The sequence below is a fragment of the Marinobacter oulmenensis genome, assembly GCF_014201735.1.
In the GTDB taxonomy this organism is placed as follows: domain Bacteria; phylum Pseudomonadota; class Gammaproteobacteria; order Pseudomonadales; family Oleiphilaceae; genus Marinobacter; species Marinobacter oulmenensis.
This window is the reverse complement of record NZ_JACHFE010000004.1, coordinates 1-110882: the sequence shown is the minus strand read 5'-3', so window position 1 is coordinate 110882 and position 110882 is coordinate 1. Positions and strand designations below refer to the sequence as shown.

General features: G+C 59.8%; 118 protein-coding genes (1 of these 118 running past the window's edge). 78 read left to right on the top strand and 40 right to left on the bottom strand.

All coding sequences use genetic code 11. From position 1 onward, the window contains the following. Together HNR38_RS08850 and HNR38_RS08845 are read left to right on the top strand one after the other, a co-directional pair. Positions 1–121: the 3' end of an autotransporter assembly complex protein TamA gene (locus tag HNR38_RS08850; protein ID WP_183702443.1), read on the top strand. 1628 nt of this gene lie to the left of the window's left edge; only the last 121 of its 1749 coding nucleotides appear in the window; its start codon lies beyond the left edge, outside the window; the stop codon is at positions 119–121. Further along, the gene (locus tag HNR38_RS08845) at positions 118–3888 is read left to right on the top strand and encodes a translocation/assembly module TamB domain-containing protein (RefSeq protein WP_343068267.1); all 3771 of its coding nucleotides are present in this window, start codon (positions 118–120) and stop codon (positions 3886–3888) included. The genes HNR38_RS08850 and HNR38_RS08845 overlap by 4 nt, the downstream gene beginning before the upstream one ends. 39 nt (positions 3889–3927) lie before the next feature. Here HNR38_RS08845 and HNR38_RS08840 read toward each other — a convergent pair whose 3' ends face one another. The 3 genes from HNR38_RS08840 to HNR38_RS08830 are packed head-to-tail and all read right to left on the bottom strand — an operon-like array spanning position 3928 to position 6360. After that, positions 3928–4620: an SIMPL domain-containing protein gene (locus HNR38_RS08840; RefSeq protein ID WP_183702440.1), complete on the bottom strand. Its 693-nt coding sequence runs from the start codon at positions 4618–4620 to the stop codon at positions 3928–3930. Between the two features lie 14 nt (positions 4621–4634). Then, positions 4635–5366 (bottom strand): gamma-glutamyl-gamma-aminobutyrate hydrolase family protein, encoded by a 732-nt coding sequence (locus HNR38_RS08835; RefSeq protein ID WP_183702437.1) that lies wholly within the window; start codon positions 5364–5366, stop codon positions 4635–4637. Next, positions 5359–6360 carry an amidoligase family protein gene (locus HNR38_RS08830; protein ID WP_183702435.1) on the bottom strand — a complete coding sequence of 334 codons (1002 nt, stop codon included), beginning with the start codon at positions 6358–6360 and terminating at the stop codon, positions 5359–5361. The genes HNR38_RS08835 and HNR38_RS08830 overlap by 8 nt, the downstream gene beginning before the upstream one ends. Positions 6361–6523: 163 nt before the next feature. Between HNR38_RS08830 and lexA the strand changes: the two genes are divergently transcribed. Then, entirely contained in the window at positions 6524–7132 is a 609-nt protein-coding gene (gene lexA / locus HNR38_RS08825) for a transcriptional repressor LexA (RefSeq protein ID WP_183702432.1), read from the top strand. 44 nt (positions 7133–7176) lie between these two features. Further along, entirely contained in the window at positions 7177–7665 is a 489-nt protein-coding gene (locus HNR38_RS08820; protein ID WP_183702429.1) for a cell division inhibitor SulA, read from the top strand. A gap of 6 nt (positions 7666–7671) precedes the next feature. Here the strand turns inward: HNR38_RS08820 and HNR38_RS08815 are convergent, their stop codons facing one another. Both HNR38_RS08815 and HNR38_RS08810 read right to left on the bottom strand, forming a co-directional pair. After that, a complete protein-coding gene (locus HNR38_RS08815; RefSeq protein ID WP_183702426.1) occupies positions 7672–7935 on the bottom strand; it encodes a hypothetical protein in 264 nt (87 codons plus the stop codon). Positions 7936–7998: 63 nt separating this feature from the next. Next, the gene (locus tag HNR38_RS08810; protein ID WP_183702423.1) at positions 7999–8493 is read right to left on the bottom strand and encodes a DUF6586 family protein; all 495 of its coding nucleotides are present in this window, start codon (positions 8491–8493) and stop codon (positions 7999–8001) included. A gap of 176 nt (positions 8494–8669) precedes the next feature. Here HNR38_RS08810 and fliT point away from each other — a divergent pair, with 176 nt between their 5' ends. The 22 genes from fliT to flhB all read left to right on the top strand — a co-directional run bounded on the left by fliT (position 8670) and on the right by flhB (position 29137). After that, the gene (fliT, locus tag HNR38_RS08805; RefSeq protein ID WP_183702419.1) at positions 8670–8999 is read left to right on the top strand and encodes a flagellar protein FliT; all 330 of its coding nucleotides are present in this window, start codon (positions 8670–8672) and stop codon (positions 8997–8999) included. Positions 9000–9090: 91 nt separating this feature from the next. Continuing rightward, positions 9091–10533 carry a sigma-54 dependent transcriptional regulator gene (locus HNR38_RS08800; protein WP_183702416.1) on the top strand — a complete coding sequence of 481 codons (1443 nt, stop codon included), beginning with the start codon at positions 9091–9093 and terminating at the stop codon, positions 10531–10533. Between the two features lie 252 nt (positions 10534–10785). Continuing rightward, complete coding sequence (locus tag HNR38_RS08795) at positions 10786–12024, top strand: sensor histidine kinase (protein WP_183702412.1); 1239 nt, start codon at positions 10786–10788, stop codon at positions 12022–12024. Between the two features lie 23 nt (positions 12025–12047). Then, a complete protein-coding gene (locus tag HNR38_RS08790; RefSeq protein WP_183702410.1) occupies positions 12048–13499 on the top strand; it encodes a sigma-54-dependent transcriptional regulator in 1452 nt (483 codons plus the stop codon). Between the two features lie 253 nt (positions 13500–13752). Beyond that, positions 13753–14130 carry a flagellar hook-basal body complex protein FliE gene (fliE, locus tag HNR38_RS08785; RefSeq protein WP_183702408.1) on the top strand — a complete coding sequence of 126 codons (378 nt, stop codon included), beginning with the start codon at positions 13753–13755 and terminating at the stop codon, positions 14128–14130. 15 nt (positions 14131–14145) lie between these two features. Then, on the top strand, positions 14146–15852 hold the full coding sequence (gene fliF / locus HNR38_RS08780; RefSeq protein ID WP_183702405.1) for a flagellar basal-body MS-ring/collar protein FliF: 1707 nt from the start codon (positions 14146–14148) through the stop codon (positions 15850–15852). Continuing rightward, the gene (fliG, locus tag HNR38_RS08775) at positions 15845–16888 is read left to right on the top strand and encodes a flagellar motor switch protein FliG (protein WP_183702402.1); all 1044 of its coding nucleotides are present in this window, start codon (positions 15845–15847) and stop codon (positions 16886–16888) included. The genes fliF and fliG overlap by 8 nt, the downstream gene beginning before the upstream one ends. Beyond that, positions 16888–17772, top strand: coding sequence for a flagellar assembly protein FliH (locus HNR38_RS08770; RefSeq protein WP_183702399.1), 885 nt, complete (start codon positions 16888–16890; stop codon positions 17770–17772). Before fliG ends, HNR38_RS08770 begins: the two co-directional genes overlap by 1 nt. Beyond that, positions 17753–19144 carry a flagellar protein export ATPase FliI gene (gene fliI, locus HNR38_RS08765; RefSeq protein WP_183702396.1) on the top strand — a complete coding sequence of 464 codons (1392 nt, stop codon included), beginning with the start codon at positions 17753–17755 and terminating at the stop codon, positions 19142–19144. The genes HNR38_RS08770 and fliI overlap by 20 nt, the downstream gene beginning before the upstream one ends. Then, positions 19144–19587 (top strand): flagellar export protein FliJ, encoded by a 444-nt coding sequence (fliJ, locus tag HNR38_RS08760; protein ID WP_183702393.1) that lies wholly within the window; start codon positions 19144–19146, stop codon positions 19585–19587. The genes fliI and fliJ overlap by 1 nt, the downstream gene beginning before the upstream one ends. A 117-nt stretch (positions 19588–19704) precedes the next feature. Beyond that, positions 19705–20010, top strand: a complete 306-nt coding sequence (locus tag HNR38_RS08755) for an STAS domain-containing protein (RefSeq protein ID WP_183702390.1) — start codon at positions 19705–19707, stop codon at positions 20008–20010. After that, positions 19955–21742, top strand: coding sequence for an ATP-binding SpoIIE family protein phosphatase (locus HNR38_RS08750; RefSeq protein WP_183702387.1), 1788 nt, complete (start codon positions 19955–19957; stop codon positions 21740–21742). The genes HNR38_RS08755 and HNR38_RS08750 overlap by 56 nt, the downstream gene beginning before the upstream one ends. Further along, a complete protein-coding gene (locus HNR38_RS08745; protein ID WP_183702384.1) occupies positions 21735–22079 on the top strand; it encodes an Hpt domain-containing protein in 345 nt (114 codons plus the stop codon). Before HNR38_RS08750 ends, HNR38_RS08745 begins: the two co-directional genes overlap by 8 nt. A gap of 86 nt (positions 22080–22165) precedes the next feature. Beyond that, on the top strand, positions 22166–23446 hold the full coding sequence (locus tag HNR38_RS08740) for a flagellar hook-length control protein FliK (protein ID WP_183702381.1): 1281 nt from the start codon (positions 22166–22168) through the stop codon (positions 23444–23446). A 202-nt stretch (positions 23447–23648) separates the two neighbouring features. Beyond that, positions 23649–24146 (top strand): flagellar basal body-associated FliL family protein, encoded by a 498-nt coding sequence (locus HNR38_RS08735; protein WP_183702378.1) that lies wholly within the window; start codon positions 23649–23651, stop codon positions 24144–24146. Between the two features lie 39 nt (positions 24147–24185). Continuing rightward, a complete protein-coding gene (gene fliM, locus HNR38_RS08730) occupies positions 24186–25184 on the top strand; it encodes a flagellar motor switch protein FliM (protein WP_183702375.1) in 999 nt (332 codons plus the stop codon). Next, positions 25177–25677, top strand: a complete 501-nt coding sequence (fliN, locus tag HNR38_RS08725; protein ID WP_183702372.1) for a flagellar motor switch protein FliN — start codon at positions 25177–25179, stop codon at positions 25675–25677. Before fliM ends, fliN begins: the two co-directional genes overlap by 8 nt. A 1-nt stretch (position 25678) precedes the next feature. After that, a complete protein-coding gene (gene fliO, locus HNR38_RS08720) occupies positions 25679–26122 on the top strand; it encodes a flagellar biosynthetic protein FliO (protein WP_183702369.1) in 444 nt (147 codons plus the stop codon). 3 nt (positions 26123–26125) lie between these two features. Continuing rightward, positions 26126–26902 carry a flagellar type III secretion system pore protein FliP gene (gene fliP, locus HNR38_RS08715; protein ID WP_246362573.1) on the top strand — a complete coding sequence of 259 codons (777 nt, stop codon included), beginning with the start codon at positions 26126–26128 and terminating at the stop codon, positions 26900–26902. Positions 26903–26912: 10 nt separating this feature from the next. Continuing rightward, the gene (gene fliQ / locus HNR38_RS08710) at positions 26913–27182 is read left to right on the top strand and encodes a flagellar biosynthesis protein FliQ (protein WP_183702366.1); all 270 of its coding nucleotides are present in this window, start codon (positions 26913–26915) and stop codon (positions 27180–27182) included. Positions 27183–27184: 2 nt separating this feature from the next. Continuing rightward, positions 27185–27970: a flagellar biosynthetic protein FliR gene (gene fliR, locus HNR38_RS08705; protein WP_183702364.1), complete on the top strand. Its 786-nt coding sequence runs from the start codon at positions 27185–27187 to the stop codon at positions 27968–27970. 30 nt (positions 27971–28000) lie between these two features. Further along, positions 28001–29137: a flagellar biosynthesis protein FlhB gene (flhB, locus tag HNR38_RS08700; RefSeq protein ID WP_183702362.1), complete on the top strand. Its 1137-nt coding sequence runs from the start codon at positions 28001–28003 to the stop codon at positions 29135–29137. An 85-nt stretch (positions 29138–29222) separates the two neighbouring features. On the opposite strand, the gene HNR38_RS08695 is transcribed toward flhB, so the two are convergent. Next, positions 29223–30479, bottom strand: coding sequence for a uracil-xanthine permease family protein (locus HNR38_RS08695; RefSeq protein ID WP_183702359.1), 1257 nt, complete (start codon positions 30477–30479; stop codon positions 29223–29225). Positions 30480–30481: 2 nt separating this feature from the next. Next, positions 30482–31120 (bottom strand): uracil phosphoribosyltransferase, encoded by a 639-nt coding sequence (gene upp, locus HNR38_RS08690; protein ID WP_183702356.1) that lies wholly within the window; start codon positions 31118–31120, stop codon positions 30482–30484. A gap of 222 nt (positions 31121–31342) precedes the next feature. Between upp and flhA the strand changes: the two genes are divergently transcribed. The 16 genes from flhA (at position 31343) to HNR38_RS08610 (ending at position 49018) form a co-directional block, all read left to right on the top strand. Further along, positions 31343–33514, top strand: a complete 2172-nt coding sequence (gene flhA, locus HNR38_RS08685) for a flagellar biosynthesis protein FlhA (RefSeq protein ID WP_183702354.1) — start codon at positions 31343–31345, stop codon at positions 33512–33514. 52 nt (positions 33515–33566) lie between these two features. Further along, positions 33567–34892, top strand: coding sequence for a flagellar biosynthesis GTPase FlhF (gene flhF / locus HNR38_RS08680; protein ID WP_183702351.1), 1326 nt, complete (start codon positions 33567–33569; stop codon positions 34890–34892). Between the two features lie 69 nt (positions 34893–34961). Next, positions 34962–35774: a MinD/ParA family protein gene (locus HNR38_RS08675; protein WP_183702348.1), complete on the top strand. Its 813-nt coding sequence runs from the start codon at positions 34962–34964 to the stop codon at positions 35772–35774. 30 nt (positions 35775–35804) lie between these two features. Continuing rightward, complete coding sequence (locus tag HNR38_RS08670; RefSeq protein WP_183702346.1) at positions 35805–36548, top strand: RNA polymerase sigma factor FliA; 744 nt, start codon at positions 35805–35807, stop codon at positions 36546–36548. A 112-nt stretch (positions 36549–36660) separates the two neighbouring features. Next, positions 36661–37044 carry a chemotaxis response regulator CheY gene (gene cheY / locus HNR38_RS08665; RefSeq protein WP_183702344.1) on the top strand — a complete coding sequence of 128 codons (384 nt, stop codon included), beginning with the start codon at positions 36661–36663 and terminating at the stop codon, positions 37042–37044. 18 nt (positions 37045–37062) lie between these two features. Continuing rightward, complete coding sequence (locus tag HNR38_RS08660) at positions 37063–37848, top strand: protein phosphatase CheZ (RefSeq protein ID WP_183702342.1); 786 nt, start codon at positions 37063–37065, stop codon at positions 37846–37848. A gap of 19 nt (positions 37849–37867) precedes the next feature. Further along, on the top strand, positions 37868–39991 hold the full coding sequence (locus tag HNR38_RS08655) for a chemotaxis protein CheA (protein ID WP_183702339.1): 2124 nt from the start codon (positions 37868–37870) through the stop codon (positions 39989–39991). A gap of 42 nt (positions 39992–40033) precedes the next feature. Next, positions 40034–41182: a protein-glutamate methylesterase/protein-glutamine glutaminase gene (locus tag HNR38_RS08650; protein WP_183702335.1), complete on the top strand. Its 1149-nt coding sequence runs from the start codon at positions 40034–40036 to the stop codon at positions 41180–41182. Beyond that, positions 41182–41922 carry a flagellar motor protein gene (locus tag HNR38_RS08645; protein ID WP_183702331.1) on the top strand — a complete coding sequence of 247 codons (741 nt, stop codon included), beginning with the start codon at positions 41182–41184 and terminating at the stop codon, positions 41920–41922. The genes HNR38_RS08650 and HNR38_RS08645 overlap by 1 nt, the downstream gene beginning before the upstream one ends. A gap of 15 nt (positions 41923–41937) precedes the next feature. Beyond that, positions 41938–42711, top strand: coding sequence for a flagellar motor protein MotD (gene motD / locus HNR38_RS08640; protein WP_183702328.1), 774 nt, complete (start codon positions 41938–41940; stop codon positions 42709–42711). 189 nt (positions 42712–42900) lie between these two features. After that, positions 42901–43698, top strand: coding sequence for an AAA family ATPase (locus HNR38_RS08635; RefSeq protein ID WP_183702325.1), 798 nt, complete (start codon positions 42901–42903; stop codon positions 43696–43698). Then, positions 43691–44527: a chemotaxis protein CheW gene (locus tag HNR38_RS08630; protein WP_246362571.1), complete on the top strand. Its 837-nt coding sequence runs from the start codon at positions 43691–43693 to the stop codon at positions 44525–44527. The genes HNR38_RS08635 and HNR38_RS08630 overlap by 8 nt, the downstream gene beginning before the upstream one ends. A gap of 131 nt (positions 44528–44658) precedes the next feature. Then, positions 44659–45147: a chemotaxis protein CheW gene (locus HNR38_RS08625; protein WP_183702320.1), complete on the top strand. Its 489-nt coding sequence runs from the start codon at positions 44659–44661 to the stop codon at positions 45145–45147. Between the two features lie 63 nt (positions 45148–45210). Further along, a complete protein-coding gene (locus HNR38_RS08620; protein WP_183702317.1) occupies positions 45211–45603 on the top strand; it encodes a DUF2802 domain-containing protein in 393 nt (130 codons plus the stop codon). Positions 45604–45629: 26 nt separating this feature from the next. Continuing rightward, a complete protein-coding gene (locus HNR38_RS08615; RefSeq protein ID WP_183702313.1) occupies positions 45630–47918 on the top strand; it encodes an ATPase, T2SS/T4P/T4SS family in 2289 nt (762 codons plus the stop codon). Next, entirely contained in the window at positions 47915–49018 is a 1104-nt protein-coding gene (locus HNR38_RS08610; RefSeq protein ID WP_183702299.1) for an ATP-binding protein, read from the top strand. Before HNR38_RS08615 ends, HNR38_RS08610 begins: the two co-directional genes overlap by 4 nt. On the opposite strand, the gene HNR38_RS08605 is transcribed toward HNR38_RS08610, so the two are convergent. Further along, positions 49004–49309 (bottom strand): EscU/YscU/HrcU family type III secretion system export apparatus switch protein, encoded by a 306-nt coding sequence (locus HNR38_RS08605; protein ID WP_183702297.1) that lies wholly within the window; start codon positions 49307–49309, stop codon positions 49004–49006. The genes HNR38_RS08610 and HNR38_RS08605 overlap by 15 nt on opposite strands. Further along, positions 49306–50694, bottom strand: coding sequence for a flagellar hook-length control protein FliK (gene fliK, locus HNR38_RS08600; RefSeq protein ID WP_183702294.1), 1389 nt, complete (start codon positions 50692–50694; stop codon positions 49306–49308). Before fliK ends, HNR38_RS08605 begins: the two co-directional genes overlap by 4 nt. A 119-nt stretch (positions 50695–50813) precedes the next feature. Between fliK and ccmA the strand changes: the two genes are divergently transcribed. Genes ccmA through ccmI form a run of 9 tightly spaced genes read left to right on the top strand, consistent with a single transcriptional unit; the run spans position 50814 to position 58051 of the window. Next, the gene (gene ccmA / locus HNR38_RS08595; RefSeq protein WP_183702291.1) at positions 50814–51449 is read left to right on the top strand and encodes a cytochrome c biogenesis heme-transporting ATPase CcmA; all 636 of its coding nucleotides are present in this window, start codon (positions 50814–50816) and stop codon (positions 51447–51449) included. Next, on the top strand, positions 51439–52164 hold the full coding sequence (gene ccmB / locus HNR38_RS08590; protein WP_183702288.1) for a heme exporter protein CcmB: 726 nt from the start codon (positions 51439–51441) through the stop codon (positions 52162–52164). Before ccmA ends, ccmB begins: the two co-directional genes overlap by 11 nt. 58 nt (positions 52165–52222) lie before the next feature. Continuing rightward, positions 52223–52966: a heme ABC transporter permease gene (locus HNR38_RS08585; RefSeq protein ID WP_183702285.1), complete on the top strand. Its 744-nt coding sequence runs from the start codon at positions 52223–52225 to the stop codon at positions 52964–52966. A gap of 3 nt (positions 52967–52969) precedes the next feature. Then, positions 52970–53215 carry a heme exporter protein CcmD gene (ccmD, locus tag HNR38_RS08580; protein ID WP_183702282.1) on the top strand — a complete coding sequence of 82 codons (246 nt, stop codon included), beginning with the start codon at positions 52970–52972 and terminating at the stop codon, positions 53213–53215. A gap of 13 nt (positions 53216–53228) precedes the next feature. Next, positions 53229–53708: a cytochrome c maturation protein CcmE gene (ccmE, locus tag HNR38_RS08575; protein ID WP_183702278.1), complete on the top strand. Its 480-nt coding sequence runs from the start codon at positions 53229–53231 to the stop codon at positions 53706–53708. 35 nt (positions 53709–53743) lie between these two features. Beyond that, on the top strand, positions 53744–55741 hold the full coding sequence (locus HNR38_RS08570) for a heme lyase CcmF/NrfE family subunit (protein ID WP_183702275.1): 1998 nt from the start codon (positions 53744–53746) through the stop codon (positions 55739–55741). Continuing rightward, positions 55738–56274, top strand: a complete 537-nt coding sequence (locus HNR38_RS08565; protein WP_183702272.1) for a DsbE family thiol:disulfide interchange protein — start codon at positions 55738–55740, stop codon at positions 56272–56274. Before HNR38_RS08570 ends, HNR38_RS08565 begins: the two co-directional genes overlap by 4 nt. Next, a complete protein-coding gene (locus HNR38_RS08560) occupies positions 56274–56759 on the top strand; it encodes a cytochrome c-type biogenesis protein (protein ID WP_183702269.1) in 486 nt (161 codons plus the stop codon). The genes HNR38_RS08565 and HNR38_RS08560 overlap by 1 nt, the downstream gene beginning before the upstream one ends. Before the next feature lie 35 nt (positions 56760–56794). Further along, positions 56795–58051 carry a c-type cytochrome biogenesis protein CcmI gene (ccmI, locus tag HNR38_RS08555; protein ID WP_183702266.1) on the top strand — a complete coding sequence of 419 codons (1257 nt, stop codon included), beginning with the start codon at positions 56795–56797 and terminating at the stop codon, positions 58049–58051. A 7-nt stretch (positions 58052–58058) separates the two neighbouring features. On the opposite strand, the gene HNR38_RS08550 is transcribed toward ccmI, so the two are convergent. From HNR38_RS08550 to HNR38_RS08525, 6 genes are read right to left on the bottom strand one after another with little or no spacing between them, the layout of a single operon-like run. After that, positions 58059–59414, bottom strand: coding sequence for a BatD family protein (locus HNR38_RS08550; RefSeq protein ID WP_183702250.1), 1356 nt, complete (start codon positions 59412–59414; stop codon positions 58059–58061). Then, positions 59408–61114, bottom strand: a complete 1707-nt coding sequence (locus tag HNR38_RS08545; protein ID WP_183702247.1) for a VWA domain-containing protein — start codon at positions 61112–61114, stop codon at positions 59408–59410. The genes HNR38_RS08550 and HNR38_RS08545 overlap by 7 nt, the downstream gene beginning before the upstream one ends. Continuing rightward, positions 61111–62109 carry a vWA domain-containing protein gene (locus HNR38_RS08540; RefSeq protein WP_183702244.1) on the bottom strand — a complete coding sequence of 333 codons (999 nt, stop codon included), beginning with the start codon at positions 62107–62109 and terminating at the stop codon, positions 61111–61113. The genes HNR38_RS08545 and HNR38_RS08540 overlap by 4 nt, the downstream gene beginning before the upstream one ends. Then, complete coding sequence (locus HNR38_RS08535) at positions 62106–62573, bottom strand: DUF4381 family protein (protein ID WP_183702240.1); 468 nt, start codon at positions 62571–62573, stop codon at positions 62106–62108. The genes HNR38_RS08540 and HNR38_RS08535 overlap by 4 nt, the downstream gene beginning before the upstream one ends. Next, positions 62570–63505, bottom strand: coding sequence for a DUF58 domain-containing protein (locus HNR38_RS08530; protein WP_183702237.1), 936 nt, complete (start codon positions 63503–63505; stop codon positions 62570–62572). Before HNR38_RS08530 ends, HNR38_RS08535 begins: the two co-directional genes overlap by 4 nt. 25 nt (positions 63506–63530) lie before the next feature. Then, positions 63531–64493 (bottom strand): AAA family ATPase, encoded by a 963-nt coding sequence (locus HNR38_RS08525; RefSeq protein WP_183702234.1) that lies wholly within the window; start codon positions 64491–64493, stop codon positions 63531–63533. A 164-nt stretch (positions 64494–64657) separates the two neighbouring features. Here HNR38_RS08525 and HNR38_RS08520 point away from each other — a divergent pair, with 164 nt between their 5' ends. After that, positions 64658–69544, top strand: a complete 4887-nt coding sequence (locus HNR38_RS08520) for an NAD-glutamate dehydrogenase (RefSeq protein ID WP_183702231.1) — start codon at positions 64658–64660, stop codon at positions 69542–69544. 62 nt (positions 69545–69606) lie between these two features. Beyond that, positions 69607–70662, top strand: a complete 1056-nt coding sequence (locus tag HNR38_RS08515) for a methyltransferase (RefSeq protein WP_183702228.1) — start codon at positions 69607–69609, stop codon at positions 70660–70662. A 29-nt stretch (positions 70663–70691) separates the two neighbouring features. Here the strand turns inward: HNR38_RS08515 and HNR38_RS08510 are convergent, their stop codons facing one another. Then, positions 70692–71315, bottom strand: coding sequence for a riboflavin synthase subunit alpha (locus HNR38_RS08510; RefSeq protein WP_183702224.1), 624 nt, complete (start codon positions 71313–71315; stop codon positions 70692–70694). Between the two features lie 150 nt (positions 71316–71465). Here HNR38_RS08510 and HNR38_RS08505 point away from each other — a divergent pair, with 150 nt between their 5' ends. The 5 genes from HNR38_RS08505 to HNR38_RS08485 all read left to right on the top strand — a co-directional run bounded on the left by HNR38_RS08505 (position 71466) and on the right by HNR38_RS08485 (position 75699). Then, the gene (locus HNR38_RS08505) at positions 71466–72326 is read left to right on the top strand and encodes a hypothetical protein (protein WP_183702221.1); all 861 of its coding nucleotides are present in this window, start codon (positions 71466–71468) and stop codon (positions 72324–72326) included. Between the two features lie 72 nt (positions 72327–72398). Next, positions 72399–73079: a TetR/AcrR family transcriptional regulator gene (locus tag HNR38_RS08500; protein ID WP_183702218.1), complete on the top strand. Its 681-nt coding sequence runs from the start codon at positions 72399–72401 to the stop codon at positions 73077–73079. 54 nt (positions 73080–73133) lie between these two features. Next, entirely contained in the window at positions 73134–73634 is a 501-nt protein-coding gene (locus tag HNR38_RS08495; RefSeq protein ID WP_183702215.1) for a L,D-transpeptidase family protein, read from the top strand. A gap of 23 nt (positions 73635–73657) precedes the next feature. Further along, positions 73658–74914, top strand: a complete 1257-nt coding sequence (locus tag HNR38_RS08490; RefSeq protein ID WP_183702212.1) for a mechanosensitive ion channel family protein — start codon at positions 73658–73660, stop codon at positions 74912–74914. Beyond that, a complete protein-coding gene (locus HNR38_RS08485) occupies positions 74911–75699 on the top strand; it encodes an S-methyl-5'-thioinosine phosphorylase (protein WP_183702209.1) in 789 nt (262 codons plus the stop codon). Before HNR38_RS08490 ends, HNR38_RS08485 begins: the two co-directional genes overlap by 4 nt. Here HNR38_RS08485 and HNR38_RS08480 read toward each other — a convergent pair. Together HNR38_RS08480 and mfd are read right to left on the bottom strand one after the other, a co-directional pair. Next, on the bottom strand, positions 75686–76480 hold the full coding sequence (locus tag HNR38_RS08480) for a CsiV family protein (protein ID WP_183702206.1): 795 nt from the start codon (positions 76478–76480) through the stop codon (positions 75686–75688). The two genes, HNR38_RS08485 and HNR38_RS08480, sit on opposite strands and share 14 nt — an antisense overlap. 30 nt (positions 76481–76510) lie before the next feature. Then, the gene (gene mfd, locus HNR38_RS08475) at positions 76511–80044 is read right to left on the bottom strand and encodes a transcription-repair coupling factor (RefSeq protein ID WP_183702203.1); all 3534 of its coding nucleotides are present in this window, start codon (positions 80042–80044) and stop codon (positions 76511–76513) included. 212 nt (positions 80045–80256) lie between these two features. On the opposite strand from mfd, the gene HNR38_RS08470 reads away from it, so the two are divergent. From HNR38_RS08470 to sthA, 10 genes are all read left to right on the top strand, one after another. Beyond that, positions 80257–81726: a glyceraldehyde-3-phosphate dehydrogenase gene (locus tag HNR38_RS08470; protein WP_183702201.1), complete on the top strand. Its 1470-nt coding sequence runs from the start codon at positions 80257–80259 to the stop codon at positions 81724–81726. 328 nt (positions 81727–82054) lie between these two features. Beyond that, the gene (locus HNR38_RS08465; protein WP_183702198.1) at positions 82055–83401 is read left to right on the top strand and encodes a Na(+)-translocating NADH-quinone reductase subunit A; all 1347 of its coding nucleotides are present in this window, start codon (positions 82055–82057) and stop codon (positions 83399–83401) included. Between the two features lie 5 nt (positions 83402–83406). After that, the gene (locus HNR38_RS08460; protein WP_183702195.1) at positions 83407–84615 is read left to right on the top strand and encodes an NADH:ubiquinone reductase (Na(+)-transporting) subunit B; all 1209 of its coding nucleotides are present in this window, start codon (positions 83407–83409) and stop codon (positions 84613–84615) included. Then, positions 84608–85411: a Na(+)-translocating NADH-quinone reductase subunit C gene (locus HNR38_RS08455; protein WP_183702192.1), complete on the top strand. Its 804-nt coding sequence runs from the start codon at positions 84608–84610 to the stop codon at positions 85409–85411. Before HNR38_RS08460 ends, HNR38_RS08455 begins: the two co-directional genes overlap by 8 nt. Before the next feature lie 2 nt (positions 85412–85413). After that, complete coding sequence (locus HNR38_RS08450; protein WP_183702190.1) at positions 85414–86079, top strand: NADH:ubiquinone reductase (Na(+)-transporting) subunit D; 666 nt, start codon at positions 85414–85416, stop codon at positions 86077–86079. After that, a complete protein-coding gene (gene nqrE, locus HNR38_RS08445; RefSeq protein ID WP_183702187.1) occupies positions 86079–86687 on the top strand; it encodes an NADH:ubiquinone reductase (Na(+)-transporting) subunit E in 609 nt (202 codons plus the stop codon). The genes HNR38_RS08450 and nqrE overlap by 1 nt, the downstream gene beginning before the upstream one ends. Before the next feature lie 37 nt (positions 86688–86724). Beyond that, a complete protein-coding gene (gene nqrF, locus HNR38_RS08440) occupies positions 86725–87951 on the top strand; it encodes an NADH:ubiquinone reductase (Na(+)-transporting) subunit F (RefSeq protein ID WP_183702184.1) in 1227 nt (408 codons plus the stop codon). A gap of 9 nt (positions 87952–87960) precedes the next feature. Next, positions 87961–89010 (top strand): FAD:protein FMN transferase, encoded by a 1050-nt coding sequence (locus HNR38_RS08435; protein WP_183702181.1) that lies wholly within the window; start codon positions 87961–87963, stop codon positions 89008–89010. Between the two features lie 11 nt (positions 89011–89021). After that, positions 89022–89261: a (Na+)-NQR maturation NqrM gene (gene nqrM, locus HNR38_RS08430; RefSeq protein WP_183702177.1), complete on the top strand. Its 240-nt coding sequence runs from the start codon at positions 89022–89024 to the stop codon at positions 89259–89261. A gap of 75 nt (positions 89262–89336) precedes the next feature. Further along, positions 89337–90728, top strand: a complete 1392-nt coding sequence (sthA, locus tag HNR38_RS08425; protein WP_183702174.1) for a Si-specific NAD(P)(+) transhydrogenase — start codon at positions 89337–89339, stop codon at positions 90726–90728. Between the two features lie 24 nt (positions 90729–90752). On the opposite strand, the gene HNR38_RS08420 is transcribed toward sthA, so the two are convergent. From HNR38_RS08420 to dusA, 5 genes are all read right to left on the bottom strand, one after another. Then, positions 90753–91526 carry a glycerophosphodiester phosphodiesterase gene (locus tag HNR38_RS08420; RefSeq protein WP_183702171.1) on the bottom strand — a complete coding sequence of 258 codons (774 nt, stop codon included), beginning with the start codon at positions 91524–91526 and terminating at the stop codon, positions 90753–90755. Continuing rightward, positions 91523–92650: a 3-deoxy-7-phosphoheptulonate synthase gene (locus HNR38_RS08415; protein ID WP_183702168.1), complete on the bottom strand. Its 1128-nt coding sequence runs from the start codon at positions 92648–92650 to the stop codon at positions 91523–91525. Before HNR38_RS08415 ends, HNR38_RS08420 begins: the two co-directional genes overlap by 4 nt. Before the next feature lie 15 nt (positions 92651–92665). Beyond that, positions 92666–93115, bottom strand: coding sequence for a tellurite resistance TerB family protein (locus HNR38_RS08410; protein WP_183703328.1), 450 nt, complete (start codon positions 93113–93115; stop codon positions 92666–92668). 29 nt (positions 93116–93144) lie between these two features. Next, on the bottom strand, positions 93145–94113 hold the full coding sequence (gene tal, locus HNR38_RS08405) for a transaldolase (RefSeq protein ID WP_183702165.1): 969 nt from the start codon (positions 94111–94113) through the stop codon (positions 93145–93147). A gap of 106 nt (positions 94114–94219) precedes the next feature. Further along, positions 94220–95272, bottom strand: a complete 1053-nt coding sequence (gene dusA / locus HNR38_RS08400; RefSeq protein WP_183702162.1) for a tRNA dihydrouridine(20/20a) synthase DusA — start codon at positions 95270–95272, stop codon at positions 94220–94222. A 72-nt stretch (positions 95273–95344) separates the two neighbouring features. On the opposite strand from dusA, the gene HNR38_RS17560 reads away from it, so the two are divergent. After that, positions 95345–96415, top strand: coding sequence for a tyrosine-type recombinase/integrase (locus HNR38_RS17560; RefSeq protein WP_183702159.1), 1071 nt, complete (start codon positions 95345–95347; stop codon positions 96413–96415). A 107-nt stretch (positions 96416–96522) separates the two neighbouring features. Then, entirely contained in the window at positions 96523–96726 is a 204-nt protein-coding gene (locus HNR38_RS08390) for a hypothetical protein (RefSeq protein WP_183702156.1), read from the top strand. 240 nt (positions 96727–96966) lie between these two features. On the opposite strand, the gene HNR38_RS08385 is transcribed toward HNR38_RS08390, so the two are convergent. Next, positions 96967–97749: a BRO-N domain-containing protein gene (locus HNR38_RS08385; RefSeq protein ID WP_183702153.1), complete on the bottom strand. Its 783-nt coding sequence runs from the start codon at positions 97747–97749 to the stop codon at positions 96967–96969. 350 nt (positions 97750–98099) lie between these two features. On the opposite strand from HNR38_RS08385, the gene HNR38_RS08380 reads away from it, so the two are divergent. After that, positions 98100–98756 (top strand): BRCT domain-containing protein, encoded by a 657-nt coding sequence (locus HNR38_RS08380; RefSeq protein ID WP_183702150.1) that lies wholly within the window; start codon positions 98100–98102, stop codon positions 98754–98756. Here the strand turns inward: HNR38_RS08380 and HNR38_RS08375 are convergent. From HNR38_RS08375 to HNR38_RS08315, 13 genes are all read right to left on the bottom strand, one after another. Then, positions 98753–99079, bottom strand: coding sequence for a hypothetical protein (locus tag HNR38_RS08375; protein WP_183702147.1), 327 nt, complete (start codon positions 99077–99079; stop codon positions 98753–98755). The genes HNR38_RS08380 and HNR38_RS08375 overlap by 4 nt on opposite strands. Further along, positions 99076–99288, bottom strand: a complete 213-nt coding sequence (locus HNR38_RS08370) for a hypothetical protein (RefSeq protein WP_183702144.1) — start codon at positions 99286–99288, stop codon at positions 99076–99078. Before HNR38_RS08370 ends, HNR38_RS08375 begins: the two co-directional genes overlap by 4 nt. Beyond that, entirely contained in the window at positions 99285–99461 is a 177-nt protein-coding gene (locus tag HNR38_RS08365) for a hypothetical protein (RefSeq protein WP_183702141.1), read from the bottom strand. The genes HNR38_RS08370 and HNR38_RS08365 overlap by 4 nt, the downstream gene beginning before the upstream one ends. Further along, complete coding sequence (locus HNR38_RS08360; protein WP_183702138.1) at positions 99458–101170, bottom strand: DNA cytosine methyltransferase; 1713 nt, start codon at positions 101168–101170, stop codon at positions 99458–99460. The genes HNR38_RS08365 and HNR38_RS08360 overlap by 4 nt, the downstream gene beginning before the upstream one ends. Then, on the bottom strand, positions 101167–101544 hold the full coding sequence (locus HNR38_RS08355) for a hypothetical protein (protein ID WP_183702135.1): 378 nt from the start codon (positions 101542–101544) through the stop codon (positions 101167–101169). Before HNR38_RS08355 ends, HNR38_RS08360 begins: the two co-directional genes overlap by 4 nt. A 94-nt stretch (positions 101545–101638) precedes the next feature. Next, on the bottom strand, positions 101639–102496 hold the full coding sequence (locus HNR38_RS08350) for a DUF2303 family protein (protein ID WP_183702132.1): 858 nt from the start codon (positions 102494–102496) through the stop codon (positions 101639–101641). 5 nt (positions 102497–102501) lie between these two features. Continuing rightward, the gene (locus tag HNR38_RS08345) at positions 102502–102876 is read right to left on the bottom strand and encodes a hypothetical protein (RefSeq protein WP_183702129.1); all 375 of its coding nucleotides are present in this window, start codon (positions 102874–102876) and stop codon (positions 102502–102504) included. A gap of 30 nt (positions 102877–102906) precedes the next feature. Next, positions 102907–103302, bottom strand: a complete 396-nt coding sequence (locus HNR38_RS08340) for a DUF7673 family protein (protein WP_183702126.1) — start codon at positions 103300–103302, stop codon at positions 102907–102909. Positions 103303–103312: 10 nt separating this feature from the next. Then, a complete protein-coding gene (locus tag HNR38_RS08335) occupies positions 103313–103504 on the bottom strand; it encodes a hypothetical protein (protein ID WP_183702123.1) in 192 nt (63 codons plus the stop codon). Continuing rightward, a complete protein-coding gene (locus HNR38_RS08330) occupies positions 103494–103775 on the bottom strand; it encodes a hypothetical protein (protein WP_183702120.1) in 282 nt (93 codons plus the stop codon). The genes HNR38_RS08335 and HNR38_RS08330 overlap by 11 nt, the downstream gene beginning before the upstream one ends. Before the next feature lie 9 nt (positions 103776–103784). Beyond that, positions 103785–104048 carry a pyocin activator PrtN family protein gene (locus tag HNR38_RS08325; protein ID WP_221275746.1) on the bottom strand — a complete coding sequence of 88 codons (264 nt, stop codon included), beginning with the start codon at positions 104046–104048 and terminating at the stop codon, positions 103785–103787. Further along, positions 104045–104323: a phage antirepressor KilAC domain-containing protein gene (locus HNR38_RS08320; RefSeq protein WP_183702117.1), complete on the bottom strand. Its 279-nt coding sequence runs from the start codon at positions 104321–104323 to the stop codon at positions 104045–104047. The genes HNR38_RS08325 and HNR38_RS08320 overlap by 4 nt, the downstream gene beginning before the upstream one ends. Further along, a complete protein-coding gene (locus HNR38_RS08315; protein ID WP_183702114.1) occupies positions 104320–104748 on the bottom strand; it encodes a response regulator transcription factor in 429 nt (142 codons plus the stop codon). Before HNR38_RS08315 ends, HNR38_RS08320 begins: the two co-directional genes overlap by 4 nt. A 271-nt stretch (positions 104749–105019) precedes the next feature. On the opposite strand from HNR38_RS08315, the gene HNR38_RS08310 reads away from it, so the two are divergent. After that, on the top strand, positions 105020–105487 hold the full coding sequence (locus tag HNR38_RS08310) for a DUF488 domain-containing protein (protein WP_183702111.1): 468 nt from the start codon (positions 105020–105022) through the stop codon (positions 105485–105487). Here HNR38_RS08310 and HNR38_RS08305 read toward each other — a convergent pair. From HNR38_RS08305 to HNR38_RS08295, 3 genes are all read right to left on the bottom strand, one after another. Continuing rightward, positions 105459–106286 (bottom strand): hypothetical protein, encoded by an 828-nt coding sequence (locus tag HNR38_RS08305; protein ID WP_183702108.1) that lies wholly within the window; start codon positions 106284–106286, stop codon positions 105459–105461. The genes HNR38_RS08310 and HNR38_RS08305 overlap by 29 nt on opposite strands. A gap of 123 nt (positions 106287–106409) precedes the next feature. After that, positions 106410–106832 (bottom strand): hypothetical protein, encoded by a 423-nt coding sequence (locus HNR38_RS08300; protein WP_183702104.1) that lies wholly within the window; start codon positions 106830–106832, stop codon positions 106410–106412. A 30-nt stretch (positions 106833–106862) separates the two neighbouring features. Further along, the gene (locus tag HNR38_RS08295) at positions 106863–107267 is read right to left on the bottom strand and encodes a helix-turn-helix domain-containing protein (protein ID WP_183702101.1); all 405 of its coding nucleotides are present in this window, start codon (positions 107265–107267) and stop codon (positions 106863–106865) included. A gap of 126 nt (positions 107268–107393) precedes the next feature. On the opposite strand from HNR38_RS08295, the gene HNR38_RS17610 reads away from it, so the two are divergent. The 6 genes from HNR38_RS17610 (at position 107394) to HNR38_RS08265 (ending at position 110802) form a co-directional block, all read left to right on the top strand. After that, positions 107394–107630, top strand: coding sequence for a transcriptional regulator (locus HNR38_RS17610; RefSeq protein WP_183702098.1), 237 nt, complete (start codon positions 107394–107396; stop codon positions 107628–107630). Positions 107631–107698: 68 nt separating this feature from the next. Continuing rightward, the gene (locus HNR38_RS08285; protein WP_183702095.1) at positions 107699–108196 is read left to right on the top strand and encodes a hypothetical protein; all 498 of its coding nucleotides are present in this window, start codon (positions 107699–107701) and stop codon (positions 108194–108196) included. A 127-nt stretch (positions 108197–108323) separates the two neighbouring features. Continuing rightward, entirely contained in the window at positions 108324–109277 is a 954-nt protein-coding gene (locus HNR38_RS08280; protein ID WP_183702093.1) for a hypothetical protein, read from the top strand. Next, the gene (locus HNR38_RS08275) at positions 109264–109671 is read left to right on the top strand and encodes a hypothetical protein (RefSeq protein ID WP_183702090.1); all 408 of its coding nucleotides are present in this window, start codon (positions 109264–109266) and stop codon (positions 109669–109671) included. Before HNR38_RS08280 ends, HNR38_RS08275 begins: the two co-directional genes overlap by 14 nt. Continuing rightward, positions 109661–110002, top strand: a complete 342-nt coding sequence (locus HNR38_RS08270; RefSeq protein WP_183702087.1) for an antiterminator Q family protein — start codon at positions 109661–109663, stop codon at positions 110000–110002. The genes HNR38_RS08275 and HNR38_RS08270 overlap by 11 nt, the downstream gene beginning before the upstream one ends. Before the next feature lie 206 nt (positions 110003–110208). Further along, positions 110209–110802 carry a DUF4747 family protein gene (locus HNR38_RS08265; protein WP_183702084.1) on the top strand — a complete coding sequence of 198 codons (594 nt, stop codon included), beginning with the start codon at positions 110209–110211 and terminating at the stop codon, positions 110800–110802. Positions 110803–110882: the final 80 nt, after the last annotated feature.

Genomic DNA, 110882 nt, shown 5'->3' with positions numbered 1-110882 from the left:
CGGCATGGGCCTGCGCTGGGTCAGCCCGGTGGGCCCTTTGCGACTGGATATCGCCAAGGGCCTGGATGAGCAGTTTGGCGGCGGTTGGCGCGTGCACTTCTCAATGGGGCCGGAACTGTGAGCGAGCATCATCCTGAAGCCGGACCGGATCACCGGGAGATAGCGCCACGCCGGCCGTCAGGGAACTGGTGGCGATGGCCGCTGCGTATCGTCGGGCTGCTGCTGTTCCTGGTTGTGTTAGCCGTCACCACAATTGTGCTTGCGTTGCGGACAGACGCCGGTACAGCCTGGGTAATTGAACAGATCCCGGGCCTGGCCGTCGATGATGGCCGGGGCAGCCTGTTGGGACACTGGCAGGCAGAACGTTTGCAATGGCAGGGCTATGGGGTCGGCGTCCGGGCGGTTAAGCCGGACATCGACTGGTCGCCGAGCTGTCTTCTGCACGCCAGCCTGTGCCTGGAGCGGCTGGCGGCAGAACAGGTCTCGGTGACGCTTGAGGATTCCGGGGAAAGCGATTCGACGGATGCGCCATCGCTACCCGGTATTGATCTTCCGATCAGTCTTGATATCCGGGAAGTGCGCCTGGGCACGCTCGTGGTCAATGGTTCCAAGGTATGGGATCAGCTGGAATTTCGCGGGCAGGCATCCGGTGCGGCATTGAACGTTGAGCGGCTGAGTTACCGGCGGCAGCAGGTGCAGGTCAACGCGGAAGGACGGGTGGAAACCCGTGGCGACTGGCCGTTGGACCTCCGGCTGGAAGCAAGTCTGCCGCCGCCCTCCGGCGAGCACTGGCGCCTGGTTCTGAACCTGTCCGGCAGCGTCCGGGATGTTCGTGTCAATGGCGAGAGCAAGGGCTACCTGGAGGCCGCTCTGGAGGGTGGAGTGCAGCCATTGCAGCCAGGGCTGCCCGCTAACGCCCGACTGCGCGCGCCGCGTTTCCGCGCACATGACTCCTTACCGGAAACCCTGACGCTCGAGGACTGGCGCTTGGCACTGTCAGGCTCGCTGGCCAAGGGCTTTGAGACCCGGAGCCAGGCCACACTGGCAGATGCCGCTCCCGGCATTGAGGCGACGGTCTTCGGACAGGTGACACTTCAGGGGGTATCGGACCTGGAATTGACCTTGTCGGGACCGGCTTCGGGTGACAGCGGTCAGGGCACCGGCAGCCTTACCCTGACCGGCCAGGCCGACTGGTCGGACGGACTGGTTGCCAGTGGGGAAGCCCGTCTTGAGCGTTTCCCATGGTACGGCCTGGTACCTGATATGGCGCCCCCTGCAGTGCAGCTTGAGCGGGCCCGTGGCGACTTGAGCTATCGGGACGGCGTTTTTGAAGGTGATCTTCAGGCCGATGTTGATGGGCCAACCGGGCCGGCCGGGCTTGAGGCAAGCGTGACCGGGGATCGCAGTCGTGTACAGGTCACCCGTCTGGTGATGACCAGTGATGGTGGTTCCCTTCGGGGGGAGGGCACGGTGACTCTGGCGTCTTCGGTTTCCTGGCAGGCCTCCGCGGTTCTGGAAGCATTCAATCCCGGCTATTGGCTGCCGGTTCCCGAAGCCAGCCTGGATGGTGACGTCAAGACCGAAGGCCATACGGTTGCCGGCGGGTTGCCAGCGTTTTCGGCCCGGTGGGATCTGGGCGGGACCTGGCAGCAGCAGACAGCCCGTGCAGAAGGCCGACTTTCCTCCGAGGACGACAACTGGTTGTTGGAGCAATTCCGGCTGGTTGTAGGAGATAACCGGATTGAGGGGCGGGGGCAGTATGGCAGGAGCCTTGAAGCCGACTTGCGTGCCGAGCTTCCCCAACCCGAACAGTTGCTCCCGGGGCTGTCGGGCAAGCTCAGTGGTGACCTGGCTGTCAGGGGATCGCCGGATCAGCCGGAGGGCGAGCTCACCCTGACTGGCAGCGGGTTGCGCTGGCAGGACTCGGTTCTGGTGGAGCGGGCCGATCTGGAAGCCCGTGTGTCCCGGAATGGCCGCCTGAAGGGTGAGCTGAACGCCCGGGATGTCCGGGCTTATGGTCAGGAGCTGAGCAAGCTGTCGGCCGGCATCGAAGGGTCCCTCGATGATCATCGCCTGACGCTGGAGGCCGCCAACCCGGAGGCGAGTCTGTCGCTGCGGTTTGTCGGGGGGCTCGACGAGCAGTTTCAGCAATGGCAGGGGGTTGTTGAACAGGGGCGTATCGATATCCCCGGGCCGGATCAGACCTGGCAACTCACCGGGCCGGCAGACCTTTCCGTCTCCAGGGAAGGGGATACAACCCTGGGCGCTCACTGCTGGCGCTGGCAGGACAGTTCGGTGTGCGCCGAGGATCAGCGACTGTGGCCGGAGCCTCGTATTGAGTACCTGGTACGTGGGCTGCCCGCCTCGGCTCTGGAGCCGCTGTTGCCGGCGGATTTGCGCTGGCAGGCAGACCTGGAAGCAGACATTGCCCTGTCAATGTCCGATCAGGGAGCCTCCGGTGAGATGCACCTGGACGCCGGCGATGGCCGTTTTGAGATCCGGGTAAAGGATGACTGGCAGCAACTGGCACATCGAATGTTCACCGTGGACCTGGCCCTGAGCCCCGAACAGGCGGACCTGCAGGTACGCTTGCAGGGGCCGGAACTTGGCGATCTCGGACTGGATCTGGCGGTGGATCCGGTGACCGAAGACCGCCAGGTTGAGGGGCAGTTCCGGGTATCGGATCTGGACCTGGCCCTGCTTCAGCCAATTGCCGGACTGGAAACCATTGCCGGCAGGGTCAACGGCCAGGTGCGTCTGTCCGGGCCGCTTCTGCGTCCCGATACCCGGGGAGAGCTGGCACTATCGGATGGTCGGATTTTTGATCCCTCCCTGCCTATGCCGGTGGAGGAGGCCTTCGCCACGCTTCGTTTCCGGGGTCAATCCGCCGATGTCAGTGGCCGGTGGCAGAGTAATGATCGCAGCAACGGTCGTGTTGATGGGAGCGTACGTTGGGCCGGGGAGCCGGAGTTTTCACTGACGCTTACCGGTCAACGCCTGCCGGTAACTTACGAGCCCTATGCCCGCATCGAGGCGGCGCCGGAGTTGGATATCCGCTTCCGAGGGGGAGAGCTGTCCATTACCGGAGAGGTGCAGGTGCCCCGTGGTGAGATTGAGATTCCGGAGCTGCCCGAGTCGGCGGTGTCGGTGTCTGAGGATGAAGTGATTGTCGGCATCGAGAAACAGGAGCCAGCCATTCGCAGGCTGGCCATGGATGTGACGGTGGTTGTCGGGTCGGATCGTGTCACCTTCGAGGCCTTCGGTGTGACCGGTGATCTGGCCGGAACCCTGCGAATCGGTGACAACATGGAGACCCGTGGGGCCCTGAGGCTGACTAACGGCCAGTACGAGGCTTTTGGGCAGGAACTGTCGCTACGGCGCGCCCGGGTCCAGTTTGTCGGGCCGTTGACCCGCCCCTATCTGGATATCGAAGCGGTCCGTACGGTCGATACCGTGGTGGCGGGCATCAGGCTGTCCGGGCCGGTTGACGAGCCCGAAACCGAAGTGTTTTCCGAGCCCCCCATGTCACAGAACGAGGCGCTTTCCTATATCGTGCTGGGGCGTCCGCCCCAGGGCCAGAGTGATCAGGGGCAGTTAAGCCGGGCAGCAATCTCACTGGGACTGACCCAGGCCAGCCGGTTTACCCGCGGCATTGGTGAGGAGCTGGGGATTCGTAATCTGGTGGTTGAGGCTGAAGGCTCCGGCGACGAAGCCTCGGTGGTTGCCAGTGGAGACATCACCGAGGATCTGAGCCTTCGCTATGCAGTGGGGATCTTTGAGCCGGTTACTACCGTTGCGCTCCGTTATCAGTTGGGCCGGTACTTCTATCTGGAAGCGGCCAGTGGCCTGGCCGCTTCGCTGGATATCTTCTACAACCGGGATTTCTAGGGCGCTCCGGATTGACCAGAGGCGCCTTTGTGGGCGTTTTCAGTCCAGGTTGAAGGTGGCGTTCACACTGGCGGTGATTTCCCGTGGGCCGACGCTGGTGACAGTGTCGGATTTGGCCCGGGATTCTGCCATCATCATTGGGGCGGGCCGGAAGCCGCCATCGATATTGATGCGGATGACCTCACCGCAGGTCTGGTCCAGTTGCCCGGCGACAAATTCGCACCTCTGCCGGGCGTCGGCAATGGCGTTGGCCAGGGCCTGCTGTTCCATTTGCTCGGCATTGGAATGGAAAAACTGGCCATTGCCCAGATGGTATTGCAGCCCCAGGCTCTGCGCTTCTTCCAGAAGTGGGTTGAGCAGTTCCAGGTCATTGATGGTGAAGCTGACGGTCTGGCTGGCCACCGCCAGTGTCTCGCGTTCCTGATCCTTGTCCCGCAGGGGCTCCTGTCGTGTGTACAGGTTAACCCGGGCGTCGGAGTAATCCTGCAACTGGTCCCGGTAGTCGCTGATGGCGTCGCGCCACTGCGCCATGGTTTCGGTGACCTGCCCGGAGGCTTTTTCCGCCAGAGGGTGCTCGGCGCTGGCGGTAAATTGCAGCCGAGCGCTATCCGGAGTGTAGCTGACGCTGCCCTGGCCGGTGAGAGAAACCTCCCCGGCGACAGCCATGAGCGGCGACAGGGTGGCTGTAAGCACGCCTGCGGTGAGTAAACGGGAAGTCTTGGTGTTCGGCATGACGGTCTCCTTGATCAGTCGGCAGTATCACTACGCCGTTCGAGCCTTTCCAGTTTTCGCGCCTCGGCAGCCTGGACAAAATGGCTGAAGATGCGCCGGTGGCCGGCGTGGTAAAGCAGGTATTCCGGGTGCCATTGCACGCCCATCAGCCACTGGCGGCCGGTGTTTTCGATGGCCTGTACAAACAGGTCATTATCCAGCGCCGTGACACGCAGGTTTCGCCCCAGGCGTTTGATGGCCTGGCTGTGAATCCGGTTGGCACCGATGACGGGGTTGTGCATCAATCGGCCCAGCCGGCTGTCCCGGACCAGACGCACGGTCTGTAGCGGCAGCAGTAATGGGCGGTGGCGGGTGTTTTCCCGCAGTGGCGTCACGTTCTGGCACAGCGAACCGCCATGGAAAACATTGATGAACTGGGCGCCACGGCAGATGCCGAAGACCGGAATACCCAGATCCTCGGCGCGTTTGAGCAGATGGATGTCGGTGCTGTCCCGTTGCCGGTCATAGCGAGCGGTGACCTGAGGCTCCTGGCCATAGTTGGACGGGTGCACATGGGTTCCGCCGGACAGGACCAGCCCGTCGAGCAGGTCTACATCGATGCGATCGCCGGGCCGGATATAGTGCGTACGGGCGCCATGTAAACGTAGGCCAAGATTGATCAGCCTCTGGGCAGTACCCTTCCGGGAAGGGCCGCTGACGCCGATGGTAACTCCCGGTAATTCGGGAGCTTCCGGATGCTCAGACATAACCCTTCCGGCTCAGCCACTGTTCCGTCGTTTCACGCCAGGTGTGGGTCAGGTTATGGAAGTTCAGCTTCTGTGATTCACGAAAGCACGCCCGAAGCTCCTGGAGATCCTCCGGGTTATTGGCCAGGTTTTCCAGAACCACCCAGTCATTCCAGACTGAGGAGAAGTGCCATTCCGGGTTATCGATGTCGCAGTCCGGCAGCCGGTAATGAAGGGTTGGCCGGCTCTTGATGCGCGGGTCGTCCACGAACCGGGCCAGCCATTCCTCGTCCAGGTGCCGGAACAGAGGCAGCAGGTCCAGCGCCCGGTTGCGGGTCGGGTTGTGTCGTAGGTAATCAGCCATGAGGGTACGCAGGTCCGGATTGTAGTGATCCGCCATCAACGTCTGCACATACCGGCTGCTCCAGGGCTCAATATAGGTTGTCAGCTTCCGGCTGATGTCCAACTGGTGCCGGGCCTTGAGCCAGTCATACAGAGCCGCGAACGCCTGCATATAGCGAACCAGGGTTTCCGGCTCAAGATCCGGTAGCTGGGGGTTGAGCTGAAGCCCGAACGCGAAGTAGGGCGCTTCCCGGCTGCCCTTGGCGCCCAGGTCACGGAGTTCGTCCACCAGACTTTCAATCAGTTCCAGTTCCGAAAGGGGCATGGGCGGGCCGACGATTTCCAGCGGAACCAGGCGTTCTGCGGCGTAGTCAATGAGGCTCATTGCCTGGCTGCCAAACTCCCTCAAGGACTCTGGCAATCGGTCGTCCGTCAGGTCCATTTCCTTGATGGGATCGGCATCCAGCTCAACGGTGAAATCGCCCGACTCTGTGTTGATGCGACTGACATAACGGGAGACCGTTTCTGAAGAGCCCCCGAGAAGGCGGGCAGCGTGGCTGACCAGACTTTCGTAGCCGAGCCCGGAAAGCTCGATTTCCACGCCCACCTTGCGCTCCGATCCATCATTGGCCTTCGTGGTTTTTGGCAGGTGGCAACGTTGCTTTGCGCTCATAGTATTGGCTGCTTCCATTATTTAAGTAGCGCTCACCATACCACACCGTCGAGGACGGTCTGGCTGCCCCTGTATAAAATTTCATGACAGACTTTACACTGGATAAAACACTGTATATAGTCAAATCACTGTATATAAAACCAGGGAGCATCCGGAGCAACCCATGAAACTGACCGCAAGACAGTCCCAGGTACTGGATATTATCCGGCGATACGTAGACGACACCGGGTACCCGCCCACTCGCGCAGAAATTGCCGCCGAACTGGGTTTCCGTTCGGCGAACGCGGCCGAAGAGCATCTGCGAGCTCTGGCCCGCAAGGGGGCGATTGAGATGGTACCGGGAGCCAGCCGCGGTATTCGCCTGCCGGAAGCTGAGCCGGACCTGGGATTACCCGTGGTCGGTCAGGTGGCAGCGGGCAGTCCGATCCTGGCGCAGGAGCACATAGAGGATCACTGCACGCTGCAGCCGGATTTCTTTTCGCCGTCAGCGGATTACCTGCTTCGTGTCCGGGGTATGAGTATGAAGGATATCGGCATTATGGACGGTGACCTGTTGGCGGTGCATAGCACCCAGGATGTCCACAATGGTCAGGTTGTGGTGGCCCGTATCGGCGATGAAGTGACCGTAAAACGGTTTCGGCGGGAGGGCTCCCGCGTTCTGTTGATTGCAGAAAACGAGGAGTTCGAGCCGATTGAGGTCGATCTGGCGGAGCAGGAGCTTTTTATCGAAGGGTTGGGCGTGGGAGTCATCCGTCGCTCGGATCTTCACTGAGTTCAGCATTGGTGGTGCGGCAGCACCAGGCAGGTAGGTGAGTTATGGAACAGATGAGTTTCAATCAGCAAATGACCGTTCAGCCTCAGGCTCTGTCCGTTCAGGGGAGTGCGGCGGAAGTCGCGTGGCCTGCCCGTGCCAGGACCACCGCCGGTGCCGCCCGAAAGCCTGAGACCTTCAAGGGCAATGTAACGGAGATTATTCTGCCGGAAGGGCAGGTGGAGAATTTTCAGTTGCTGCTGCCAATGCTGACCCAGTTAAACCAGGAGAAGCGCTGGCTGGCCTGGATTGATCCGCCTCAGGAACTGGTGTCCAAGTGGCAGAAAATGCACGGCATTGTTGCTAATGAGTTGCTGGTGCTGCGGTCCTCGACTGAGTACCCGGCATTGCAACTGGCGGAACGGGCGCTTGGCGCCGGAACCTGTCATGCCGTGATTCTGTGGACCAGCAGGTTGGGTAAGCCGGCCTTTGAATCCCTTCAAAGGGCCTCGGCCAAGGGGCGCAGTCACGGCGTGATCCTGCGTCACCGGTGATCGGGGTCAGTGCAGTGTGCGGCTGGCCTTGATATCGGCCGGTTCGTAGTCGTCCTCGTCCCAGTCAATGTCGTGGCTGATATCGCCTGCGGCTTCGATGCCCGCAGCAATCATGGCTTTGGCCACATTCATGTCCCGGTCTTCCATCATGTCCCGGGCTTCCTGGGAAAACGAAATACGCACCAGGGGGTCGGACTCGTCGTCATCAACCCGACGTAGCGCGTAGTCGCCGTTTGCCAGTTGTACAATCTCGAAAAAAGAGGGAGACATTCGTTAAGCCTTTGTGCTGATTGAATCGATAAACGGTCAGAGTGTTGTTGGCGCCTCGGCGCGTCACCACTCGCTGTGTTGTTCTTCCAGGCGGCGGGCAAAGGCCATCATGGCGGCCCGCGTCTGTTCCAGTGCCGGTAGTGAGCGGTCCGGCGTGTTGTCGGCGGAGACGGCAATCACATTCTCGGTACTGGCGTGTTTTTTGGGGGATGCCGGTTCTGACTGCCGTTGTTCCAGTTCCTGCAGGTGGCTCCACCAGTTCCCGTCCGACGCGGACAGCAACTCCAGCTCCGAGACTTCCGGTACCTCGTAAGCTAACAGGGCCTTCAGGTCAGCCAGGGACCCCGGCCTTGCCGTCTTCTGCTGGTAACATCCGGCAATCATCGCCAGGAGCGCCTGTTTAGCCCTGAGCAGCATTTCCACGGCGGCCTGGTTCAGCGATTCCTGTACCACCGACGTTGGGTGACTGCCAATAGAAGAGGCCGCTTGGGCCTGCTCCAGCAGGACCTTGGCCAGATACAGCTTTTGGGATACCAGGGAATACCACTGAGATGCCATGTGCGCGCCAGCGAATTGTTGATAAGGCCATTCAGGATTAAGTAGCCAGTGTATCATTTTTGGCCGTCGCGTTCTTCCCTCGTCCATCAGTCCGGCTGGACTGCTGTCTTCTTGACGACCGGGGATTGGCGTATGATGACATGACAGTTTGATGCACACGTATGGGATTGAGACTCATGGCCGATGTCAACGAATTGCTGGACGGTATGGATGACCTGAGGGGCCGGCTGGATCGGGCGCTGGAAGATCAGGACTGGGATCGGCTCAATGAGCTCGCAGGGCAGGTCCGGGAAGTGGTGGAACCGGTGATGTCTGCACTGGAGCAGGGGCAGGTCTCTGCCACCGAAGTCCGTGAGCGGCTCGAAGCCCTCAACCGGTTTGTTGAAGTCGCGAACAACGCGGCTGAGCAGGCGCGGGATGAGGCCCGGCGTGAGTTGCAGGGCATGAACCAGAACCGCAGCGCAGCCCGGGCCTACCAGGACATGTCCGGTGGCCGCAGGAAATAACCCCAATAAACGCAGTGTCATAAAATTGACTCTGAGCGCCCGACAGTCTTAAATACCGCACAAAATCCCCATAAGACAGAGAAGCCTGTGAATGTCGAAAAATAACACGGTGCTGGTGCTGAGCTATGATGAAACCAGGCGGCGCGACCTGGTCACCATTCTGGAATTTGTTGGCGAAGACCGGATCCTGTCGGGCGAAGAAGCCCGCGATTGCCTGTCCGATAATGATGCCATGGAGGAGGCAGGAGTGGTCATCGTTAACGGCGAGGATGACGAAGTCTCAAAAGCGGTGAAATCAGTCTGCCAGACCATGGATGGGCTCCCCGTGCTGATGGTGGGTGATCCGGCGCTGGAGGATCTCTCCGATGAGCATGCCAACCGGGTCATTGCCCGCATGGAGTGGCCCCTGAACTACACCAAGTTTGTCGATTCCCTCTACCGGGCCCAGGTTTTCCGTGAACAGTTTGGCCGTAGTAATGAGCGCGGCCGTCAGCGGGGTGTCCAGCTGTTTCGCAGTCTGGTCGGCACCAGCCGACGGGTTCAGCAGGTGCGTCAGTTGATGGAGCAGGTGGCCGATAAGGACGTCAGCGTTCTGATCACCGGGGAGTCCGGCACCGGCAAAGAGGTGGTGGCCCGCAACCTTCATTACCATTCAACCCGCCGTGACAAGCCGTTTGTCCCTGTCAATTGTGGGGCAATCCCTGCGGAGTTGCTGGAAAGCGAACTCTTCGGCCATGAAAAGGGCGCTTTTACCGGTGCAATCACCGCCAGGGTGGGGCGTTTTGAGCTGGCGGAAGGCGGCACGCTGTTTCTGGACGAGATCGGGGACATGCCGTTGAACATGCAGGTGAAGATTCTGCGTGTCCTCCAAGAACGGACCTTTGAAAAGGTCGGCAGCAACAAGACTCAGAGTGCCAATGTTCGCATTATAGCGGCCACTCACAAGAATCTTGAAGATATGATCGAAGCCGGTGATTTTCGTGAGGATTTGTACTATCGGCTGAACGTTTTTCCGATCGAAATGCCGTCGTTGAGAGAGCGGGCGGAGGATATACCACTGCTAATCAATGAGCTGGTCTCCCGTATGGAGAAAGAAAAGCGGGGGTCGTTACGGATGAACTCGGCGGCGATCATGAGCCTGTGTCGTCACGACTGGCCGGGCAACGTCCGGGAGCTGGCGAATCTGGTTGAGCGCCTGGCCATCATGCATCCGTATGGCGTGATTGGGGTTCAGGAACTGCCCAAGAAATTCCGTTACGTGGATGACTATGATGAGAACCGGCCGGTGGAGGACAGCGGTATGCCCTCTGCCGTTCCAGGGCTGGTTGGGCTGGATGCCCCTGCGCTGCTACCGGTGAACGGCATTGATCTCAAGGATTATCTGTCCGGGCTGGAAAAGCAATTGATCCAGCAGGCTCTGGATGAAGCGGGCGGGGTCGTTGCCAGGGCTGCAGAGAAGCTTCGTATCCGCCGTACCACGCTGGTGGAGAAGGTTCGCAAGTACGGCCTCAGGGAAGAACAGGAAGAAGCCTGACTAGGCACGGCCTTGCTTCGTTAACAACGCCTCCGCTTCAGGAGGCGTTGTTGCTTCAGGCGTCAAAAGCCTGTTACTGCCTCTCGTTTTCCTGCCTCTGCATTGACGGAAAATCGTCGCCTGCCATTTTTCAATATTCCTTTCTTTCTGAAATGTAAAGAAAAAATCTATCTGGCACGGATATCGCTTAACGACCGTTAACGATACATCCGATGGTTCCGGTCCAAGCAGGGACTGATCAGGGAGAAGGTTATGAGTCAGGCACAATTTGTCATGGATTCCGGTCACGCCGATGGCAGCGCGAATGCCGCTGCCGATGTCAACGACAAGGTGACAGCGCTGTTCCCGGAGCAGGAAGACGAGGCGGTGGACTCGGCTCTGGAACTGTTCAACCGGATGTCGAGGCAGATTACTGATTCCTACCGGACGCTGGAATCCCGGGTAAACCAGCTTTCCGGGGAGTTGACCCAGGAGTCGCTGCAGCGCCAGCAGGAGCTCGAAGAAAAAGAGCAGTTGGCGGATCGCCTGTCGACACTGCTGAATGCGCTGCCGGCTGGCGTGGTGGTTCTGGACAAACAGGGGGTGGTCAGTCAGTCCAACCCCGCAGCGGTCTCCCTGTTGGGAGAGCCCCTGGAGGGCGAGCGCTGGGTGGATGTGATTCGCCGCTGCTTTTCGCCCCGGCTGGACGATGGCCATGAGGTTTCCCTCAAGGACGGTCGCCGGGTCAGTATTGAGATCCGGACCATGGAAAACCAGCCCGGCCAGCTGATCCTGCTGACGGATCTGACGGAAACCCGCCAGCTCCAGTCCCAGCTTGCTCATGCCCAGCGCCTGTCGGCGATGGGCAGGATGGTCGCGTCGCTGGCCCACCAGATACGTACCCCGCTGTCTGCGGCAATTCTGTATGGCGGCCACCTGAGCCAGTCCGAACTGGATGAGGAGATGCGCCAGCGCTGTGCCTCGCGACTGATGTCCCGTCTGACCCATCTCGAGCAGCAGGTTCGGGACATGCTCATCTTCGCCCGCGGTGAGACACGACTGGCGGAGGAGTTGTCGACCGAGACGCTGGTGCCTTCCCTGGAAGCCGCACTCGAGGGTGTGAAGACACTGCCCGGCACTCGGGTCGAACTGGATAACGGCCTGGCCCGTTCCTGTCGTCTGATGTGTAACCGGGATTCCCTGGTGGGTGCCTGTACCAATCTGGTGAATAACAGTCTGGAGGCGGGCGCGACCAGTGTTCGTATTGCCCTGAGAGCAGCCGATGACGCTCTGGAGGTTCATGTGGTGGATAACGGTCCGGGGTTTGAAGCGGATCAGGCCAACCGCCTGATGGAGGCGTTTTACACCACCAAATCCCATGGTACCGGGCTCGGCCTGGCGGTCGTCCAGGCAGTGGTCAAAGCCCACAAGGGTGAGTTTTCCATTCAGTCGCCGGAGCAGGGAGGCGCGGTAGCAACACTGCGTCTGCCGACCCTGAGTGGCAGAGAATAACGAAGAGGTTGGAGGCGATAAGCATGGCTAAGGCCCAGATTCTGATAGTTGAGGATGACCAGGACCTGCGCGAGGCGCTGGTGACGACCCTGGAGCTGGCGCGGTTTCAGGTCCGCGAGGCGGCCAATGCGGAAGACGCCCTGGCCTGTCTGGCCAAAAGCCCGGTCGATATGGTTGTCAGTGATGTGAACATGCCGGGGCTGTCCGGGCATGAATTGCTGGAGCAGGTGCAGCGGCTTTATCCCGGTCTGCCGATGATGCTGATCACCGCCTATGGCCAGATCAATGATGCGGTCTCCGCGATGCAGTCCGGGGCCATTGATTATCTGGTCAAGCCTTTCGAGCCGCAGGTCCTGGTGGACGCAGTCAGCAAAGTTGTTGGCGGCAACCGTCAGAAATCCGGCGATGAGCCGGTGGCCGAAGACCCGGTCAGCAAACGCATGTTCCAGTTGGCCGCCAAGGTGGCCAACAGCGACTCCACCGTGATGATCTCCGGTGAAAGTGGTACCGGTAAGGAAGTGCTGGCGCGTTATATTCACCAGCACTCTCCCCGTGCTGAACAGCCCTTCGTCGCCATCAACTGCGCGGCGATTCCCGAGAACATGCTTGAGGCCATCCTGTTTGGCCACGAGAAGGGGGCCTTCACTGGCGCGGTTGCCTCACAGCCCGGCAAGTTTGAGCAGGCCAATGGCGGCACCATCCTGCTGGATGAGATTTCCGAAATGGACCTGGGGCTGCAATCCAAGCTGTTGCGTGTGTTGCAGGAGCGGGAGGTTGAACGGGTCGGCGGTCGCAAGACCATCTCCCTGGATGTCCGGGTGGTGGCGACCACCAACCGCGACCTTGGCGATTACGTACGGGAAGGCAAGTTCCGGGAAGATCTCTATTATCGGCTGACGGTGTTCCCGATGCACTGGCAGCCACTGAGGGAGCGGCCCCTGGACATCATGCCCCTGGCCAAATCCCTGCTGAAAAAGCACACCCGCAAGATGAAACTCACCGGCATCACCCTGGCAGAAGACGCCCGTAAGGCCCTGACCAGTCACGGCTGGCCCGGCAATGTGCGTGAGTTGGATAATGCCATTCAGCGGGCGCTGGTTCTCCAGCAGGGCAACGTCATTCATTCCGGCGATCTGTGTCTGGAGCTGGGCATTACCGGCCGGCCGGAACCGCAGGTCCAGGCGCCGGAGCCCGTTGAGCGGCACGAGCCGGATCAGCCGGATCAGCCGGAAAACGAAGACGTGACCGCTGCGAGTGTCTCCACGGATGACCCGGAAGAGGACGTAGCCGGCTCACTGGGCAACGATCTGCGACAACAGGAATTCCGGATCATTATCCAGACCCTGCGCAAAGAAGGGGGGCGACGTAATCGCGCCGCCGAACAACTGGGCATCAGCCCCCGAACGCTCCGCTACAAGCTGGCGCAGATGCGTGATGCCGGCATTGATCTCGACGACGAGCTGGCAACCGTGTGACCGGTGGTGTCCGGTTGTCTTCCTGACTGATACAGACTACTCCTTCAGGCACCCTTCGGGGTGCCGCTTTTTTGTCTCCTGTTTTTTTACGCCCGAACCAACGTCAAATCTCTGTCACTGGCGTCCTTCCGGCTCCCGTTGATGATCATTAACTAAATGATATTAAAGGTTAATCCATGCTTGGCCCGTCCTTTGCTTAATTAGGGGCAAAGCGTGATGAATCCAGCCCATCCGGGGCTTCCGGGAGAGAAACATGGTTGAGCGTGCCGACATTAACAACGTACTGTCAGAGATCCGTTCTCTGCGCTCGCAGATGATGCAGAACCAGCAGAATCAGCGGATCGAGCAGGACGCCTCTGTCCGTGGCCGCATTGATGGCCCCCGTCAGGTTCAGGAACCCCAGGAAACACCAAGCTTCAACGATATGCTTGGCAAGGCTGTGAATAACGTCAACGACCTGCAGCAGCAGGCCAGCGATCTGCGTACGGCGTACGATGTGGGCGATCCCAATGTCGACATCACCCGTGTCATGATCGCCGCCCAGAAATCATCCGTGTCGTTCGAGGCATTGACCCAGGTGCGTAACCGGGTGGTCCAGGCCTACGAAACCATCATGAATATGCCGATCTGATAACGGAGCAGCAGCATGGCAAGTGTACCTGCAGAAACCACCGGCTCTGATATGGCCACCACCCAGGGCAATGACGCCCCGGAGGGCGGCAACAAGCTGATGCTTGGCTTTAACCGGCTGAACCTGCTGCGCCAGATCGGTCTGATGGTGGGGCTGGCTGCCAGTGTGGCTCTGGGCGTGGCCGTGGTGCTCTGGGCGCAGGAACCCAATTACCGGCCGGTGGTGGGCGATCTGTCCAACTACAATCCCCAGGAAGTGTCCAGCATCCTGGAGAGCAATGGCATCGAATACAAAATGGATCCGCGTACCGGTGCTTTGCTGGTGCCATCGGATCAGGTATACGACGCACGCCTTAAGCTTGCTGCCCAGGGAGTAACAGACCAGAAAACCATGGGCTATGAGTTGCTGGATCAGGAACGTGGCCTTGGTACATCCCAGTTCATGGAGACGGTGACCTACCGGCGAGGTCTGGAAGGGGAGCTTGCCCGGACCATCGGGGCCATGCGCGGCGTCAACAATGCCCGGGTACACCTGGCGATTCCCGAAAGGTCCGTATTTGTCCGCGACGCCCGTGAACCCAGCGCGTCTGTTTTCCTGGAACTCTTCGGGGGTTCCCGTCCCGGTGATGAGCAGATTCGCGCCATCGTGAATCTGGTCGCCGGCAGTATTCCCATGATGAACCGCGAGCACGTCACCGTGGTTGATCAGAACGGCAACCTGCTGACCGGAAAGGAGAACAAGGGCGAAACCGAGCGTATGCAGGATCAGTACGAGTACACCGACAGGGTGGAAGAGCGTCTGACCCGTCGTGTGGCTTCCCTGGTTTCCCCGATCGTCGGTGATGGCCGTTTCCGCGCCGAAGTGACTGCCGACTTGGACTTTTCTGCAGTGGAGCGCGCCGAGGAACTGTTCAACCCGGACCAGCAGGCGGTCCGTAGTGAACGCGAACTGACAGAACAGCAGGCGCAGGGGGCACTCGCTGGTGTGCCAGGCGCCTTGTCCAACCAGCCGCCGGGCCAGACCCAGGTGCCGGAGCAGACCGGCCAGGGCAACAATAACGGCGAAGATGGTGCTGAAAATGCGCAGCCTGTGAATGTCCGCCGGGAAGCCACCCGTAATTACGAGCTCGATCGCACTGTCAGCTATATTCGCAAGGAGCTGGGCGCAATCAAGCGGGTCACGGTCGCTCTGGCAGTGGATGACATGAAAGTTGTGGATCCGGAGACCGGGGAAGTCAGTTACGAGCCATGGCCAGAAGCCGAGTTGCAGCGCCTGGGCATGCTGGTTCGGGATGCGGTAGGCTACTCGGCCGCCCGGGGTGACAGTGTCACCGTGATGAATACGGCGTTTGCCCCGGAAGAGGCAGTGGAATATGAAGCGCCGGCGTTCTGGGAGCAACCCTGGTTCTGGGACCTGATGAAACAGGTACTGGCCGGCCTGGTGATCCTGATCCTGGTGCTCGGTCTTCTGAGGCCAACCCTCAAGAGTCTTTCTGGTGGCGGTCGCGGCCGTGATGAAGGCGAAGAGGGTGGTTATGGTGGTCTGGATGAGATTGAGGGCGGTTCTGCACTCAGGGATGCCATGTCTTCCCAGGATGATCTGCTTTTGCCGGGGGCCGGCGACAGTTATGATAGGCAACTGAATGCTCTCAAAGGCCTGATTGCCGAAGACCCCGCCAGGGTCGCTCAGGTCATGCGTCAGTGGGTGAACGTCGATGACTGATGAAAACGGCCAGAATGCGGGCGATGCCCCGCAAAAGCCTAAACGCAAGATTCCCCGGGTCGAGCAGGCCGCCATCCTGCTGATGTCCCTGGGCGAGGCTGATGCTGCCGAAGTGCTCAAGCACATGGGCCCGAAGGAAGTCCAGCGTGTCGGCGTGGCCATGGCCCAGATGCAGGACATCAGCAAGGATGAGGTCAACTTCGTCCTGAACCAGTTCGTTGATGCTGTGGGCGGGCAGACCGGCCTTGGTGTCGGCAATGACGATTACATCCGCGCCATGCTCACCCAGGCGCTCGGGGACGACAAGGCTACCAGTCTGATTGACCGGATCCTCATCGGCGGCAACACCACCGGTCTGGACACCCTGAAATGGATGGAGCCCCGGGCCGTAGGGGACATCATCCGCTATGAGCACCCGCAGATCCAGGCGATCGTCATCTCCTATCTGGATCCGGATCAGGCCGCCGAAATTCTGGCGACCCTGGATGAGAAGGTCCGCCTGGACGTGATGATGCGTGTGGCTTCACTTGAGAGTATCCAGCCCCAGGCGCTGCAGGAACTCAACTCCATCCTTGAAAAACAGTTCTCTGGTGGCTCGGCTGCGCAGACCAGCCGCATCGGTGGTGTCAAACGCGCGGCGGATATCATGAACTTCATGGACCGCGGGGTTGAAGGCAGCCTGATGGATTCCATCAAGGATATGGATCCGGACCTGGCATCCACCATCGAGGACCTGATGTTTGTCTTCGATAACCTGCGGGATGTGGATGACCGGGGCATTCAGGCCCTGCTTCGCGAAGTGTCTTCCGAAGTACTGGTGGTTGCCCTTAAAGGCGCCGACGACGCGGTTCAGGAGAAAATCTTCAAGAACATGTCCAAGCGGGCGGCGGAACTGCTTCAGGACGATCTGGAAGCGAAGGGGCCGGTCAAGGTCAGCGAAGTGGAAGCGGCCCAGAAGGATATCATCACCATTGCCCGGCGCATGGCCGAGGCGGGTGAAATATCCCTGGGTGGTGCCGGTGAAGAAATGCTGTGATGAAAGACACCGATCAGGACAAGAGCCGCAGCGCCAGTCGCCCCAAGGAGCAGATGACCGCCTGGGAACGCTGGGAACTGCCCCTGCTTGATGAGCAGGGCAATGAGGTCGAGGAGAAGGACGTCCGGCCGGTGACGGCGGGCGAACTCGAAGATATCCGCAAGGCCGCCCATGACGATGGTCATGCCGAGGGCCGCAAGGCGGGCTATCAGGAAGGATTCGAGCAGGGCCGCAAGGACGGCCACACCGAAGGCCATGCAACTGGCGAAGCCGAAGGTCGCGAGCAGGGGCGCCAGCAGGCGCTTGAGCAGACCCGGCAGCAGGTGTCGGCCAGCATGGACCGGCTGGAGCATCTGTTGGGTGAGTTGGTCCTGCCCATCAAGCGCCATGAAGAAGAGATTGAGACCGTACTGGTGAACCTGACCACGGCCCTTGCCCGTTCCGTGGTCTACCGTGAGCTGTCCCTTGATTCCTCCCAGATCCGGCAGGTGGTGCGTCAGGCACTGTCCGTACTGCCATCCACCGCAACCAATCTGCGTATTCACATCCATCCGGATGACATCGAACCGGTCCGGGAAGTGGCGGAACGCCTGGAGACGGAGCCCCGCCTGATTGAAGACGAAAGCCTGATGCCCGGCGGCTGTCGGGTAGAGTCGGGGCACAGTCTGGTTGACTACACCGTCGAGAAACGTTTCCAGCGCGCCGTGCAGGGGATGCTGGAAGAACAGTTGGGTGACGGTGTGGACGTGGATACGGCAGACACCGATCTGGCCATGGGTGAGTTGACGGATTTCCATCGCGATGTGCTGTCCGGGTCCGCGATGGAGCCGGACTCGACCGGTCCCCAGGCTTCGGAGGACGACAATGACCTCCCGTCTGGCTGATCGGCTGAAAGAGCTGCAGAGCGCAATCCCCGCTGAACCCGAGCCGGAACTGTCCGGGCGGCTGACCCGCATGGTCGGGCTCACACTGGAATGTGTGGGTTGTCCCATGGTGGTGGGTGACCGCTGCATGATCCAGGGCCAGGCCACCGGCAGCGTCGAGGCAGAGGTGGTCGGTTTTGAGGAGGATCGGGTCTACCTGATGCCCCTGACAGCCATTGAGGGTCTGAGGCCGGGGGCCCGAGTGATCCCCTTGTCCGCCACCAGTCGGGTCCCGGTCGGGCCCCAGATGCTGGGCCGTGTGGTCAATGGCACCGGCGATCCACTGGATGGCAAGGGTCCGCTCCAGGCTGAGGCCCGTGTCCACCTCAATGGCGATATCATCAACCCGCTGGACCGGGCGCCGGTGCGTCAGTCCATGGATGTCGGCATTCGTGCCATCAATTCCCTGCTCACCGTGGGTCAGGGCCAGCGGCTGGGCCTGTTTGCCGGCAGTGGCGTGGGTAAGAGTATGCTGCTGGGCATGATGACCCGATTTACCGACGCGGATATTACCGTTGTCGGCCTGATCGGCGAGCGGGGCCGGGAGGTCAAGGAATTCATCGAGGACATCCTGGGCGAGCAGGGCCTGGCCCGATCGGTGGTCGTGGCCGCCCCTGCGGATGATTCCCCCCTGATGCGTCTGCGCGCCGCCATGTTGACCACGCGTATTGCCGAATACTACCGGGATCAGGGCAAACGGGTGCTGCTGCTGATGGACTCGTTGACCCGCTATGCCCAGGCCCAGCGGGAAATCGCGCTGGCTGTGGGGGAGCCGCCGGCCACCAAGGGCTATCCGCCCTCGGTGTTTGCCAAGCTGCCCCAACTGGTGGAAAGAACCGGCAATGGCCGGCCGGGTGGTGGTTCCATCACCGCATTTTACACCGTGCTGACCGAAGGCGATGATCAGCAGGATCCCATTGCCGACGCGGCCCGGGCGATCCTGGACGGCCACATCGTACTGTCTCGCCGCCTGGCGGAAGAAGGACATTACCCCGCCATCGATGTGGAGGCTTCCATCAGCCGTGTCATGCCGCAGGTTACTGATCCCGAGCACATGTCCCGAGCCCAGCGGTTCAAACAGGTCTATTCACGTTATCAGCAGGCCCGGGACCTGATCAGTGTTGGGGCCTACGTCAAAGGTTCCGATCCGGAAACCGATTTTGCCATCCAGCATATAGGCAACATGCGCCAGTTTCTCCAGCAGGGGCTGAATGAGAGCGCGCCACTGACAGACAGTATTGAACAGTTGATGTCCGTTATTCCCGAGAGGCGGTCGCCGGACAGACGGAAAACACCGCCCCAGGGCAATCAGGGGCAGGGTGGTAACGGCTGATGCTCCGATCGCAACGATTGCAACCGGTGCTGGCGCTGGAGGAGCGCAAGGAACAGGAGGCGCTTGACCGAATGGGCGAAGCCCGTCAGCAGGTTGACTCTCATCGGGAGCAGGTTGAGAACCTGGAGAACTACCAGCAGGAGTACCGCAACCAGATCCGGGCCAGTCAGCAGGGAGTGGTGCCTGTGACTCGCCTGCAGGCCTGGCAGGCATTCATTGCGCAGCTGGATCAGGTGATTGCGGCCCAGCAGCAGCAACTGAAACAGGCCGAACAGCAGTTTGAACAGCGCCGCCGGGAATGGCAGCAGGCCTGGGAACGCCGTCGGGGGATGGAAAAATACATTGAAACCTGTCGTCAGCAGGAACAGCGTGAGCAGGATCTGCGGGAGCAGAAGATGGCGGACGAGGCAGCCGGGCGGGCCTTTGCCCGGCGTCAGCGTTGAGGCGCCGACCAGCGCGGGTGCAAATTCTGTCAGTTTGTCTATCCTTGTTCAGATACCCCGACGGATCCCTATGAGTGGACCGTGTAGGGTTGACGGAATCATTCGGGAGGTCTGGCAATGTCGATAGAGGCACATCGCAGGGACGACGGACAGACACTGGTTATCCGTGTGGATGGTCGGTTTGATTTCAGTACCCACCAGGCCTTCCGTGACGCCTATGAACACGGTGATGAGGCCATCGTCCGGTATGTGGTGGACCTGTCCGATACCACCTACCTCGACAGTTCCGCGCTGGGCATGCTGCTGTTGCTCAGAGACCATGCCGGCGGTGACCAGGCCAGTATTTCCATCGAGAACTGCAACAGCGATGTCCGTCGCATCCTCTCCATATCCAACTTCGAACAGCTCTTCAGCATCCGCTGACGCCGGGCTTGATGTCCTGATCGCTGAAGATAATGACAGCGATCGCATGATGCTCCGCGTGCTTCTGGAGCGTCTCGGGCATCGTGTCACAGAAGCGTCGGATGGGCTGGCGGCTGTAGATCTTTTTTCTGAGCGCGAGCCCGACATCGTTTTTCTGGATGCGCTGATGCCACGGCTGGATGGCATCGAGGCTGCGCGTCAGATGAAGGGCATTGCCGGTGAGCGCATGGTACCGGTGATTTTCCTGACCTCCCTGTCAGACCCGGTCGAGCTGGCCCGGTGCCTGGAGGCCGGCGGCGATGATTTCCTTCTGAAACCGTTTAACCGGGTTATTCTCGAGGCCAAGATCAAGGCCCTGGAGCGTCTCAGGGCACTGCATCGTGCGCTCACCGTGCAGATGGATCAGGTGCGGCTCCAGAATGAGCGGATGCTGGCCGAACAGAAGACCGCCCGGCGCGTGTTCGATAACGTTGCCAATGCCGGTTGCCTGGACGCTCCCAATATCCGGTATCACGCCTCCCCCCTATCGGTGTTCAATGGCGATGTTCTGTTTGCCGCCAACCGTCCCGGGGGCGGCACGCTGGTTTTTCTGGGGGATTTCACCGGCCATGGACTGCCGGCGGCCATTGGCGCGATGCCGGTAGCGGAGATTTTTTACGGCATGGCCGGGCAGGGGTTTGGGGCGGCCGACATCCTTCGGGAAATGAACAGCAAGCTCCGACGTATCCTGCCGGCCGGTATGTTCTGTTGTGGCGCCATGATTGAGGCTGATTTCCGTCACGGCGTGGTTCGAACCTGGAATGGCGGCTTGCCGGATGGCTGGCTGGTCCGTACCAGCGGTGACAGGGTGGCGATTCCCTCACGGCATCTGCCTCTTGGCATTCTCGATTCGGAGCGGTTTGCCGTATCCATGGCGGTATTTGAAACCCGTCCCGGGGATCAGTTGTTGTTAATGACCGATGGCTTTTCCGAGCTCAGCGACGGCCAGGGCCAGCGCTTTGGCGAGGAGGGTGTGCGTGAGATTCTGGCGCGCCTGAACCCGGCCGAGGACCCGTTTGATGCTTTGATGGAGCGGATCCAGCAGTTTACCGGTCAGCCGGAGCCTGCCGATGACCTGACGGTATGCTGCCTCGAGATTCTGGAGGCCAATCCATCCACGTTGCTGGCGGATGGGCAGTCAAACGGGCATGACTCCGGCCCGACCGACTGGCACTTCGAGTATGAACTCCGGGGTGCCAGTCTGGCATCGTTCAATCCGCTGCCGTTGTTGTTGCATATCTGCATGGAAGTGCCGGGGTTGCGTCGCCGGAGCGGTGAGGTTTACACCCTGCTGTCGGAGCTCTACAACAACGCTCTCGAACATGGAATCCTGAGCCTGTCCTCGGAGTGGAAGAGTTCCTCTCGCGGTTTCGGGCTCTATTATCGGGAGCGGCAGCGGCGCCTGCAGGAGACAGATGGACATTTCATCCGGTTTTCCCTGAATCATGAACCCGGGGCCACCGGTGGCCGTCTGCGGATTGTCTGTGAAGATTCCGGTCAGGGCTTTGATTTTTCAGCCTATTCTGAGAAAGTAACCGGTGTTGCCGGTTCCCTGGATACACCCTATGCCGGTAGGGGGCTGGAACTGCTGCGACGCATGACTTCGCAAATGACAGTGCATGGGTCGGGCAATCGCGTGGAAATAACTTACGACTGGGAGCCGCAGGCCGCCCCGAGGATGCCAGATGAATGACCAGCCCCATCTAGACGACGAGGCCCTCGCCGAACTCCAGGACGTCATGGAGGATGAATTTGGTGTCCTGATCCGTACCTATCTGGCGGATTCCCGGTCACGCCTGTCGAGCCTTGGTCAGGCCCTGGCGGGCGGCGATGCCGATGCGTTCGCGCGAACTGCCCACAGCTTCAAAGGCAGTTGCATCAATATCGGCGCTCCGAGGCTCGGTGCCTTGTGCCAGGAGGCTGAACAGTTGGGTAAAAGCGGCGACCTGGCGCCGGCAGCGTCCGTGTTGGCCCGCCTGGAAGCCGAGTTTGAGGAGGTGATCCGCCGGTTACAGGCGTTTGGCATCTGATTTATTTCCGCTGGTATGGCTTTTGCTTTTATCCGGTAAAGCTACCCTTTCGGGTATTTCCGAGATAATAGCGGCAAGAGGTTGCCATGCCACAGACCATTCTCCCCCAGACACCTGCTTCCGGTGCGCCTCAGGATTCCCAGAGCGCGCGCTCGTCCAGCCATGGCCGTGATGCTGGTGCCAGCGAGAGTCGCTTTGACGAAGTCTCCCGTGCTGAGCAGCAACGCCTGGAACAGAAAAAGCATGAACAGAAACAGGCAGACCGTCGGGAAGAAGACGCCCGGGCCCGGGAAAAAGACGAGGCCAGTCGCCGGGAACAATCCGATCAGGCTGCAGCATCTGATAATGATGATAATCGCAGGGTAAGCGACAGCGACCAGGGCAAGGATAAGGAAGCCCAAGGGGCTTCGGAAAAAACAGACAAGGATTCCACCACTCGGGAAACCGCCCATACCTCTGCTTCTTCGGATGAGGTGAGGGAAGATTCCCAGGCAGCTTCGGCCGGGAAGGGAGCCGATGAGGAGGCCGCGCCGTTGACCTTCGCAGCGCTTCAATCCCTCTTAATGCCTTCCGGTACCCAGGCGGCGGCCGCTGGCAGTGCTGCTGCAGGAGTGACGGGTAATGCCGGTGCTGTCATGGCAACGACCGGCAACCTGATCAGGCCGGGTATGCCTTCCGGTCAGAGCGGTTTGCTTGCGGGCCTTCAGGCGGACGCCGGAAGCGGCAAGGGGCTGCCTCCGGGGGCACAACTGACAGACCTGCTGTCTGCCAATGTCAGTCACGACAGTTCACGACCGGTGGACCCCACAACACTTCTGGCTTCTTCCCGGTTCCAGGGCAGTCTTGATCAGGCAGCCCAGCAGGCCGCCCAGCCTGGCAAGCTGAATCCGGAGGCTTCTGTGCCCCTGCGCAGCTACGCCACCTCCGTGGATGTGCCGGTCGGTCAGGCCGAATGGGGCGACAAGGTGATGGGCAAGCTGAGCTGGTTGACGGCCCGCAATATGTCGGTGGCCGAAATCCATCTGACGCCACCCGACATGGGCCCTATGGAAGTGAAAGTAAAGGTTCACAATGACCAGGCCAGTGTGACCGTACATGCCGCAAACCCCATTGTCCGTGAACAGTTGGAGAACCACTCCCACCGGCTTCGGGACATGCTGAGTGAGCAGGGGCTGTCCCTGGGACAGTTCGATGTCTCGGATCAGGCCGGGCAGCAGGCGGGTACCGGGGATGAAGGAACCGCCGAAGGTGGTTCCGCCGGCAGCAGCGGCACGCTCGCCGGGTCTGATGACGGTGACATGGACGACCCCGCACCGGTTCAGCAACTGGATCTCACCTGGAACGGTCAGGTCGACACCTTCGCCTGAGATCCTGCCCGGGACTGCCTGATATCTCCTGACAGTCAGGAGATTGTGACCTGAATGGACAGGACCTTTGCCCATCCCCTCCGGCAACGCTAAACTGCGACCCTGAGTCGGAGGGAAGGGGCTATTGGCCCGCCCTTTGCTTCCAACACGGAAAGAGCCCCCTGATCCGTCAGGGTGACGGAAAACTGACGAAGCGGACAACATGGCGGAAAACAACACACCTGAGGAAGCACCTGCCAAAAAGGGCAAACTGAAGCTGATCATCATGCTGATAGTCATCATTCTGCTGGCTATCGGGCTGTCAGTCGCTGGGACACTCTGGTTTCTGGGTGGCAGCATAACGGGGGACGAAAGCACTGAAGCGGACGCTGAGCCGGAGTTTATTGCCAGTACTTATACCGATCTTGAAGATGCCCTGGTGACGACGATTCAGGCGCAGGGCCGACAGCGTTTTGCCCAGGTGTACCTGTCCTTCGAAGCGAAAGATCCGGAGGCGCTCGCCGCGGTGGACCTGCACATGCCCCTGATCCGCAGTCAACTGGTCATGGTACTGGGTAACAGCGACTTCACTGAATTACAGACGCCCGAAGGGCGCCAGGCTCTGGCTCAGCGCATGCTCGAGAAGGTCAACCAGGTGCTGGAGCAGGAAGGGGAACCCGCGATCATCCGGGTTCTGCTGAGAAACTTTGTAGTGCAATGATGACCCCGGCCGGGTAATCACAGCAGGGCAGGACCAGTTATGCAGGACTTACTGTCACAGGATGAAATCGATGCGCTCCTCCATGGTGTGGATGATGGCGACATCGATACCTATGAGGAAACCGATGACACTGGCGTAAAAAACTACGACCTCGCCAGCCAGGACCGGATCGTCCGCGGGCGTATGCCCACCCTGGAGATGATTAACGAGCGTTTTGCCCGCTACACTCGCATCAGCCTTTTCAACCTGCTGCGTCGTAATGCCGATGTTTCCACCGGTGGCGTGCAGATCATGAAATTCGGTGAATACGTGCACACGCTCTATGTGCCCACCAGTCTCAATCTCTGCAAAGTCCGGCCGTTGCGCGGTACGTCACTGTTCGTGCTCGATGCCAAACTGGTGTTCAAGCTGGTGGACAACTTTTTCGGCGGTGAGGGCCGGCACGCCAAGATCGAAGGGCGGGAATTCACGCCGACGGAAACCCGGATTGTCCAGATGGTGCTGGATCAGGTGTTCCACGACATGCGTGAAGCCTGGCATGCGGTGCTCAAGGTTGAGTTTGAGTATCTGAGCTCCGAGGTTAACCCGGCCATGGCCAACATCGTCAGCCCCAGCGAAGTGGTGGTGGTCAGCACGTTCCATATTGAACTCGATGGCGGTGGTGGTGAACTGCATTTTGCCCTGCCGTATTCGATGATTGAGCCGATCCGTGACGTTCTGGATGCCGGTGTCCAGAGTGATATTGATGATGTGGATGAACGCTGGGTCAGCGCGCTCCAGGAAGACATAAAGGACGTCTACGTGCCGGTGAATGCAGACGTCTGCCGACGGCGTGTGTCGCTCCGGGATGTGGCGAAATTCAAGGAAGGCGATGTGATTCCGGTCGAGATTCCGGAACATCTGACCATTACCGCCAATGGCATACCAATCTATAAAGGCTCGCTGGGCACCCGGGATGGCAAGCTGGCGCTCAGGATCCATGAACGGGCCAAATTGCCCAAGGTGAAGAAACAACTGAAGGTGGGACACCATGGCTGACGACGACAAGAAAGACGATCAGGAACTCAGCGAAGACGAGAAACTCGCGGCCGAATGGGAATCTGCCATGCAGGAATCCGGCGATGATGGTTCCATGGATGACGAGTGGGCCCAGGCCATGGCCGAAGCGGAAGGCCAGGATGGGACAGAAGAGGAACCCGGCAAGGACGTCCGCGCTGCGCCGATGGAAGAATTCGGTCATGACGGGGGAGCCGCGACCGGTATCGAGTCCCCGGACCTGGACGTCATCCTGGATATCCCGGTGACCATCTCCATGGAAGTCGGCAACACCCAGATCCCGATCCGCAACCTGCTGCAACTGAACCAGGGCTCGGTCATTGAACTGGACCGTCTGGCCGGCGAACCCCTGGATGTGCTGGTCAACGGCACCCTGATCGCCCATGGCGAGGTGGTGATGGTGAACGAGAAGTTCGGTATCCGGCTGACTGATGTCATCAGTCCGGGGGAACGCATTAAACGGCTGCAGAAATAGCATGGTCCGGTTGCTGCTGACAGCCAGTGTGCTGATTGCTGCCCCGGTCATGGCCCAGGAGACGGTCGGGCCGGCTGGAGCAGACTCCGCCAGGGCGCCGGATACGCTCGGGACGATACTGAGCCTGGGAGCGGGTCTGGTGGCGGTTGTTGCCGTCATCTATGGCTGCGCCTGGTTGATCCGCCGGATGAATGGCATGACAGGTGTCAACAACAATGCCATCCGGATCGTGTCGGTGCTGGCCATTGGTGCCCGGGAGAGGATCGCTCTGGTCGAGGTCGGGGGCCAGCAGATTCTGCTGGGCATCACGCCTTCCGCTATCCGGACCCTGCACGTTTTCGAGGAGCCGGTCGTGGACGCCAACAGCGCCGGTTCCAGTGATTTTGCCCGGCGGTTGCAGGGTATGATCGGAAAATCCTGGAACCCGTCGACAAGGAACGACTAGGTCATGCGCGTTTCAACCCTGAAGAAACTGATGCCGTCGCTGATCGTGCTTGCCGGGCTGATCTTCCCATCGCTGGCGCTGGCCCAGGACCCATCCGGCATTCCCGGTATTCCGGCTTTCACCGTGACCCCCGGTGAAGGGGAGGGCGCTCAGGAGTACTCGGTAACGCTGCAGATTCTGGCGCTGATGACGGCGCTGACGTTCCTGCCGGCCATGCTGATGATGATGACGTCGTTCACCCGCATCATCGTGGTGTTCGCCATCCTGCGTCAGGCGATTGGCCTGCAGTCGACCCCATCCAACCAGATCCTGCTGGGCCTGGCCCTGTTTCTCAGTATTTTTATCATGAAACCGGTTCTGGAAGAGGCAAACGAAGTGGCCCTGCAACCGTATATGCAGGAAGAGGTCACCTCGCTGGAGGCCGTGGAACTGGCGAGCCAGCCGTTTCGTCGTTTTATGCTTGAGCAGACCCGCGAAGACGACCTGGCCCTGTTCATGCGGATCATTGATGTCCAGTACGAAACGCCGGAAGACGTGTCTTTCTGGGTGCTGATGCCGGCCTTTGTGACCAGTGAGCTGAAAACCGCGTTCCAGATCGGTTTTATCCTGTTCATCCCGTTCCTGATCATCGACATGGTCGTGGCCAGCGTGCTGATGGCCATGGGGATGATGATGCTGTCACCCATCATCATCTCGCTGCCGTTCAAGATCATGCTGTTTGTGCTGGTGGATGGCTGGTCCCTGATCATGGGGACCCTGGCCGCCAGTTACGGAATATAGGAGGCTCGCCATGACCCCGGAAACCGTCATCGATATCCTGCGGGAAGCGCTCTGGCTGATTGTGACGCTGGCCGCACTGATCATCGGGCCAGGGCTGGTGATTGGTCTGGTGGTCAGTACTTTCCAGGCGGCTACCCAGATCAACGAACAGACCCTGAGTTTCCTGCCCCGGCTACTGGTGACCCTGATTGTGATCATCATCGCCGGCCCCTGGATGCTGACAACCCTGCTTGATCACGCTACCGGGCTCTGGTCCCGGATTCCTTACCTGATCGGCTGACCATGGTGCCGGCGGAATTCAGTGCGGATCTGATTGGCCAGTGGGTGGGCCAGCATATCTGGCCGCTGTTCCGGCTGGCCAGCTTCCTGATGGTGATCCCGGTTTTCGGCACCCAACTGGTGCCCCGCCGGATCCGCCTGGGCCTGGCTCTGCTGATGACCATACTGATTGCTCCGCTGATTCCGGAGGTGCCCCGGGTGGAGGCGCTCAGCGCGGATGCCGTGGTGATTTCCCTGCAGCAGATCCTGATTGGTGTCGGCATGGGCTTCGCCCTGACCGCGCTCTGGCAACTGTTTGTGGTGGCCGGCCAGATGATCGCCATGCAGATGGGGCTGGGGTTTGCCTCCATGGTGGACCCGGCCAACGGCGTGAACGTGCCGGTGCTGGCCCAGATCTACACCATTACCATTACTCTGCTGTTTCTGGCGATGAATGGGCACCTGGTGGCCTTCGAGGTGTTTATCGAGAGCTTCTACACCCTGCCCATCGGCCTTGAGGGGCTGGGGCAGGGAGATCTGTGGGAACTGACCCACCGCATCAGTTGGATGTTTGTCTCTGCCATGCTACTGGCGTTACCGGCAGTCACCGCCGTGCTGATCGTCAACATCTCGTTTGGTGTCATGACCCGCGCGGCGCCCCAGATGAACATCTTTGCCCTTGGCTTTCCCATTGGCCTGATCTTCGGGCTGTTTTCCATCTGGGTGCTGCACGCCAACTTTCTGCCACACTTTGAGCAGTACACCCGGCAGACGTTCGATTTCATGCGACAACTGCAGGGACAACCATGATGAGCCGACCGGTCACACAGGATATCTGTCATGGCTGAAGAGAGCGACGACGGTCAGGAAAAGACGGAAGAGCCGACGGCCCGACGGCTCCAGAAAGCCCGGGACGAAGGCCAGACGGCCCGGTCCCGGGAACTGGGGACCATGGCTGTGTTGCTGGCCGGTGCCGGTGGCCTGCTGATGTTTGGCGGGTCCCTGGGGGCTGCCCTGGAGGGTATTATGCGGGATTCGTTTGTGATTGAGCGGGCGGCCATCTTCGACACCCGGCACATGAGCGTCCAGCTGATCCAGTCCGCCAAGGAAGCGGCATTTGCCCTGGCCCCCTTTATGATTCTTCTGCTGGTCGCCGCCATTGCCGGGTCCGTGGCCATCGGTGGTCTGATGGTCAGTGGCAAGGCTGTTGCCCCCAAAATGTCCCGGATGAACCCGATCAAGGGGCTGGGGCGGATGTTTTCCATGCGTTCGGTGGTGGAGCTGATCAAAGCGATCGCGAAGGTCGGGCTGGTGATGGTGGTGGCCATTCTGATCCTGAACCTGCGTACCGACGATCTGCTGAGCATCGCCGAGGAGCCGGCCGTACCTGCCATGGTGCATGTGCTCTGGACACTGGGCTGGAGTTTCTTCCTGTTGTCCTGCGCCACCATTGCCATCGCCGCCATTGATGTGCCGTTTCAGCTCTATGATCATCACAAGAAGCTGCGCATGACCAAGCAGGAGGTAAAAGACGAGTACAAGGACACCGAGGGCAAACCCGAGGTGAAAGGCAAGATCCGGCAGTTGCAGCGGGAGATGGCCCAGCGCCGGATGATGCAGGATGTCCCTCAGGCAGACGTCGTCATTACCAACCCCACCCATTACGCGGTGGCCCTGCAGTACGATCAGAATTCCATGGGCGCACCGGTGGTGGTGGCCAAGGGGGCGGACCAGGTTGCCTTCAAGATCATGGAGATTGCCCGGGAGCACAAGGTGGAGGTGCTCCGCACGCCACCGCTGACCCGGGCGGTCTATCACAATACGGACGTGGGCCAGGAGATCCCGGATGGTCTGTATATGGCCATTGCCCAGGTGCTGGCCTACGTGTTCCAGCTGCGCCAGTTCCGCAAAGGGCATGCGCCGAAGCCTGGCATGCCGGATTTCCCGATTCCGCCGGATATGCGTCGCGATCTGTAACGGTTCAGGGGGTTAATTCGGGGGCTGGCTTTGGAGAGGGAACTGCAGCCGATACCCGCCACACGGGTACCGGCTGCGGGGAGCATCAGTCTTCGTGGTGTTCGTTGATCCGAGTGCCCCAGGCCTCTTTCTCACCCGGCAGTACCAGGTTCAGGCCAATAGCGATCACCGCGCACAGGGCGATGCCCTCGAGATGGCCCAGCACCATGTTGCCGATGCCGAACACCAGGGTTACACCAACAATCACCAGGTTGCGTGATTGGGTCAGGTCTACCTGGTGCCGGATCAGGGCGTTCATGCCAACCACGGCAATGGAGCCGAACAGCAGGCAGAGGATGCCGCCCATGACTGGCACCGGAATGGTCTGCAGGGCGGCGCCGAATTTGCCGACAAAGGCCAGCACGATGGCCACAATTGCGGCCCACCACATGACTTTCGGGTTGAAGTTGCGGGTCAGCATGACCGCGCCGGTGACCTCGGAGTAGGTGGTGTTGGGCGGGCCACCCAGCAGGGAAGCAGCACTGGTCGCCAGACCATCGCCCAGCAGAGTACGGTGCAGGCCCGGCTTTTCCAGGTAGTTCTTGCGGGTGATATTGCCGATGGTCAGGATGTCACCGATGTGTTCAATGGCCGGGGCGATTGCCACGGGAACCATGAACAGGACGGCGCCCCAACTGAATTCCGGGGCCACGAAGTTCGGCATGGCCAGCCAGGCAGCCTCCCGGATCGGGGTGAAATCGACGATCCCTGTCGCCCAGGACAGAAGGTAGCCAACCACAACCCCGAACATAATGGGAATCAGCCGGAAGATGCCTTTACCCCAGACCGAGGTGAAAATCGTCACGGCGAGAGAAGCCATGGCAATCCAGATGGCGGTGTCATAGGGGACCAGTTGGGTGGAGCCGTCGCCGCTGCGCCCGGAGGCCATGTGAACCGCAACCGAGGCCAGGCCAAGACCGATGCTCATGATCACCGGTGCAATGACAACCGGCGGCAGCAGTCGGGTAATGAAGCCTGTACCCCGCAGTCTCACGGCGCCGGACAGCAGGATGTAGAGAATACCAGCGGCCATCAGTCCGCCCAGGGTTTCCTCGAGGCCGAACTTGCCCTTGGCCGCCAGTACCGGTGCGATGAAGGCAAAGGAGGAGGCGAGGAAGATCGGGATCTGCCCACCGGTCACGATGTGGAAGATCAGCGTGCCGAGGCCGGCGGTAAACAGCGCAACGTTGGGATCCAGGCCGGTGATCAGTGGCATCAGCACCAGGGCACCGAAGGCAACCAGCAGCATCTGCGAGCCGGCGATGGCCTGTTTCCAGACGGGGTCGTTAGTATGATCCTGCATGATCAGACGTCCTTCTGCTTGGTGCCAAAGATCTTGTCACCGGCATCCCCAAGACCTGGCAGGATATAGCCTTTCTCATTGAGGCGATCGTCAACCGAAGCGGTATAGATCGAGACGTCCGGGTGTTTCTCCAGGACTTTCTCAATGCCTTCCGGTGCTGCGACCAGGACCAGGGCACGGATTTCCGTGCTGCCGGCTTTCTTGAGCAGGTCAATGGTGGAAATCATGGAACCGCCAGTGGCCAGCATCGGATCAACAATCATTGCCATACGCTGGTCCAGTTCACCGACCAGCTTTTCCAGATAGGTTTCCGCTTCGAGGGTTTCCTCGTTGCGGATCTGGCCGACCACGCTGACCCGGGCCACCGGGATCAGGCTGAGGACACCATCGAGCATGCCCAGTCCGGCACGCAGGATCGGCACAATGGTGACTTTCTTGCCGTGGATCTGTTCCACGTTGACCGGGCCGGCCCAGCCTTCAATGGTCTTTTCCTGCAGGTTGAAATCCTTGGTGGCCTCATAGGTCAGCAGCGAGCCAACCTCCTGGGCCAGTTCGCGAAAATTCTTGGTACTGATGTCAGCGCGACGCATCAGCCCGAGTTTGTGCTGTATCAGCGGGTGCTTCACTTCATGGATCGGCATGGTGGTCACCTGTGTTCGGGTAATCTGGCTTGGATTCGGTCAGTCAAACGGCGCCAAGGATACCGTATATAAGCCCCTGCGTCAGGCAGATCCAGGGGTGGATTCACGGAAAATTGCGCTGACTGGTACGGATCTTGCGATAACCCTCCACGAACGGCGCCACGCGTCAGAATTTCGACCCAATCCGGTTTCACAGTACAGGCTAGCGGAGACATTTCCGGCATGGACAGAGCTTTGGCCCTGAACAACGTCAAATCCCTGACACGGGGAAATCTTGGTATTCCCCTGATGCTCATGGGGCTGCTGGGCATGATGATCCTCCCCATGCCGGCGTTTCTGCTGGATGTGTTCTTTACCTTCAACATTACCCTGTCCATCGTCATCCTGCTGGTCTGTATCTATGCCATGCGACCCATGGAATTCGCCTCCTTTCCCACAGTACTGCTGGTTGCCACGCTGCTGCGGCTGGGGCTGAACGTCGCCTCAACCCGAATCGTGCTGCTTGAAGGGCATGAGGGCGGCGATGCCGCCGGTAAGGTGATTGAGTCCTTTGGTGAAGTACTGATCGGCGGCAACTACGCGGTCGGTCTGGTTGTGTTCGCGATCCTGATGATTATCAACTTCCTGGTGGTGACCAAAGGCGCCGGCCGTGTTTCCGAAGTCAGCGCCCGCTTTACCCTGGATGCCATGCCGGGCAAGCAGATGGCCATCGACGCCGATCTGAATGCCGGCCTGATCAACCAGGAGGATGCCAAAAGTCGTCGGGAGGAAATTGCCCAGGAAGCGGATTTCTACGGTTCCATGGACGGTGCCTCCAAGTTCGTCAAAGGCGATGCGGTTGCCGGCCTGCTGATTCTGGCCATCAACATTGTCGGCGGTATCGTCATCGGGATGATGCAGCATGGTCTTGATTTCGGGCTGGCGGTCGAGCGCTATGCGTTGTTGACCATTGGTGACGGTCTGGTGGCGCAGATTCCCTCCCTGCTGCTCTCTACCTCTGCCGCCATTATGGTCACACGGGTTACCTCCAGTCAGGATATGGGCGGGCAGATCATTCAGCAGATGTTCAATGCCCCCAAGGCTCTGGGCATTGCCGCCGCTATTCTGATTATCCTGGGTCTGATTCCGGGGATGCCGCATGTCGCCTTCCTTGGGCTCGGGGGGATCGCGGCGGCAGTCTCCTGGTATATCTGGAAACATCAGCGTCAGACAGTCGAGGAAGAAGGCGTTTATGCCGGCCGGGGGGGAATGCCCGGGACGGCTGCCCGTTCCGGCGGCGAGATTCCGGCAGACCAGGGCGGTGATGGCCAGGCGCTGCCGGCACCGGGTGAAACCCGTGAACTGGGCTGGGATGACGTCGCCACGGTGGATATCGTTGGCCTGGAAGTGGGGTACCGGCTGATTCCCCTGGTCGACAAATCCCAGGGCGGTCAGTTGCTGAGCCGCATCAAGGGCGTTCGTAAAAAACTGTCCCAGGATTTGGGCTTCCTGATGCCATCCGTCCATATCCGCGACAACCTGGACCTGATGCCCAACGTCTACCGCATTACCCTGATGGGGGTCACCCTGGCGGAAGCGGAAATCCACCCCGAGCGCGAACTGGCGATTGATCCCGGCCAGGTGTTTGGCAAGGTGGAAGGTATTGCCGGCAAGGATCCGGCCTTCGGCCTGGATGCCACCTGGATCGAGCCGGAGCAGAAAGACCAGGCCCAGACACTGGGGTACACGGTGGTGGATGCCAGCACGGTTGTGGCCACCCATCTGAACCAGATCCTGCAGAAGCACGCCCATGAGCTGCTCGGGCATGAAGAGGTCCAGAAGTGGCTGGATCAGTTGGAAAAAATCTCACCAAAACTGGCCGAAGAGCTGGTGCCGACCACCGTTACCATCAGCATCCTGTTGAAAGTGCTTCAGAATCTCCTCAAGGAAGAGGTGCCGATCCGGGATATGCGCTCCATTGCCGAAGCCATCGTCAATGTTCATCCGAAGAGTCAGGACCCGAAAACCCTGACCACCGTAGCCCGTCAGGCCCTTCGCCGGATGATTGTCCAGAGTATCTGCGGCAACGACACCGAGATCCCGGTGATCACGCTTGATCCAGACCTGGAACAGTTATTGCTAAAGTCTGTTCAGCAGAGTCAACAATCCGGCGGCCAGGAGGATATTGGCCTGGTGCTCGAACCGAACATGGTGGAAAAGCTGCAGCGTTCCCTGCAGGACAGCGTCCAGCGCCAGGAAATGCTGGGCAAACCCGCCATTCTGCTGGTTTCCGGACCGCTACGGCCGGTCCTGGCGAAGTTTGCCAGTTACGGGGTGGAGCGGCTGCATGTGCTCTCGTACCAGGAAGTGCCGGATAACAAACAGATCACGATCGTTGCTTCGGTTGGCCAGTAGGGCCGCCGGGCGGGCAATTGCCATCAGGCATGCCGTTGGAGGATGAAACGCTATGAAAGTAAAACGGTTTTTCGCGCAGACCATGGCCGAGGCCCTCAAGCAGGTCAGTCACGAGATGGGGCCGGATGCCGTTATTCTGTCCAACCGCCGGGTGGACGGGGGTGTCGAAATTGTGACGGCCCTGGATTACGACGAAAACATGGCGCGCCAGCGCTTGGGTGACCGTGCCGTAGAGGCGACCAACGGGTCTCACCTGGCTGAATTGCAGGCCGAACAGCATCGCCAACTCGAAGAAGAACTGACCCGCTCCCGCAGCCGTATACAGGAGGTACGTGAGAAGCGTGCCTCGGCGGGTGCGCAGTACGCCGGCGTGGCATTTGATGACGCCGGCATGGATGCGACTCCGGTCGAGGCTCCGGTCCAGGCCGGAGAGGTAGCAGCCGGACGGGCGACGGCGGAGACCGGAGGCTACGCCGACGAACTGGCCAGCATGAAGGCGGAGATTCAGAATCTGCGCGAAATGGTCGGCAGGCGGCAACCCGAGCGAGCCCGTGAGCCGGTCCAGGAGAATGGCGGAAGCGCGGTACAGCAGCGTCTTGGCGAGCGCCTTCAGGAATTTGGCGTGGGCGCGGAACTGGCCAATACCCTGGCGCGCCAGAACCGGCAGGGCCGTCTTGAGGATGCCTGGAAGCAGTCCCTGAAAATGCTGGCTGCCGGCATTCGCACAGCCCGCAATACCTGGGTGGAATCCGGCGGGGTGTTTGCGTTGGTTGGCCCGACCGGCTCCGGTAAGACCACCACCATTGGCAAGCTGGCGGCCCAGTACGTACTGGAGCATGGCTCGGATTCCCTGGCGCTGGTGACCACCGATCGGTATCGGGTGGCGGCCCATGAGCAGCTGTTTGTGTTCGGGCGTATTCTCAATGTGCCGGTGAGGGTTGTGGACGAAACCCACTCACTGGACGATATTCTGGATGAGCTGTCGGACCGGCATCTGGTGCTGATCGATACGGCCGGGCTGACCAGTTCGGACCGTGGTTATCAGGAACAACTGGCGGAGCTGGCCCGTAGCCATCACAATATCCGCAGTCATCTGGTGGTATCGGCAACCAGTCAGCCGCGGATCATGAAATCCGTTTGGCATTGCTATAAGATGGCAAACCTTGCCGGTTGTGTGATGACCAAAATTGATGAGGCACTGACTCTTGGCGAGTCCCTGGGCTTTGTAATGGAAACCGGTCTGTCGGTCGCCTGGTATACCGATGGACAACGGATTCCGGAGGATCTGCATCGGGCGCAGGCGGTGCCGCTGGTCAGACTCGGGGTTGAGCGGTTGCGGGCCTTGCAGCACTCTCAGGCGGCTGCAGAAGGAGCCTGAGGGCTCCGGCAGCAGGACAGCAACCCGGCAGGCATGCCTACAAGAACGTAGTGAGAGACTGAAAACAGTATGAGCAGACCACATCCGGTTCAGGTAATTGCAGTTTCCGGCGGCAAGGGCGGTGTCGGCAAGAGCAACGTGTCCGTCAATCTGGGCATCGCGCTGGCGGAAAAAGGCAGGCGGGTCGTGTTACTGGACGCGGATCTGGGGCTGGCCAACATCGACGTTCTTCTCGGCATTACTGCAAGCCGGAACCTGCAGGACGTCCTGAACGGAGACTGTGAACTCCGGGATGTGCTGGTAAACGGGCCGGGCGGGATCAAGATCGTTCCGGCGTCTTCTGGCACACAGCGCATGACCCAGCTCAGTCCGATGGAGCATGCCGGTCTGATCAATGCGTTCAGCGAAATCGGCGACCAGATTGACGTGCTCATCGTGGATACCGCTGCCGGGATTTCCGAGTCGGTGGTCAGTTTTCTCCGGGCTTCCCAGGAACTGTTGCTGGTGGTCTGTGACGAGCCCACTTCCATCACCGATGCTTATGCCCTGATCAAGCTGATGAACCGGGATTACGGCACCAACCGGTTCCGGATACTGGCCAATCAGGTCAAGACGGATCAGGAAGGACGCCAATTGTTTGAGAAACTGACACGTGTCACCGAGCGTTTTCTGGATGTGGCCCTACAATACGTCGGCATTGTGCCCTACGATGAGATGGTGAAGAAGGCGGTTCAGCGCCAGAAAGCGGTGCTGGAAGCCTACCCCCGCGCCAAGGCTTCAACGGCCATTCGTGCGCTGGCGGAGAAAGTGGACAACTGGCCTCTGCCGACCTCGCCGCGGGGGCATCTTGAGTTTTTTGTGGAGCGACTCGTAGAAGTCTGACTTCGATCCAATCCTGGAAGAACCGGATACATGACGTTGGCGAAAAATCTGGGAATCTACCAGCAGGCCGGGGGAAAGAACGCTGCCCGGCTGGTTGAGGAGCATGCTCCGCTGGTAAAGAAAATCGCCCTCCACCTGATGGCCCGCCTGCCGGCTTCCGTGCAGTTGGAAGACCTGATGCAGGCCGGCATGATCGGCCTGCTGGAAGCAGCGCAGCGCTACAGTTCGGGCAAGGGCGCGACCTTTGAGACCTATGCTGGCATCCGGATCCGTGGTGCCATGGTGGACGAGATCCGAAAAGGCGACTGGGTGCCCCGGTCGGTCCACCGGAATGCGCGCAAAATCTCCGCTGCCATCAAGTCTGTGGAAGACCGTACCGGCCGGGAGGCGCAGGACGCTGAGGTTGCCGAGGAACTGGGAATGGCGCTGCCGGAGTACCATGCATCCCTGGCGGACGCCAACAGTGGCAGACTTTTCAGCCTTGATGAGCTAAATGAATCGGGCAACCTGCCGTTAGAAGAAGCAGAGAGTGGCGATAATCCTCTGGAAGGGCTGGCGTCCAGCGCATTCCAGAGAAGCCTGGCAGAAGCCATAGAAGGGCTTCCGGAACGGGAAAAACTGGTGTTGAGCCTGTACTATCAGGAAGAACTCAACCTGAAAGAGATTGGTGCTGTTCTCGGGGTCAGTGAAAGCCGGGTTAGCCAGATCCACAGCCAGGCTGCCATGCGCCTTCGGGGGCGTCTGTCGGACTGGCAGAACGACGACCATGCCTGATGGCCGGTCTTACGCACAGATCCAAGGCGCCGTTTCAGAGGCGGCGGTGAAAGTGACCTGCTAGACTTCGAAAGGCTTAACAAAATCCGGGTGTTACAGACTGGAGGTCCCTTTGGACAAGAATATGAAAATTCTCATCGTGGATGACTTCTCCACGATGCGTCGAATCATCAAGAACCTTTTGCGTGATCTTGGCTTCACCAATACCGATGAGGCCGACGACGGCAACACGGCATTGCCGATGCTCAAGAGTGGCAAATATGACTTCCTGGTCACCGACTGGAACATGCCGGGCATGTCAGGCTTTGACCTGCTCAAGGCGGTTCGCGCGGACGAGGAACTGAAAAACCTCCCTATCCTGATGGTGACCGCGGAAGCCAAGCGGGATCAGATCATTGCCGCCGCCCAGGCCGGAGTGAACGGATATGTGGTCAAACCGTTTACCGCAGCCGTACTCAAGGAAAAGATCGAGAAAATTTTCGAGCGTATCCAGTAGAGAGGTCAGACGGCTGCCATGACTGACAGCAACAAGAATAATCAGGGCCTTGAACCGGAGGTCACTGAGAAACTAAAGCAGCAGACCTCGGAACTCGCGGAAAGTGTCGAGGAGGGTGATTACGCCCGCGCCATGTCGATCATCAATGAGCTGAGTGATGTTCGCGACCAGAGCCTCTATCGTGAGGTTGGCCGGCTGACAAGAAGTCTTCACGAAGCCATTCGCAATTTTCAGATCGACGCCCGGAATGCCGAGCAGAAAGAAGCCCTGTCGAAAATGTCCGACGCTTCTGACCGGCTGAATTACGTGGTCCAGATGACCGGACAGGCTGCCAACCGCACCATGGATCTGGTTGAAAACGCCATGCCACTGGCGCACGCCATGCGGGACGAAGCCGTGGAATTGCGCGAAGAGTGGCTGCGTCTGCGTCGCCGTGAGATGGCCCCTGCGGAATTCAGGGAACTGTATGGTCGTATTGACCGGTTTTTCACCACTCTGACCGCGGACTCCGACACGCTTTATCAGAGCCTTTCAGAGATTCTTCTCGCCCAGGACTTCCAGGACCTGACCGGACAGGTGATCCAGAAAGTGACAGCGCTGGTCAAAGAGGTGGAAGAAAACCTGCTGAGCCTGGTGGTGATGGCCAGCCATGTGGACCAACTGACCGGGACGATTCACGAGATTGAAGAAAAAGAGGAATCAGCCGAAAAAGGGGTAGGGCCACAGATAAAAGCGGATGAGCGCGAGGATGTGGTGTCCGGGCAGGATGATGTGGATGACCTGCTATCCAGTCTCGGTTTTTGAACATTTAAGAGGTTGACGCATGGCGTTAGATGCTGACGAAGAAATCCTCCAGGACTTTCTGGTTGAAGCCGGCGAGATTCTCGAAAACCTGTCGGAGCAGTTGGTGGATCTGGAGCAGCATCCCGATGATGGGGATCTGCTGAACGCCATATTCCGGGGCTTCCACACGGTCAAGGGCGGCGCAGGCTTCCTGCAACTGGAGGCGCTCGTTAACTGTTGCCATTCCGCTGAGAATGTCTTTGACACCCTGCGCAACCACAAGCGTCGGGTCACTTCCGAACTGATGGATGTGGTCCTCGAAGCCCTGGACAACGTCAACTCCATGTTTGAACAGGTCCGTGAGCGGGAAGAGCCGACGCCAGCTCCGGACACGCTGATTGAGTCCCTGATGGAATTGGCCAAACCCGAGGACGAAGCGTCTCAACCGGCCAGCGAGCCCGAGCCCGCCGCGGAAGCCGGGTCAGAGCAGCCGGCAGCAACGGACGAACACGGTGATATCACGGACGATGAATTCGAGCAATTGCTCGATGCCCTGGGTGATGGAGATGACAGCTCAGACGCCGGTGCCGGCGACAAGGCGGCCACGGACGCCCCGGCCTCTGGTCAGGGCAGTGGTTCGGATGATGACGAGATTACCGAGGACGAGTTTGAAGCGCTGCTGGATCAGTTGCACGGCGAAGGCCAGTTCAAGGGAGCGCCCGCCGGAGAAGAAGCCGCCGGCAAGCCCGCAGGTAAGAGCGAAGAGAAAGCGTCGGATGCCGGTGACCCGGACCTGATCAGCGACGACGAATTCGAAAACCTGCTGGATGAACTTCATGGCAAGGGCGCGGGTCCCAGTGTCACGGCTGGCAAGCCGGAATCGGCCCCAGCCGCCAAAAAGCCCGAGAAAAAACCGGAACCGGCGAAAGCTCCAGCGCCAAAGCCCGAGCCGAAAAAAGACGAGGGCAAGGCTGCCCCGGCCAAGGAAGCGCATCATCCGCCGGCAGAAACAACCGTGCGGGTGGATACCAGCCGGCTCGATGACATCATGAATATGGTGGGTGAGCTGGTACTGGTGCGCAACCGCCTTCAGCGCCTGGGTTCCCAGAGTGAAGACAGCGAAATGCACAAGGCTGTCTCCAATCTCGATGTGGTGACTTCCGATCTGCAGTCCGCCGTGATGCAGACGCGCATGCAGCCGATCAAGAAAGTCTTTGGCCGCTTCCCCCGCGTTGTGCGTGATCTGTCCCGCAGCCTCAAGAAAGAGGTTGACCTGCTGATGCACGGGGAAGAGACCGACCTGGACAAGAATCTGGTGGAGGCCCTGGCTGATCCATTGGTTCACCTGGTTCGCAACTCGGTGGACCACGGTATTGAAGATCCGGATGTGCGGGAGCAGAACGGCAAGCCCCGCAAGGGGACGGTGACCCTGTCCGCAGAACAGGAAGGTGATCATATCCTGCTGTCGATCAAGGATGATGGCGCCGGTATGGATCCGGAAGTCCTGCGCCGGAAAGCCGTGGAAAAGGGGCTGTACGATGAGGACGCGGCGTCAAGGCTGACAGAGAGTGAATGTTACAACCTGATTCTGGCGGCTGGCTTTTCCACCAAGGATCAGATATCCGATGTCTCCGGCCGTGGTGTCGGCATGGATGTGGTAAAAACCAAGATCAGCCAGCTCAATGGTCAGATCAACATCGAGTCGGTCAAAGGCAAGGGCTCCAATATCAAGATCAAGGTGCCTCTGACACTGGCGATCATGCCGACCCTGATGATCATGGTGGGTGGCCAGTCGTTTGCCCTGCCGCTGGTCAACGTGGTGGAGATTTTCCACCTGGATCTTACCAAGACCAACATTGTCGACGGCAAAGAATGCATTGTGGTCCGGGAAAAAGTCTTCCCGCTGTTCCACGTCAAGCGGTGGCTGGTGCCATCCCAGGCAGGTGGTGAGCCACCGGCTAACGCCCACGTGGTGATTGTGGCCATGGGAACCCGGCAGGTGGGCTTCGTAGTTGATCAACTGATCGGGCAGGAAGAGGTTGTGATCAAGCCTCTGGGCCGGGCCCTTCAGGGGACGCCTGGTATGGCCGGGGCCACGATTACCGGTGACGGACGAATCGCCCTGATTATTGATGTGCCCAGCCTTCTGCAGCACTACGGCTAACGCCGACAGGTCAGGAGCTCCGGGATTGTTTAGGAGAAATGGATGACAGTTTCTGTCCTGGTCGTTGACGATTCGGGTTTTTTCCGCAAACGGCTGACGGAAATCCTCACGGCTTCCGGAAAAATCAAAGTGGTCGGGACCGCCGGCAACGGCCGTGAAGCCGTTGAGCTGGCGGCGAAACTCAATCCCGATGTGGTCACCATGGATTACGAAATGCCGGTTATGGATGGCATTTCGGCGCTGCGGGAAATCATGAAAAACCGGCCTACGCCGGTCCTCATGTTTTCGTCTCTGACCTATGAAGGTGCCCGCGTCACTCTGGACGCGCTGGAGGCCGGTGCGGTCGATTTCCTGCCCAAGAATTTTGAGGAAATCGCCAAGGACACCAGTCAGCTCCAGAAAATCCTGGTTCAGCGGGTACTGGATGTTTCCGGCAGTAAGCCGGGGGCCAAGACGGCGCCATCACCCGCGCCGGAGCCAGAAGCACCGTCGCCCGCCCGTCGCCCGTCCCGTTCCTCGCCGGTGACCGGTCGGGACCGGGAGCGACCGGCGGCGCCTTCCCGTCCTGCAGCCCCGAAGCCGGAAGTACCCCGCAGTCCCGGCCGAAAAACACCCGCCCGCCACTACCAGGTGGTCGCCATCGGGACTTCAACGGGCGGCCCTGTTGCGCTGCAGAAGGTTCTGACCGAACTGCCAGCATCTTTTCCGGCGCCTATCGTGCTGGTGCAGCACATGCCAGCCAGTTTCACCCCCGCTTTTGCCGAGCGTCTCAACCGTCTATGCCGGATTGAGGTGCGCCAGGCCGAGGACGGGGATGTGCTCCGGCCAGGGCTGGCGCTGCTCGCGCCCGGTGGCAAACAGATGATGATCGAAGGGCGCAGTGGCCAGGCAAAGGTACGGATACTGCCCAGTGATGAACGCCTGAACTACAAGCCCTGTGTCGATGTCACCTTTGGCTCACTGGCGCGTAGCTTTCCCGGTAAGACTCTGGGGATCATCCTGACCGGCATGGGTGCCGACGGCAAGGAAGGCTGCCGGATGATGAAGCAGACCGGATCGGTGATCTGGTCACAGGATGAGAAGACCTCGGTTATCTATGGCATGCCGATGGCGGTGGCCCGCGCCGGACTGAGCGATGAAGTTCTGCCCCTGCAGGAGATCGGGCTCCGTATGGTCGAAGGCGTGAGCTGATGGATATCCTCAGCCTGCTCGGCATTGTCCTGGCTTTTGCCGCGATTCTGGGTGGCAATATGCTGGAAGGGGGAGCTCTGGGCTCCCTTTTTAACGGGCCCGCGGCCCTGATTGTCGTTGGCGGCACCCTGGCAGCGACAATCCTGCAGACTTCCTGGCCGGTGCTCAAGCGGGCCCTGGCCCAGTTCCGCTGGGTTTTTCTGCCGCCTTATATTTCTCTTGAGGATGGTATCGGTAAGGTGGTGGACTGGAGCGTCAAGGCCAGGAAACAGGGGCTGCTCGGGCTGGAAGGGCTCTCGGAGCGCGAAGCCGAGCCGTTTGCCCGCAAGGGGCTCCAGCTGCTCGTTGACGGCGCGGAGCCGGAATCGATTCGCAGCATCCTCGAGGTGGACCTCGAATCGCGGGAGCAGCGCGATCTGGACTGTGCCAGGGTCTACGAAGCCATGGGCGGCTATTCGCCCACTATCGGTATTATCGGCGCCGTCATGGGGCTGATACAGGTCATGACCAACCTTGAGGATCCCCAGTCTCTGGGCGGCGGTATTGCGACCGCTTTTGTGGCCACCATCTATGGTGTGGCCCTGGCCAACCTGCTGTTTTTCCCCGTGGCCAATAAACTCCGGGGCATCGTCCGCGACCGTACCCGCTACGAAGACATGATGATCGACGGCATCATTGCCATCGCCGAAGGTGAAAACCCCAAATCCATCGAGCTGAGGCTGCGGGGCTTCCTGCAGTAACCGGGACCGACACCCATGCGCCGACGCCGACAGCCCCAGGACGATCTCCACAACAAGGAACGCTGGCTGATCTCCTATGCGGATTTCATTACCCTGCTGTTTGCGTTTTTTGTCGTCATGTATTCCGTATCCTCAGTGAATGAGGGCAAGTACAAGGTGCTGTCCAACACCCTCACCGGGGTGTTCAATGCGCCTGAACGGTCCATGCAGCCCATACAGATCGGTGATCAGCCCGCTCAAAACGACCAGACATCCGTTGCCCAGCCGGTAACGTCCGACGGTGACGAAGCTGATGGGGAAGGTGACAACCGTGGTACCGAATCCCTTCGTACCATGGCCATGGAGCTGGCTACCGAATTCGATCAGTTGATCGAACAAGGGGTGGTCAGCATGGAAAGCAGTGAGCAGTGGCTGGAGCTGAGCCTGCCCAACAGTCTGCTGTTCGGCAGTGGTGACGCCGAACCACATTACGACGCCTTCGAGGTTATCGAGAAAATCGCATCGGTGTTAAACAACCGGGACAACGCGGTGAAAGTCGAGGGCTTTACCGACAACCAGCCTATCCGCACGGACCAGTTTCCGTCCAACTGGGAGCTGTCGGCTGCGCGCGCTGCTGCCGTGGTTCGTATGCTGACGATGGAGGGCATTGAGCCCGATCGGCTGGCCGCGGTGGGCTATGGCCAGTTCCAGCCGGTAGCGCGGAATGACACGGACGAGGGACGGCGCCGCAACCGGCGGGTGGTCCTTCTGATCTCCCGGGATGCCAATATACGCGCCACCATGCGCTGATCCGCCGGATTGGCGCCACGGCCTCAGACTGGCACACTTCCTGTATTACGTATGTCACGATTGCAGCGGATCGGCAATGATTTGCCGCCGTTATCCGGAGGCTGTCTTCAAGTAAATGGATTCGTTGCCGATAACATATAAGCTCACGGCGTTTGTGCCGGGCTGATCCGTAGGTGGAGAGTATCGAGAGTGCGTATCTGGGCAGTAGCGAATCAGAAAGGTGGTGTGGGTAAAACAACCTCGGTGGTGACCCTTGGCGGGTTGCTGGCCCAGAGTGGCAAGCGTGTGCTGGTTGTGGATCTTGATCCCCACGGCTCGCTGACCAGCTGGTTTGGCTATGATCCCGATACCATCAGCCAGAGCGTGTTCAACCTGTTCCAGCACGAGGGCAAGGTGCCCGAGGGGCTGCCGGGCCAGCTTGTGGCCGATACCGGGTGTCCGGGGCTGTCGCTGATGCCGGCCAGTACGGCACTGGCCACGCTGGAACGCAAGATGGTCGGTGTCGGCGGCATGGGGCTGATCATCTCCCGGGCCCTGGCGCAACTCTGGGACGACTTTGATTACGTGCTTCTTGATAACACGCCTTCCCTGGGCGTACTGATGGTGAATGCCCTGGCAGCCGCCCAGCATCTGGTTATCCCCGTGCAGACCGAGTTTCTTGCCATCAAGGGGCTCGAGCGCATGCTGCATACCCTGCAGATGATTATGCGGTCCCAGAAGAACCAGCTTTCCTATACCATCGTACCTACCCTGTATGACCGGAGAACCCAGGCGTCTGTCAAAAGCCTGAATATGCTTCGCAAGAGTTACCCTGACACCCTGTGGCGGTTCTCCATCCCGGTCGATACCAAGTTCCGGGATGCCAGCCAGCAGGGGGTAATTCCCTCGGTCGTGGATCCGGATACTCATGGTGTCCGGGCCTATCGCCACCTTCTGGAGGACCTCCTGACGTTGACGCAGAAGGGCAGGGAGCCGTCGGATGGCTAACGCTGACAAAAAAATGACGCAGCTGGCCGAGCCGGAAGCGGCCGTCGCCAGTTATCTGGACGAGTTGCTGCACACGGCCACCAGTACGGCACTTGAAGAGGAGGCGCCGGCACCGTCAGCGCCTCCGGCTGCACCACCGAAGGTGGAAGCACGGCCAAAGGTACAGATCCGGACCCGGGTGGAGGCGCGGACCGAAACTGAGACCCGGGTTCGGCCGGAGCCTGCGCCGGTGAAGGCGCCGCCGGAAGGTAGGACGGAGACAAAGAGCCCGCCGGTGGAAACTCCGGCACCGGTTGTGACAGAAACGGCTGAGCCTGAGCCTCAGACCGCGCCGGAGGAGAAAACCACGGCTGACCGGCCGGACTGGTCGGAAGAGCCATTCGAGTGCCTGATTTTTACCGTCGCCGGACTGAAACTGGCCGTACCGCTGGTGCTGCTGGGCGCAATCCACCGGCTTGAAGATGACGACGAGATCCGGCCTATTCCCGGCAGCCCCCGATGGTACATGGGGATTCGACCGGATCAGGACCAGAACCTGCGGGTGGTGGATTCGGCCGAATGGATCATGGCCGGTCGCGTGCCCGAGGGTGCCCGGGAAAACTATCGTTTCGTGATCCGTCTGGATGACAGTGAATGGGGACTGGCCTGTGATGAGGTGGCCCAGTCCTTCACCCTGCGTCCGGAGGAAGTGCGCTGGCGAACCGGCCGTAGCCGCCGGCCCTGGCTGGCAGGCACGGTGATTGATCATATGTGCGCGTTGATTGATGTCCGCGCCATGGCTAACTTACTGGTACGTGCGGAGCGCGAACACCACCTCGATCTGAGCTGATCGGATCGGTTACCCAAAGAAACCGTGTCAGGCTGGCACGGTTTGTGCCCTTAACTATAGTATTGGGCACTGATTGATGACTTTTTGACGATCAGGTTGCCCGCCGGGCAGCCGAAAAGGAGAGAGTGCTTATGGCATCCCCGAGCGGACAACAGAATCAGGCCCAGGACGACAAGGTACTGCAGTACGTCACCTTCCGTCTGGATGACGAGACCTATGGCATTGATGTCATGCAGATCCAGGAAGTGTTGCGTTACACCGAGATCGCCCCGGTACCCGGCGCCCCGGATTATGTCCTGGGGATTATCAACCTGCGGGGCAATGTGGTGACGGTGATCGATACCCGTCGCCGGTTTGGCCTGGCGGATGCTGAGGTAACGGATGCCACCCGGATCGTGGTCATGGAATCCTCCAGCCAGGTCATGGGCATTCTGGTCGACTCGGTGGCTGAAGTGGTCTACCTGAAGTCCAGCGAAATTGAAACGGCACCGAATGTCGGCAACGAGGAAAGCGCCAAGTTCATTCAGGGTGTCTGCAACAAGAATGGTGAGCTGATCATCCTTGTCGAATTCGACAAGATGCTGTCAGACGAAGAGTGGGCGGAGATCGCGTCGCTGTAAGCCTGATCTGCGGGTGCTGCGATGGACGTCCACCAGGGTTAACAATCAACGGAGACGTCCATCATGAGCATGACCATTCCTTCCTGGCTTCCCTGGGCATTGACTGCCGCCGCGCTTGGCCTGGTTCTGTTGCAGGTCATTGTCCACGGGCGCCGTATCCGGGCGCTTCAGGCTTCACTGAAGGAGCGCTGTGACACCCTCGGCAGGGAGTTGCACGCGACCACCAGTGGTAGTGTTGGTGTTGGCCAGCGACTGGTTGCCTGCGAACGGCAACTGCACGAACTTCGCAATGCCATGGATGAGATGCGCCAGAATGACCCTCTCCGAATCTCCTATGACGAAGCGTCCCGCCTGGTTGATCTTGGCGCCGATATCGACGATCTTATGAATACCTGTGGGATTTCCCGTCCGGAGGCCGAGCTGGTATCAGCGTTGAAAAAACGTCAGGCGGCCTGATCCGAAGCTGTCACGGATGCTGCTGAATGAAGAGAATTTACGCGAGGGCCGAAGAGGCCCTCACTCGCGTTTCACGCCATGATTTTGTCGCCGGTGCCGATATTGCCCCTTCCATCACCGGCCATTCCATCCCCAGACAAGAAACCGTCCACCACCTGCTGGGCCTGATGCCGGAAATTGAGCCGGATCAGGTGGTCATGCACGTCGGTGGTGGTTCCGGCTACCTGACAGCGGTGATGGGTGAACTGGCTCACCGGGTGATCTACGTGGATCGCAACCCGGTGCTCGCGGACAAGGCCAGGGAACGCTTCTTCGCCAAGGGCCTGCACAACATCGACGTCGTGCAGGCCGAAGCGGGCAAGGGTGTAGAGGCCGACGAGGCCTGTGATCTGGTGGTGTGCACCACCTTTCTGTCTGACCCCCGGGTGCTGACGCCGAACCTCCGGGAAGGCGGCCATCTGGTCTGCCTTGAAGGGCGGGCCGGGCCGGTGCCCAGTGTGGCCATGTACTGCAACAGGAACGGCCGTCTGGAGCGGGAACGCACTCTGGGCTGGGTCGATTTCAATCGGAACTCGGAGCAGATCCTGATTGATCTTGGTGTCGTCGGCGAGGAGGATCTTGCCCGTGCAAGGGCCGAAGCCGCCAGCAAAAACGAACGAGTACTGGACGTACTGCGTCGCTCCCTGAACATGGAGGAGGTCGAACTCTACCGTTCACTGGCGCAGCAACGGGGCATGACCTTTACCGAGGCGGATGAGGTGCTCAATCACCTCAATCCGGAACTGTTCAGGCGTTTCTCCCGGACCTTCCTCGATCTGTCGCGCATGATTCCGGTGGCACAGGCGGACGGCAAGCTGGCCGTCGTTACCGATGACCCGGACGCCCGTACTGATCAGCTTGAACGACTGACTCCGGTCAACCAGTCCACGACCTGCCTGCTGGTGACGCCGACGGATTTCCGGCGGATCTGGTCGGCGCTGGATCTGACCGTCAAAGGCAGCCGGTTCGCCGCCGAGCAGGGTGGCGCAACCGGGGCTGCTGCTGTTGCCCATGGCGAGGAAAACGGCAAGGATCTGTTTGGTCAGGAAATCAACAAGCACATCAGTCCCTATCTGATTTCAGTCTACGAAGCCATCCTGCTGGATGCGGTCGGAGAGAAGGCCAGCGATATCCATATTGAGCAGTATGAGAACCGGGTGAGAGTCCGTTTGCGGGTTGACGGCGACCTCCATGAATTACCCCAGTATCAGCTCTCGGCACGGGAAATCCGGGGGGTGATCAATGTCATCAAACTGCGGGCGGAGCTCAATATTGCCGAGCACCGTCTGCCCCAGGGCGGGCGTTCCCGTCTGCAACTGGGTGAGACAACCTACGATCTGCGCATCCAGACCCAGCCGTCCCTGCACGGCGAAAATGCCATTATCCGCCTGTTGCCCCAGACCGGCCGGGCGATGACCATTGCCGAGCTTGGCATGTCGTCGGTGATTGGCAGCCGTTACCAGCGGTTGCTGGACAACCCGGCCGGTCTGGTGCTTGTGGTGGGGCCGACCGGGTCGGGCAAATCGACCACGTTGTATGCCGGGCTGCAGAACCTGGCCGATGATGGCCGGCGCAAGGTCATTACCGTGGAAGACCCGATCGAATACGCCATCGATAACATTCAGCAGACCCGTGTCCGGGCAGACATCGGTTTCAGCTTTGCCGATGCCATGCGGGCGTTTGTCCGGGAAGATCCGGACGTGATCCTGGTAGGGGAGATCCGGGACCAGGAAACCGCCCTGGAGGCGATCCGGGCCTCCCAGACCGGCCACGTTGTTCTATCCACGCTTCACTGCAACGATGCGGTCGATTCCCTTCAGCGGCTGTATGATCTGGGCGTTCATCCCAACTCCATTGCCGGTGAACTGCTGGCGGTGATCGCCCAGCGTCTGGCCAAACGCATCTGCAGTCATTGCCGAAGGCCGTCCGAGCCGGACCCTGTCGTGCTGGCCGAGGTGTTCCCGGACGGGCCACCAGCCGGATTCCGGTGTTTTGAGGGCGCCGGATGCGACAAATGCAACGGCCGTGGCACCCAGGGCCGGGTGGCGATCGTTGAGTACATGGAAGTGGATACCGATATCCGTAACGCCATTTCGAGCCAGCCGCCCGTGGGTGAGTTGCGCTGGCGGGCGCTGGATGCCGGCCTGGTCACCATGCGGGACAGTGCCCTGGATCACGTGATTGAAGGCATCATCCCGTTGTCCGAATTGCCCCGCATTCTGCCCCGGGAACGTATGGCGCCCGAGATTCGTGGCGGCCGCAGGTGTCATTCATGAAAAGCAGCCAGCAGCCAGCCAATGGCGTTCAGCGCCAGCCAGCAGAAATTGCCTACCGGGATGAAATTGCCCGGCTGATTGCCGAGGATTCGGGGCCGGTGCCGCCGGGTTGGCAGATGTCCCCCAAATCGGTAGAGGCGTTTCTGCTGGGGGATTCGGACCGCAACATCGAGCGCAAGTTCGTGGCTGATCGGGACATGGTGGTCCGCATCATCATTTCCCTTTGCACCAACCGCGGCTGCCTGCTCGTGGGCGAGCCGGGCACCGCCAAGTCGTGGCTGTCAGAACTGCTGGCGGCGGCCATCTCCGGAGCGTCCGGGCTGACCCTGCAGGGCGGTGCCATCAGTCACGTCAGTCAGTTGCTGTACAGCTGGAATGAGGCCCTTCTGCGCACGGAAGGCCCCAGCCGCAAGGCGCTGGTACCCACCCCCCTGTTACGGGGCATGATGGAAGGGCGGCTGGTCCGTTTCGAGGAAATTGCCCGCTGCCCCCAGGCGCTGCAGGATGCGGTCCTGTCCGTTCTGTCAGACCGGGTGGTGGTGATTCCCGAGCTGGCGGGTGACGACGGCGTGATTCTGGCACGGGAGGGGTTCAATCTGGTGGCGACGTCCAACAGTGTGGACGAAGGCGTCCACCGGATGAGTGCGGCGCTGAAGCGACGGATGGATTTCGAGGAGATCCGGCCCATCCGCAACCTGTCCGATGAGATGGACGTGGTGCTCCGGGAAGTGACCCGGGCCAACCGGCATGCGGGTATCCAGGTGGATCTGGACCCGGAGGTCGTGGAGGTTCTGGTCACCCTGTTTCATGAGTTGCGTAACGGGCAGACTCTGGACGGTCGCAGTACCGACCGGCTGGCCGGTTCTGCGTTGTCCACCGCCGAGGCGGTTTCGGTGGCCCATGCGGCGAGTCTGAACGCCTGGTATTACGGCGGCGGGGCCATGACCATCGAACACCTGATGCATCATGTCGTCGGCTCGGCCCTGAAGGATGAGCCGGAGGATCGCCGTCGGCTCCGGCATTATTTTGATACGGCGGTTGGCCCCCGCAAGGGTGAACACTGGCAACGGGTGTGGGCAATGAGGTCACTGATCCAGTGATGTGTCCCGGCCGGCGTCGTCGGGCGTACGGCCCCGTATGTGGAAAGCAAAGGCCAGGATTTCGGCAATCACCCGGTACAGTTCCTCCGGTATTTCATCATTCAGTGACAGTCGGGCCAGGATGCCGGCAAGCTCCGGGTTTTCGTAAAGCGGCACTTCATGCTCCCGGGCAATGCGGATGATTTCCTCCGCCAGCTCCCAGGTGCCGGTGGCCGAGATGATTGGTGCCCGTTCGCCGTCGTATTTCAGCGCCACTGCCGCTGGCGCTTGATCGTCACGGTTGTCCTTCATGCCTTGGTATCCACCAGTCGGTGTTCGAGTCGTGTCTGTGCCTGTTTGGGGGCGCCCCGACGGCATTCCAGGTCGGTCACTTCCAGGCCCAGATCCGTGAGGCTTTTGCGCAACAGCGGCAACTCCTCGTTTACCTGCCTCAGCGTTGTCTGCTTTTCAGCCCAGACCCGGGCACTGACATCAGGATAGCGGAAGCCTACCTCAAAATGCAGCGGCCCGGCTTCGTCGAGATCCATGGACAGTGACAGACGCCATTCGCTTACCGACGTGCGGCCGGACCTGGCACCGCTGTTTTCCTCATTGCTTTCATACTGTTCCATACGTAACTGGGCTGCCCGGGGTTCCTGCTGGGGCGTCAGCCAGGGCAGATCCACCAGCAAGGTGTTAACCGGCGCGCCGGCCTCACCACCGGCCCGCGTGGTCAGGGTCTGGCTGTGCAACTGATTCACCGTGATGCGGTTCAGCATGCCGGCCAGCAGTCGCAGCACCTGGCCGGTACTGGCAGGCTCCGCTGTCGATGCCTGGGGTGTGGGCGGCGCTGTCGCTGTCTGGGGGTATTGCAGTGGCGCCTGCATCAGCTCCGGGCTCGAGCTTGGCGTCAGACGATTGAAGTGCGCGGATGTCTGTCCCTGGCTGGCCAGCAGGGCGCTGGCAATGCGTGCCAGAGCCAGCTTGAGATCGTTGGGTGCGGAGGCTTTGGGCGAGGACTGCAGCAACCGGGATTCGGCGAACAGGCCGCTTTCGGAGAGCCATTGGCGGACCTGGGAAGCGGTGCTCTCGGTCCGGCCGACACCCGGAGCAAGCTCGTTCGACTTCGGCAGGCTGGCCAGGACCGACTCCAGAGCCTGGCGCGCCGCAGCCGGTAACGGCTGTGGCGGGTTTGCCGAGGGCGGCTGCCCCGGCTGTACCATGGGGCGTACCCCGTTATTCAGGGAACTGACCAGTTGCTGCAGGCCGGTTGGCAGGCTCTGCTGCCAGGGCAGGCGCTGGGCGAGGGCACGAGCCACAGTGCTTTCCTGGCTGGCGGCCAGTTTGCCCATCAACTGCAGTTCATTGCCCGCTCGCATGACCTTGATCAGGTCACCGGCGGAAAACTCCGGTGGCCGGTTGCCGATATTGACATTCAGGGTTCTGCCCCGGAGTTCCAGCAGCAGTTCGTGCCCGCCGCCTTTCTGTTGAAGGATTTCGGCTACCCGCGCCAGGGCTGTCTCGCGGTTGGCCAGTTGCAGCTGAACCAGCTGCTGCCGGGCGCTCAGCGCCGGATCAACCGGCACTGATTCCTTGCCGCCGGGGAGCGTTACCGGGCCTTTGCCCGCCGCAGCGGGAGGCGTGGTCGAGGGTGTGACCGGCTGGTTGCCGGGAACTGGTCCGCCGTTCACTTTCATAGCGCTGATTTGATGTGGGGCACGAGTAATCCCGAAGTGCTTTGGTTATAATGCATCTCGCCTTTTACCCATACACCCGATGCCAAGCGTGCATCCTCCGCTCTGAAAACGGAGCCCTGATGTCCGAGCCGTTACTGCAGGCTGTCAACCTTGAGTGCGAGCGTGACGAGCGTCTGCTTTTTCACAACCTGTCGTTTTCCATACTGCCCGGTACGGTGACCCGTGTCGAGGGGCCGAATGGCACCGGCAAGACGACACTGCTACGGATTCTGGCCGGGCTCAATGACGCCTACGCCGGGGATCTGCTCTGGTGTGGGCAAGCCCGCAACCGGCAACGGGAATCTTTTCTCAGGAATACTTTGTATCTTGGCCACCGGCCAGGTATCAAACCGCTGCTGACGCCGCTGGAAAACCTGCGTGCGCTGATGGCGGCCCGGCGGCCGGTTGGCGATGACACATTATTGCAGGCGCTGGCGGGGACCGGCCTTGCCGGGTTTGAAAATGTTCCCTGCAGGAACTTGTCGGCCGGCCAGCAGCGCCGGGTGGCTCTGGCCCGGCTGCTGATTGCGGATGAGCCGCTCTGGTTGCTGGATGAGGTCTTCACAGCAATCGACGCCGACGGTGTCGGGGCCATCGAGGCTTTGCTGCAGCAGAGGGCGCAAGAGGGCGGTGCGGTTCTGGTCACTACCCACCATGACCTGCAGTTGCCCGGTATGAACCGGATTACCCTGGGAGGCGCGGCCAATGAATGCTGAGTTCCGGCCATTGCTGAAACCGGTGGATCAGGCGGTTGGTCCGGTTGCCGCCATGGTGGCGGTTTTTGCCCGTGATGTCCGTGTGGCCTTCCGGCAGCGGCAGGATCTGCTCAACCCCCTTCTGTTTTTTGTCATGGTGGTAACCCTCTTCCCCCTCGGGGTTAGCCCGGAAGTGGCATTTCTGAAGCAATCCGGTGCCGGTATCCTCTGGGTGGCTGCGCTGCTTTCCGTGCTGCTGTCACTGGACCACCTGTTCCGGCATGATTTTGACGATGGCACGCTGGAGCAACTGGTGCTTCAGCCTCAGCCCCTGTTCCTGCTGATTCTGGCCAAGACCCTCGCGCACTGGATACTGACCGGGCTGCCTCTGGTGGTCCTGACTCCGGTGCTGGGCATAATGGTTCACCTGGACGGGAACTCTATTGCAATTTTATGTCTAACGCTGCTGATCGGTACCCCGGTTCTGAGTCTGATCGGCTCCATCGGGGCCGCGCTGACCCTGGGTTTGCGGTCGGCGGGCGTGCTCTTGTCACTGCTGATCATTCCGCTGTACATTCCCGTGCTGATTTTCGGCACCGGTACGGTTGCAGCGGCAACGGAGGGGGCGCCGGTGGCTGGTTATCTGGCGCTGATGGGGGCTTTTCTGGTTCTGGCTCTGACCCTGGCCCCCTTTGCTTCGGCAGCGGCACTTCGGGTCAGCCTGTCCAATAGCTGAGAACGCCAATGGGCCTGGCAATGGATGTACAGTTAACTAGCAAGACGGTAACCGACTGATGTGGCAATTCTTTCATAAGCTGGGCTCGCCCAAGTGGTTTTACGGAATCGCAAACCGCCTGATGCCATGGCTGCTGGTATCCGGGTTGGTTGTTCTGGCGGCGGGCCTGGTGTGGGGGCTGGCGTTTGCACCTCAGGATTATCTGCAGGGCAACAGCTACCGGATTATTTTCATCCATGTTCCGACGGCTTTCCTGGCCCAGTCCGCCTACATGATCATGGCGGTGGCGGCGGTTATCACCCTGGTCTGGCGTATGAAACTGGCCGACGTCTTCGTGCGGGCGGTGGCGCCCGTGGGCCTGGTGTTCTGTTTTCTGTCCCTGTTTACCGGCGCCGTCTGGGGCAAGCCCACCTGGGGCACCTGGTGGGTATGGGATGCCCGCCTGACCTCGATGCTGATCCTGCTGTTCCTGTATGGTGGCGTTATTGCGCTGGATCGTGCGATCAATGACGAAAAATCCGCAGCCCGCGCGGTGGCGGTTCTGGTTCTGGTGGGCGTCGTCAACATTCCAATCATCAAATACTCGGTTGAGTGGTGGAACACGCTGCATCAGCCGGCCACTTTCAAACTGACTGAAAAGCCGTCCATGCCCACGGAAATGTGGGTGCCGCTGGTGCTGTCCGTACTTGGGCTTTACCTGCTGTTTGGCTGGCTGGCCTGTCTGAGAATGAAAACCGAGATACTGCACCGGGAACAGAAAACCCGCTGGGTCCGCGAACTGGTACTGGCGGGGAGAGGCTGATTCATGGCATTCGATTCGTTTTCCGCATTCATCGCGATGGAAGGGCACGGGCCTTACGTCTGGTCCTGCTACGCGGTGTTCTTCATTTTCCTCGCCGGCATGATGATCTGGTCTGTCCGGCGTCACCGTTCAGTAATTGAGGCGTGCAGGCGCCGCCTGGCCCAGCAGGACGCCACCCAGGGCAAGGATGCCAGACCCAAACCCAAACCCCAGGCCACCTTCACCCGAGTGGAAGTTTCCCAGGACTGACAGGCAAGAAACCATGCATCCGATCCGAAAAAAACGACTGACCATAGTGGGCTTTCTGGTGGCCGGCCTCGCCATCGCGGTGGGCCTGACCACCTACGCCCTGCGCCAGAACATCAACCTGTTCTACGATCCGACCGAGATTGCCGCCGGTAACGCCCCGGTGGATGTCCGCATCCGTGCCGGTGGCATGGTGGAGGAGGGCAGTGTGGCCCGTGATGCCGGCACCCTGAAGGTTCGCTTCCGGGTGACCGACTATGCGGCATCGGTGCCGGTTCAGTACGAGGGCATCCTGCCCGACCTGTTCGCCGAGGGACAGGGTGTGGTCGCCATGGGGCGGCTGAATGACCAGGGCCTGTTTGTCGCTGACCAGGTGCTGGCCAAGCATGATGAAAACTATATGCCACCGGAGGTGGCCGAGGCACTGGAGCGGTCGTCGAAAGGCCAGCACAAGGCTGCCGATGCCGAAGAAGCTGCACAAAGCACGGCTTACTGATCCCGCTCAATTCACCCTGACGTTGGAGAATCCTGATGTATCCGGAACTCGGGCAGCTTGCACTGGTTCTCGCGCTGCTGCTGGCAGTGCTTCTCTCCGTAGTGCCGCTGGTGGGGGCCATTACCGGCCGTGACAGCCTGCAGGCATTCGCGCGGCCACTGGCTTCGGGCGTATTCGTGTTTATCGGGCTGGCGTTTGCCATTCTGACCCACGCCTTTCTGGTGGACGACTTTTCTGTCGCCTATGTCGCCAACAACAGCAACAGCATGCTGCCCTGGTATTACAAGATGAGTGCGGTCTGGGGCGGGCACGAAGGCTCGTTGCTGCTGTGGATACTGATGCTGTCGGCCTGGATTCTGGCGGTGGCGGTGTTCAGTCGTCGCCTGCCGACGGTGATGATCTCCCAGGTACTGTCAGTGCTGGGTATGGTGGCCGTGGGCTTCCTGTTGTTTGTCATTGTGACCTCCAATCCGTTTGATCGGCTGTTGCCGAACATTCCGGCTGACGGTCAGGATCTCAATCCTCTGCTCCAGGACGTCGGGCTGATCATGCACCCGCCCATGCTGTACATGGGCTACGTCGGTTTCTCTGTTGCCTTCGCGTTTGCCATCGCGGCCCTGATCAACGGCCGCCTGGATGCGGCCTGGGCGCGCTGGTCCCGCCCCTGGACGACGGTGGCCTGGTCATTCCTTACCATCGGCATTGCCCTGGGCAGCTGGTGGGCCTATTACGAGCTTGGCTGGGGCGGCTGGTGGTTCTGGGACCCGGTCGAGAACGCGTCCCTGTTGCCTTGGCTGTCGGGCACCGCCCTGATGCACTCGCTGGCGGTGACCGAGAAACGCGGTGTCTTCAAAAGCTGGACTGTCCTGCTGGCCATTGTGACCTTTGCGCTCAGTCTGCTGGGTACCTTCCTGGTCCGCTCCGGCGTGCTGACCTCGGTGCACGCCTTTGCCTCGGACCCGGAGCGTGGCAGTTTCCTGCTGGCATTGCTGGGCATTACCGTGATTGGCAGCCTGACACTCTATGCTTTCCGGGCCCAGGTGGTTCACGTTCGTGCGCGCTACGGCGGCCTGTCCAGGGAAGTCTTCCTGTTGCTGAACAACGTGCTGCTGGTTTCTGCAACCCTGCTGGTGGCGATTGGAACCCTGTACCCGCTGGTACTGGATTATCTGAACATGGGCAAGCTGTCCATCGGCGAACCCTTCTTTAACACCACCTTCACGCCTCTGGGCGTGGCGGCTGGGTTGCTGCTTGGCGCCGGTATTTTCTCCCGCTGGAAGAAAACCGACGGCGGCTGGCTGGGCCGTAAACTGCTCTGGCCGTTGACCATCAGTATTCTCGCGAGCACCGCTGTGGTGATCGGTTATGGCGGCTTCAAGCCCTGGGCGTTTATCGGCGTGTTCACGGCCATGTGGGTGGCGGTCGCTACCTTCTGGGATCTGTGGGACAAATCCTCTTCCCGGCAGGGGCGCTGGTATGGTCTCAAGCGTCAGTCCCGCAGCTACTGGGGGATGGTACTGGGTCATCTAGGCCTGGCGATTGTGATGGCTGGTGTCACTGTGGTCTCCAACTACGGCATTGAGCGTGACGTCCGGATGCAGCCGGGTGACGTGGCCGAAGTCGGCGACTACCGTGTGGTCTTCAATGACATCGGTGAGCGCCAGGGTGCCAATTTCACCGCCCAGTACGGCAGCTTTGATGTGTTCCTCGACGGGGAACAGGTGGCAGAACTGCACCCGGAGAAACGCCAGTACCCGGTGGGTATGAGCGTGATGACCGAGGCGGATATTGATGCCGGGCTGTTCCGCGACATTTTCGTGGCGATCGCCGAGCGTATCGATGGCGATGCCTGGGCGATCCGCCTGCAGTACAAGCCGCTGGTGCGCTGGCTCTGGCTGGGCGCTCTGGTGATGGCCATTGGTGGCTTTCTGGCGATTGCCGACAAGCGCTACCGGATCAAGGTGCGCCGGCAACAGGAAAGCCGGGCGGCGTCACCGAAGATTGATGGCAACCCCGCGGAGGCCACGTCATGAAACGACTGTTCCTGTTTTTGCCGTTGATTGTGGCGGTGGGCATTGGTGTGTTTCTGTTTGCCGGCCTGGGCAAGGATCCCACCAAGCTGGAATCCACCATGATTGGCAAGCCGGTGCCGGAGTTTTCCCTGGAAAGCCTGGATGACGCTTCCCGCACGCTGGACACCTCGCTGCTCAAGGGCGAAGTCAGCCTGCTGAATGTCTGGGCGGAATGGTGTCCGTCCTGCTGGGACGAGCACGCCTACCTGACTTACCTGGCCAGAGAAAAGGGCGTCCGGATCGTCGGGCTCAACTACAAGGATCAGCGGGAAAACGCATTCCGGTTCCTGGAACGCCTGGGAAATCCCTATGACGAGATCATCTTTGATCCCAAGGGGCGCCTTGGCTTTGATCTGGGGGTTTACGGCGCGCCCGAGACCTTCGTGATTGATGCCGACGGGGTGGTGCGTTACCGCCACGTGGGTGTGGTCAATGAAAAAGTCTGGACCGAGGAACTGCTTCCGGTCATCAACAAGGCAAGGGGTAACAGTTGATGCGAGTGCTATGGGCATTACTGGCGATTGCCGTGTGGTTTGCCACCCCGGTACAGGCGGAAGTGGCGGATGTTTACGATTTCTCTTCCCGTTCCGAGGAGCAGCGCTTCCAGCAGCTGATCTCTGAATTACGTTGCCCCAAGTGCCAGAACCAGAACATCGCCGATTCCAACGCGCCCATCTCCGAGGACATGCGCAATGAGGTCTATCGGATGATGCAGGACGGCGCTTCGAACGAGGAGATCGTGGATGCCCTGGTGGCCCGGTTTGGTGAATTCATCCAGTACAAGCCGCCAGTGGACCAGCGCACCATTCTGCTCTGGGCCTTTCCGGCCATCGCGGCCATCGGCGGTTTTCTGATCGTGGTCGGGGTGGTGTGGCGCACCCGCCGACGGGAGGCCCGGGAGCAGGGCCTGACCGACGAGGATCGCAGCCGGGCCGAACGGATACTCTCCGGTGACCAAGACGATCAGGCCAGCCACTGATCAATCAATACATCTGAAGGCACGACACGGATCCCATGACCGAAACATTCTGGATTGTCGCAACGGTATTCATTCTTTTCGCCCTGGCGTTTGTTTTCTATCCGGTGTTATTTCACCGCCCGAAACTGCGGCGGGATGCTGATCTTCGTAACCAGAACCTGCTGGCCTATCGCACCCGTCTTAAGGAACTGGACGACGAATACGCCGCCGGCACCCTGGACGAGGACAACTACCGCCAACTGAAAGAAGAGCTGGCGGGCTCCATGCTTGATGATGTGCCGGAAAACCCCATGCCGGAAAAACACGTGCCTGGCCGACGCAGTGCGGTCGTGGTAGCCATGGTGGCCATTGTGCTGCTACCGGCGGGCACCTACTTCGGCTATGAGCAGTGGGGCGCCATGGACGAGCTGGAACAGTTCAGGACCATGCAGGAAATGAATGCCTCCGGCGGTGACCAGGTGGCCCGCATGGCGGAACTGGCCGAACAGTTGCACCAGCGGCTTGAGGAGAACCCGGATAATGCCGAGGGCTGGGCCATGCTCGGCCAGACCTATATGCGGATCGAACAATACCCGCAGGCGGCCGAGGCCTATGAGCGCCTGGCTGAGGTAACATCGGATGACGCCAATGCCAGCGCCGGGGCGCTCGGGCTCGCCGCCCAGGCAAAATTTTTCGCCAGCCAGGGCCGCCTGACGCCGGAGGTCCAGGAAACCATCGATGCCGCGCTGACCCTGAACCCGGACGATGTGAATGCGTTGAGTCTGCTGGGGATCCACGCCTTTGGCCAGGAGAACTACCAGCAGGCCATCGATTACTGGGAGCGGATCGTGGAAGTGGCACCCCAGCACCCGCAACTGGCCTCCATTCAGGGTGGCATTGAGGAAGCCTATCGGCGCCTGGGACAGCCGGCTCCGGAGGCGGCTGCCCCAGAGCCAGGTGTTGGAGTAACCCTGCGTATTTCCCTGGGAGACCAGGTTCAGGTCAGTGATGACACGACCCTGTTCGTGTTCGCACGCCCGGCGGGCCAGACCAGTGGGGCACCGGTGGCGGTGGCCCGGATGACTGCAGGCGATTTGCCGCTCGAGATTCGTCTGGACGACAACTACTCCATGTCGCCCCAGTCGACCATTTCTTCCCAGGAAAACGTGGTTGTCGTCGGCAGGTTGAGCAGTTCCGGCAGCATCAATCCCCAACCGGGTGACTGGGAGGGACATGTTGAAGCACCGGTGGTGTCTGCTGACGAACAGGGTGAACCAGCAGAGCTGGTCATTCGCCAGCAGATTGGCGAATGATAGTCACCTAGTCTGACAATCCCTCAGGATACAGGGGCGCCAGTGGGTCAGCTTGACCACCGCGCCCCTTTTTTGTGTTCCGAAGATCCTTCAATGTGGCTGTCAGCTGTTTTTTGAGTGCCGGCTCGGGGCTGCTGCCGCCCGCCGAGAACAGGCATTGCTCATAGCGTCTGAGCAGGCGCTCCAGATCCCGGGCCTCGAGTGACCGGACCAGATCCTCACGAGTACCCGCTCGCAGGCCGGGAAACCGCTGCCTGGCCCAGCGAAGCAGCAGGCCTGACGTTTCCTCAGAGCCGGCTTCAATGGCCTCGATGAGCTGTTCAAAGGCCCGCTGTTCTGAGGTGTCGGTCGCCTGTTGCGCCTGAGGTTGCGTGCGTGTGCTGACTCTCCGGGACAGCCACCAGGCCGCCAGAGTCGCCAGCCACAGCAAAGAGAGAATCACGGTTGCCCAGAACCAGACCGGGTCCCGGCTCTCGGCGTTTCCGCTGGAGGGTTCAGAGGCTTCGGTATCGGTGGGGGATGAGGTTTGGCCTGTTGCTGTGCTCTGGCCGGTAACCAGGAGCGTGCGGGCCGGCAGGGTCGCGTACTCAAGCTGATCGGTATTGGTGTTCCACCAGGCCAGACGGAAGGCGGGTATGGTCGCCTCTCCCGGTGTCAGTGGTACCAGTGCCGTGCTTTGTTGCAGGCTTGCCTGCAGGCCTTCGGGCGTTGACCGGGTATGTTTCAGCGGCTGTTCCGGATACTGTTTCAGGGTATCCGGATAGGTGCGGCGGACGCCCGGGAGCGCCTGGGCAGTCAGCCCCTCGGCTTCGAGTGTGGTTTTCACACTCAGATTGCTGCCGACGTCCAGCGCGCTGTCCGGCAGGCCCTCCTGGGTCAGGGTAAGCGCGCTGGACGGCAGCCAGGGCTGGTTCTCCGGGTAGACCTCGGGAATGTCATTGACGGGCACCTCGTAAAGCTGCTGTTCCCGGCGCAGGCGTTGCAGGGTCCCGTCACTGGCTACGGTCTGCCCGTCAAAGCGGATCGGCGGCAGTACCAGAGTGCCGGTTTTCTGCGGAAAGACGGCGTAACGGCGTTCGACGACCCGATAGCGGATGCCATCACGGAACCGGGTATAGTCTTTCTGCTTTCCCAGTGACTCGATCACCGCGTCCGGATGCTCGGGTTCCGAGAGCTCGCCCCGTACCAGATTGCCGGAAAAAAACAGTCTGACGGTCAGCACCAACTGCTCCTGCAGGTAAACCTCGGCCTTGTCAGCGGACAGTTCGATAAACGCATCCCGGGGAGCCCCGTGGGCAAACGACAGGGTCAGCAGGGTGAGGGCCATGAGGCTCAAAATGTTGCGGACCAGATCTCTTACCATGGTGTATCACCCCTGTCGGGTTCTGTCTGACGTTGCTGATATTGCTGCAGAAACTTGCGCTCAAGCAGGCCACCGGGATTGTCTGGTATCCGTTTCAGCCAGTATTCCTGGCTGCGGTCCAGGGGATTTTCCGGCGGTTGGGTTCCTTCCGGCTCCGGAGGCGGCTGCTCGGCCTGTTCTGGCGGCCTGGGTTGAGCATCCGGCGGGCTTTGACCGTCAGCGTCGTTCTGATCCTGTGTTTCCCCATCGTTGTTCCGGGGCGAGGGCTGATTACCCTCGCCGGAGCTGTCCGAGTCGGCAGGTGATTGCTGTTCCTGCTGCTTCTGTTGCTGTTCTTTCTGTCTGAGCAGGTCTTCCACCAGTTCTCGGTTTGCCCGGGCGTCTTCCAGTTCCGGGTTTTGTGCCAGTGCCTGGTCATAGGCCTTGAGAGCCTGTTCCAGCTTGCCGGCGCGGGCCAGGGCATTGCCCCGGTTGTAGTGGCCAATCGCGCCCGGTTGCCCGGAGAAGGCCTCTGCCGCCTGTTCGTACTGCTCGCTGCGGTAGAGTGCGGAGCCCCGCCAACCTGGCTGGTGCAGCTCCCTGGCTGCCTGATCCGGGTTCTCCCGGATCAATTCGGGGGCCCGTTGATCCTCTCGTTGCCAGAGCCCGGCCCAGTCCAGTGCCAGGGCCGGGCGTGGCATTATGATAACCGGCAGCAGTCCCAGCACCAGCATGACCGCGCCCCGGCGCCAGCCCAGCAGCGCAAGTGGCAGTGCCAGCCACAGCAGCCAGTAGCCATCGTCCTGCCAGCGCTGGGCAGTTGCTGAATTTTCGGCGGTGCGCCCGGAGGTTGCCGGGCCCAGCCCCAAGGAGCGGATGTCTGTGTCGTCCAGCGTCATCGACAGGCCGCGGCCCTGGTTGTTGCTGGCGACGGTCTGGAGGGTGTCAGGCCGGGCGTGAGCGATGACGATGTCGCCCTTATCCCGTATGAAACCACGCTTGGGCAGGGGGATGGGACTGCCCTCGGGGGTGCCGGCAACCAGGGCATCCAGTCGCCAGCGTGTGTCGGCCAGCCGTGTATGTATCGAATCGTGATAGCGTGGTGCCACGGAATCGCTGATCAGCAGGATCCGGCCGCTGCCGGGGGCGCCCTGTTCCAGTAGCTCCACGGCCCGGTTAATGGCCAGATCCGCCCGGTTACCCTGAGCCGGCATGATGGTGGGCTCAAGGACATCGAGCATGGCCTCGATGGTGCGCCGGTCATCGGTCAGTGGGGCGACCACATGGGCATCACCGGAATAAACCAGAAGGGCGATCGGCGCGCCCTGACGCAGAGCCAGAATATCGCGGATCTTGCGCTTGGCCCGGGTCAGTCGGTCGGGGGATACATCCGTTGCCAGCATGGACAGGGACACGTCCAGAGCGATCACCAGACTGTCATCGGACTGGGCCAGGGAGGTGGGGGCCTGTCGCCAGACCGGTCCGGCCAGGGCGAGAGAGAGAATGGTGATCAGCAGTGGCAGGATAGCCCGTGCAGGTAAAGGCTGCGGGCTCCGGCCCTTCTCTGCTTTGGCGGGGCGCAACGGTGCCAGGAAGGACTCCGGAATGTATTTTTCCCAGCCCGAGCCGGTGCCGGCCAGGCGTTGGCGCAGCAAGGGCAGCGCCGGCAGCAGAATCAGTAGCAGCAGCCAGAACGGACGCAAGAAATGAAAATCGGTCATGCGCTGGCTCCTTCCGGCCGCTGGCGACGCAGACGCGCTGCGACCAGTAGCAGCCACAGAGCAATGGCTGCCCCGGCGGGCCAGACATAGAGTTCGGTGACCGGTCGGTAGTACTGGCCTTCAAGTTCCATGGGCTCAAGCTGATCAATGCTCCGGTACACCGCCTGTAGTTCCTCCATGTTGCGGGCCCGGAAGTAGCGCCCGCCAGTCCGTTGAGCCATGGTGGTCAGAAGGGTTTCGTCCAGGTCCCGGGAGGGATTGACTCTGCGCGAGCCAAACAGACCACGCTGGACCATGGTCTCCGCACCAATTCCGATGGTGTAGAGGCGGACCCCGGCGGCACTGGCAATGTCGGCGGCCTTGTGGGGAGTAATCTCGCCGGCCGTGTTGGCACCGTCGGTCAGCAGGATGGCCACCCTCTGTTCCCGGGGACGCTCGCGCAGGCGCTTCACGGCCAGGCCAACGGCATCGCCAATGGCGGTGGCCCGACCGGCCATGCCCAGGCCGGCTTCGAACAGCAGGGTGCGCACGGTCTGCCCATCGAGAGTCAGTGGGGCCTGGACATAGGGCTGTGTGCCGAAAAGAATCAGCCCGAGCCGGTCCCCCTTGCGGCCCTCGATGAACGATTCCAGTACCTGTTTGACTGCCTGCAGGCGGGTCACCCCCCGGCCCTGAACCACCATGTCCCGTTCTTCCATACTGGGGGAAATATCCACGATCAGCATCAGATCCCGCCCGGTAACAGGCATGCGTGAAGCCTCTCCGACGTACTGTGGCCGGGCCAGTGCCAGCACCAGGCAAAGCCAGGCCAGAATCAGAAGAATGCGCTGCCACAGTGGCGGTCTGCGATTCGAATGCTGAACGCCCGGCAGTTCCGAAAGCCAGTGGCCGATGGGCAGTCTCGGGGCTGCGGAGGTATCGGGCGTTTGCCGGCGCAGAAACGGCAGCAGGGGCAGGGCGCAGAGCAACAGTAGCCAGGGGTACGCAAGCGTCATGGCTGGGCCTCCAGCCAGCGGCGGGCAAACTGCAAGGCCGATTCGGTATCAAGGGTCGGATGCGGCTGCCAGCTGGCCTCGACCATCGCCCGGACCTGAGCCTGTTGGTCAGCCTGGGATGCCGGGGCGGTGGTCAGCAGAAAACTGGCCCAGTCCGGGCCGGTCAGACTTTGCGGACGACGTTCCGGAAAGCGCTGGCGGGCAACCCGTTTGAGCAGTGCATTGAGCTGCCCGAACCAGTCCGCTGTGGGGTGCTGGCTCTGGGCCAGTTGCCGGAGCTGGCGTCGGGCTTCCCGGCGCCACTGGTTGTTGCGGTACCGGCGGTACAGGAACAGGGCCAATCCGGTCAGGGTCAGCAGCAGGAGTGTGGCCACCAGCCACCATCCCGGGGCCGGGGGCCACCAGCCAGCACCGGAGGGCAGGTGTATATCCCGGAGCTGAGCCAGTGGATCGGTGGGATTCACAGCAGCCGGCCTCCCGCCCCGATCAGACCGAGCAACGCCTCTGCCGGTGGTTGTGCCGTGGACAGGGTGAGCCAGGGCATGCCCGCCCGTCGGAAGGTGTCTTCCAGTCGCAACTCATGGGCGCCGGTTTTTTCCTGCCAGGCGCGCCGGAAGGCCGGGTTGCCCGCATCGAAGGTGATCGGCCCGGAGGGACTGGCAACGGAAAACTGGCCGCGTTCTGGAAGCGATGCCTCCAGCGGGTCCTGGATGCGCAGCGCGGTCACACTGTTGTGCCGGGACAGGCCGGCCAGCAACGGCACTGTCTGGTCGGTGATTGCCATGAAATCACTGACAATAAACACCCGGCTGCCCGTGCGTGCGGCGTGCCGGGCTTCCTGCAGGGCCCGGTCGAGGCGGGCGTCCGGCACCGGCTGAACCGGCGGGGCGGACGGCTGGTGTTGCAGCCTGTCCAGAGCATCGAGCAGGCGTACGACGGCCTTTTTGCGTCTGGCCGGTTTCAGGGTTTCCAGCTCTGTGTTGTTGAAGACCAAACCGCCAACCTGGTCCCCGGATCCCAGAGCCAGCCAGGCCAGAAGGGCCGTGGCCTGGGCGCAACGCACCTGCTTGTAGGCACCGGTACTGGCAAAAAACAGGGTGTCGCCCAGATCGGCAATCAGCAGGACCGGGCGTTCCCGCTCCTCTTCGTAGATTTTGGCGTGGGGGGACTGGCGACGGGCGGTCACCCGCCAGTCGATGGTCCGTATATCGTCACCGGGCTGATACTCCCGGACTTCGGCAAAGGTCATTCCCCGTCCCCGAAGCCGGGAACGCTGGAATCCCCGGGGGCGGGCCCGGGCGGAGCCGGTCACCGGCAGCCGCAGGGCACGGGCATCAGCCTCCAGCCGGACCAGTTCTGCGCGTGTGGTATGGGTGACAGCCTGGGTGTGTATCACGGGAATTCGCCTACCGGTTGTATGATCAGGCGCTCACTGGCACCAGTTCCAGCAGTCGGGCCAGGAGCTGGTCGGGCGTCATGCCCTCGGCTTCAGCTTCGAACGTCAGCAATATGCGGTGACGGAGTGTGTCGTAGGCCATGGTCCGGACATCCTCCGGGGTGACGTAATCCCTGCCATCGAGCCAGGCCCGGGCGCGGGCGCAGCGGTCCAGGGCAATGGTGCCACGGGGGCTGGCGCCGAAGGCTATCCAGCGGCCCAGCCCCGGGTCAATTTTCGAGGCATCCCTGGTCGCTAGCACCAGAGCCAGGAGGTAATTCTCCACCGATTCGGCCATGAAAATGCCGGCGACTTCCTGTCGGGCGGTCATGACCTGATCCGATGTTATACCAAAGTCGACTCTCGGGATTCCCTGACAGTAGTCGTTGCGGGCAAGGTGCAGAATTTTCCTCTCCGCACAGGCAGATGGATAATCAATCACAACATGCATCAGAAACCGGTCAAGCTGCGCCTCGGGCAACGGATAGGTGCCTTCCTGTTCAATCGGGTTCTGGGTGGCCATGACCATGAACAGGTCGGGCAGATCGAAGGTCTGCTGGCCAACGCTGATCTGACGTTCGGCCATGGCCTCAAGCAGCGCGGACTGCACCTTCGCGGGCGCCCGGTTGATCTCATCCGCCAGTACCAGATTGTGGAAGATAGGCCCTGGCTGGAATTCAAACAGTCCGGTTCCCGCCCGGTAGATCTCGCTGCCGGTTACGTCCGAGGGCAGAAGGTCCGGTGTGAACTGGATGCGATGGAAATCACCTTCGATGTGTTCGGCCAGTGCCTTGACGGCGGTTGTTTTGGCAAGGCCAGGCGCGCCTTCGACAAGCAGGTGACCGTCGGCCAGCAATGCAATGAGCAGCCGGTCAACCAGCTGTTCCTGACCAATGACACGCTCTGACAGGCGGGCTCTGAGCTCGCCAAATGTTTGTTGTAACGACATGAATTAGAACACCCCTGATTGCCGGCCGTGGTAGTGAAGCTCACCGTCACGCCTGTAGGTAGTTGCCGCAGTTTTGGCAGATGGCCGACAAAAATCAAGGGTTTGACTATGCTTAAGTGACGATACCCGGATTACGTTTCTTTCACACAAAACAGAGGTCGGATATGAATGCGCTGACAATCGCCAGCAAGGAACAATTTTTCGAACAACTGGCCGATGCGTTCACGGAAAAACTCGCCAAGACAGAAGCGAAAAAAGTCATTGAATTCGCCCGTCAGCACTATGCCCATACCCCGCTTGAGGAGCTGCTCAGCCGGCGCTTCTCGGATACCTACGGTGCCGTCCTGGCCGCCTGGCAGTTTCTGCAGAAGCGCAGCGCCGACGAAACACCGGTCGCGGTCTTCAATCCGGAACTGGAGAGCGATGGCTGGCAATCGACACATACGGTCATTTTCATCCTGCATCCGAATATTCCGTTCCTCATCGATTCCCTGCGGATGGCCATCAACCGCCGGGAAATCGGTACCCATTCCATCCAGCATTCCATTCTTCGCGTCGACCGGGACGAGGGCGGCAAGCTGAACAAGCTGGTGACCGGTAAAAAGGCACCCAAAAACGCGCCCTACGAAGCCTTTATCGTGCTGGAAATTGACCGGCACAGTGATCCGGCCGACCTGCGTAATCTTGAGGATGCGCTGCAGAGTGTGCTGCATGAAGTCCGTATCGCGGTTGGCGACTTCCCGGTGATGCGTGACCGGGTCGAGGAAATCGTCAAGGAACTGGATACCACCACCGCAGGCATTACCGAGGAGGATCGCAAGGAAGCCCAGGCATTCCTGGAGTGGCTGGTTGAAGACCATTTCACGTTCCTCGGCTACGACGAATACGACTTCGTCTCTGTCTCCGACGCTGACGACATGGTTGTGCGCCGGGTGGCGGATTCCGAGATGGGCATTCTTCGGGTCAATAACGAGCGGCCGGAGGAAGTGCAGATCAATGAGCTGCCCCAGCGTACCCGGCACGAGATGATGCGCACCGATGATGTGTTCATCTTTGCCAAATCCGCCCAGCGTTCGCGGGTTCACCGCCCCGCCTATCCGGATTACATTGCGGTGAAAAAATTCAACAGCCGGGGCGAAGTGGTGGGCGAACGCCGTTTCCTTGGGCTGTACACCGCCCGCTCCTACAATGAGCGCCCGGACGAGATTCCCCTGCTGCGTCGCAAGTTCCAGACCGTCATGAAACGGTCCGGCTTCCTGACCGACGATTACGCCGGCAAGGAGCTGGAGCAGATCCTGATTGTCTATCCCCGGGATGAGCTGTTCCAGATCGAGACCGATGAGCTGATGGATGTGGCCAAGAACATCCTCTACATCCAGGAACGTCGCCGCATTGAGCTGTTCATGCGCGAGGATGTGTACGGCCAGTTTGTCACCTGCCTGGCGTTCTTCCCGCGGGACATCTACAACACTGAACTGCGCCTGAAGGTGGAACGGGTGCTGCTGGACAGCCTGGAGGCGGAAGACATCGAGTTTGTCACCCACTTCTCGGAGTCTGTCCTGGCCCGCGTGCAGTTCACCATCCGCGTGCCCCAGGTGGAGAACCGCCGTCTGCCGATCAGCGAGATCCGTGAGAAGGTCATCGATCTGGCCCAGTCCTGGCGTGACGGTCTTTATGAGGCCCTGAGCGAGAGCTACGGCGAAGAGGCCGGTAATGAGCTTTACCGGGTCTGGGGAACCGGTTTCCCGGCCAGTTACACCGATATGTTCTCACCGCGTCGGGCGGCCATCGACCTGGATCATATTACCACCGCCGCCCGTGCGGATGACCTGGCCATGAGTTTCTACCGGGCCCTGGAGGAAGACGAGAACACGCTGCACTTCAAGCTGTTCTACCCGGATGAACCGCTGCCCCTGTCCGACGTGATGCCTATCTTTGACAACCTCGGTTTCCGGGTGCTCGGTGAGCATCCGTTCGAGGTGGTTGACCACAGCGGTAAATCCGTGTGGATTCATGACTTCACCCTGTTGTCCCACAGCGGCAGCGTGGTGGATATTCACCGGATCCGGCCGATTTTCGAAGAGCTGTTCCGCCGGGTCTGGCATGGCGAAGCGGAAAACGACGCCTTCAACCGGCTGCTGCTGTCGTCCTACATGGGCTGGCGGGAAATTGCGCTGCTGCGCACCTACGCCCGTTACATGCGTCAGATCCGGTTCTCCAACAGTCAGACGTTTATCTCCAACACCCTGGTGAATCACGTCAACCTGACGCGCATTCTGCTGGAATACTTTGACGTGCGTTTCAACCCGGAACGCAGCCAGAGCAAGGGCAAGCGCGAAGCCGCCCAGCAGAAGCTGGAGATCGAGTTCAACGCGGGCCTGGACGACGTTGAGAACCTGAGCGAGGACCGGGTCCTGCGCCTGTACCTGGAGCTCATGCAGGCGACCCTGCGAACCAACTACTACCAGCCGGACGACCAGGACGACTGGAAGCCTTACATCAGCATCAAGTTCGACCCCCACATGATCCCGGACATGCCGCTGCCGATGCCGATGTTCGAGATTTTCGTCTATTCGCCGCGGGTCGAGGGTGTGCACCTGCGAGGTGGCAAGGTGGCCCGGGGTGGCCTGCGCTGGTCCGACCGTTTCGAGGACTACCGGACTGAAATCCTGGGGCTGGTGAAAGCCCAGCAGGTCAAGAACGCGGTTATCGTGCCCGTGGGGGCCAAGGGTGGTTTTGTTGCCAAGCGTCTGCCGGACCCGTCTGACCGGGAAGCCTTCCAGGCCGAGGGCATTGCTGCCTACAAGACCTTTATCCGCGGCCTGCTGGATATCACCGACAACCTGGTGGAGGCCGCCATTCAGCCGCCGGAGAACGTGGTCCGTCATGATGACGACGATCACTATCTGGTGGTGGCTGCCGACAAGGGCACGGCGACCTTCTCGGACATTGCCAACGGCATTGCCGCCGATTATGGCTTCTGGATGGGCGACGCCTTTGCCTCCGGTGGCAGTAACGGGTATGACCACAAGAAGATGGGGATTACCGCCAGGGGCGCCTGGGTGTCCGTGGAGCGTCACTTCCGTGAAATGGGGATCAATCCGGCCGTGGACGAATTCACGGCCATTGGTATCGGCGACATGGGCGGCGACGTGTTCGGCAACGGCCTGCTGAGTTCCGAGAAGACCCGCCTGGTGGCAGCGTTCAACCACATGCACATTTTCGTCGACCCCACCCCGGATGCGGCCAAGAGCTTCAAGGAACGCCAGCGTCTGTTCCAGATGCCCCGTTCCGCCTGGAGTGATTATGACAGCAAGCTGATTTCCAAGGGTGGCGGTGTCTTCAGCCGGAGCGCCAAGTCCATTCCGGTCAGCCCGGAAATGAAAAAGCTGCTGGGCATCAAGGCCGACCGGGTGCCGCCGAACATGCTGATTACCCATATCCTCAAGGCCCGCGTCGACCTGCTCTGGGTGGGCGGTATCGGCACCTACGTCAAAGGCGCGTCCGAGAGCCATTCCGATGTTGGTGACAAGGCCAACGACGCGGTGCGCGTCAACGGCAGCGAGCTTGGCTGCCGGGTTGTGGGTGAGGGCGGTAACCTGGGCCTTACCCAGCTTGGCCGCATCGAGTTTGCGCTCAATGGCGGTCGCCTGAACACGGACTTCATTGATAACTCCGGCGGGGTGGACTGCTCCGACCACGAAGTAAACATGAAGATCCTGCTCAATCAGGCGGTGGCCCTGGGGGATCTGACCAACAAGCAGCGCAACATCATGCTTGAGGAGATGACCGATGATGTCGCCCGGCTGGTGCTCAAGAACAACTACCGTCAGACCCAGGCTCTGAGTATTGCCAGCCTGGACACAGCGACACGGCTGGAAGAGTTCCGCCGGCTGATGAACACCTTTGAAAGCGAAGGCAAGCTCAATCGTGGCCTGGAATTCCTGCCGGACGACGAGACGCTGGGCGAACGCAAGCTGGCGGGTAAAGGCCTGACCCGGCCGGAGCTGTCGGTGCTGATCTCCTACGTCAAAGGTGATCTGAAGCAGACCCTGATCGACAGCACTCTGCCGGACGATCCGCTGCTGGCCAGCGAAATGTACAAGGTGTTTCCGAAGGAACTGAACACCAAGTTCTCCCGGGAACTGAGCGAGCACCAGCTGCGTCGTGAAATCATCGCCACCCAGATCGCCAATGATATGGTGAATCATATGGGGATCACCTTTGTCGAGCGGCTTAACCAGTCCACAGGTGCCGATGCGGCGTCCATCTCACTGGCCTGGATTATCGCCCGCGATGTCTTCCGCATCGACAACTGGTGGGACCGTATCGAGGATCTGGATTACCACGTGCCGGCCAGCCTGCAGATGGAACTGATGCAGGACCTGATGCGGGTGATGCGCCGGGCCGTGCGCTGGTTGCTGCGTAACCGCCGTTCCGAGCTGAACATCCAGAACCACATGCAGCGTTTTGCCGACGGCGTCTGGGCGATTATGTCCAACCTGCCGGAGTACCTGGGCGAGCAGGCCCGGGTGAACTGGGAAAAACGCCACGACGAACTGGTAGCCGCCGGTGTTCCCCAGGATCTTGCATCCGTGCTGGCCGGGACCGGTTACCTGTACTCCTCGCTGGGTATTATCGAGGCGCGCGAGTCCACCGACATGCCGCTGAAGACCGTGGCCAACCTCTATTATGAGTTGGGCGACCGGCTGGATCTGAACTGGTTCGCCGATGCCATTGCCGATCTGACCCCGAATTCCCACTGGCAGGCCCTGGCCCGTGAGAGTTTCCGGGAGGATCTGGACTGGCAGCAGCGTGCGCTCACCACCGGTGTGCTGAAACTGGCGACCAAGCCGGGAGAAGTGGCCGAGAGCGTGGAGCTTTGGCAGCAGAAGCATCAGCCGATGATTGACCGCTGGCACGTCATGCTGGCGGAACTCAAAGGTGCCCGCGAGCCGGAGTACGCCATGTTCTCCGTGGCCTTGCGGGAACTGCTGGACCTGGCGCAGGCCACCATGCATCAGACGTCAGACGGGGATTCGATCGCCTGATGCTTGCTTTGTGCCGTTGATTGCCGTTCAATGCCGTCGGCAATCAACGGCGGGAGCGTGCCATGTCCTCATTACCCAATACCCACGACGTACTTTTGCGCAACGCGGAGCTGCTTTCAGGGCAGGTTGCGCTGTTGGGTGTATCGGACGCGGCGGTCATGCCCCGCCTTCCGGTCAGCGGCCTGGTCATGAGTGAACAGGCAGGGGTCTTCGGGGCCCTGGAGCAACAGGCCGACGGTTGGCAGGTCCTGTACGGGTATGACTGTCCCGGCTCCCTGGCCGGCCGTTTCGATACCGTCGTGGTCTTCCTGCCCAAGTCCCGTGCTGAAATGGCACTGCGCCTGGCCATGGCCCGTTTTCTCGGGAGCGCCGGTGCGCGGATCCTGGTGATCGGTGGCAAGAAAGAAGGCATGGGTGGCGCTGCCCGGCAGTTCCGGGACGTGGCTTCGGATGTCGCCAAGGTGGACAGCGCCCGGCATTGCCAGGTTCTTTCCGGTACCAACCGTGAGCCTCTGGCGGACTTTGATCTGGCCGGCTGGCTGAACTGGACAAGGCTTGAATACGCCGGGGTTTCGGTCGACATTGCCGGCCTGCCCGGTGTTTTCAGTGAGGGAGAGCTTGATGAGGGCACGGCGCTTTTGCTGGATACCCTGGCCGAGCAGCCACTGAAAGCCCCGAGTGTTCTGGATTTTGCCTGTGGCGCCGGCGTCATTGGCGCCTGGCTGCAAGGGCAGGGTAACGCCACCGGTGGCCCCCTGCAGCGGGTTGATGGCGTTGATGTTCAGTCACAGGCGGTGTTCTGCGCCCGGGCCACCTATAAGCAAAACGGCTGTCAGGGGCGGATTTTTGCCTCCGATGGTCTTTCGGGGGTTGAGGGGCGCTGGCCGGCGGTGGTGACCAATCCCCCGTTTCACAGTGGGGTGAAAACCGACACCTCGATGACCGAGACGTTTCTGGCCGGTGTTTCGGCGCATCTGGAAGCCGGCGGCGAACTGCGCCTGGTGGCCAACACCTTCCTGCCTTACCGCTCCCTGATCGAACGCTACCTCGGGCCTGCGGAAGTACTGGCCCAGGACCGCCGGTTCACGGTTTACCGGGCCTTCCGGCGAAAAGCCTGAGAGAAAAAGGGGGCGGCCCGGCCCGACCTTTACTCGGGAGCCTGTTGCGGGCGGCCGTAGCCCATCCTCGTCAGGGTATCGACAATGGCCTGGGTCTGGCTGTCCACTTCAATGTTTACCTTGTCACCTTCCGTTACCGTGCCAAAGGTGGTGGCTCGCAGCGTTTCCGGAATCAGGTGCACATTGAACCGGTTTTCCTCCACATCACCAATGGTCAGGCTGGCCCCGTTAATGGCGATATAGCCTTTCGGGAAAATGTAGGGCGCCCAGTCCCCGGGGACTTCGAACCAGAGTGTGACGTTATTCTCAGACCGGACAATGCGGACGATTTCGGCGGTTGTGTGGATATGGCCGCTGAGCAGGTGGCCACCGATCTCATCACCCACACGTGCCGCGCGCTCGAAGTTGACGCCGTCGCCCGCCGAAAGCTCGCCCAGCGTGGTGGTTTTCAGGGTTTCCTGCATGGCGTCAAAATGCAGTTGGCTGCCTTCCTGACGGGTTACGGTCAGACAGGTACCGTTGATTGCCACGGATGCTCCGGTCTCCACCCCCTGTACCCGTCCTTCCGGGAAGCTTACTATCAGAGTGTTCAGGCCCGGGGCTTGAATCACGTCATCAATCGTGGCGATGCCCTGAACGATACCTGTGAACATGGTGGATCTCCTGCGTTGGTCCTGTCCGATAACCGGCAAGGATACCGGCGCAGCGGGGGGATGCCAAGGCGACGGGTGGCCCGGAAGGGGTCAAGAAATGTCTGCCGTGGCCGTTACCCCAACCGTGACTGATTATTATTAAGGGCAGACATGGCCGAAAACGAGACAGCAGACGCATCTGCCGGCGCGGTATTACGCCCCGGGCGCTCAGCCGACCCGGTGCCGCAGGACGAGGCCGGCAACCAGCCGCCGGCAGAGCAGGGAACAACAAGCCCTGCACCTGATGCCGAGCCCGCGGAGTCATCCGGCGACCCTCAGGAGGGTGAGTCCGCCTCATCCGGTGAGGATGACGAGGAGGATTCCGAGCGGCTTCTGGCGGAGTCGCGCCAGCGCAAGCTCCGGTTAATGCTGAGGCAATGTGACCGGGTGCTGCTGCTGGATTTTGATCTTCTGGCCATGTCGGACTGGCCGGACAATTTCCAGATGGCGGAGGCACGCCGGGCCCGGGACGTCTGGATTTTCAGCGCGCTGGCAGCGGCCTCTGTCTTTCTCAGTGGGCTGACAGGCTTCGTACCCGCCTGGGTTGCAGGGGGCGGGCTTGGCGCCTTTGCCATTATTCTGCTGCTCGGTGTGCCGTTTGTCCGGAGGATCTACACTTCAAGGCCTTCCTATATGGACCTGCTGATGAAGCGACAGCGTATGGTTCGTGATGCCCGCAAGCATGTGGCGCACCTGGAAGGAGAGGATGGCCTGGTCTGGCAATGCACCCGGCTGGCCGAGTTCAATCCCACGTTGAAACATCCCCGGTTCAGCCGCCTGGTGCGGCTTTCGGAGCAACGGATCCTGCCGGCCCATTTGAGTCGCCGGGAGCACATACGGCTGTACCTGATCTATCTGCTGGAAGCCGAGAAGGGGTACACGGCGGCCCAGCAGGCGTTTTTTGAGGGTAATCAGGAAGCCATCGACAGGGGCTGGAAGACGGTGGCGGCGGAGCCTCAGCAGCGTGAATGATTTGCTGCTTGACTTTTTTACGTTTCAAACGTATGTTTGAAACGTACGTTTGTCAGAGGCACCCGATCACTCATGGCCCAGTCCGATACCGTAGACCGAATTCTTGACGCCGCCGAAGAACTGTTTGCGGAGCGAGGCTTTTCTGAAACCTCCCTGCGCATGATCACCAGTAAGGCTAAGGTAAATCTTGCGGCTGTCAATTACCACTTTGGTTCCAAGAATGCCCTCATTCATGCTGTGTTCGCGCGTTTTCTGACTCCGTATTCCGCCACACTGGAGTCGGCTTTCGACCAGCTTGAGGCCGAGTGTCAGGGTGGCGAGCCTCCGTCCCTTAACCGGATTCTCTGGGCGTTGACCGAGAGTGCCGTGCGCATGCCTCAGCGCAATGAAAGAGGCATTTCCATCTTCATGAGGCTGCTGGGGCTGGCCTATACCCAATCCCAGGGGCACCTGCGCAAGTTTCTTGAGGAAGAATACAGCCAGCCCTTCGGCCGGTTCATGAGCTTGCTGAAGGAGGCGACCCCCGAGCTGTCTGCCGTCGATCGTTACTGGCGTATCCAGTTCATGCTGGGGGCCACGGCTTTCACCATGTCCAGCAGCGACGCGCTGATCGGCATCCTGGAGACCAAAATCGGTGTTGAAACCAGTGTCCAGGAAATTGCCGCCCGACTGGTGCCGTTCCTTGCCGCCGGTATGAAAGCGCCGGAAAAGCTTCAGATGCCGCCATTGGGTAGCGACATCGAGCTTGCCTGACCTCTCTGCGCTCCGGTAGGCTCGGGTGGGTCTGCCAGCAGGGAGTTATGCATTTTGAGCCAGTCTTCAGCCGCCCGGCTAACAATCACCATCCGGATTGCCGATCAGTCCCTGGAGCTGACCGATGCCGCCGGTGCGCCCCTGGCCCGTTATCCGGTGTCCACGGCCCTGAACGGCACGGGCGAAAAAAATGGCAGTGGCTGTACCCCTCTTGGACGTCACTACATCCGGGCACGGATCGGTTCCGGCCAGCCCATTCATACCGTGTACCGCGGCCGGCGTCCGACCGGTGAAATCTATAGCGCCTCCCTGGCCCATGAGCATCCGGGTCGTGACTGGATACTCTCCCGCATTCTCTGGCTGTGTGGCAAAGAGTCCGGCCGTAATCGCGGCGGTGACGTCGACACCTTCCGGCGCTTCATATACATTCATGGCACACCGGACAGCGAGCCAATGGGCGAGCCTCGCTCCCACGGCTGTATTCGCATGCGTAATACCGATGTCATGGATCTTTTCGAACGGGTGGATGTAGGCACGCCCGTTATCATTGAATGAACTGATAGCTCCAGAGGACAGGGATGGAAGGTCAGATACTCCCCACGATAAACCGGTGGATTGAACAGTACGGTCTGCTCTCCGAAGGCTGGCGTGCCGGCATTATTATCTTTCTGATTCTGCTGGCGACGGCGGTGGTGGCATTTATCATCAGCCGTGTGGTTCTTGTGCTGGAGCGGAAATTCCGCAACACGCGAAACCTCTGGGACGACGCACTTCTGCACTCTGCCCGACAGCCATTGGTGGCTTTTGTCTGGTTGCAGGGTGTCTACTGGGGCGCAGAAGTGGCTCATCACTTCTCGGAAGCCGAAGTGTTCAAGGCGAATGAAACCATGCTCCAGATCGGTGTGGTCTGGGCCCTGGTGTGGGCGCTGTTCCGGCTGGTGAAACAGATCGAGCGCATACTCACATCGCCGATGAAAATGCGCAAGCCGATGGACTACACCACGGTCAATGCCGTCAGCAAACTGCTGCGGGCGGTGATCCTGATCACGGCGGTGCTGATTGCGCTCCAGACACTGGGGTTCAGTATTTCCGGTGTGCTTGCCTTCGGTGGTGTCGGCGGTATCGCGGTCGGTTTTGCCGCCAAGGACCTGCTGGCCAACTTTTTTGGCGGTTTTATCATTCATCTGGACAGGCCGTTCAAGGTGGGGGACTGGGTCCGCTCGCCGGACCGCAATATCGAAGGGGTGGTCGAGCATATCGGTTGGCGCCTGACCACCATCCGCACGTTTGACCTGCGTCCGCTGTATGTGCCGAACGCGACATTCACCACCATCTCGGTGGAAAATCCTTCACGCATGACCAATCGCCGTATCTACGAAACCATCGGTATCCGTTACGCGGATGTCCGCCAGATGAAGAAGATCGTGGACGAGATACGGGACATGCTGAACAACAACGACGATATCGACACCAATCAGACCATGATCGTCAACTTCCTGGCGTTCAATGCCTCCTCGCTGGACATCATGGTGTATGCCTTCACCAAAACCACCCAGTGGGTTCGTTTTCACGAGGTCAAGGAAGACGTCTTGCTAAGGATCAGCGACATCATCGAGAATCAGGGAGCGGAAGTGGCCTTCCCGACCCGGACGCTGCATCTTCCGGAAGGGGTTCGAGTAGACCGTGGCAGTGCCCCGGAAGAGGCATCCGGGGAAGAAGACGATGGCTCCAGTGCCGACTCCGCCCGCCAGTCATCCCGTGCCGGCCGGTCCGGGCAGCATGATGTTGGTCGGGGTTATGGGGAAGCCGATTCGGAATCCGGAGACGGGGAATGACCGACAGCATGAACAGGGCGCCGGTTGGCATTATCGGTGGCACCGGACTGACCAGTCTGAGCAATCTTCAGATCACCGGTGAGGCGTCAGTGACCACGCCTTGGGGGCCGCCGTCTGACCGGCTGGTTAAGGGCAGCCTGGGCGATCAACCCGTTGTGTTCCTGGCGCGCCATGGCAATCCCCACCGGATTCCGCCCCATGAGGTGAATTATCGGGCCAATATCCAGGCGCTGCGGGATGCCGGCGTTCATACGATTGTGGGCGTTAACGCGGTCGGTGGTATCCATCCGGAGATGGGGCCGGCCCGGATTGTGATTCCGGACCAACTGATCGACTACACCTGGGGCAGGGCCAGTACGTTTTTTGAAGGCGACCTGGCGCACACCACCCATATCGATTTTACCTGGCCCTACGACGGCGATGCCCGTCAGCAGCTGCTGCACGCGGCGAGGGCGGCGGGTGTGCCGGTGTCTGATTTCGGGGTTTATGGCGCCACCCAGGGGCCAAGACTGGAAACCGCCGCAGAGATCCGTCGTATGGAGCGGGATGGCTGTGATCTGGTGGGGATGACCGGGATGCCCGAAGCCTGTCTGGCGGCGGAACTGGGCATCCGCTATGTCTGTCTTGGGCTGGTGGTGAACTGGGCCGCTGGCAAGTCAGATCACATCATTACCATGGCCGAGATTGAGCAGGCCATTGATCAGGGCATGACCGGGGTGAAACGGATACTCGGGGAATCCGTCTCCAGTCTTGGCCGGCTCTCTTCGCTGGCTACTCCTCAATAGGCTCGAAATAAACCAGAACGCCCAGGGTGGGGGAGTCGATGAAGTGGACTTCGCCACTGCGCATGCGCCGGGTCTCGCGAATCCAGGTGACCAGTTCCAGTGGGGCTGGCTTCTGGCTGACCAGTCCGGTTTCTGTGACAGCTTCTGCACTTTTCCCATCGTTGGCGGTCTGGGCCTGTTGTGCCGGGTGTTCCCCTTCGGTCCCTGCTTCGTTGTTCGGCTCGCCGCTGGTGGACATTTGGTCGACGGGTGCCAACTGCCAGTGGTTCAGATGAACGCCCACGTGCAGGTAGCGCCGGCGGTCGATGCTGATGTAGCCCTCAATGGCGCGTTGCCCGGCTTCCGGCAACCAGTCGCCAACCGCCACCCGCAGAGGTTCACCCTGATAATCCGGGGGGAAAGCCTCGTACCATCCCGCCGTTGCCAGAACTTCGTAATTGCCACTGCGGGTCAGGCGGTCAGCCGCCGGTTTGAGATGAAGTTCGTTTTCCGGCGCCAGATCCAGGTCGGAGCGGCGAAGACCATTTTTGTCCACCACCGACAGGGCTGTCTGGCTCTGTGGGGTAGGCTCGACGGTTTTTCCGGCCATTACCTCATCCACTGCCTCGGGCGCCACCTTGCGCTTGAGAATGACCAGCTCCGCCCGGTAATAATCATCCGGAATGTCTTCCGCCGGCGCCGCTGTCTGTGCCTGGGAAGCACCGGCCAGGGACAGGAACAGGGCGGCCGCGCTGGCAAGCGCAGTCGGGCGCAACAGGTAACCAGAATTGATGGCTTGCAAGAGATGTCACTCCGGGTTGATCGGTTTGGCTCAGGACGCCCTGGACTGGGATTGGTCCGGGCTCAGCTCGCTGAGCATCGCTTCAATGGCATCGAGTTTACCATCGGTTGAGTCATCATTCAGCCGGAACCGGAAGCTGTTGGCGCCTTCCAGTCCGTACCGGTCGGGCGCGGACTGGACTTTCCTGACCAGCGTCAGCGGGTCCACCGGCGTGCTTGCTCCGAACTCCAGCCGGACCCAGTCCCGGCCTGCGTCCACCTTGGTGATGCCCAGGGCCTCTGCCCTCAGCCGCAGTCGGGTCTGGCGGACCAGGTTTTTCGCCGGAGCTGGCAGCAGGCCGAAACGGTCGATCATTTCCACCTGCAACTCCCGCAGGGAGTCTTCGTTCTTCACGCTGGCCATGCGCTTGTACAGCAGCAGGCGGTTGTGCACATCCGGCAGGTAATCATCGGGAATCAGCGCCGGTATGCGCAGATTCATTTCCGTGCCATGGCTCAGGGGCAGTTCCGCGTTCGGCGTGCGACCCTCCCGTATGGCTTTGACGGCCTCTTCGAGCAACTGCATATACAGCGTGAAACCAATGGTTTCGATCTGCCCGCTCTGTTCCTCGCCAAGCAGCTCCCCGGCGCCCCGGATTTCCAGGTCATGGGTGGCGAGCATGAAGCCGGCGCCGAGGTCCTGGGCTTCGGAGATGGCATCCAGCCGTTTTTTGGCGTCCGCTGAGATTGAGCGCGGAGGCGGCGTCAGCAGGTAGGCATAGGCCTGGTGGTGAGACCGGCCCACACGGCCCCGGAGCTGATGCAACTGGGCCAGGCCGAACTTGTCCGCCCGCTCGATGATGATGGTATTGGCGCTGGGAATGTCGATGCCGGTCTCGATAATGGTGCTGCATACCAGCACATTGAAACGCTTGTGGTAGAAATCCGACATGATCTGTTCGAGCTGGCGCTCGCGCAACTGGCCATGGGCGACCCCAACCCGCGCTTCGGGAATCAGTTGGCGGATATCCTCGGCGGTTTTCTCGATGGTGGCGACGTCGTTGTGCAGGAAGTACACCTGGCCGCCCCGGAGAATCTCCCGCAGGATGGCCTCTTTGACCATGATGTCGTCACGCTGGCGCACGAAGGTTTTCACCGACAGACGACGAGCCGGGGGCGTGGCAATGATGGACAGATCCCGGAGGTGGCCCATGGCCATGTTCAGGGTGCGGGGGATGGGCGTGGCGGTGAGTGTCAGCATGTCCACTTCCGCCCGCAGGGCCTTGAGTTTTTCCTTTTGCTGGACCCCGAAACGGTGTTCTTCGTCAATGATCACCAGGCCCAGGTTTTTGAACTTCACCCCGCCCTGAAGCAGCTTGTGAGTGCCGATGACAATATCGGCCCTGCCTTCCTCGATGGCCTCCATGGCTTTGCTGGTCTGCTTGCCACTGCGGAAGCGGCTGAGCAGCTCAACGCTGACCGGGGTATCGGAGAAGCGGTCACGGAAGGACTCGTAATGCTGTTGTGCCAGCAGGGTGGTGGGTACCAGCACCGCCACCTGCTTGCCCGACCAGGTGGCCAGGAAGGCCGCCCGCATCGCGACCTCCGTCTTGCCGAAACCAACGTCGCCGCAGACCAGTCGGTCCATGGGCTGCTCGCTGGTCATGTCCTCAAACACCGCCTGAATCGCCATCTGCTGGTCCTGGGTTTCCTCAAACGGGAAGCCGGCGGCGAAGGCGCGGTACGCCTCTTTCGGGTCCTCGAACTGAAAGCCTTTGCGGGCTTCCCGGCGGGCATAGACATCCAGCAGTTCGGCGGCCGTGTCCCGGATCTTCTCGAGTGCTTTCTGTTTGGCGTTGCTCCAGCGCTCGGTGCCAAGCTTGTGCAGGGGCGCGTGTTCCTCATCGGTGCCGGCGTAGCGCGAAATCAGGTGCAGACTGGAGACCGGCACATAAAGCTTGGAGCCGCCGGCATACTCCAGGGTCAGGAATTCGTTGGACTCGCCCCCGGCGGAAATGGTTTCCAGTCCCTTGTAGCGGCCCACGCCGTGGTCGATGTGCACCACTGGCGCGCCGACCCGTAATTCGGACAGGTCCCGGTAGCCGGCATCGTCGGTTTCCGTTGCCTTGTCCCGGCGCCGGCGCTGGATGACCCGCTCGCCGAACAGGGCGGTCTCGGTGATCAGGGCGATGCCCTGATCGTTGAGCACCATGCCCTGTTCCATCGGGGCAATGGAAATCGCGAGGTTGCCTTCGGCGGCACTGATGAAACTCTGCCAGTCCGTGGTCGCACCCGGGTGGATGCGGTTCTCGGACAGGTTCTCGATCAGCGCTTCCCGGCGTCCGGAGGACTCCGCGCAGATCAGGATGCGGCCCGGGAACTGTTCCACGAACGCCCGGAGGCGAGCGGCCGGGTCGGCTGCCCGGCCATCCATGGCAACGTCCGGCAGCGGTTCGGCCGCGCAGTTGACGGCGCCGGCGCCGTCACAGGGTCCGGCAGAAGTGGTAACCCGGGGGTAACCCTTGAGGGCCGCAAACACCTCGTCCTGTCTCAGGAACAGCTCACCTGGCGGCAGGATCGGGCGCAGGCGGTCATGGCGGCGGTCTTCGTAGCGGGACCGGGTTTCGGCGTCAAAGGCTTCAACGGCATCGTTGAGGCCGTCGGCGGTGAACACCAGGGTGCGTTTCGGCAGATAATCGAACAGGGTCGCCGTCTGCTCGAAAAACAGGGGCAGATAGTACTCGATGCCCGGCGGTGTGATGCCGTTGCTGACATCCTGGTAGACCGGTGCATCCTTGTCGGCGTCCGGAAAATGCTCGAACCAGCGGTTACGGAAACCGGAGCGGGCCTGCTGGTGCCAGGGGAATTCGTTGGCGGGCAGCAGTTCGATCTGTTCGATGCGGTCGATGGAGCGCTGGGTTTCCGGGTCAAAGGTTCTGAGGGTCTCAATCTCGTCGTCGAACAGGTCAATCCGGTAGGGCAGGTTCGAACCCATGGGATAGATGTCGAGGATGGAGCCGCGCACGGCGTACTCGCCATGCTCGTAGACGTTTTCGGTATGGTGATAGCCGGCAGCTTCCAACTGGTAGCGCCAGGCCTCGATGTCCAGGTTTTCGCCGGTTTTCAGCAGGAGGGTGTTGCCCTGCAGGTAACTGGGCGGCGCCAGCCGGTGCATCAGGGTTCTGGCCGGAACCACCAGGATGCCGCGCTGGGTCGAGGGCAGGCGGTGCAGGGTACGCAAGCGCCGGGAGGTGATGTCCTGGTGTGGTGAGAACAGGTCGTAAGGCAGGGTTTCCCAGTCCGGCAGTGACAGCAGTTCCAGCCCGTCCTCACTGATGGCGGCACCGTCTTCCTCGGCGGGGAGGTCCAGGAAAAAGCGGATCGCCTGCTCCAGGCGAATGGCCTCATCGGTGCTTCGGGTGATCACCAGCGTCAGGCCCGCATGCTCCCGGGCGCTCTCGCAGATGGCCAGCGCGTTGCTGCAGCCATGCAGCTGTCCCCATTGCCGGTGATCGGCGGCTTTGTTGGGTGCATCGGGGGCAACCAGTCGTACACGGGAAGGAATGCTTGCAGAACCATGGCTCATGGGGTGGCAGTTCTCCTGGTTGAATGCGTCGGGATCCGGGCGCGCGTATTCTATCGTCCGGGGCGGTCAGTGTCATGACAGTTGCCAGAGGCGGCGAGGCGTGACCGGGGGGCGGAAATCCGCTTCGATGCCCGCTGAGGAGTTGTCCACAGGGCTCTTAAGTTGGATAATGTGCGCCCCTAAATTATTTCCAGTGATACGAGGGTCAAACCGTGAGTCACGAACAGATCAACCAGCACCTGTCCAACTGGACTGAGCGAGAGTCCACTGCCGAGGCCATGATTCCGGTGATCGGTCGCCTGTACCGCAAGAACAATGTGGTTACGTCCATCTACGGCCGTTCGATCATCAATCAGTCTGTCATCGACATTATCCGCGCTCACCGCTTCGTCCGTCAGGTTGAAGACAGCGAGCTGTCTGTTCACGACACCATGCCGATCCTGGAAGCCATGGACCGGATGGAGCTGGGCCGCGGTCACGTTGATATCGGCAAGCTGGCGGTGAAGTTCAAGGAGCAGGGCGGTGATCTCACCGAATTCCTGAAACAGGAAATCGGCCCGATTGTCGGCCAGTACGCGACCCAGTCTGAGGAAGACGCCCAGAACGACACCAAGGATGTTGTGCTGTACGGTTTCGGCCGCATTGGTCGTCTGCTGGCCCGTATCCTGATCGAGAAAGCCGGCGGCGGTAACAACCTGCGCCTGCGGGCGATTGTTGTGCGCAAGGGCAAGGCGGACAACGATCTGGAAAAACGTGCCAGCCTGCTGCGTCGTGACTCCATTCACGGCCCGTTTGACGGCACCATCACCGTGGATGAGGAAGACTCCGCGCTGATCGTCAACGGCAACTATATCAAGGTGATCTACTCCGACGGCCCGGATCAGGTGGATTACACCCAGTACGACATCCACAACGCCATCGTTGTCGATAACACCGGGATCTGGCGTGACGAGGATGGCCTGGGTCTGCACCTGAAATCCAAGGGCGTGAGCCGTGTGATCCTGACCGCGCCGGGCAAGGGTGACATCAAGAACATCGTTTACGGCATCAACAATGGTGACATCACCGAGAATGACCGGATTCTGTCGGCGGCCTCCTGTACCACCAACGCCATCACGCCGGTGCTCAAGGCCATTCATGACGAATACGGCATTGAAGACGGTCATGTCGAGACCGTTCATTCCTACACCAATGACCAGAATCTGATCGACAACTATCACAAGGGCAGTCGTCGTGGTCGTAGCGCGCCCCTGAACATGGTGATCACCGAGACCGGTGCCGCCAAGGCCGTTGCCAAGGCGCTGCCTGAGCTCAAAGGCAAGCTCACCGGTAATGCCATCCGGGTGCCCACGCCGAACGTGTCCATGGCGATCCTGAACCTCAATCTGGGCAAAGAGGTGGACGTCGAGGGCGTCAATGAATACCTGCGAGACATGGCGCTGCATTCCGAGCTGCAAAAGCAGATCGATTTCGTCAATTCCCCGGAAGTGGTCTCGACTGACTTTGTGGGGTCCCGTCATGCCGGTATCGTGGATGCCCAGGCGACCATTGCCGGTGGCAAACGCCTGATCCTGTACGTGTGGTACGACAACGAGTTCGGTTACAGTGCCCAGGTTATCCGGTGTGTGAACCAGATGGCCGGCGTGACCTACCCGATCTTCCCCAAGCGCGTACGCGACTAAAGTCTTAGTTGTGTGTGGCGCCATGGCGCCACGAAGACCCCGGCAGCGCCCGTTGCCGGGGTTTTTTGTGACCGGAATCCGCCGCCTGCATTCCCCTTTTCGGTGGAAATAGTATTCCTTAATCTCTATAATTGGCGCGATTTTGGGTATGTCTGGCACCCCGTTTCCCATCTTTTCCTGTTGCAGATGCCGCAGGCAGCAATTGCCCCGGTATTTGTGAATCTGAGGGGGAGTTCTCCCGACAGCATGGATCGCGGGCAGGAAAACCTGGGCTGCTGGGACCGGGCGTTAAAATTCTCAGCTAGTTTCTGATGATTGGACGAGGCTAATGATCAAGATCAATAAAGGCCTGAATCTTCCCATCAGCGGCGCTCCCGAACAGACCATTACCGATGGCAAGCCCATTCGCCACGTGGCGTTGATCGGCTTTGACTACAACGGCATGAAGCCGACGATGGTTGTCAAAGAGGGAGACCGTGTAAAGCGCGGATCGCTGCTGTTTACGGATAAGAAGACCGAAGGCGTTCGTTACACCTCCCCGGCTGCCGGTGTGGTGAAAGAGATCAACCGTGGTGAGCGGCGGGTATTCCAGTCGATCGTTATTGAAATTGACGGCGACGACGCGGAAACCTTTGCCCGTTACGAAGACTCTGATCTGGCTGGCCTTGAGCGCCAGCAGGTGGTCGACAACCTGGTTGAATCCGGTCTGTGGACTGCGTTCCGCACGCGCCCCTACAGCAAGGTTCCGGCCATTGATTCGGCCCCGCACTCCATCTTTGTCTCCGTGATGGATACCAATCCGCTGGCAGCGGACCCGACGGTGATCATTGCCGAGAACAGCAAGGCTTTCGAGAAGGGCCTGACCATCATTTCCCGCCTGACCGAGGGCAAGGTGTTCGTGACCGGCAAACCGGGTTCCGACGTTGCCGTACCCGCCAGTGAGCAGGTTGAAGTCCAGCAGTTTGATGGTGTGCATCCGGCCGGTAATGTGGGTACCCACATTCACCATCTGGATCCGGTCTCCCAGAGCAAGACGGTCTGGTCCCTGAGCTATCAGGACGTGATCGATATCGGCAAACTGTTCGAGACCGGTGAGATTCCGGTTGAGCGGATTGTGGCCATCGCTGGACCGAAAGCGCTCAAGCCTCGCCTGGTTCGTACCCGTCTGGGTGCCAGTCTTCAGGAACTTCTGGACGGTGAAACTGCCACAGACTGTGAAGTCCGTGCCATTTCCGGTTCCGTATTCGGTGGTCGTCGTGGTGATGGCCCCTGTGCGTATCTTGGCCGGTTCGCCAACCAGGTCTCGCTGCTCGAAGAGGGCACCAAGCGTGAATTCCTGGGGTGGCTGTCGCCGGGCGCCAACAAATTCTCGGTACTCAACATCTATCTGTCCAAGCTCGCGGGCAGCAAGCTGTTCAACTTCACCACCACAACCAACGGCAGTGAACGGGCCATGGTGCCGGTCGGTGCGTATGAGCAGGTGATGCCCCTGGACATTCTGCCGACGCAACTGCTGCGCTCGCTGATTGTGGGTGATACCGAAATGGCACAGAAACTCGGTGCCCTGGAGCTGGACGAAGAAGATCTGGCGCTGTGCACCTTCGTGTGCCCCGGCAAATATGAATACGGTCCGATTCTCCGTGAGAACCTGACCCGAATCGAGATCGAGGGCTAACGACGATGGCAATCAGACAGTTTCTCGATGGAATCGAGCATCATTTTGAAAAAGGTGGCAAGTACGAGCGCTGGTACGCCCTGTACGAAGCCGTCGATACAATCTTCTATACGCCGGGCAAGGTAACCTCCACCACGGCCCATGTGCGCGATGGCGTTGACCTCAAGCGCATCATGATCACCGTCTGGCTGTGCACCTTTCCGGCCATGTTCTTCGGCATGTGGAACATCGGTTACCAGGCCAACAGCTTTCTGGCGGCAAATCCCGACGCGATGATCGCTGATGGTGGCCTGCGCGCGGCCTTTATCCAGGCGCTTGCCGTCACTGGTGCCAGTGCCGGCTGGTGGGACAACTTCGTCTACGGTATGGCGTACTTTGTGCCCATTTACTTCGTGACCTTCGTGGTTGGCGGCTTCTGGGAAGTGCTGTTTGCCACCGTGCGCAAGCACGAAGTCAACGAAGGCTTCTTTGTAACCTCCGTGCTGTTCGCACTGATCTGCCCGCCGACCATCCCGCTGTGGCAGGTGGCCCTAGGCATCACCTTCGGTGTTGTCATTGGCAAGGAAGTGTTCGGCGGTACCGGCAAGAACTTCCTGAACCCGGCGCTGACCGGTCGTGCCTTCCTGTACTTTGCCTACCCGGCCCAGATCTCCGGTGACACGGTCTGGACCGCGGTGGATGGTTTCAGTGGTGCCACGGCACTGAGCTGGGCCGCCTCCGGTGGCCTGGATGCGCTGGAACAGAACATCGGCTGGATGAACGCCTTTGTCGGCACCATCCAGGGCTCCATGGGTGAAACCTCCACCCTGGCGATCCTGATCGGCGGTCTGATTCTGCTGGCCATGAAGATTGCCTCCTACCGCATTGTCGGTGGTGTGATGATCGGCATGATCGCCATGTCCCTGCTGCTGAACGTGGTGGGTTCCGAGACCAACCTGATGTTTGCCGTACCGGCACACTGGCATCTGGTGATGGGCGGCTTTGCCTTCGGCATGATGTTCATGGCGACGGACCCGGTGTCTGCGGCCATGACCAATACCGGTCGCTGGTGCTTCGGCATCCTGGTCGGTGTCATGACCGTGCTGATCCGTGTCATCAACCCGGCCTTCCCGGAAGGCATCATGCTGGCAATCCTGTTCGCCAACCTGTTCGCGCCGCTGATGGATCACTACGTGGTTCAGGCCAACATCAAACGGAGGCTTGCTCGTGGCTAAAGCTAAAGATACTGTCTCCAGAACCATTATGGTTGCGCTGGTGCTGAGTATTGTGTTCTCGGTAGTGGTTTCCACTGCGGCTGTCATGCTGCGGCCGGCGCAGATCCAGAACCAGAATCTGGATATCAAGACCAACATTCTCTCTGCCGCGGGCATGCTGGAATCCGGCGCCAGCCCGCAAGAGATCGAGGACACCTTTGCGCGCTTCGACGTGCGCCTGGTTGACCTCGACTCCGGGACATTTGTGGAGCCATCCCAGGTGGGTGTGCAGGACCCGATGAAGTACGACATGTACAAGGCGGCCTCTGATCCGGAAATGTCCACCAACATCCCTTCTTCTGAAGACAAGGCCGGCATCAAGCGTCGCCCTAACGTCGCCAAGGTCTATACCCTGAGCGAAGACGGTGAGCTGGTGCGGGTGGTGCTGCCGGTGCATGGCTATGGCCTGTGGTCCACCCTGTATGGTTTCATCTCCTTGGAAGGTGACCTCAATACCATTGAGGGGCTGGGTTTCTATTCCCACGCAGAAACACCGGGTCTCGGCGGTGAGGTGGATAACCCCCGCTGGAAAGCCCTGTGGCATGGCAAGGAAGTCTACGACGACAACTATTCCGAACCGGAAATCCGGCTCGTGAAAGGCGGCGTCAGCCCCGATGCCCGTAATAAAGAGCACAAGATTGATGCTCTGTCCGGTGCTACGCTCACCAGTCGTGGTGTGCAGCAACTGGTCAATTACTGGATGGGCGAGCGCGGCTTCGCTCCATTCCTGAAAAATCTTCGTGAAGGGGAGGTCTGATCATGGCAGGTGCATCAGCCAAACAGGTTCTCTTCGAACCAATCTTCAGCAACAACCCCATCGCCCTGCAGATTCTCGGGATCTGCTCGGCGCTGGCGGTAACCACCAGCATGAGCGTCAGTATCGTTATGTGTCTGGCCGTTATCGCCGTTACCGCGTTTTCCAACCTGGCGGTTTCCCTGGTCCGCACACAGATTCCGGGCAGCATCCGGATCATCGTGCAGATGACCATCATCGCCTCCCTGGTTATCGTGGTTGACCAGATCCTCAAGGCCTACGCCTATGAGATCTCCAAGCAGCTGTCGGTATTCGTTGGTCTGATCATCACCAACTGTATCGTCATGGGCCGCGCGGAAGGCTTTGCCATGACCAACCCGCCGTTCCTGAGCTTCCTGGATGGCATCGGTAATGGCCTGGGCTACTCCGCGATCCTGCTGTTTGTGGCCTTCTTCCGTGAGCTGCTGGGGGCCGGCTCGCTGTTCGGTTTCACCCTGCTGACCCCGGTTAACGAGGGCGGCTGGTACGTGACCAACGGCCTGCTGCTGCTGCCGCCGAGTGCATTCTTCATCATTGGTCTGGCAATCTGGGGACTGCGTACCTGGAAGAAAGAGCAGGTGGAAGAGGCGGATTACACGCTGTCTGCCCACAAAGTTAAGGAGGCCTTCTGATGGAACATTATATCAGTCTGATTCTGAAGGCTATTTTCGTTGAAAACATGGCGCTGGCCTTCTTCCTGGGGATGTGTACGTTCATCGCCATCTCCAAGAAGATTGAAGCGGCGACCGGCCTGGGTATCGCGGTTGTCGTGGTGCTGACGGTGACCGTTCCGGTCAATAACCTGCTCTATAACACCATCCTGCGCGAAGGCGCCCTGGACTGGGCAGGCCTGCCGAATGTGGACCTGAGCTTCCTGGGCCTGTTGACCTACATCGGTGTTATTGCGGCGATCGTACAGATCATGGAGATGGTTCTGGACAAATACATCCCGGCGCTCTATGCCGCCCTGGGTGTGTTCCTGCCACTGATCACCGTGAACTGCGCCATCCTGGGTGCGTCACTGTTCATGGTTGAGCGTGACTACACCTTCAGTGAAAGTGTGGTTTATGGCTTCGGTGCCGGCGTGGGCTGGGCACTGGCCATTATCGCGCTGGCGGGTATCCGCGAGAAACTCAAGTACAGCGATGTTCCGGAAGGGCTTCGGGGCCTTGGCATCACCTTCATTACTGTGGGTCTGATGTCGCTTGGCTTCATGTCGTTCTCCGGTATCTCCCTGTAATTCACCCGGTGATTCGGTTTAACGAAAAGGCGAGACCATGAATACAGAAATCATTCTTGGCGTGGTCATGTTCACCGTTATCGTGCTGGGACTGGTCGCAGTGATTCTTGCGGCCCGCTCCAAGCTGGTAAGCACCGGTGATGTGACCATCGAGATCAACGACGACCCGGAGCATACGCTCAAAACCGGCGCCGGCGGCAAGCTGCTCGGTACGCTGGCCAACAGCGGCATCTACCTGTCCTCCGCCTGTGGCGGCGGCGGCACCTGTGCCCAGTGCAAGTGCAAGGTGTTCGACGGCGGTGGTGCCATGCTGCCCACCGAGAAGACCCACTTCACCAACCGGGAAGAGAAGGAAGGCTGGCGCCTGTCCTGCCAGGTTCCGGTGAAGCAGGACATGAAAATCGAAGTACCTGAAGAATTCTTCGGTGTGAAGAAGTGGGAGTGCGAGGTGGTCTCCAACCACAACGTCGCTACTTTCATCAAGGAACTGGTCCTGAAACTGCCGGAAGGCGAGGAAGTGGACTTCCGAGCCGGTGGCTATGTCCAGCTGGAGTGCCCTCCCTACGAGATCGATTTCAAGGATTTCGATATCGAGGAAGAGTTCCACGAGGACTGGGACAAGCACGACATCTGGCGCTACAAGGCGGTCAACCGGGAGGAGACCATCCGGGCTTACTCCATGGCCAACTATCCCGAGGAGAAAGGCGTCCTGAAGTTCAACATCCGGATCGCCACGCCGCCTCCGGGAACCGATCACCCACCAGGCATCATGTCCTCCTATGTCTTTAATATGAAGCCGGGAGACAAGGTCACCGTGATGGGGCCGTTCGGTGAGTTCTTCGCCAAGGAAACCGATGCGGAAATGGTCTTCATCGGCGGTGGTGCGGGCATGGCGCCCATGCGCTCCCACATCTTTGACCAGCTCAAGCGTCTGAACACCAGCCGCAAGATCAGCTTCTGGTACGGTGCCCGGAGCGTCCGCGAGATGTTCTACGTTGAAGATTTCGACACGCTGGCCGAGGAAAACGACAACTTCGAATGGCATGTGGCCCTGTCTGACGCGCTGCCGGAAGACAACTGGGAAGGCCCGACCGGGTTTATCCATAACGTGCTGTATGACAAGTATCTGAAGGACCATCCGGCGCCCGAAGACTGCGAGTACTACATGTGTGGGCCCCCCATCATGAACGCGTCCGTCATCAAGATGCTCAAGGATCTTGGTGTTGAGGACGAGAACATCATGCTGGACGACTTCGGGGGTTAATCAGCTCCCATGACATCCGGCATGCTAAAACCCGTCAGGGTGGTGATCTTCAGCGTCTTCTGGGCGCTGGTGATCTCCGCCCTGGCGGGTTGTTCGTTTCAGGACGAGGATCAGGTCTGGGAAATCTCCGGCGGCATCTTCGGTACTACCTATCACATCAACGTCGTATTGCCTCGTGATGAGGAGCGTCTGCAGACTCTGGCTGACGGTATCGAGTCTGAGCTCAAACGGGTGGATATGGCCATGTCTACCTACAAGCCGGACTCCGAACTGTCCCGACTCAATCGCAAGGACGATCAGTCCGGGTGGACACCGTTGTCTGAGCCTCTGTTTGAAGTCATCCAGCGTTCGGTGGAGATTGCCCGGCTTACCGATGGTGCCTTTGATGTCACCGTTGGGCCCCTGGTCAATCTCTGGGGTTTTGGCCCCGATGCACGACCGGACGATGTGCCGGCTCCCGAGCGCATCGAGGCAATGCGTGCCGCCACTGGCTGGGAGCATCTTGAGCTGGACGCCGAGGCCCGTGCAATTCGTTCGGATCGGCCCCAGTATATTGATCTGTCGGGGATCGCCAAGGGCTATGGTGTCGACGTTGTCGCCCGTTACCTGGAGTCCGAGGGCGTGAGTGCCTATCTGGTGGAGATCGGGGGCGAAGTGCGTGTTCATGGACGAAAGCCCGATGGTGCCGCCTGGCGTCTGGCGGTGGAAAAACCGTCGGAACAGGGGCGTGAGGTTAATGCCATCGTCGCGCTGGATAGTCAGGCAATGGCAACATCGGGCGATTATCGTAACTATTACGAATCGGATGGCCGGCGCTATTCCCATACCATAGACCCGGAGACGGGTCGGCCGATTACCCACAGACTGGCGTCTGTTACAGTAATTGCAGAGGACTGTATGACAGCAGACGCCCTGGCAACGGCCTTTGATGTACTGGGTCAGGAAAAAGCCATGGCCCTGGCGACGCGAAACAATATTCCCGCCTATTTCATTGTGCGGGGTGACGATGCATTCGAGGTCAGGCAGACACCGGCCTTTTCCTCGTATGTGGTTCAGTAAAGGAGGGCAGTATGGGTACCTTTCTGCTGGTTCTGTTTATTGTGGTGGTGCTGATCGCGGGTATGTCGATTGGCGTTATGTTCGGGCGTAAGCCCATCAGTGGCACCTGTGGCGGTATTGGTGCGCTTGGGATCAGTACGTCCTGTGAGATTTGTGGTGGCAACACCCAGAAATGTGAGGACAGCCGCCAGGGCAACGATTCTGCCGAGCCGGCTGCGGATCTGGCGTACGACGCCTCCCGCAAGGAATGACCATCGCCGTCCAGGCTGGCCGGTGTAAAAACTATAATTACCATTTCACGACGTAGATAAGGAGTCACTGCGCGCATGGCAGAGCATCATTACGACGTCGTCGTCATAGGGTCCGGGCCTTCTGGGGAAGGTGCTGCGATGAATGCGACGAAACACGGCAAACGGGTCGCAATCATTGAAGACAAGCCGACCGTGGGCGGCAACTGCACCCACTGGGGCACGATTCCCTCGAAGGCGCTGCGCCACTCGGTCAAGCAGATTATCACCTTCAACACCAACCAGATGTTCCGTGACATCGGCGAACCACGCTGGTTTTCGTTCCCAAGGGTTCTGCAGAATGCCCAGAAGGTGATAGGCAAGCAGGTAAAGCTGCGGACCGGTTTCTATGCCCGTAACCGGATCGACCTGATCAACGGACGTGCGCATTTTGTTGACAATAATCGTATCGAGGTCCGTGGCAACAAGTCTGCTGAGACGCTTTACTTCAAGCAGGCGATTATTGCCACCGGCTCCCGGCCCTATATGCCGCCCGACATCGACTTCCGTCATCACCGGATCTACAACTCCGACACCATTCTCAACCTGTCCCATACGCCGCGCACCCTGATTATTTTCGGGGCCGGCGTCATTGGCTCAGAGTATGCCTCAATCTTCTCCGGGCTCGGCGTGAAAGTGGATCTGATCAACCCGGGCAGCCGGATTCTCTCGTTCCTGGACGATGAAATCTCCGATGCCCTCAGCTACCACCTGCGCAACAACGGTGTTCTGGTGCGGCACAATGAGGAATTCGAGTCCGTGAAGGGGGATGATCACGGGGTGGTGCTGTCCCTGAAATCGGGCAAGAAAGTCCGTGCTGATGCCTTCCTCTGGGCCGCTGGCCGAACCGGCAACACCGATAACCTGGGGCTGGACAATATTGGCCTGGAGCCGAATGGCCGGGGCCAACTGGCGGTGGACAAGCATTACCGCACCGGTGTTGAGAACATCTATGCCGTGGGCGATGTGATCGGCTGGCCGAGCCTGGCCAGTGCCGCCTATGACCAGGGTCGCTCCGCGGCATCGGACATCACCCATGACGAATACTTCCGGTTTGTGGATGACGTGCCGACGGGTATCTATACCATCCCGGAAATCAGTTCGGTGGGCAAAACCGAGGAAGAACTGACCCAGGCCCGGGTCCCTTACGATGTTGGCAAAGCGTTCTTCAAGGATCTGGCCCGGGCGCAGATCACCGGTGAGGCCGTGGGCATGCTGAAAATTCTGTTCCACCGGGAAACCCGGCAGATTCTGGGCATCCACTGTTTCGGTGACCAGGCCGCTGAGATCGTTCACATCGGCCAGGCGATCATGAATCAGGAGGGTGAGGCCAACACCCTGGACTACTTTATCAACACCACCTTCAACTATCCCACCATGGCGGAAGCCTACCGTGTGGCCGCTCTCAACGGCCTGAACCGGATCTTCTGATCGGTTCGGAGCCCCGGGCGGCCGTCAGGCCGTTTCGGGGCTTGCCTGCCGGGGCGGCAGTTCCAGAGCTGCGTTGGCACGATTATCGAAGAACATCCGGCTGCTGGTCGGGTAGTCGGTGATGATGCTGTCCACCCCCAGTTCCTCCAGTTGCAGCATGTCGTGAATCCGGTTCACCGTCCAGGTGGATACGTGCATGTTGCGGCGGTGTGCTGTGGCGATCATCGACCGGCTCACGATCTTCCAGTTCGCACAGAAATACTCGCAGCCCAGGCGGGCAGCCAGGCTCAGAGGATTGGGAAAGCGCCGTTCGGCCACCAGCCCCAGGCGGATGTTGCGGTCGCGCCGTCGTATCTGGCGGAGGAACCAGGGATCGGATGACGTCACAACGACTCGATGGTGTAGTTCCCGGCGCTGGATAATCTCGGTGAGCCGGTTGCACAAGACATTCAGGCGGCTGCGATTGTCTTTCTTGACCTCCAGTTGCAGCTGCTCCAGGCCTTCCAGGGAGTCAAGCAGAACCTCAAGCGCCGGAATCCCGGTAGGGCGCGGCCAGACACTTGGGTCCGGTCGGGCATCCATGCCTGCCAGTTCCGTGGCGGTAAAGCTGCCCACGCTGCCGGTGTGGCCGGTGGTCCGGTCCACGGTTAGATCGTGGACCATCACCGGCACGCCGTCCCGGGACAGCACCAGGTCCAGCTCGAAATGACGGATGCCCTGCCGGTAGGCGTGAATAAAGCCCGGCAGGGTGTTCTCCGGGGCTTCACCCTTTGCGCCCCGGTGGCCAAAAATGATCATTCTGCCGTGGATTCCTTCAGGCGTTGGTAGATGGACTGGCGCTTTTTCCAGGTGTCATGGCACAGGCGCAGGTCCTCGAGGTAGGCCGGCAATTCGTCCATCAGCAGGGCCTGCGGGCCGTCTACCAGCGCTTTTTCCGGTTTCGGGTGAAAGTCCACCAGCACCATGTTGGCTCCGGCGATAACTCCCTGGGCGGTGGCGTGCATGACATCCAGGATGCCATCCGGCGACGCGTCACGGCTGCCGACGGAGTGGGATGGATCCACGCAGACAGGCATCCGGGTCAGGCGTTTGACGGCCGGAACATGGGCAAAATCCACCATGTTGCGGTGGGGCAGGCCGGCTTCGGTTTTCATGCCCCTCAGGCAGAAAATGACATTGGCATTGCCTTCGCTGGCCAGATACTCGGCGGCATTGAGGGATTCATTCAGGGTAATGCCAAAGCCCCGCTTGAGCAGGACGGGATAGGTGCTCTGGCGGCCGATGGCCTTGAGCAGCTCGAAGTTCTGGGTATTGCGTGTGCCGACCTGCAGCATCACGCCGGTCGGGCGCCCCAGTTTTTCCAGGCAGGTGTCGATTTCCTCAATGTGGCTTTCATGGGTGATTTCCATGGCCACCACCTTGATGCCGTGTTTGCCGGCCTTTTCAAATACCCAGGGCAGACAACCCTTGCCATGTCCCTGAAACGAGTAGGGGTTGGTGCGGGGCTTGTAGGCGCCCATGCGGGTGCAGACTTCCCCGTGCTGCTCCAGTGCCTGCATCATCATTTCAACATGCTCCGGGACATCGACGGCACACAGCCCGGCGAAGATGTTGAGGTTGTTCTGGGAAAAATCCACACCATTGTAGGTGAAGCCACTCTGGCGCCGGTCGTCCTTGTGGCGGCCAAGAATCCGGTAATCCTCGGAGATGCGGACGGCTCGCTCGACCGCCGGCAGAGCTTCGATTTCTTCCTTGTCCAGCGGCTTGGTGTCGCCCAACAGATAGATTTCGGTCAGGCGCTGGCTGGCCCCCTGAACCTCATGGACCCGCAGGCTCACGCCCGGCAGGTTTTCCAGGTAATGCATGGTCTGGCGATAGGCTTCACTGTCCAGGGTGGTATTGGGGTGAAGGATGGCTAGCATGTCAGCTCCTATAAATCAGTCAGCCGCGGTTTCGGCAGCGTGCCGGGCCTGCATGTATTCCCGGTGGTTGAGATGCAGCAGGTCGGCCATACGGCGAATCAGGTGCTCTTCGTACTTGTCGATGCGGCCGTCGGCGAAGGCGACGCGCCAGATGCTTTCCAGCAGCGACTGTTTGTTGGCCTGATCCAGGTATTCGTTGATCTGCCCGGTGAACTCGTAAAGCGAGGTGGCATCATCGGCATGGGCCAGGGCGTCGTCGAGAATGTCGGTGGCCTCTTCCCGGGTGATTTCATGCGCCTTGACCGCACAGTCCACAATGGTTTCCAGTTCGCGCTGGTCTTCGTCGTTGTCGACCCGTGAAAGCTGGACCATCAGGGCGGTGGCCGCCACCGCCAACTGGTGCCGGTCGGGCTGGACCGGTTCGTTGTCCGGTTGGGCAAACAGTTTTTTCAGGTGTTCGATCATTTTCACCAAAACTCCGGTTGCGCGGTGGGTTACGCGGCCGTGGTGGCTAACTGGCGCACCCGGCTTTCAAGCTCGACCTGATCAGCCGCGAAGCGACGGATGCCGTCGGCCAGTTTCTCGGTGGCCATGGCGTCTTCGTTGGAATCCCAGCGGAACTGCTTTTCGCCAATCCGGCCGGGTGCATCGGCGGTGGTCGCCATTTCCGGGTTCAACTGGCGGGACAGTGTGCCGTTGTCGTCCTGCAGTTCCTGCAGCAGGGCCGGGCTGATGGTCAGGCGGTCGCAGCCGGCCAGCATTTCGATTTCACCGGTATTGCGGAAGCTGGCCCCCATGACCACCGTGTCGAAGCCGGAGGCCTTGTAGTAGTTGTAGATCCGGGCGACGGACTGAACGCCCGGGTCTTCTTCCGCCGGGAAGCTGTCACGGCCGCTTGCGGCCAGGTGCCAGTCCAGGATGCGACCAACAAAGGGAGAAATCAGGGTGGCCCCCGCCTGGGCGCAGGCAACGGCCTGCACGAACGAGAACAGAAGGGTCAGGTTACAGTGAATGCCTTCCTGCTCCAGTTGCTCCGCCGCCCGGATGCCTTCCCAGGTGGATGCAATCTTGATCAGCACCCGGCTGGTGTCCACGCCCTGCTGATCGTAGAACTCGATCAGCCGCCGGGCGCGTTCCAGAGTGGCTCCGGTGTCGAATGACAGCCGGGCATCCACTTCGGTGGAAACCACCCCCGGTATCAGCCCGAGTATTTCCCGTCCGGCCAGAACGGCCAGCATGTCGGTCGCCAGTCCGAGCTGTTCGGCATCGGTTCCGCCCTGTTTGCGGGCAAAGGCGACGGCCTTGTCGAGCATGGGGCGGTAGGCATCGGAAGCCGCCGCCTTGAGCAGGAGGGAAGGGTTGGTGGTGGCATCCCGGGGACGCCACTGGGCGATAGCGTCAATATCCCCGGTATCTGCAACCACGGTGGTCATGGTTTTCAGTTGGTCCAGCTTGCTGCTCATTCGTCCTGTCGTCCTGATTGATAGGGGTGGTCCGGCTGATCCGGGTATCGTCCTACAATAACGGCAGCTCAGGCGGCGGACAAGACAACAAAAAGTATGGAGGTCATCAACCTGCCGCTATCGGCTCCGGTTCCGGTACCCGCTTCAGGGCCTCTTCGATGACCTCCAGGCCGGAACCCGGCTTGTGGGCATTCTCGCTCAGGTAGCGCCGGAACTGGCGGCCGCCCGGTTGGCCATGGAACAGTCCCATGACATGACGGGACATATGCGTCAGGAACACGCCCCTGTCGAGCTCCTGCTGGATAAAGGGGAACATGGCACGGAGGGCGTCGTGGCGGCTGGTTGCGGGGCCTGGCGTGCCGAAGAACTCCGGGTCAACACCGGCCAGTAGCCAGGGGTTGTGGTAGGCCTCCCGGCCGAGCATTACACCATCGGTATGGGCCAGGTGCTGGTGGCATTCCTCAAACGTGCGGATGCCACCGTTGATGATGATTTCCAGGTCTGGATAGGTTTCCTTCAACCGGTATACCCAGTCGTACTTGAGCGGCGGTATGTCCCGGTTTTCCTTGGGGCTGAGTCCTTCGAGAACGGCAATCCGGGCATGCACGATAAAAGTCCGGCAGCCCGCGGCGGAGACTTTTTCGATGAACTCGCAGAGCTGGTCCCAGGATTCGCGGCCGTCGATGCCGATCCGGTGCTTGACGGTGACCGGTAGATCGGTGGCCTCGATCATCGCCGACACGGCCTGTGCCACCTTGTCCGGGTGGGCCATCAGACAGGCGCCGATCATGTTGTTCTGTACCCGGTCGCTGGGGCAGCCCACGTTCAGGTTCACCTCGTTAAAGCCAAACTGGCCGGCCAGCCGGGCACAATGGGCCAGTTCCCCGCCGTCGCTGCCCCCGAGCTGGAGCGCCAGTGGGTATTCCTCCGGGCTGTGGCGCAGGAAGCGCTCGGTATCGCCGTGGATCAGGGCGCCGGTGGTGACCATTTCCGTATACAGCAGGGTGTGCAGGCTCAACTGGCGCGCCAGGTAGCGAAAGTGGGGCGTCGTCCAGTCCATCATCGGCGCGATGCTGAAACGCCTGGATGGCTCCACCCCAGTGTTTCCAGTGCTTGTGACTGAATTTTCAGTAAATTTCGCGGCTGCGTTTTCGGTCATTTCTTGCTCATTTTGTACCATTTTCTTACTATCAGTGCTACAGAAATCCTACATATAAGGACGTGTAGCACCGTGGCCTCCATCATCGCTCGTACCCGTGCAGACGGAACCAAATCCTACCGCGCAGACATACGCATCAAACGCAAAGGACGGTTAGTTTATCAGGAAAGCCGCACCTTCGACCGTAAGGCTTTGGCGAAAGACTGGGCGGCCCGTCGGGAACTCGAACTGCAGGAACCTGGGATGCTCGAAAAAGTGAAGCACCGGGGCGTGTCTGTTGGAGAGCTCATACAGCGTTACATCAAGGAATACGGTGCCAACTTCGGTAGGACCAAACACGCGCACCTGGAGTACATGCGCTCTTTTGATCTGGCAGATCGTGATGCCCTGGAGTTGCAGCCGTCTGACATCGTGTCTCACGTCATGTGGCGCCTGCAAACAGTGAAACCGCAGACAGCCAATAACGACATCATCTGGCTTCGATCAGTGTTCAAGGTGGCTCGCACCGCCTGGGGGATGCCGGTAAACCTTTCCGTGATCGATGATGCGGCGGAGACTTGCAAGCGGGAGCGGCTGGTTGGTAAGGCGGATTCCAGGGATCGCCGGCCCACACTGGAGGAGCTTAATAAGCTGATGGAGTATGCCGGCCGGGAAAGCGCCCAGCGCCAGATCCCCATGGGTGAGATTATTCTGTTCGCTTTGTTCTCTGGCCGGCGCCAGGAGGAAATCACGCGGATCCGCTGGGATGGGCTGGATGAGAAAAACCGGACGGTCATGGTCACAGACATGAAGCACCCGACGGCAAAGCGGGGCAACCACAAGCGTGTTCACCTGACTGAGGAGGCCTGGGCGATCATTCAGCGCCAGCCAGAGCGGGGCGATCGCATCTTCCCGGACAACAGCCGGAGTATTGGTACCCGGTTCCGGGAGTGGTGCTTGTTTCTGGGGATTGATGACCTGCGCTTCCATGATCTCCGGCACGAGTGCATTAGCTGGTTGTTTGAGCGTGGCTGGGATATTCCCAGGGTTGCTGCGGTGAGTGGGCATAACACCTGGTCATCTCTGCAGAAATATACTCATCTCAGCAGGCAGGAGCCGCATGACAAATACGAGGGGTGGTCGTTTAGGCCTGCCACCATGTGAAATTCTGTAAAAGAGGGGGCAGCGCCGTTCGCGAATCTTCAGATGCCGTAAGGTTGGAGCATGTGGCCACATGCTCAACTTTCAAACGATCAAATCTGGAGTGTCTGATGGATAAAGACCGCAAAATCGAGCGTGCTGAAGCGTTGCTGGCAGTCATTGGTGATCTGGCAGCAGTTGGTAAGCAACTGCAAAACGCTATTGAAACAGGGATGGTTTCTGATCGGGTGAGTAGGATCAGGGCGGCTCTGTTCTGTGAGATTGGTGAGCTCTCCGAAAATTGCGAGCCTCCCACCTTTGGTGGCGATACCTGATCTGCCGGTAAACCGTTGCTGCCTGCGGGTTATGATCCAGCTCCGCCCTGGAGCTGATGCTGCAGGCCTGCAGGATGAAATCCCGGGCGTCTTCCTCTGTGTGGGTGCCGTCCGGGATATCCAGCCCAAACTTTGCCGCTCTGCGCCTGTCCAGGTAGAGCTGGAAGCTGCTGTTTTGGCAAAGCAGGGCGGCGTTTCTCGCCAGAAAGCCGCCCTTGGGGTTGGCTACTTCCGGTGCTTTCATTCTTCCTCGTCCTGAAACAGCGCCAGCATGTCATGCATGCCCTGGTTCGCCTTCTGGAGCTTCTTCAGGTTTGGGTGCTCCAGCGGCGTGGTGATGCCATTGGCGTCTATGTCCAGGCAGACCAGCGTTGGGGCGCTCAGCATGGGGCCGGTTTCTGTGCGCAGCACCTGACGGGTGAAGTCTTTCTCTGCCTGGTTCATGGCCTTCACCCAGCGATGGGCAAGCGGGCGCAGTTGTTCGACCATGAAGATGGCGTCTTTGGCTTGTTGAGTGGTCAGGTCCTCAACGCGACGGACGCCGAAATGGTTGCGGATGCGTTCATTAACGGCGTAGGCCGCACCCTTGCCACGGAACCCGACGGTAATGGATCGGATAGCGGCAGAGAGCTGTTCGCGGAGCTGGTAACTAGCCCGGTCGGTAGGCGGCCAGTGGGTTTTGCCGTAGCTGCCGGTTTTTCGAATGGTGGGGAGTACTTCGTGGGTAACCCAGCGTTTGAATTTTTTGGCTTCGGGTTTGCGGGATTTTAGTACGCAACAGTACAAGCCAGATTCGTTAATGACAGTTATTTCTTGGTTACCGCCAGGGGTACGCATAATGTGCGTTCCCTTTTCGTCGTCATCCAAGTTGCGGGTCATATCACTTGTCATTCGATAACCGAGCGCCGCAGCAACATCGGCGGCCGCAAACCAGATTTGTCCTTCGATGAGAATGACGCGGAGATCTGTAGAAGTGAATGCGTATACGAGTGGTGCGGGTGCACCTTGGGTGTGATTATGCATGACTACGGTTCCTGTACTTGATTAAGGAACCCGCCTGCCTGTCGCCAAACAGGGAGGGCGGGACCGCGCGGGTTGGCGAACCGGGTACAGGATCCGGCAGGCCCGAAGGCCTCCCACACGGCCCGCCCCATAACGCTGAGCGTGCCATGCTCTGAGCACAAAAAAACCGCTAACTCGTGAGGAGATGCGGCGTGCTCTCCTGTACTGCTCGGGTCGCCAAACCCGGTCGCTGATTTTGCAGCGACAGAGTAAGTATGGCCCCGGCATTTGCCCTGAGTCAACGGGAGGGTTATCTTTGGGGTAGTATTCCTTACCGTTACTGATGTGTTTTTCTGCAAAGGAGTTGCGCTATGGCCGTTTTCCCTCGTCGTGAAATCCCTCTTGATGACAATGGCCAGCCGCTGAACCCGGCGCTTTGTTGGTCGCGCGTGGCTGATCGCCAAGTGGATGAAGTTATTGGCCTGTGCAAGGGGGTTCTGGCTGATGGCCAGGTGAACCAGGGGGAAGCGGAGTTCCTTCTGAACTGGTTGCAGTCTAACCAGCACTGTGCGGATAAGTGGCCTGCCAATGTTCTCTTCCCACGAATTCGTGCCATGCTGGCAGATGGAGTTCTGGATGATACCGAAGAACAGGAGCTGCTTACTCTCCTGATGGGGATCACCGGGAGCCCCAATGTAAATGCTACGGGCACCAATGCTAGTGCCACTCTTCCTTTTGATGACCCTTCCCCGAGGGTGGCCTTTGCTGGTGAGATCTTTTGCCTGACTGGAACCTTTGCTTGTGGTCCGAGGCGGGAAGTTGAGGATGCAGTGGTTCAGCGCGGTGGTGCTGTCAAAAAAACACCCTGCAAGAAAACGTCGTTCCTGGTGGTAGGCGAAGTCGGCAGCCGCGACTGGGCTCACAGCACCTTTGGCCGGAAAATCGAAAAAGCGATTGAGCTCCGTGATGGGGGATCCACCATTGCCATTATTCCGGAAGAGCGTTTCTTTGAATATCTGCATGGTTAGCACCGGCCTAACTGGGTGAGGTAAGCCGTACGCCTGGCTTCGATGCCTTTGGCGGTGATTTCGTACTTGTGGCCGGTGTCCGTTTCCGGATAGGTAACCAGGCCGGCGGCTTGGCATTTTTGGACGGCTTTTAGTACGCGGGCAGGGCTCCAGCTGGTCTTGGGTAGCTTGTCAGGGTGCGTGTGAACGCTGTGGTAAACGTGGCACAGCCCTTCGAAATCCCGGCGGATGTCTATGCCCCGGTAGTTCGTGAACAGCTGCAGAATCACGTGCATGTCGGTGGTCAGCGGGGTGCCGTCGTCAAACAGGTTCTCCTGGCTCATGCTGGGTAAACCTCCGGGTTGTTCTGCAAAAGCCGCCGTGGCCGAATCATCGCCTCCACCACCACAATCTCCGCTTTGATAGCCTGCCGTATGCGATTACACAGCCTCAGCGCAACCGCTGGTATGGCTTTTCCCCGGTTGGCATCGCCGACCAGTCTCTTTGCCGCGCGGTAGGCGGCCACGAGTCTGTTCAGTCTGGCGGTAATCATGCCGGGCCTCCGAAACTGTTGCGGGCTTCCTCGTCCAGATCGAGCCGGTGTTCACGTTCCCGGCGCTTCCGGGCTTCAATGGCCTGTTGGCGTTCGGCTTCGTCCATAGCGAGCTGGTCTTCGCGTAGGACTTCTTCGAAGGCTTGGCGGTTAGTGATGTGCTCGATGGTCATGCCGGTTCCTCCAGTGGCTGCTGGTCCACTGACAACGCCACACGCAGTGGCTGGACCCAGACTTTTTCAGGGCTCAGTACGAAGGTTTCACCAGTCCATGCAAGTAGTAGGGTTTCGCCCATGGTGTCGCCGATCGCTCTGGCTGCGTGGGCGGGCACTGCATTGCCGATCTGTTCCCGCCAGACGCTGTCGGACTTGCCGTGCAGCTCCAGGTATTCCTCGGGCTCGATCAGTGACTGCAGGGCAGCCAGTTCCAGGGTGGTGAAGGGGCGATGCCAGGTGCCGTCCAGGGCGGTGATCTCTGCGATCAGTCTGTCTGTGGCTGCCGGCAGGGCATCCAAGGGGCCTTCGCTGGTGGCGGCTGGCCTTGGGTCGGCAACGGTCCAACGCCCATTGTCGTGGCCTGCCGCTGCGGACACTGCACCTGCAGGAGACTGCCAGGGCACTACGCCGTAATGCCCCGCTGTTAAGTAGCTGTCACCTTTCTTGCGAGATAGCCCGGGGCGTGGATCAGCCACGGAAAACGCGCCTTCACCGGTAGTGCTGGCTGCGATGACGGCGCCGGCGTGTTCGTTATATCGGGTGACGCGGTATTTGCTGCGGGATACTGGTTCGCCGCCTGAGCGTGGGTCTGCCACACTAAACCGGCCTTGTCCTGGTGACCGCTGGCCGGTGACAACGCCGGTTGTTTCCCTCCAGTTCAGCACTCCAAACTGGCTGTATTGCTGTCCCTCATACCGTGGATCCGCAACACTGAACGCGCCGTTTGTGGGAGTGCTGCGGCCTGCGACGGTACCCATGCTTTCGTCCCAGTGGTTCACGCCCATGTAACCCGGGCGGTACTCCGGCATGATGAGAAAGTCCTTCAGGTAGCCGTTCTCGATCTTCAGCCGGTTCAGGCTTCGCCAATCTTTCCCGGCCTCCACGAAGGCCAGTCTTACCCAGGTTTTCCATTGCAGGCTGGGGATGCGGTGCATCGGGCCGGCATCGGCATTGCCCGGCAGTGGCATGGCGCCCAGGATATCGCCCACAGCCCTGAGGGTTTTCTTGGGTGGCTCATACAGAAAGGGCGGTACCTTTTCCTCATGGCGGGCAACCAGCAGAAAGCGGCGGCGGCTTTGGGCGAGCCCGCCGATTTCTCCACAGTCGTGGGTGGTTTCTGATACGGCGTAGCCGTAGGCCCTAAGCAGTTGGGTAATCTGTTCCAGCAGGTGCCGGCCACGGTTAGCAATGCGGGGCACGTTCTCGAATATGAGGAGTTCGGGCGGATCATCCCGCCAGGCCTCCAGAGCCAACCAGATGCCTCGTAAGGTGAGCTCATTCAGGGCCTGGTATTTGGCCGTGGTGCTGAGGCTCTGGGATAACAATCCGCTGAATCCCTTGCAGGGTGCTGAAAGGAATACGATGTGCGGGCGTTCGCCGCCGGCGGCGTTTTGAATATCTGCCGGTGTTGCTTCTTTCCAGTCGGTGGGCGGCGGGTGACCATGAAAGGCCTCGTATTGCTGGGCGCTCATCAGGTCGCGGATGGTCCCTGGTACGCCAGTCAACAACTGGAAGTTGGCGATGGCTGTGGCGTCTACATCGATGCCGCCAAGGCAGCGGAACTCACCCTGAAGAGTGCCTACCCTTGGGTTCGACTGGTTGAACCCTTTGGCTCCGCAGCCCAGTCCGCAGAACAGATGAAAGTGGCGAATCTCAACAACGCTCATGCTGCCTCACTCCCCACATCTGCCACCGTGACCGGCTGCCCCTTGGCAAGCAGCAATTCCAGGTATGCAATGTACTGGTCCGCTGCGTCTGCCTGCTCCTGCATGTCCTCTTGCTGTTCCTCGTGATCGTGGAAGTCGTAGGCGTAAAATCTCAGGTTTAGGTTCGCAATCTCCGGGCGTGGTTCGCCGTTTTCAGGGAAGACGGTATCGGCAGGCCTCAGATCGGCGTACATGGAATGTGTGTGGCCGTATACGTCGACGAATGCCTGGGCAATGCCCCGCACGTTGATCTCCAGCGATAGGCTGCAAACTCTGAGGGCGCGGACCCGCAGGGCGGCCAGCATTTGGTCGGTGCTCATGGTTGGTGCTGACATGGTGTTCCCCTGTCTTGTGTTGTTGCTGGTGTTCATCCGGGAGGGCTCTCAATGAAAGCCCTCCCGGATGCGCCCCACGTGGGGCGCGGTTGGGTCAGTTCGGGTCGAAGGTGCCAACGAAGGTGCGCACGGCGGTGTCTTCAAAGCCACTGCGCAGTCGGTCTTCCAGCTCTTTGGCCATCTCTTCCTTCACGCTTTCCAGGCGCACAATGCGGGCGCTGATCTGCGGCTTTTCGCCGGTGATCAGGCTCAGGCGCAGGGTGAACGTGCGTTCGCTCAGGCCCTGGTAGGGTTCGCAGGTGAACTTCAGGAAGGCGGGCAGCTCGTCTTTGTGCTTGGCTTCTACTTCGGCCATGGCACTGCGGCGGCTGCTGAAGGTTTGCTCTTCACTGGTGGACTCCGCGTTGGTCCCGATGGTGATGCGGCGAATGGCGCTGACGGAGGCGGATATCGGCAGCTCTGTGTTGCCGTCTTCCGCCAGTGCAATCAGGTGGTCGCGCCAGTCTTCCAGCCACTCAGCCAGGGCCCGTTGCTCAAACCGTTTGCCGTTGATGCGCAGCAGTTCCTCAAAGGCTTCCGTCTCGCTGAGCTGAAGGTTGGCGCGGTGGTCGCCGTGGCCGGGCGCGTCGATATCGCCCAGGTTGAAAAACGCGGTGGCCTTCATGTGTTCCGGGTTCACAAAGCAGGGGAAACACTCGGACCCCATCGCTCCATAGGCGTCAGAGGTGGTGTTCACGAATTCCACGAATTCATCAATCAGCGTGGTGCGCATGCTGCCCCGGTAGCGGCGGCGGGTTTCCAGGTACTTTTCCAGGTCTGCCACGGTTACGCCTTCAGGCAGGGCCGTGGCGCTGCCGTTGGTTTGCTCCTGGATGAACTGGTTCAGCTCTTGTGCCTGCACGGCTTTGGTGTATTCGTGCAGGGCGTCGATGGATTGCAGTACTTCAGTCATGGGGTTCAGTCCTTGTCTTCGCGGTGGGTTTCGGGTTCACCGTTGCGGGTCAGCAACTGGTGCTGGTTTTCCGGGAAGATGCTCACCCGGCCGCCGGTGTTCACGTGCATCGGGGTTTCTGTGGTGTCTTCCTCCATGATCTTTCCGCGCAGGGTGGGCACGGTGTATTTCAGGGTGTGGCCGATGTTCACCTGGTAGCTCTGGCCGATCCGCTTGAAGTTCAGGCGGATGTCGATCGCGCCTTTGTCGTTGTTGTCGACAACGCCGCCGGCCACCTCGCTGATGGCCCGGCCCAGCTTCTGCATGAAGACGCCGCCGTCCAGATCGGCGACGAACTGGGTTACATCGGTGTCGCGGTGATTGCTCTCGGGTGCGCTCATCTCGATACTCCTTTGGCTTTTATGGGTGGGTCAGTAGGTCTGAACCCGTGCGGCCGGAGGGGCCGGTGGTGCAGGGCGGGCCATGGCGCCGGATGATCCGTTGCCGTAGTCGCCGCTGTTGATGCCGGGGCCGTTCAGCGCCCGCAGGTTGTCAGCCACCTGGCTGATGGCCTCTTCGCTCATGAACTTCTGCAGGCCGGTGCCTGTGGTCATCAGGAAAGTGAACAGTTGCAGGGCCTGGCGCATGGGCTGGGGGGTCAGAAACCGGAAGTCCTGCAGGTTGAGCGGGTGAAGGTCGCCGTCCCACAGGGCCAGCAGAAACTGGGCCGCGTTGCGGGCGTCGTTGTCCACGCCGGTGGTGGCCAGGTGGTGAAGGTCCTGCAGGGCGCGTTCGATGTCGTTTGCACTGGCGGTTAGCGTCATCATGATGTGGTCCTCAGGGTTTCTTGCTATCCACCACACGCAACCGAGGGCGCAGGCGAGTAACAACAGGGTGCTGATCATTGGCTGCCTCCATATGGGGCCGGTAGCGGAGACCGTCACGCTTCCACACCAGGCGTTTGCCCTGGGCGTTGGCGAGGCGGATAAGGTCGATAACCCGTGTGCTGTTGGGCAGATCAAGGCGCATGGCATACCTCCTGGCGGGTGCTGAAATGGCCCTTCTGTAACTGGCGGATGGTGCGTGATACCCGCCGGATCCGGGTGGCGACTTCCTCCGGTTCGCGCTGGGTGTGGCGGACGATATGAATAGTGCGCAGGCGCACCTGATCGCGTTCCGACACCGGAAAGCGCTCAACGTGTTCATCAATCGCTTTGTGAATCTGGCTGTGCCGGCCGCTTTTTACGGCCAGCCAGATCGCCTTCCAGCTCAGCAGCTCGATTTCCTTGAGGGTCTTCATGGTTACTCCTTAGGCGACGTTTACCTGGTCCCACTCGCGCTTGGCTTTGGCGCGCTGTTCGTCGATGTGCTCCGCCAGATCCTTTGCGCTCACCAGCCAACTGCTTTTCTGGGTACCGCCCCGGTAGGCAATAACCGGAAGCTGCCGGCGGGCTGCGCGCTTTTTGGCCATGTCTGGCTGCAGGCCGAAGAACTTCTCGCACACGTCTTCCAGTGGAATCTCGGCGGTACCGAACTCGGCCATCAGGGCGAAAAAGGTAGAGATCTGCTTCACGATGCTTTCTCCATGTCGATCTGCTCTGCGAACTCACGGCGCAGGAAATCCAGGCCGGCCGGCGTTACCAGCGTTTTGGCGCTGTGCTGCAGGCCGCGCACGGGGTGGTTGAAAGACTTGGTCTGCACCTGGAAAAAGCCGCGCTTGGCATAGCGCCAGTTGGGCAGACGCTGGTTGTCCAGAATGCCGCGCTGCTTGAGGGCGCGGATCATTTTGCGGGGGCCCAGGTTCAGCACTTTGGCGGCTTCCTGGAGGGTGATGGTTTCAGGAATCATGCTGCCTCCCTGTCTCCGGTGTGGAGATCTGCAAGGTTGTTGAGCTGGATGATCGGGTGGTCGTCAGACTCACGGCGGTTTGATGCCCGCACCCGGGCAACCCGCGGAATGCGCACCGTGACCGGCTGGTCGCCAGTGCCCGGCAGGGCGTTGCCGAAAATCAGCAGGCCGATGGCCAACTGGCGGGCCTTGATGAGCCCGGCCTTCCAGGCGCGGCTGATCAGTAGTTGCCGGTTCGGTGCTTTGAAATGGCGCAACAGGCGGACAATGTGAAACTTCACCGTGCCGAGCGTGATGCCCAGCAGAATGGCAATGGCGTCGTTTTCCTTGCCTTCCACCACCCACACCAACACCTGCCGCTGGCGCGGGGTGAGGGCGTTGTTGGGGTCGTGGATTTCGAATTCTGAGCCAGCGATGTTAGCCATAAAGCACCATAACCGTAGTCTATGGATTTATCGTAGTTTAGGGCTAACATTGTCGTCAACTATTTGTGCTTATTTTTTTCTGTTAGTGAACAATTTTGGAGGTGGGGAGGTTGTGCGGGCACAAAAAAAAGCCCCGGAGGCGCTGGCCTGCGGGGTGTGTAAGTTCCTTTCTACGCTTTACCGATTGCGAGTAGAGTGGACCGTAAGGTGACAAGTGGTTGTTCGATCGCTACCCTTGCGTCCGAGAAATGAGATTGCATCAGGAGACGAAATGCAGATTTTTACGATTGGCTACGAGGGCATGGGGGTTGATCAGTTTAAAAACGTTTTGCTGAATGCCGGCATTGATGCGTTGGTTGATGTGCGGGAGCTTCCATTGTCCAGAAAGCCAGGTTTTTCAAAAACAAAGCTCCGGGAAGCGCTTGAATCTGCTGGGATAGGATATATTCATATGCCGAAGCTCGGTTGCCCAAAGCCGATTCGACACCAGTTGAAAGAAGATGGCGATTGGGGGAGCTACAAGCTGAAATTTCTCGATCATCTTGCGGAGCAAGATGAAGCGTTGGGGAGGTTGGTTGCTGAGGCCTCTACGAAAAAATGTGCACTAATGTGTTTTGAGGCAGATGCTACCTTTTGTCACAGGTCGTTAGTTGCCAAATCCGTTCAGAAGATCGCGGATTTTTCAGTTGTTCACCTCAGCAAGAAGTGGCTTAAAAAAGCGGTTGCTGAAGTGGCGTAGATGTGTCGATTTTTGGTGGGTAGATCAGGCTGATTATGAGCCACTGGCTCTGAAACCGATGCTGGTTGCCAACCAGCAGTTGCAAGTCATTTCTCAACAACTTTTCCTCTAGCCTTTCTCTGAAAGGTGTCTGCCATTCAGGTCCGTGCGACCGCACGCAATTCCAGTATAATGCACACGCCTCCCAGTCAATGATTTTGAGCTTGTCTCTGACTATACCGTTTGGCGTCTGGTAGGTTACGTTGTAATAAAAGTCAAAAGGTACCTTTCGGAGCTGGTGCATTTCTTTAGTAGCGTCATGCTCTGAAAAAAGGTTGCCTTGGATCTGGTCTTTTATCAGTTTGACTTTTTCATCGTCGGTCCAGTCGCTATTTCTTGCTTTTTGTATTTCCAGTGATTCGATACTGGCCGGTTTCAGTAACGCCATGGATACGCCGCATTTCTCTCGTGCCTGATTAATTTCCTCAGCGCTGCTATAGGTTGGTATCTTCGCCAGCCAGTGGCGGCGTTCGCACCAAGCATTTTTGGTGTCTATCCTGTGGTAACAGTTGATGGTATCTACGAACACCCGGTGGCTTTCTGGTCGATGATCGGCCCTGGCCTTTTCTGTCCTGACTTCAATCCACTGCCACTTTTGGAATTGCTGGTTGTCTTTCAGGAGGCGAAAAGGGACGGGGTAGAGCCTTCTCATTTCACCTTGTTCCGTAATTCCAGCTACACAAGAGGTTTCTACATAGCTCGCGCTGGGAGATGGATAAGTTTTCGCGAGTATGAGGATTTGTTCAATTTGCGTGGGCAACCTGGGTCTCCTTATATGTTCAGGTCCGTGTTGTTCTTAAGCTCTTCCTAAGCTTTATGCCTGTTCTGCTGTCGAGGTTGCGGTGGTTCTTTTGTTGTGCTTGGGGCCTTAAAGCCTCAGCTTTTATTGTTCTGCCAATCCTGACTCAAGTTTGTTGAGTCCTTTGATCGCTTCTTGTAAAGACTGGAGCTGTGCATCGTTGTCGGTGCTTAAAAATAACTCGATACTGCGGAGGAACGCATCTTCTCGCGATGGTCTGGGGAGTTCTGAGATGCACTCATCGCTTTTGAGCTGGTTTGTGACGTAGCTTAATTCGTCTATACGTTCTTTAAGTAATGTTTCCGCGTCAATTAACCGTTTACGCCTTAGTTCAAGTTGTTGTTGAGCCTTTTTAGTATCAACCACTACAGATTTCAGTTTCACTTTGTAGCTGTCGACCTCAATTGAAACGGACGAAGACTTCCAAGCGATAACGAGTAAGACAACGGTTACTGTAACCATGCAAAAGCTAAGTGAATGCCAGAATGATTTAGGAATACTCGCCATAGATATTTCTCTCTGACTTGCATTGCGCTTTTAGTCTTTTTTTGAAGCAGCTACCGCATTCAGCGTAGCCGTGATCCCCTCGGCGAGTTCCGGAGTGAGTACCCGTATCCGTGTTAAGTGGGATATGCACTCGATCAACCGCGCGTGCTCGGGGGAAGCCTTGGCCACATCGGTCAGGGGAGACTGATTTGATACACCGTCTGCTTCTGAATAGGTCTTCGGGCCCTCTCCAAAGGCCAGCCACCAAAAGCGGTAACCCGTTAACTCGGCAATCCCTTTAAGGTTGTCGATGTTGATGGCTCCGCGTCTCTTCCAGTTCAAGACGGAGGTCCTGGCAACGCCAAGCTCTTCCGCTATCTCGTTCATATTGAGCGGGCCTTTCTCTACGGCTTCTTTGAGCCTGGCGGCTCTGGCGTTTTCAGTGTCGTTTGTCATGACTCAGATGTTAGCTATTAACTAATCCCTTGGTAAGTCAACCTGTTGAACATGGTGCTAGTTTTTGGTGTAGACATCGGCGTTAGCGTTGGTCTACTATCCCGATAGATAACACGAGGGTATCTAATGGCTATCAGTATTCTGGATGATTTAGCGGAGTGTCTTGGCTCCCAGGCCAAGGTGGCGAGAGTCTGTAACGTGAAGCCACCGAGCCTGCACGGATGGGTCCGGGTTCCGGCTCGACATGTGCTTAAGCTTGAGGCTGCTGTGAGGGCTGAGGGTGGCACCATCGATCGGTACTCCATGCGTCCGGATATTTACGGTCAGTCTCCTGAGTCTACAGAGCAGGCGTCTGTCGCATAACTGGCCACTTGGATGGGGGGGCTATGAGCAAAAACAGATCGAGTTTGAGTGCGTCGAGAGGCCAGAGCATGTTTGAAAAGATCAAAGGTATTCAGTGTCCGCACTGTGAGACGTTCATAGAAATGCCGACGCTTGTGGCCGAAAACAATCGACTTCGGCGGGAGCTGGAGCAGCTCAAGGCAGGGTGGAAGAGTGACGATTGTCTTCAGGACGGGCCGCCGCTGGATATACGGATAGCGGAGGCCGTACACCTGGCATTCACCAGAAGACCCGACGCGCTCAGCGTCCGTAAGCGTCTGATGCACCCCTATAAGATCTACGCGGACTACGACGCCATGAACTATGCCAGGGATGTGATCATAGGCGTTTTGAATACTTTGCTTCGAGAACTGCCTCCTTCTCGGATCCGCAGCCTCGAGCGACGTCTATCCGATGAATTGTCTGAAGCCGTTGGATGTTACACACGCAGTGGAAATCATCCAGCTCCACCACATCTCCAATCTGCAGAGGTTCAGCCGACTCATAGCGATCAGGACGGCCAGCCTGATGGTCGTCCAGGTACTTAACCTTATATGGAATCACGGGATGCTCCTTTGGGGTGGCTAGCTTTTAGAGCTTACCCGAACGGCGCTGGGCTCACCATGATCAAACTTCAACGGTTAGTGGCAATGAACTCAAAGGCTGGGGGGCTGCATGCGCTCACAGTGGAATGATGCCGAGGACGGCGCCCTGCAGGGGCTGACGGCAGAGGCACAGGTGATCTATCTGCGGGGGTTCCGGCGCTACATGGATTATGCCAGTGGCGTGGCCGGCGGCCCGGTACGGAAGCTGTCGTACCGGGCCCTGGCCGAGTTGATCGCCGTGGACCCGGACTGGGGCAGCCAGCGCAAACGGGCGGATACACCGACGGTTGGGCGTGTGCGGGCCAGGGTGGCGGAGCTGGAGCGGGCCGGGCTTTTGGTTAACCACGGCTCCAGCCGCAGCCGGGGGCTTGTTTTTAAACTGCCGCTGGCTGACAGCGGATTACTCCGCCCGGAAAAGGAACAACACAAGGAACAACACAGGGAGCAACACGAGGAACAACACAGCGCCAAGGTGGTTAACCTGCCGAAATCACTGGAATTTGAACCGGTAGAACAGGGCGGGAGCAACACAGGGAACAACGCAGGGAGCGACACTGGGAACAACACACATCTGTATAACTCTACTCCACTACACTCTACCGGCGCGGGCGGGCGCGAGGCTGAGGCCTGGCCCGATGCCTTTCAGCCCCAGTCACCCATGGAGTGGGGCTCTTTCCTTGGCCGCGAACGGCATTGGGCGTACCACCGTGTTGCCCGGCCCCGGCTCATCGCCGTGTACCAATGCTGGACCCAGTGGGCTCTGAGCATTGGCGACATGCGACAGATTATGGCCAGTGCAGAGGCCAACCTGGGCCGCATCCCCGACGGCCCTGAATACTACAAATCTTTCGCAGAGAGCTATGCCCGTGAGCGGGACAGGCTCAACCAACAACCCCGGAACCAGCATCAGAGAGGTGCCCATGACTCAGTTGCACAAGATCAGCAGCGCCGTTCAAAGCGTGACGAACGGGCTGCAGTCCAGAGACAGCTCACAGACCCCGATTACGCCCTTGAACGATGGTGACCGATTCAGCCAGGAGCAAAGGCGTAAGACGGTTCTGTTTTTCAATCGCCTGCGGTTGATTTACGGGCACCGTTTCACCCTGCAGTGGTCGGATGAGAAAACCCTTCGGCTGGCCCGCCGGGAGTGGGCGGGCGAGGTGGATGCCCTCAGTTGGGAGCAACTGGAGGTGGCCCTGGGCCGGGCCAAGGAAAAGCTCATTGAGGGGGATGAGGATTTCTACTGGCCGGATGTAGGGCGGATACTGGGGCTGGCCAAAACGAGGCACCCGGCGGCCCACCGGCGTTTCCGGCGCTCATTGCCGGAGGGGGAAGCCGTAAAACAAAACCGGCGTAAGGTCGGCCGCAAAGGCATGGCGCGCCTGAAGGCCTTGCTGGGAGGTAACCATGTTGAGTGACACACAGCAGCGCCTGAGCGCGTGGGGCCACTGGGTACGCGCCGGTGGGCTGGACCTGGGCGTGAAAGGCGTCAACCTGGCGGTGGGCAGCAGCGTGGCTATGCCCGTGTGCCCGGATGATGAGGCCCTGAGCGTGGACCGCGCCATTGCCCAACTGAAACGGCGGGACCACATGATGGGGCAGATCGTGACCATGGCGTACCTGAGCCAGTTCAGCTTGGCCCGCATCGCCCGGGAGTCTGGTGTGGGCAGCCGGGAGCGGGCCAGGTACCTGCTCGGGGCTGGTGAGGCGTGGATTGATGCTGCTCTCGATTTCGGTAGCGCAACATGATGTTCAAAATGTTGACAAGCTGCATGCAGATAACTACTCTCAGTTCCGTAAGGTGCAGAAAGTGCATCTGAGGATTGCAGCAAGCTCCTTTGATACTCCGTTGACCCGGCCCTGGTGCCGGGTTTTTGTCTTGTCGGTAGAGCTTCTGTGTAAGCTAATTATAGTCTACCCTTGCTGGTTATTAATCAGTAAGGAGAAGACAAGGAATGGCGGTATTTAAGTTTTACAACCTTCAGTTGCTAGCGCTTGACACTGATTCACATGGTGAAGTGGGAAAGGAAGGGTACCGACGTCTATTTCAGAATTTGGCAACCCGTATGCAGAGCGCAAAGGATGATATGGCCCTTGAAAGGGTTTCGGGTAGTCTGGTCAACGATTTTTACTTTGCTCCGTTTGAGGTGGAGATCAAGGAAAATTATGCGCAGGGTAAATTCATCAAATTTGATCAAGTTGCCAGCGTTCATAACCTTTATACCGAAGAGGACGAGTTCAAGGGTGGAAAGGGGAGTACTAGTAAGCGGTATGGGTTTCCATTCGTTTTCGATTTTGAGTCCCATACGTTGGCGATTCAGCGCAAACGCGGGTTGCCGAGCGTAAATCAACTGATGAAGGTTTTGGGTGACGTTATTGTTCCAGTCTCCCAAACTGTTTTTCCCGAATATCAATTGAGTATTCGTGAGATGACTTCTGCGCAGTCCTTGGAAAAGGTTTTTAACGCTGAATATTACAAGAGAGTAAAAGTCGATGTGACCTTTTCTAACTCTGCAGATCTTGACGATGCTCTTCTAGGGAAGGTCTGAATAACCGGTGATTTTTGCCGATGTTGATTCAAAGCAGCAGAAATCTCGGATTTCAGACGTTATTTCCTCGTTATTTGTAT

What these genes read in the sequence shown, in the direction of transcription:
- HNR38_RS08840 (WP_183702440.1), bottom strand. Translation starts at nt 4,620, where the DNA reads ATGCCGAACACCAAGACTTCCCGTTTACTCACCGCAGGCGTGCTTACA.
- HNR38_RS08835 (WP_183702437.1), bottom strand. Translation starts at nt 5,366, where the DNA reads ATGTCTGAGCATCCGGAAGCTCCCGAATTACCGGGAGTTACCATCGGC.
- HNR38_RS08830 (WP_183702435.1), bottom strand. Translation starts at nt 6,360, where the DNA reads ATGAGCGCAAAGCAACGTTGCCACCTGCCAAAAACCACGAAGGCCAAT.
- lexA (WP_183702432.1), top strand. Translation starts at nt 6,524, where the DNA reads ATGAAACTGACCGCAAGACAGTCCCAGGTACTGGATATTATCCGGCGA.
- HNR38_RS08820 (WP_183702429.1), top strand. Translation starts at nt 7,177, where the DNA reads ATGGAACAGATGAGTTTCAATCAGCAAATGACCGTTCAGCCTCAGGCT.
- HNR38_RS08815 (WP_183702426.1), bottom strand. Translation starts at nt 7,935, where the DNA reads ATGTCTCCCTCTTTTTTCGAGATTGTACAACTGGCAAACGGCGACTAC.
- HNR38_RS08810 (WP_183702423.1), bottom strand. Translation starts at nt 8,493, where the DNA reads ATGGCATCTCAGTGGTATTCCCTGGTATCCCAAAAGCTGTATCTGGCC.
- fliT (WP_183702419.1), top strand. Translation starts at nt 8,670, where the DNA reads ATGGCCGATGTCAACGAATTGCTGGACGGTATGGATGACCTGAGGGGC.
- HNR38_RS08800 (WP_183702416.1), top strand. Translation starts at nt 9,091, where the DNA reads ATGTCGAAAAATAACACGGTGCTGGTGCTGAGCTATGATGAAACCAGG.
- HNR38_RS08795 (WP_183702412.1), top strand. Translation starts at nt 10,786, where the DNA reads ATGAGTCAGGCACAATTTGTCATGGATTCCGGTCACGCCGATGGCAGC.
- HNR38_RS08790 (WP_183702410.1), top strand. Translation starts at nt 12,048, where the DNA reads ATGGCTAAGGCCCAGATTCTGATAGTTGAGGATGACCAGGACCTGCGC.
- fliE (WP_183702408.1), top strand. Translation starts at nt 13,753, where the DNA reads ATGGTTGAGCGTGCCGACATTAACAACGTACTGTCAGAGATCCGTTCT.
- fliF (WP_183702405.1), top strand. Translation starts at nt 14,146, where the DNA reads ATGGCAAGTGTACCTGCAGAAACCACCGGCTCTGATATGGCCACCACC.
- fliG (WP_183702402.1), top strand. Translation starts at nt 15,845, where the DNA reads ATGACTGATGAAAACGGCCAGAATGCGGGCGATGCCCCGCAAAAGCCT.
- HNR38_RS08770 (WP_183702399.1), top strand. Translation starts at nt 16,888, where the DNA reads ATGAAAGACACCGATCAGGACAAGAGCCGCAGCGCCAGTCGCCCCAAG.
- fliI (WP_183702396.1), top strand. Translation starts at nt 17,753, where the DNA reads ATGACCTCCCGTCTGGCTGATCGGCTGAAAGAGCTGCAGAGCGCAATC.
- fliJ (WP_183702393.1), top strand. Translation starts at nt 19,144, where the DNA reads ATGCTCCGATCGCAACGATTGCAACCGGTGCTGGCGCTGGAGGAGCGC.
- HNR38_RS08755 (WP_183702390.1), top strand. Translation starts at nt 19,705, where the DNA reads ATGTCGATAGAGGCACATCGCAGGGACGACGGACAGACACTGGTTATC.
- HNR38_RS08750 (WP_183702387.1), top strand. Translation starts at nt 19,955, where the DNA reads ATGTCCGTCGCATCCTCTCCATATCCAACTTCGAACAGCTCTTCAGCA.
- HNR38_RS08745 (WP_183702384.1), top strand. Translation starts at nt 21,735, where the DNA reads ATGAATGACCAGCCCCATCTAGACGACGAGGCCCTCGCCGAACTCCAG.
- HNR38_RS08740 (WP_183702381.1), top strand. Translation starts at nt 22,166, where the DNA reads ATGCCACAGACCATTCTCCCCCAGACACCTGCTTCCGGTGCGCCTCAG.
- HNR38_RS08735 (WP_183702378.1), top strand. Translation starts at nt 23,649, where the DNA reads ATGGCGGAAAACAACACACCTGAGGAAGCACCTGCCAAAAAGGGCAAA.
- fliM (WP_183702375.1), top strand. Translation starts at nt 24,186, where the DNA reads ATGCAGGACTTACTGTCACAGGATGAAATCGATGCGCTCCTCCATGGT.
- fliN (WP_183702372.1), top strand. Translation starts at nt 25,177, where the DNA reads ATGGCTGACGACGACAAGAAAGACGATCAGGAACTCAGCGAAGACGAG.
- fliO (WP_183702369.1), top strand. Translation starts at nt 25,679, where the DNA reads ATGGTCCGGTTGCTGCTGACAGCCAGTGTGCTGATTGCTGCCCCGGTC.
- fliP (WP_246362573.1), top strand. Translation starts at nt 26,126, where the DNA reads ATGCGCGTTTCAACCCTGAAGAAACTGATGCCGTCGCTGATCGTGCTT.
- fliQ (WP_183702366.1), top strand. Translation starts at nt 26,913, where the DNA reads ATGACCCCGGAAACCGTCATCGATATCCTGCGGGAAGCGCTCTGGCTG.
- fliR (WP_183702364.1), top strand. Translation starts at nt 27,185, where the DNA reads ATGGTGCCGGCGGAATTCAGTGCGGATCTGATTGGCCAGTGGGTGGGC.
- flhB (WP_183702362.1), top strand. Translation starts at nt 28,001, where the DNA reads ATGGCTGAAGAGAGCGACGACGGTCAGGAAAAGACGGAAGAGCCGACG.
- HNR38_RS08695 (WP_183702359.1), bottom strand. Translation starts at nt 30,479, where the DNA reads ATGCAGGATCATACTAACGACCCCGTCTGGAAACAGGCCATCGCCGGC.
- upp (WP_183702356.1), bottom strand. Translation starts at nt 31,120, where the DNA reads ATGCCGATCCATGAAGTGAAGCACCCGCTGATACAGCACAAACTCGGG.
- flhA (WP_183702354.1), top strand. Translation starts at nt 31,343, where the DNA reads ATGGACAGAGCTTTGGCCCTGAACAACGTCAAATCCCTGACACGGGGA.
- flhF (WP_183702351.1), top strand. Translation starts at nt 33,567, where the DNA reads ATGAAAGTAAAACGGTTTTTCGCGCAGACCATGGCCGAGGCCCTCAAG.
- HNR38_RS08675 (WP_183702348.1), top strand. Translation starts at nt 34,962, where the DNA reads ATGAGCAGACCACATCCGGTTCAGGTAATTGCAGTTTCCGGCGGCAAG.
- HNR38_RS08670 (WP_183702346.1), top strand. Translation starts at nt 35,805, where the DNA reads ATGACGTTGGCGAAAAATCTGGGAATCTACCAGCAGGCCGGGGGAAAG.
- HNR38_RS08660 (WP_183702342.1), top strand. Translation starts at nt 37,063, where the DNA reads ATGACTGACAGCAACAAGAATAATCAGGGCCTTGAACCGGAGGTCACT.
- HNR38_RS08655 (WP_183702339.1), top strand. Translation starts at nt 37,868, where the DNA reads ATGGCGTTAGATGCTGACGAAGAAATCCTCCAGGACTTTCTGGTTGAA.
- HNR38_RS08650 (WP_183702335.1), top strand. Translation starts at nt 40,034, where the DNA reads ATGACAGTTTCTGTCCTGGTCGTTGACGATTCGGGTTTTTTCCGCAAA.
- HNR38_RS08645 (WP_183702331.1), top strand. Translation starts at nt 41,182, where the DNA reads ATGGATATCCTCAGCCTGCTCGGCATTGTCCTGGCTTTTGCCGCGATT.
- motD (WP_183702328.1), top strand. Translation starts at nt 41,938, where the DNA reads ATGCGCCGACGCCGACAGCCCCAGGACGATCTCCACAACAAGGAACGC.
- HNR38_RS08630 (WP_246362571.1), top strand. Translation starts at nt 43,691, where the DNA reads ATGGCTAACGCTGACAAAAAAATGACGCAGCTGGCCGAGCCGGAAGCG.
- HNR38_RS08625 (WP_183702320.1), top strand. Translation starts at nt 44,659, where the DNA reads ATGGCATCCCCGAGCGGACAACAGAATCAGGCCCAGGACGACAAGGTA.
- HNR38_RS08620 (WP_183702317.1), top strand. Translation starts at nt 45,211, where the DNA reads ATGAGCATGACCATTCCTTCCTGGCTTCCCTGGGCATTGACTGCCGCC.
- HNR38_RS08615 (WP_183702313.1), top strand. Translation starts at nt 45,630, where the DNA reads ATGAAGAGAATTTACGCGAGGGCCGAAGAGGCCCTCACTCGCGTTTCA.
- HNR38_RS08610 (WP_183702299.1), top strand. Translation starts at nt 47,915, where the DNA reads ATGAAAAGCAGCCAGCAGCCAGCCAATGGCGTTCAGCGCCAGCCAGCA.
- HNR38_RS08605 (WP_183702297.1), bottom strand. Translation starts at nt 49,309, where the DNA reads ATGAAGGACAACCGTGACGATCAAGCGCCAGCGGCAGTGGCGCTGAAA.
- fliK (WP_183702294.1), bottom strand. Translation starts at nt 50,694, where the DNA reads ATGAAAGTGAACGGCGGACCAGTTCCCGGCAACCAGCCGGTCACACCC.
- ccmA (WP_183702291.1), top strand. Translation starts at nt 50,814, where the DNA reads ATGTCCGAGCCGTTACTGCAGGCTGTCAACCTTGAGTGCGAGCGTGAC.
- ccmB (WP_183702288.1), top strand. Translation starts at nt 51,439, where the DNA reads ATGAATGCTGAGTTCCGGCCATTGCTGAAACCGGTGGATCAGGCGGTT.
- HNR38_RS08585 (WP_183702285.1), top strand. Translation starts at nt 52,223, where the DNA reads ATGTGGCAATTCTTTCATAAGCTGGGCTCGCCCAAGTGGTTTTACGGA.
- ccmD (WP_183702282.1), top strand. Translation starts at nt 52,970, where the DNA reads ATGGCATTCGATTCGTTTTCCGCATTCATCGCGATGGAAGGGCACGGG.
- ccmE (WP_183702278.1), top strand. Translation starts at nt 53,229, where the DNA reads ATGCATCCGATCCGAAAAAAACGACTGACCATAGTGGGCTTTCTGGTG.
- HNR38_RS08570 (WP_183702275.1), top strand. Translation starts at nt 53,744, where the DNA reads ATGTATCCGGAACTCGGGCAGCTTGCACTGGTTCTCGCGCTGCTGCTG.
- HNR38_RS08565 (WP_183702272.1), top strand. Translation starts at nt 55,738, where the DNA reads ATGAAACGACTGTTCCTGTTTTTGCCGTTGATTGTGGCGGTGGGCATT.
- HNR38_RS08560 (WP_183702269.1), top strand. Translation starts at nt 56,274, where the DNA reads ATGCGAGTGCTATGGGCATTACTGGCGATTGCCGTGTGGTTTGCCACC.
- ccmI (WP_183702266.1), top strand. Translation starts at nt 56,795, where the DNA reads ATGACCGAAACATTCTGGATTGTCGCAACGGTATTCATTCTTTTCGCC.
- HNR38_RS08550 (WP_183702250.1), bottom strand. Translation starts at nt 59,414, where the DNA reads ATGGTAAGAGATCTGGTCCGCAACATTTTGAGCCTCATGGCCCTCACC.
- HNR38_RS08545 (WP_183702247.1), bottom strand. Translation starts at nt 61,114, where the DNA reads ATGACCGATTTTCATTTCTTGCGTCCGTTCTGGCTGCTGCTACTGATT.
- HNR38_RS08540 (WP_183702244.1), bottom strand. Translation starts at nt 62,109, where the DNA reads ATGACGCTTGCGTACCCCTGGCTACTGTTGCTCTGCGCCCTGCCCCTG.
- HNR38_RS08525 (WP_183702234.1), bottom strand. Translation starts at nt 64,493, where the DNA reads ATGTCGTTACAACAAACATTTGGCGAGCTCAGAGCCCGCCTGTCAGAG.
- HNR38_RS08520 (WP_183702231.1), top strand. Translation starts at nt 64,658, where the DNA reads ATGAATGCGCTGACAATCGCCAGCAAGGAACAATTTTTCGAACAACTG.
- HNR38_RS08515 (WP_183702228.1), top strand. Translation starts at nt 69,607, where the DNA reads ATGTCCTCATTACCCAATACCCACGACGTACTTTTGCGCAACGCGGAG.
- HNR38_RS08510 (WP_183702224.1), bottom strand. Translation starts at nt 71,315, where the DNA reads ATGTTCACAGGTATCGTTCAGGGCATCGCCACGATTGATGACGTGATT.
- HNR38_RS08505 (WP_183702221.1), top strand. Translation starts at nt 71,466, where the DNA reads ATGGCCGAAAACGAGACAGCAGACGCATCTGCCGGCGCGGTATTACGC.
- HNR38_RS08500 (WP_183702218.1), top strand. Translation starts at nt 72,399, where the DNA reads ATGGCCCAGTCCGATACCGTAGACCGAATTCTTGACGCCGCCGAAGAA.
- HNR38_RS08490 (WP_183702212.1), top strand. Translation starts at nt 73,658, where the DNA reads ATGGAAGGTCAGATACTCCCCACGATAAACCGGTGGATTGAACAGTAC.
- HNR38_RS08485 (WP_183702209.1), top strand. Translation starts at nt 74,911, where the DNA reads ATGACCGACAGCATGAACAGGGCGCCGGTTGGCATTATCGGTGGCACC.
- mfd (WP_183702203.1), bottom strand. Translation starts at nt 80,044, where the DNA reads ATGAGCCATGGTTCTGCAAGCATTCCTTCCCGTGTACGACTGGTTGCC.
- HNR38_RS08465 (WP_183702198.1), top strand. Translation starts at nt 82,055, where the DNA reads ATGATCAAGATCAATAAAGGCCTGAATCTTCCCATCAGCGGCGCTCCC.
- HNR38_RS08460 (WP_183702195.1), top strand. Translation starts at nt 83,407, where the DNA reads ATGGCAATCAGACAGTTTCTCGATGGAATCGAGCATCATTTTGAAAAA.
- HNR38_RS08450 (WP_183702190.1), top strand. Translation starts at nt 85,414, where the DNA reads ATGGCAGGTGCATCAGCCAAACAGGTTCTCTTCGAACCAATCTTCAGC.
- nqrE (WP_183702187.1), top strand. Translation starts at nt 86,079, where the DNA reads ATGGAACATTATATCAGTCTGATTCTGAAGGCTATTTTCGTTGAAAAC.
- nqrF (WP_183702184.1), top strand. Translation starts at nt 86,725, where the DNA reads ATGAATACAGAAATCATTCTTGGCGTGGTCATGTTCACCGTTATCGTG.
- HNR38_RS08435 (WP_183702181.1), top strand. Translation starts at nt 87,961, where the DNA reads ATGACATCCGGCATGCTAAAACCCGTCAGGGTGGTGATCTTCAGCGTC.
- nqrM (WP_183702177.1), top strand. Translation starts at nt 89,022, where the DNA reads ATGGGTACCTTTCTGCTGGTTCTGTTTATTGTGGTGGTGCTGATCGCG.
- sthA (WP_183702174.1), top strand. Translation starts at nt 89,337, where the DNA reads ATGGCAGAGCATCATTACGACGTCGTCGTCATAGGGTCCGGGCCTTCT.
- HNR38_RS08420 (WP_183702171.1), bottom strand. Translation starts at nt 91,526, where the DNA reads ATGATCATTTTTGGCCACCGGGGCGCAAAGGGTGAAGCCCCGGAGAAC.
- HNR38_RS08415 (WP_183702168.1), bottom strand. Translation starts at nt 92,650, where the DNA reads ATGCTAGCCATCCTTCACCCCAATACCACCCTGGACAGTGAAGCCTAT.
- HNR38_RS08410 (WP_183703328.1), bottom strand. Translation starts at nt 93,115, where the DNA reads ATGATCGAACACCTGAAAAAACTGTTTGCCCAACCGGACAACGAACCG.
- tal (WP_183702165.1), bottom strand. Translation starts at nt 94,113, where the DNA reads ATGAGCAGCAAGCTGGACCAACTGAAAACCATGACCACCGTGGTTGCA.
- dusA (WP_183702162.1), bottom strand. Translation starts at nt 95,272, where the DNA reads ATGACCGAAAACGCAGCCGCGAAATTTACTGAAAATTCAGTCACAAGC.
- HNR38_RS08390 (WP_183702156.1), top strand. Translation starts at nt 96,523, where the DNA reads ATGGATAAAGACCGCAAAATCGAGCGTGCTGAAGCGTTGCTGGCAGTC.
- HNR38_RS08385 (WP_183702153.1), bottom strand. Translation starts at nt 97,749, where the DNA reads ATGCATAATCACACCCAAGGTGCACCCGCACCACTCGTATACGCATTC.
- HNR38_RS08380 (WP_183702150.1), top strand. Translation starts at nt 98,100, where the DNA reads ATGGCCGTTTTCCCTCGTCGTGAAATCCCTCTTGATGACAATGGCCAG.
- HNR38_RS08375 (WP_183702147.1), bottom strand. Translation starts at nt 99,079, where the DNA reads ATGAGCCAGGAGAACCTGTTTGACGACGGCACCCCGCTGACCACCGAC.
- HNR38_RS08370 (WP_183702144.1), bottom strand. Translation starts at nt 99,288, where the DNA reads ATGATTACCGCCAGACTGAACAGACTCGTGGCCGCCTACCGCGCGGCA.
- HNR38_RS08365 (WP_183702141.1), bottom strand. Translation starts at nt 99,461, where the DNA reads ATGACCATCGAGCACATCACTAACCGCCAAGCCTTCGAAGAAGTCCTA.
- HNR38_RS08360 (WP_183702138.1), bottom strand. Translation starts at nt 101,170, where the DNA reads ATGAGCGTTGTTGAGATTCGCCACTTTCATCTGTTCTGCGGACTGGGC.
- HNR38_RS08355 (WP_183702135.1), bottom strand. Translation starts at nt 101,544, where the DNA reads ATGTCAGCACCAACCATGAGCACCGACCAAATGCTGGCCGCCCTGCGG.
- HNR38_RS08350 (WP_183702132.1), bottom strand. Translation starts at nt 102,496, where the DNA reads ATGACTGAAGTACTGCAATCCATCGACGCCCTGCACGAATACACCAAA.
- HNR38_RS08345 (WP_183702129.1), bottom strand. Translation starts at nt 102,876, where the DNA reads ATGAGCGCACCCGAGAGCAATCACCGCGACACCGATGTAACCCAGTTC.
- HNR38_RS08340 (WP_183702126.1), bottom strand. Translation starts at nt 103,302, where the DNA reads ATGATGACGCTAACCGCCAGTGCAAACGACATCGAACGCGCCCTGCAG.
- HNR38_RS08335 (WP_183702123.1), bottom strand. Translation starts at nt 103,504, where the DNA reads ATGCGCCTTGATCTGCCCAACAGCACACGGGTTATCGACCTTATCCGC.
- HNR38_RS08330 (WP_183702120.1), bottom strand. Translation starts at nt 103,775, where the DNA reads ATGAAGACCCTCAAGGAAATCGAGCTGCTGAGCTGGAAGGCGATCTGG.
- HNR38_RS08320 (WP_183702117.1), bottom strand. Translation starts at nt 104,323, where the DNA reads ATGATTCCTGAAACCATCACCCTCCAGGAAGCCGCCAAAGTGCTGAAC.
- HNR38_RS08315 (WP_183702114.1), bottom strand. Translation starts at nt 104,748, where the DNA reads ATGGCTAACATCGCTGGCTCAGAATTCGAAATCCACGACCCCAACAAC.
- HNR38_RS08310 (WP_183702111.1), top strand. Translation starts at nt 105,020, where the DNA reads ATGCAGATTTTTACGATTGGCTACGAGGGCATGGGGGTTGATCAGTTT.
- HNR38_RS08300 (WP_183702104.1), bottom strand. Translation starts at nt 106,832, where the DNA reads ATGGCGAGTATTCCTAAATCATTCTGGCATTCACTTAGCTTTTGCATG.
- HNR38_RS08295 (WP_183702101.1), bottom strand. Translation starts at nt 107,267, where the DNA reads ATGACAAACGACACTGAAAACGCCAGAGCCGCCAGGCTCAAAGAAGCC.
- HNR38_RS17610 (WP_183702098.1), top strand. Translation starts at nt 107,394, where the DNA reads ATGGCTATCAGTATTCTGGATGATTTAGCGGAGTGTCTTGGCTCCCAG.
- HNR38_RS08285 (WP_183702095.1), top strand. Translation starts at nt 107,699, where the DNA reads ATGTTTGAAAAGATCAAAGGTATTCAGTGTCCGCACTGTGAGACGTTC.
- HNR38_RS08280 (WP_183702093.1), top strand. Translation starts at nt 108,324, where the DNA reads ATGCGCTCACAGTGGAATGATGCCGAGGACGGCGCCCTGCAGGGGCTG.
- HNR38_RS08270 (WP_183702087.1), top strand. Translation starts at nt 109,661, where the DNA reads ATGTTGAGTGACACACAGCAGCGCCTGAGCGCGTGGGGCCACTGGGTA.
- HNR38_RS08265 (WP_183702084.1), top strand. Translation starts at nt 110,209, where the DNA reads ATGGCGGTATTTAAGTTTTACAACCTTCAGTTGCTAGCGCTTGACACT.